Source organism: Halobacillus sp. AWM4_238, assembly GCF_056158265.1.
In genome coordinates this window covers 1,505,474-1,620,816 of sequence record NZ_JBSWSY010000002.1, presented here as the reverse complement: position 1 = coordinate 1,620,816, position 115,343 = coordinate 1,505,474, and the positions used below count along the sequence as shown (strand labels likewise).

At 43.3% G+C, this 115,343-nt stretch carries 118 protein-coding genes, 1 pseudogene and 1 riboswitch (2 of these 120 running past the window's edge); of the genes and pseudogenes, 91 read left to right on the top strand and 28 right to left on the bottom strand.

Annotated elements, in window-relative coordinates:
• The 7 genes from ACXACN_RS08410 to phoU all read left to right on the top strand — a co-directional run.
• On the top strand, positions 1-289 hold the 3' portion of the coding sequence (locus ACXACN_RS08410; RefSeq protein ID WP_474963754.1) for an MFS transporter. The gene continues 947 nt to the left of window position 1, outside the view; 289 of the gene's 1,236 nt are visible here — the last part of the coding sequence; its start codon lies off the left edge, out of view; it ends in the stop codon at positions 287-289.
• Between the two features lie 85 nt (positions 290-374).
• A complete protein-coding gene (locus tag ACXACN_RS08405; protein ID WP_474963753.1) occupies positions 375-2,522 on the top strand; it encodes a peptidoglycan D,D-transpeptidase FtsI family protein in 2,148 nt (715 codons plus the stop codon).
• A 208-nt stretch (positions 2,523-2,730) separates the two neighbouring features.
• Positions 2,731-3,732, top strand: coding sequence for a PstS family phosphate ABC transporter substrate-binding protein (locus ACXACN_RS08400; RefSeq protein WP_474963752.1), 1,002 nt, complete (start codon positions 2,731-2,733; stop codon positions 3,730-3,732).
• Between the two features lie 79 nt (positions 3,733-3,811).
• The gene (pstC, locus tag ACXACN_RS08395) at positions 3,812-4,759 is read left to right on the top strand and encodes a phosphate ABC transporter permease subunit PstC (protein WP_474963750.1); all 948 of its coding nucleotides are present in this window, start codon (positions 3,812-3,814) and stop codon (positions 4,757-4,759) included.
• Positions 4,759-5,637 (top strand): phosphate ABC transporter permease PstA, encoded by an 879-nt coding sequence (gene pstA / locus ACXACN_RS08390; protein WP_474963749.1) that lies wholly within the window; start codon positions 4,759-4,761, stop codon positions 5,635-5,637. The genes pstC and pstA overlap by 1 nt, the downstream gene beginning before the upstream one ends.
• Before the next feature lie 115 nt (positions 5,638-5,752).
• The gene (pstB, locus tag ACXACN_RS08385; RefSeq protein ID WP_474966830.1) at positions 5,753-6,508 is read left to right on the top strand and encodes a phosphate ABC transporter ATP-binding protein PstB; all 756 of its coding nucleotides are present in this window, start codon (positions 5,753-5,755) and stop codon (positions 6,506-6,508) included.
• A 20-nt stretch (positions 6,509-6,528) separates the two neighbouring features.
• Positions 6,529-7,188 carry a phosphate signaling complex protein PhoU gene (phoU, locus tag ACXACN_RS08380; protein WP_474963747.1) on the top strand — a complete coding sequence of 220 codons (660 nt, stop codon included), beginning with the start codon at positions 6,529-6,531 and terminating at the stop codon, positions 7,186-7,188.
• Positions 7,189-7,365: 177 nt separating this feature from the next.
• On the opposite strand, the gene ACXACN_RS08375 is transcribed toward phoU, so the two are convergent.
• Together ACXACN_RS08375 and ACXACN_RS08370 are read right to left on the bottom strand one after the other, a co-directional pair.
• Complete coding sequence (locus ACXACN_RS08375) at positions 7,366-7,818, bottom strand: hypothetical protein (protein WP_474963746.1); 453 nt, start codon at positions 7,816-7,818, stop codon at positions 7,366-7,368.
• Positions 7,815-8,192: a hypothetical protein gene (locus tag ACXACN_RS08370; RefSeq protein WP_474963745.1), complete on the bottom strand. Its 378-nt coding sequence runs from the start codon at positions 8,190-8,192 to the stop codon at positions 7,815-7,817. The genes ACXACN_RS08375 and ACXACN_RS08370 overlap by 4 nt, the downstream gene beginning before the upstream one ends.
• A 183-nt stretch (positions 8,193-8,375) precedes the next feature.
• Here ACXACN_RS08370 and rpmG point away from each other — a divergent pair, with 183 nt between their 5' ends.
• The 5 genes from rpmG (at position 8,376) to ACXACN_RS08345 (ending at position 12,524) form a co-directional block, all read left to right on the top strand.
• The gene (gene rpmG, locus ACXACN_RS08365; protein WP_035509116.1) at positions 8,376-8,525 is read left to right on the top strand and encodes a 50S ribosomal protein L33; all 150 of its coding nucleotides are present in this window, start codon (positions 8,376-8,378) and stop codon (positions 8,523-8,525) included.
• Positions 8,526-9,025: 500 nt separating this feature from the next.
• Positions 9,026-9,595 carry a 5-formyltetrahydrofolate cyclo-ligase gene (locus ACXACN_RS08360; protein ID WP_474963743.1) on the top strand — a complete coding sequence of 190 codons (570 nt, stop codon included), beginning with the start codon at positions 9,026-9,028 and terminating at the stop codon, positions 9,593-9,595.
• A 92-nt stretch (positions 9,596-9,687) separates the two neighbouring features.
• Positions 9,688-10,671, top strand: coding sequence for an L-lactate dehydrogenase (locus ACXACN_RS08355; RefSeq protein WP_474963742.1), 984 nt, complete (start codon positions 9,688-9,690; stop codon positions 10,669-10,671).
• Positions 10,672-10,701: 30 nt separating this feature from the next.
• Positions 10,702-10,887: a hypothetical protein gene (locus tag ACXACN_RS08350; protein WP_474963741.1), complete on the top strand. Its 186-nt coding sequence runs from the start codon at positions 10,702-10,704 to the stop codon at positions 10,885-10,887.
• Positions 10,888-10,994: 107 nt separating this feature from the next.
• Positions 10,995-12,524, top strand: coding sequence for a rhomboid family intramembrane serine protease (locus ACXACN_RS08345; protein ID WP_474963739.1), 1,530 nt, complete (start codon positions 10,995-10,997; stop codon positions 12,522-12,524).
• Here ACXACN_RS08345 and ACXACN_RS08340 read toward each other — a convergent pair.
• Positions 12,521-13,381 carry a hypothetical protein gene (locus ACXACN_RS08340; RefSeq protein WP_474963738.1) on the bottom strand — a complete coding sequence of 287 codons (861 nt, stop codon included), beginning with the start codon at positions 13,379-13,381 and terminating at the stop codon, positions 12,521-12,523. The two genes, ACXACN_RS08345 and ACXACN_RS08340, sit on opposite strands and share 4 nt — an antisense overlap.
• A gap of 159 nt (positions 13,382-13,540) precedes the next feature.
• Between ACXACN_RS08340 and ACXACN_RS08335 the strand changes: the two genes are divergently transcribed.
• The 6 genes from ACXACN_RS08335 to ACXACN_RS08310 all read left to right on the top strand — a co-directional run bounded on the left by ACXACN_RS08335 (position 13,541) and on the right by ACXACN_RS08310 (position 20,207).
• A complete protein-coding gene (locus tag ACXACN_RS08335; protein WP_474963736.1) occupies positions 13,541-14,992 on the top strand; it encodes a spore germination protein in 1,452 nt (483 codons plus the stop codon).
• Positions 14,993-15,057: 65 nt separating this feature from the next.
• On the top strand, positions 15,058-15,273 hold the full coding sequence (locus tag ACXACN_RS08330; RefSeq protein WP_474963734.1) for a YqgQ family protein: 216 nt from the start codon (positions 15,058-15,060) through the stop codon (positions 15,271-15,273).
• Positions 15,270-16,229 carry an ROK family glucokinase gene (locus ACXACN_RS08325; protein WP_474963732.1) on the top strand — a complete coding sequence of 320 codons (960 nt, stop codon included), beginning with the start codon at positions 15,270-15,272 and terminating at the stop codon, positions 16,227-16,229. Before ACXACN_RS08330 ends, ACXACN_RS08325 begins: the two co-directional genes overlap by 4 nt.
• Positions 16,230-16,529: 300 nt before the next feature.
• Positions 16,530-18,410: an LTA synthase family protein gene (locus tag ACXACN_RS08320; protein ID WP_474963731.1), complete on the top strand. Its 1,881-nt coding sequence runs from the start codon at positions 16,530-16,532 to the stop codon at positions 18,408-18,410.
• Between the two features lie 308 nt (positions 18,411-18,718).
• Complete coding sequence (locus tag ACXACN_RS08315) at positions 18,719-19,405, top strand: ABC transporter ATP-binding protein (protein ID WP_474963729.1); 687 nt, start codon at positions 18,719-18,721, stop codon at positions 19,403-19,405.
• Positions 19,406-19,418: 13 nt separating this feature from the next.
• On the top strand, positions 19,419-20,207 hold the full coding sequence (locus ACXACN_RS08310) for an ABC transporter permease (RefSeq protein WP_474963728.1): 789 nt from the start codon (positions 19,419-19,421) through the stop codon (positions 20,205-20,207).
• Positions 20,208-20,261: 54 nt separating this feature from the next.
• On the opposite strand, the gene ACXACN_RS08305 is transcribed toward ACXACN_RS08310, so the two are convergent.
• On the bottom strand, positions 20,262-20,435 hold the full coding sequence (locus tag ACXACN_RS08305) for a DUF2759 domain-containing protein (protein ID WP_307725367.1): 174 nt from the start codon (positions 20,433-20,435) through the stop codon (positions 20,262-20,264).
• A 184-nt stretch (positions 20,436-20,619) separates the two neighbouring features.
• Between ACXACN_RS08305 and ACXACN_RS08300 the strand changes: the two genes are divergently transcribed.
• Positions 20,620-21,243 (top strand): MBL fold metallo-hydrolase, encoded by a 624-nt coding sequence (locus ACXACN_RS08300; protein ID WP_474963727.1) that lies wholly within the window; start codon positions 20,620-20,622, stop codon positions 21,241-21,243.
• 72 nt (positions 21,244-21,315) lie between these two features.
• On the opposite strand, the gene ACXACN_RS08295 is transcribed toward ACXACN_RS08300, so the two are convergent.
• Positions 21,316-21,561: a DUF2626 domain-containing protein gene (locus ACXACN_RS08295; protein WP_146812856.1), complete on the bottom strand. Its 246-nt coding sequence runs from the start codon at positions 21,559-21,561 to the stop codon at positions 21,316-21,318.
• Positions 21,562-21,805: 244 nt separating this feature from the next.
• Between ACXACN_RS08295 and ACXACN_RS08290 the strand changes: the two genes are divergently transcribed.
• On the top strand, positions 21,806-22,189 hold the full coding sequence (locus ACXACN_RS08290) for a Spx/MgsR family RNA polymerase-binding regulatory protein (RefSeq protein WP_474963725.1): 384 nt from the start codon (positions 21,806-21,808) through the stop codon (positions 22,187-22,189).
• Positions 22,190-22,559: 370 nt separating this feature from the next.
• On the opposite strand, the gene ACXACN_RS08285 is transcribed toward ACXACN_RS08290, so the two are convergent.
• The 6 genes from ACXACN_RS08285 to comGA are packed head-to-tail and all read right to left on the bottom strand — an operon-like array spanning position 22,560 to position 26,050.
• Complete coding sequence (locus tag ACXACN_RS08285; protein ID WP_474963724.1) at positions 22,560-22,976, bottom strand: competence type IV pilus minor pilin ComGF; 417 nt, start codon at positions 22,974-22,976, stop codon at positions 22,560-22,562.
• Entirely contained in the window at positions 22,960-23,292 is a 333-nt protein-coding gene (locus ACXACN_RS08280; RefSeq protein ID WP_474963723.1) for a hypothetical protein, read from the bottom strand. Before ACXACN_RS08280 ends, ACXACN_RS08285 begins: the two co-directional genes overlap by 17 nt.
• A complete protein-coding gene (gene comGD / locus ACXACN_RS08275; RefSeq protein WP_474963721.1) occupies positions 23,279-23,731 on the bottom strand; it encodes a competence type IV pilus minor pilin ComGD in 453 nt (150 codons plus the stop codon). The genes ACXACN_RS08280 and comGD overlap by 14 nt, the downstream gene beginning before the upstream one ends.
• Complete coding sequence (gene comGC / locus ACXACN_RS08270) at positions 23,703-24,020, bottom strand: competence type IV pilus major pilin ComGC (protein WP_474963719.1); 318 nt, start codon at positions 24,018-24,020, stop codon at positions 23,703-23,705. The genes comGD and comGC overlap by 29 nt, the downstream gene beginning before the upstream one ends.
• A gap of 16 nt (positions 24,021-24,036) precedes the next feature.
• Complete coding sequence (locus tag ACXACN_RS08265; RefSeq protein WP_474963717.1) at positions 24,037-25,089, bottom strand: type II secretion system F family protein; 1,053 nt, start codon at positions 25,087-25,089, stop codon at positions 24,037-24,039.
• Positions 25,043-26,050: a competence type IV pilus ATPase ComGA gene (gene comGA, locus ACXACN_RS08260; RefSeq protein WP_474963715.1), complete on the bottom strand. Its 1,008-nt coding sequence runs from the start codon at positions 26,048-26,050 to the stop codon at positions 25,043-25,045. The genes ACXACN_RS08265 and comGA overlap by 47 nt, the downstream gene beginning before the upstream one ends.
• Positions 26,051-26,145: 95 nt before the next feature.
• Between comGA and ACXACN_RS08255 the strand changes: the two genes are divergently transcribed.
• The gene (locus ACXACN_RS08255) at positions 26,146-26,628 is read left to right on the top strand and encodes a shikimate kinase (RefSeq protein WP_474963714.1); all 483 of its coding nucleotides are present in this window, start codon (positions 26,146-26,148) and stop codon (positions 26,626-26,628) included.
• A 48-nt stretch (positions 26,629-26,676) separates the two neighbouring features.
• Positions 26,677-26,859 carry a YqzE family protein gene (locus ACXACN_RS08250; RefSeq protein WP_089651741.1) on the top strand — a complete coding sequence of 61 codons (183 nt, stop codon included), beginning with the start codon at positions 26,677-26,679 and terminating at the stop codon, positions 26,857-26,859.
• 107 nt (positions 26,860-26,966) lie between these two features.
• Here ACXACN_RS08250 and ACXACN_RS08245 read toward each other — a convergent pair whose 3' ends face one another.
• Together ACXACN_RS08245 and ACXACN_RS08240 are read right to left on the bottom strand one after the other, a co-directional pair.
• The gene (locus ACXACN_RS08245; protein WP_474963713.1) at positions 26,967-27,782 is read right to left on the bottom strand and encodes a YqhG family protein; all 816 of its coding nucleotides are present in this window, start codon (positions 27,780-27,782) and stop codon (positions 26,967-26,969) included.
• A complete protein-coding gene (locus ACXACN_RS08240; protein ID WP_474963711.1) occupies positions 27,779-29,422 on the bottom strand; it encodes a DEAD/DEAH box helicase in 1,644 nt (547 codons plus the stop codon). Before ACXACN_RS08240 ends, ACXACN_RS08245 begins: the two co-directional genes overlap by 4 nt.
• 166 nt (positions 29,423-29,588) lie before the next feature.
• Positions 29,589-29,678: riboswitch (glycine riboswitch) on the top strand.
• A 158-nt stretch (positions 29,679-29,836) separates the two neighbouring features.
• Here ACXACN_RS08240 and gcvT point away from each other — a divergent pair.
• Genes gcvT through gcvPB form a run of 3 tightly spaced genes read left to right on the top strand, consistent with a single transcriptional unit; the run spans position 29,837 to position 33,761 of the window.
• A complete protein-coding gene (gcvT, locus tag ACXACN_RS08235; protein ID WP_474963710.1) occupies positions 29,837-30,937 on the top strand; it encodes a glycine cleavage system aminomethyltransferase GcvT in 1,101 nt (366 codons plus the stop codon).
• An 18-nt stretch (positions 30,938-30,955) separates the two neighbouring features.
• The gene (gcvPA, locus tag ACXACN_RS08230; RefSeq protein WP_474963708.1) at positions 30,956-32,305 is read left to right on the top strand and encodes an aminomethyl-transferring glycine dehydrogenase subunit GcvPA; all 1,350 of its coding nucleotides are present in this window, start codon (positions 30,956-30,958) and stop codon (positions 32,303-32,305) included.
• Complete coding sequence (gene gcvPB / locus ACXACN_RS08225) at positions 32,298-33,761, top strand: aminomethyl-transferring glycine dehydrogenase subunit GcvPB (RefSeq protein ID WP_474963707.1); 1,464 nt, start codon at positions 32,298-32,300, stop codon at positions 33,759-33,761. Before gcvPA ends, gcvPB begins: the two co-directional genes overlap by 8 nt.
• 636 nt (positions 33,762-34,397) lie before the next feature.
• Here gcvPB and ACXACN_RS08220 read toward each other — a convergent pair.
• Positions 34,398-34,778 carry a rhodanese-like domain-containing protein gene (locus tag ACXACN_RS08220; protein WP_160911108.1) on the bottom strand — a complete coding sequence of 127 codons (381 nt, stop codon included), beginning with the start codon at positions 34,776-34,778 and terminating at the stop codon, positions 34,398-34,400.
• 361 nt (positions 34,779-35,139) lie between these two features.
• Here ACXACN_RS08220 and ACXACN_RS08215 point away from each other — a divergent pair, with 361 nt between their 5' ends.
• The 3 genes from ACXACN_RS08215 (at position 35,140) to ACXACN_RS08205 (ending at position 39,515) form a co-directional block, all read left to right on the top strand.
• Positions 35,140-37,713, top strand: coding sequence for a vitamin B12-dependent ribonucleotide reductase (locus tag ACXACN_RS08215; protein ID WP_474963706.1), 2,574 nt, complete (start codon positions 35,140-35,142; stop codon positions 37,711-37,713).
• A gap of 214 nt (positions 37,714-37,927) precedes the next feature.
• Positions 37,928-38,359 (top strand): transcriptional regulator MntR, encoded by a 432-nt coding sequence (gene mntR, locus ACXACN_RS08210; protein ID WP_474963704.1) that lies wholly within the window; start codon positions 37,928-37,930, stop codon positions 38,357-38,359.
• Positions 38,360-38,627: 268 nt separating this feature from the next.
• On the top strand, positions 38,628-39,515 hold the full coding sequence (locus ACXACN_RS08205) for a patatin-like phospholipase family protein (RefSeq protein ID WP_474963703.1): 888 nt from the start codon (positions 38,628-38,630) through the stop codon (positions 39,513-39,515).
• Between the two features lie 40 nt (positions 39,516-39,555).
• On the opposite strand, the gene ACXACN_RS08200 is transcribed toward ACXACN_RS08205, so the two are convergent.
• Entirely contained in the window at positions 39,556-39,963 is a 408-nt protein-coding gene (locus tag ACXACN_RS08200) for an SA1362 family protein (RefSeq protein ID WP_474963702.1), read from the bottom strand.
• A 345-nt stretch (positions 39,964-40,308) separates the two neighbouring features.
• On the opposite strand from ACXACN_RS08200, the gene ACXACN_RS08195 reads away from it, so the two are divergent.
• The 27 genes from ACXACN_RS08195 (at position 40,309) to spo0A (ending at position 64,939) form a co-directional block, all read left to right on the top strand.
• Positions 40,309-40,824: a YqhR family membrane protein gene (locus ACXACN_RS08195; RefSeq protein ID WP_474963700.1), complete on the top strand. Its 516-nt coding sequence runs from the start codon at positions 40,309-40,311 to the stop codon at positions 40,822-40,824.
• Positions 40,825-40,869: 45 nt separating this feature from the next.
• Complete coding sequence (gene aroQ, locus ACXACN_RS08190; RefSeq protein WP_474963699.1) at positions 40,870-41,331, top strand: type II 3-dehydroquinate dehydratase; 462 nt, start codon at positions 40,870-40,872, stop codon at positions 41,329-41,331.
• Complete coding sequence (locus ACXACN_RS08185) at positions 41,328-42,389, top strand: M24 family metallopeptidase (RefSeq protein ID WP_474963698.1); 1,062 nt, start codon at positions 41,328-41,330, stop codon at positions 42,387-42,389. Before aroQ ends, ACXACN_RS08185 begins: the two co-directional genes overlap by 4 nt.
• A gap of 18 nt (positions 42,390-42,407) precedes the next feature.
• Positions 42,408-42,965: an elongation factor P gene (gene efp / locus ACXACN_RS08180; RefSeq protein ID WP_474963696.1), complete on the top strand. Its 558-nt coding sequence runs from the start codon at positions 42,408-42,410 to the stop codon at positions 42,963-42,965.
• A gap of 1,022 nt (positions 42,966-43,987) precedes the next feature.
• Positions 43,988-44,965: a stage III sporulation protein AA gene (spoIIIAA, locus tag ACXACN_RS08175; protein ID WP_474963694.1), complete on the top strand. Its 978-nt coding sequence runs from the start codon at positions 43,988-43,990 to the stop codon at positions 44,963-44,965.
• Positions 44,910-45,419 carry a stage III sporulation protein SpoIIIAB gene (gene spoIIIAB, locus ACXACN_RS08170; protein ID WP_474963692.1) on the top strand — a complete coding sequence of 170 codons (510 nt, stop codon included), beginning with the start codon at positions 44,910-44,912 and terminating at the stop codon, positions 45,417-45,419. The genes spoIIIAA and spoIIIAB overlap by 56 nt, the downstream gene beginning before the upstream one ends.
• Positions 45,420-45,470: 51 nt before the next feature.
• Complete coding sequence (gene spoIIIAC / locus ACXACN_RS08165; RefSeq protein ID WP_008637060.1) at positions 45,471-45,677, top strand: stage III sporulation protein AC; 207 nt, start codon at positions 45,471-45,473, stop codon at positions 45,675-45,677.
• 5 nt (positions 45,678-45,682) lie between these two features.
• Entirely contained in the window at positions 45,683-46,075 is a 393-nt protein-coding gene (spoIIIAD, locus tag ACXACN_RS08160) for a stage III sporulation protein AD (RefSeq protein ID WP_474963690.1), read from the top strand.
• Positions 46,076-46,092: 17 nt separating this feature from the next.
• Positions 46,093-47,259: a stage III sporulation protein AE gene (gene spoIIIAE / locus ACXACN_RS08155; RefSeq protein WP_474963689.1), complete on the top strand. Its 1,167-nt coding sequence runs from the start codon at positions 46,093-46,095 to the stop codon at positions 47,257-47,259.
• 10 nt (positions 47,260-47,269) lie between these two features.
• On the top strand, positions 47,270-47,872 hold the full coding sequence (spoIIIAF, locus tag ACXACN_RS08150) for a stage III sporulation protein AF (protein WP_474963687.1): 603 nt from the start codon (positions 47,270-47,272) through the stop codon (positions 47,870-47,872).
• Complete coding sequence (spoIIIAG, locus tag ACXACN_RS08145; RefSeq protein ID WP_474963686.1) at positions 47,865-48,494, top strand: stage III sporulation protein AG; 630 nt, start codon at positions 47,865-47,867, stop codon at positions 48,492-48,494. The genes spoIIIAF and spoIIIAG overlap by 8 nt, the downstream gene beginning before the upstream one ends.
• A 12-nt stretch (positions 48,495-48,506) precedes the next feature.
• Complete coding sequence (locus tag ACXACN_RS08140) at positions 48,507-49,058, top strand: SpoIIIAH-like family protein (RefSeq protein WP_474963685.1); 552 nt, start codon at positions 48,507-48,509, stop codon at positions 49,056-49,058.
• 883 nt (positions 49,059-49,941) lie between these two features.
• Positions 49,942-50,448: an acetyl-CoA carboxylase biotin carboxyl carrier protein gene (gene accB, locus ACXACN_RS08135; protein WP_474963683.1), complete on the top strand. Its 507-nt coding sequence runs from the start codon at positions 49,942-49,944 to the stop codon at positions 50,446-50,448.
• Between the two features lie 16 nt (positions 50,449-50,464).
• The gene (gene accC, locus ACXACN_RS08130; protein ID WP_474963681.1) at positions 50,465-51,823 is read left to right on the top strand and encodes an acetyl-CoA carboxylase biotin carboxylase subunit; all 1,359 of its coding nucleotides are present in this window, start codon (positions 50,465-50,467) and stop codon (positions 51,821-51,823) included.
• Between the two features lie 14 nt (positions 51,824-51,837).
• Entirely contained in the window at positions 51,838-52,242 is a 405-nt protein-coding gene (locus tag ACXACN_RS08125) for an Asp23/Gls24 family envelope stress response protein (protein WP_474963679.1), read from the top strand.
• Between the two features lie 161 nt (positions 52,243-52,403).
• Positions 52,404-52,781, top strand: coding sequence for a transcription antitermination factor NusB (nusB, locus tag ACXACN_RS08120; RefSeq protein WP_474963678.1), 378 nt, complete (start codon positions 52,404-52,406; stop codon positions 52,779-52,781).
• A 21-nt stretch (positions 52,782-52,802) separates the two neighbouring features.
• Positions 52,803-53,654, top strand: coding sequence for a bifunctional methylenetetrahydrofolate dehydrogenase/methenyltetrahydrofolate cyclohydrolase FolD (folD, locus tag ACXACN_RS08115; RefSeq protein ID WP_474963676.1), 852 nt, complete (start codon positions 52,803-52,805; stop codon positions 53,652-53,654).
• A 12-nt stretch (positions 53,655-53,666) separates the two neighbouring features.
• Positions 53,667-55,019: an exodeoxyribonuclease VII large subunit gene (gene xseA, locus ACXACN_RS08110; protein WP_474963674.1), complete on the top strand. Its 1,353-nt coding sequence runs from the start codon at positions 53,667-53,669 to the stop codon at positions 55,017-55,019.
• Positions 55,009-55,245 carry an exodeoxyribonuclease VII small subunit gene (locus ACXACN_RS08105; RefSeq protein WP_474963672.1) on the top strand — a complete coding sequence of 79 codons (237 nt, stop codon included), beginning with the start codon at positions 55,009-55,011 and terminating at the stop codon, positions 55,243-55,245. The genes xseA and ACXACN_RS08105 overlap by 11 nt, the downstream gene beginning before the upstream one ends.
• Before the next feature lie 3 nt (positions 55,246-55,248).
• A complete protein-coding gene (locus tag ACXACN_RS08100) occupies positions 55,249-56,127 on the top strand; it encodes a polyprenyl synthetase family protein (protein ID WP_474963670.1) in 879 nt (292 codons plus the stop codon).
• A gap of 704 nt (positions 56,128-56,831) precedes the next feature.
• Complete coding sequence (locus tag ACXACN_RS08095; RefSeq protein ID WP_474963669.1) at positions 56,832-57,431, top strand: hypothetical protein; 600 nt, start codon at positions 56,832-56,834, stop codon at positions 57,429-57,431.
• Between the two features lie 18 nt (positions 57,432-57,449).
• Positions 57,450-59,342 (top strand): 1-deoxy-D-xylulose-5-phosphate synthase, encoded by a 1,893-nt coding sequence (gene dxs / locus ACXACN_RS08090; protein WP_474963667.1) that lies wholly within the window; start codon positions 57,450-57,452, stop codon positions 59,340-59,342.
• Positions 59,343-59,346: 4 nt separating this feature from the next.
• On the top strand, positions 59,347-60,171 hold the full coding sequence (locus ACXACN_RS08085) for a TlyA family RNA methyltransferase (protein ID WP_474963665.1): 825 nt from the start codon (positions 59,347-59,349) through the stop codon (positions 60,169-60,171).
• 63 nt (positions 60,172-60,234) lie between these two features.
• Positions 60,235-60,684 (top strand): transcriptional regulator AhrC/ArgR, encoded by a 450-nt coding sequence (gene ahrC / locus ACXACN_RS08080; protein WP_089651776.1) that lies wholly within the window; start codon positions 60,235-60,237, stop codon positions 60,682-60,684.
• 17 nt (positions 60,685-60,701) lie between these two features.
• Positions 60,702-62,426 (top strand): DNA repair protein RecN, encoded by a 1,725-nt coding sequence (gene recN, locus ACXACN_RS08075; RefSeq protein ID WP_474963663.1) that lies wholly within the window; start codon positions 60,702-60,704, stop codon positions 62,424-62,426.
• A gap of 237 nt (positions 62,427-62,663) precedes the next feature.
• The gene (spoIVB, locus tag ACXACN_RS08070; protein WP_474963661.1) at positions 62,664-63,914 is read left to right on the top strand and encodes a SpoIVB peptidase; all 1,251 of its coding nucleotides are present in this window, start codon (positions 62,664-62,666) and stop codon (positions 63,912-63,914) included.
• Positions 63,915-64,159: 245 nt separating this feature from the next.
• Complete coding sequence (gene spo0A / locus ACXACN_RS08065; protein WP_160914906.1) at positions 64,160-64,939, top strand: sporulation transcription factor Spo0A; 780 nt, start codon at positions 64,160-64,162, stop codon at positions 64,937-64,939.
• Positions 64,940-64,979: 40 nt separating this feature from the next.
• Here spo0A and ACXACN_RS08060 read toward each other — a convergent pair whose 3' ends face one another.
• Complete coding sequence (locus ACXACN_RS08060) at positions 64,980-65,261, bottom strand: hypothetical protein (protein ID WP_474963659.1); 282 nt, start codon at positions 65,259-65,261, stop codon at positions 64,980-64,982.
• Positions 65,262-65,468: 207 nt separating this feature from the next.
• Between ACXACN_RS08060 and ACXACN_RS08055 the strand changes: the two genes are divergently transcribed.
• Positions 65,469-66,818 carry an aspartate kinase gene (locus ACXACN_RS08055; protein WP_474963658.1) on the top strand — a complete coding sequence of 450 codons (1,350 nt, stop codon included), beginning with the start codon at positions 65,469-65,471 and terminating at the stop codon, positions 66,816-66,818.
• A 525-nt stretch (positions 66,819-67,343) separates the two neighbouring features.
• On the opposite strand, the gene ACXACN_RS08050 is transcribed toward ACXACN_RS08055, so the two are convergent.
• From ACXACN_RS08050 to ACXACN_RS08040, 3 genes are read right to left on the bottom strand one after another with little or no spacing between them, the layout of a single operon-like run.
• Positions 67,344-68,084 (bottom strand): 3'-5' exonuclease, encoded by a 741-nt coding sequence (locus ACXACN_RS08050; protein WP_474963656.1) that lies wholly within the window; start codon positions 68,082-68,084, stop codon positions 67,344-67,346.
• Complete coding sequence (locus ACXACN_RS08045) at positions 68,084-69,991, bottom strand: DUF294 nucleotidyltransferase-like domain-containing protein (protein WP_474963655.1); 1,908 nt, start codon at positions 69,989-69,991, stop codon at positions 68,084-68,086. The genes ACXACN_RS08050 and ACXACN_RS08045 overlap by 1 nt, the downstream gene beginning before the upstream one ends.
• A gap of 40 nt (positions 69,992-70,031) precedes the next feature.
• Positions 70,032-70,268 (bottom strand): DUF2627 domain-containing protein, encoded by a 237-nt coding sequence (locus ACXACN_RS08040; RefSeq protein WP_474963653.1) that lies wholly within the window; start codon positions 70,266-70,268, stop codon positions 70,032-70,034.
• Between the two features lie 135 nt (positions 70,269-70,403).
• On the opposite strand from ACXACN_RS08040, the gene ACXACN_RS08035 reads away from it, so the two are divergent.
• From ACXACN_RS08035 to ACXACN_RS07985, 11 genes are all read left to right on the top strand, one after another.
• Entirely contained in the window at positions 70,404-72,479 is a 2,076-nt protein-coding gene (locus ACXACN_RS08035; RefSeq protein ID WP_474963651.1) for a sigma-54 interaction domain-containing protein, read from the top strand.
• A gap of 102 nt (positions 72,480-72,581) precedes the next feature.
• Positions 72,582-73,484 (top strand): phosphate butyryltransferase, encoded by a 903-nt coding sequence (yqiS, locus tag ACXACN_RS08030; protein ID WP_474963649.1) that lies wholly within the window; start codon positions 72,582-72,584, stop codon positions 73,482-73,484.
• A gap of 11 nt (positions 73,485-73,495) precedes the next feature.
• Entirely contained in the window at positions 73,496-74,599 is a 1,104-nt protein-coding gene (bcd, locus tag ACXACN_RS08025; RefSeq protein ID WP_474963647.1) for a branched-chain amino acid dehydrogenase, read from the top strand.
• Positions 74,600-74,613: 14 nt separating this feature from the next.
• A complete protein-coding gene (gene buk, locus ACXACN_RS08020) occupies positions 74,614-75,699 on the top strand; it encodes a butyrate kinase (protein WP_474963645.1) in 1,086 nt (361 codons plus the stop codon).
• 15 nt (positions 75,700-75,714) lie between these two features.
• Positions 75,715-77,136 carry a dihydrolipoyl dehydrogenase gene (lpdA, locus tag ACXACN_RS08015; RefSeq protein WP_474963643.1) on the top strand — a complete coding sequence of 474 codons (1,422 nt, stop codon included), beginning with the start codon at positions 75,715-75,717 and terminating at the stop codon, positions 77,134-77,136.
• A gap of 19 nt (positions 77,137-77,155) precedes the next feature.
• Positions 77,156-78,148 (top strand): thiamine pyrophosphate-dependent dehydrogenase E1 component subunit alpha, encoded by a 993-nt coding sequence (locus ACXACN_RS08010; RefSeq protein ID WP_474963641.1) that lies wholly within the window; start codon positions 77,156-77,158, stop codon positions 78,146-78,148.
• Between the two features lie 15 nt (positions 78,149-78,163).
• Positions 78,164-79,147: an alpha-ketoacid dehydrogenase subunit beta gene (locus tag ACXACN_RS08005; protein ID WP_160911184.1), complete on the top strand. Its 984-nt coding sequence runs from the start codon at positions 78,164-78,166 to the stop codon at positions 79,145-79,147.
• A gap of 18 nt (positions 79,148-79,165) precedes the next feature.
• Positions 79,166-80,485 carry a dihydrolipoamide acetyltransferase family protein gene (locus ACXACN_RS08000; RefSeq protein WP_474963640.1) on the top strand — a complete coding sequence of 440 codons (1,320 nt, stop codon included), beginning with the start codon at positions 79,166-79,168 and terminating at the stop codon, positions 80,483-80,485.
• A 309-nt stretch (positions 80,486-80,794) separates the two neighbouring features.
• On the top strand, positions 80,795-81,226 hold the full coding sequence (locus ACXACN_RS07995) for a BrxA/BrxB family bacilliredoxin (protein WP_089651791.1): 432 nt from the start codon (positions 80,795-80,797) through the stop codon (positions 81,224-81,226).
• A 131-nt stretch (positions 81,227-81,357) separates the two neighbouring features.
• On the top strand, positions 81,358-82,308 hold the full coding sequence (locus ACXACN_RS07990; protein WP_474963638.1) for an aromatic acid exporter family protein: 951 nt from the start codon (positions 81,358-81,360) through the stop codon (positions 82,306-82,308).
• A gap of 36 nt (positions 82,309-82,344) precedes the next feature.
• Positions 82,345-82,863: a L,D-transpeptidase gene (locus ACXACN_RS07985; protein ID WP_474963637.1), complete on the top strand. Its 519-nt coding sequence runs from the start codon at positions 82,345-82,347 to the stop codon at positions 82,861-82,863.
• Positions 82,864-82,925: 62 nt separating this feature from the next.
• Here the strand turns inward: ACXACN_RS07985 and prli42 are convergent, their stop codons facing one another.
• Complete coding sequence (gene prli42 / locus ACXACN_RS07980) at positions 82,926-83,039, bottom strand: stressosome-associated protein Prli42 (protein WP_474963635.1); 114 nt, start codon at positions 83,037-83,039, stop codon at positions 82,926-82,928.
• A gap of 177 nt (positions 83,040-83,216) precedes the next feature.
• On the opposite strand from prli42, the gene ACXACN_RS07975 reads away from it, so the two are divergent.
• From ACXACN_RS07975 to ACXACN_RS07940, 8 genes are all read left to right on the top strand, one after another.
• Positions 83,217-84,872: an acyl-CoA mutase large subunit family protein gene (locus tag ACXACN_RS07975; RefSeq protein ID WP_474963633.1), complete on the top strand. Its 1,656-nt coding sequence runs from the start codon at positions 83,217-83,219 to the stop codon at positions 84,870-84,872.
• A 15-nt stretch (positions 84,873-84,887) separates the two neighbouring features.
• Positions 84,888-85,700, top strand: coding sequence for a methylmalonyl-CoA epimerase (gene mce / locus ACXACN_RS07970; RefSeq protein WP_474963631.1), 813 nt, complete (start codon positions 84,888-84,890; stop codon positions 85,698-85,700).
• Positions 85,701-85,702: 2 nt separating this feature from the next.
• Positions 85,703-87,250 (top strand): acyl-CoA carboxylase subunit beta, encoded by a 1,548-nt coding sequence (locus ACXACN_RS07965; RefSeq protein ID WP_474963629.1) that lies wholly within the window; start codon positions 85,703-85,705, stop codon positions 87,248-87,250.
• A 70-nt stretch (positions 87,251-87,320) separates the two neighbouring features.
• Complete coding sequence (locus ACXACN_RS07960) at positions 87,321-88,445, top strand: M20/M25/M40 family metallo-hydrolase (protein ID WP_474963627.1); 1,125 nt, start codon at positions 87,321-87,323, stop codon at positions 88,443-88,445.
• A gap of 731 nt (positions 88,446-89,176) precedes the next feature.
• Complete coding sequence (locus ACXACN_RS07955) at positions 89,177-90,424, top strand: DNA polymerase IV (RefSeq protein ID WP_474963626.1); 1,248 nt, start codon at positions 89,177-89,179, stop codon at positions 90,422-90,424.
• A 59-nt stretch (positions 90,425-90,483) separates the two neighbouring features.
• Positions 90,484-90,612 carry a YpzI family protein gene (locus ACXACN_RS07950; protein WP_474963624.1) on the top strand — a complete coding sequence of 43 codons (129 nt, stop codon included), beginning with the start codon at positions 90,484-90,486 and terminating at the stop codon, positions 90,610-90,612.
• A gap of 18 nt (positions 90,613-90,630) precedes the next feature.
• Positions 90,631-90,780: a small acid-soluble spore protein P gene (locus ACXACN_RS07945; protein WP_474963622.1), complete on the top strand. Its 150-nt coding sequence runs from the start codon at positions 90,631-90,633 to the stop codon at positions 90,778-90,780.
• A 111-nt stretch (positions 90,781-90,891) separates the two neighbouring features.
• Entirely contained in the window at positions 90,892-91,116 is a 225-nt protein-coding gene (locus ACXACN_RS07940; protein WP_146813176.1) for a DUF3892 domain-containing protein, read from the top strand.
• Between the two features lie 195 nt (positions 91,117-91,311).
• Here the strand turns inward: ACXACN_RS07940 and ACXACN_RS07935 are convergent.
• A protein-coding gene (locus ACXACN_RS07935) for an IS3 family transposase (RefSeq protein WP_474963621.1) occupies positions 91,312-92,660 on the bottom strand; the annotation gives its coding sequence in 2 pieces (ribosomal slippage) (positions 91,312-92,175 and positions 92,178-92,660; 1,347 coding nt in all).
• A 608-nt stretch (positions 92,661-93,268) separates the two neighbouring features.
• Between ACXACN_RS07935 and ACXACN_RS07930 the strand changes: the two are divergent.
• Together ACXACN_RS07930 and ACXACN_RS07925 are read left to right on the top strand one after the other, a co-directional pair.
• Positions 93,269-93,817 (top strand): annotated as a pseudogene (locus tag ACXACN_RS07930) (ABC transporter ATP-binding protein); the annotation flags it as partial.
• Between the two features lie 191 nt (positions 93,818-94,008).
• Positions 94,009-96,246, top strand: coding sequence for an ABC transporter permease (locus tag ACXACN_RS07925; protein WP_474963619.1), 2,238 nt, complete (start codon positions 94,009-94,011; stop codon positions 96,244-96,246).
• A 348-nt stretch (positions 96,247-96,594) separates the two neighbouring features.
• On the opposite strand, the gene ACXACN_RS07920 is transcribed toward ACXACN_RS07925, so the two are convergent.
• From ACXACN_RS07920 to ACXACN_RS07900, 5 genes are all read right to left on the bottom strand, one after another.
• Positions 96,595-97,956: an aldehyde dehydrogenase gene (locus ACXACN_RS07920; RefSeq protein ID WP_474963617.1), complete on the bottom strand. Its 1,362-nt coding sequence runs from the start codon at positions 97,954-97,956 to the stop codon at positions 96,595-96,597.
• Positions 97,957-97,971: 15 nt separating this feature from the next.
• Positions 97,972-98,895 carry a ribonuclease Z gene (gene rnz, locus ACXACN_RS07915; RefSeq protein WP_474963615.1) on the bottom strand — a complete coding sequence of 308 codons (924 nt, stop codon included), beginning with the start codon at positions 98,893-98,895 and terminating at the stop codon, positions 97,972-97,974.
• A gap of 106 nt (positions 98,896-99,001) precedes the next feature.
• On the bottom strand, positions 99,002-100,018 hold the full coding sequence (namA, locus tag ACXACN_RS07910; RefSeq protein WP_474963613.1) for an NADPH dehydrogenase NamA: 1,017 nt from the start codon (positions 100,016-100,018) through the stop codon (positions 99,002-99,004).
• Positions 100,015-101,175, bottom strand: coding sequence for a glycosyltransferase family 2 protein (locus tag ACXACN_RS07905; protein ID WP_474963611.1), 1,161 nt, complete (start codon positions 101,173-101,175; stop codon positions 100,015-100,017). Before ACXACN_RS07905 ends, namA begins: the two co-directional genes overlap by 4 nt.
• A 1-nt stretch (position 101,176) precedes the next feature.
• A complete protein-coding gene (locus tag ACXACN_RS07900; protein WP_474963609.1) occupies positions 101,177-101,923 on the bottom strand; it encodes a glycerophosphodiester phosphodiesterase in 747 nt (248 codons plus the stop codon).
• 82 nt (positions 101,924-102,005) lie between these two features.
• Here ACXACN_RS07900 and ACXACN_RS07895 point away from each other — a divergent pair, with 82 nt between their 5' ends.
• Positions 102,006-103,634 (top strand): M20/M25/M40 family metallo-hydrolase, encoded by a 1,629-nt coding sequence (locus ACXACN_RS07895; protein WP_474963607.1) that lies wholly within the window; start codon positions 102,006-102,008, stop codon positions 103,632-103,634.
• A gap of 39 nt (positions 103,635-103,673) precedes the next feature.
• Positions 103,674-104,165 (top strand): RNase adapter RapZ, encoded by a 492-nt coding sequence (locus ACXACN_RS07890; RefSeq protein ID WP_474963606.1) that lies wholly within the window; start codon positions 103,674-103,676, stop codon positions 104,163-104,165.
• Positions 104,166-104,218: 53 nt separating this feature from the next.
• Here ACXACN_RS07890 and ACXACN_RS07885 read toward each other — a convergent pair whose 3' ends face one another.
• Entirely contained in the window at positions 104,219-105,742 is a 1,524-nt protein-coding gene (locus tag ACXACN_RS07885) for an AbgT family transporter (protein ID WP_474963604.1), read from the bottom strand.
• Between the two features lie 222 nt (positions 105,743-105,964).
• Here ACXACN_RS07885 and ACXACN_RS07880 point away from each other — a divergent pair, with 222 nt between their 5' ends.
• The 11 genes from ACXACN_RS07880 to ACXACN_RS07830 all read left to right on the top strand — a co-directional run bounded on the left by ACXACN_RS07880 (position 105,965) and on the right by ACXACN_RS07830 (position 113,225).
• Positions 105,965-106,930, top strand: a complete 966-nt coding sequence (locus ACXACN_RS07880) for an MBL fold metallo-hydrolase (RefSeq protein WP_474963603.1) — start codon at positions 105,965-105,967, stop codon at positions 106,928-106,930.
• 4 nt (positions 106,931-106,934) lie between these two features.
• On the top strand, positions 106,935-107,729 hold the full coding sequence (locus ACXACN_RS07875; protein WP_474963601.1) for an SDR family NAD(P)-dependent oxidoreductase: 795 nt from the start codon (positions 106,935-106,937) through the stop codon (positions 107,727-107,729).
• 229 nt (positions 107,730-107,958) lie between these two features.
• On the top strand, positions 107,959-109,233 hold the full coding sequence (locus ACXACN_RS07870) for a Y-family DNA polymerase (RefSeq protein WP_474963599.1): 1,275 nt from the start codon (positions 107,959-107,961) through the stop codon (positions 109,231-109,233).
• Positions 109,234-109,295: 62 nt separating this feature from the next.
• Complete coding sequence (locus ACXACN_RS07865) at positions 109,296-109,628, top strand: iron-sulfur cluster biosynthesis family protein (protein WP_474963598.1); 333 nt, start codon at positions 109,296-109,298, stop codon at positions 109,626-109,628.
• Positions 109,625-109,849, top strand: a complete 225-nt coding sequence (locus ACXACN_RS07860) for a YqkE family protein (protein WP_474963597.1) — start codon at positions 109,625-109,627, stop codon at positions 109,847-109,849. The genes ACXACN_RS07865 and ACXACN_RS07860 overlap by 4 nt, the downstream gene beginning before the upstream one ends.
• Positions 109,850-110,197: 348 nt before the next feature.
• Positions 110,198-110,500 carry a TIGR04104 family putative zinc finger protein gene (locus tag ACXACN_RS07855; RefSeq protein WP_474963595.1) on the top strand — a complete coding sequence of 101 codons (303 nt, stop codon included), beginning with the start codon at positions 110,198-110,200 and terminating at the stop codon, positions 110,498-110,500.
• Between the two features lie 46 nt (positions 110,501-110,546).
• Positions 110,547-111,002: a hypothetical protein gene (locus tag ACXACN_RS07850; RefSeq protein ID WP_474963593.1), complete on the top strand. Its 456-nt coding sequence runs from the start codon at positions 110,547-110,549 to the stop codon at positions 111,000-111,002.
• 52 nt (positions 111,003-111,054) lie between these two features.
• Positions 111,055-111,816: a class I SAM-dependent methyltransferase gene (locus tag ACXACN_RS07845; RefSeq protein WP_474963591.1), complete on the top strand. Its 762-nt coding sequence runs from the start codon at positions 111,055-111,057 to the stop codon at positions 111,814-111,816.
• Between the two features lie 9 nt (positions 111,817-111,825).
• Positions 111,826-112,035: a DUF3951 domain-containing protein gene (locus ACXACN_RS07840; RefSeq protein ID WP_474963589.1), complete on the top strand. Its 210-nt coding sequence runs from the start codon at positions 111,826-111,828 to the stop codon at positions 112,033-112,035.
• Positions 112,036-112,425: 390 nt separating this feature from the next.
• Positions 112,426-112,827 carry a VOC family protein gene (locus tag ACXACN_RS07835; RefSeq protein WP_474963587.1) on the top strand — a complete coding sequence of 134 codons (402 nt, stop codon included), beginning with the start codon at positions 112,426-112,428 and terminating at the stop codon, positions 112,825-112,827.
• 71 nt (positions 112,828-112,898) lie between these two features.
• On the top strand, positions 112,899-113,225 hold the full coding sequence (locus ACXACN_RS07830; protein ID WP_474963585.1) for a YnfA family protein: 327 nt from the start codon (positions 112,899-112,901) through the stop codon (positions 113,223-113,225).
• Between the two features lie 220 nt (positions 113,226-113,445).
• On the opposite strand, the gene ACXACN_RS07825 is transcribed toward ACXACN_RS07830, so the two are convergent.
• On the bottom strand, positions 113,446-114,582 hold the full coding sequence (locus tag ACXACN_RS07825; RefSeq protein WP_474963584.1) for a DUF2515 family protein: 1,137 nt from the start codon (positions 114,580-114,582) through the stop codon (positions 113,446-113,448).
• 374 nt (positions 114,583-114,956) lie between these two features.
• On the opposite strand from ACXACN_RS07825, the gene ACXACN_RS07820 reads away from it, so the two are divergent.
• Positions 114,957-115,343 carry the 5' portion of a GNAT family N-acetyltransferase gene (locus ACXACN_RS07820; protein WP_474963583.1) on the top strand. Its footprint extends 90 nt past the window's final position, so only the first 387 of its 477 coding nucleotides appear in the window; the start codon lies at positions 114,957-114,959; the stop codon falls past the right edge of the window.

Below are 115,343 nucleotides of genomic sequence, written 5' to 3'. Positions count from 1 at the left end.
AGGGGTATTCTTCCCTATGCTATACGTGCCTTATATTTCTTTGACTTATGATGTCATCGGGAAATCATGGAATGCTGCTGAAATGAGAATTGAATACATCGTTGTCAGGGAGGTTTTCCTTAATTTCGGAAGAGTTTTGTCCATTGTTATTTTTCTGTTTGCCATCACTGTCATTCCACCTGAAACGGGTATTCCCTATATCCTTTTGATTGTTGGAGGTGGACATTTCTTTATTTATTTCTTTGTGAGAGGAATTGACACTCAGTACACGAAATCGACACATAATTGAAACCAATAACCCATGAACTACGTCTATTCTATGGTGCGCAAAAAATGCTATAATGGATGAAGCATGATAAGAAGGAGAGGAGTTCATGGGAAAGAAACAAAAGAATAATACGAAGCACAAGTCACACCTTTCTTTCCGATTGAACGTGGTGTTTTTTGTTGTATTCCTTATTTTTGCTGGAATCATATTACAACTTGGGGTCGTGCAAATTTTAAATGGGGAAGAGGCCCAGGAAGAAATCGACCGGACAGAAAACACAACGACAAGCATACCAGTCCCGAGGGGAGAAATGTATGATCGGTATGGACGTGTAGTGGTTGATAACCAGCCATTATATTCGATTACCTACACACCTCCAAAAGGTGTCCAACCTAACGATAAGCTTCGCCTAGCCGAAGAAATATCTAAGTATATCGATATGGAATATGAAGGGAAATTGACGGATAGGGATTTTAAAGAATACTTCTTTCTTCAAAATCAAGAAGAGGTTGCTGCACGGATCGAAGATGAAGATACATCTGAACTGGATAACGGAGAAGTCTACCAACTTCAATTAGATAGTATTAAAAAAGATGAGATCAATGGATACGATAATCAAACCAAAGAAATCATTGCGATAAAAAAGGAATTAGATAAGGCTTATGCTCTTGCCCCACATGTTTTGAAAAACTCGGATATCTCTGAAAGGGAATATTCTGTTGTGGCTGAACATTTAGCCGAGTTACCAGGGATCAATGTAACATCAGATTGGGAGCGTACATATCCGTACGAATCTACTTTCAGAAGCTATATAGGAAGCATTACCTCAAAAGAACAAGGTGTCCCAAGAGATAAGCTGGATTATTTTATGTCACTGGATTACAGCCGTAATGATCGCGTAGGAACAAGTGGGTTAGAGCAGGAATACGAGGATGTTCTCCGAGGCACGAAAGAAAAAGTACAATACGAAACGGATAAAAACAATAACGTAATTAATTCCAAAGTCATCCGAGAGGGAAGGAAAGGGAAAGATCTTGTCCTTACGATTGATATGGAATTGCAGGAGAGAGTGAACAAGATCGTTCAGGAGGAATTGGAATCAGCGATTCGCCAAGCCCCTGGCCCTAATAGGCACCTTGAGAATGCTGTTGCGGTTGTTTCTGATCCGAACACAGGAGAAATCTTAGCGATTACCGGTCAAACCTACAATAGAAACCCTAAAGAAGGGGATTCGAGGTTTTCCGACACGTCCCATCAAGCGCTTTATAACTCTTATATGCCTGGATCTATTGTAAAAGGTGCTACTGTCCTAACCGGCTTGCATGAAGGTGCGGTAACTCCTAATACGTGGATCAATGACAGACCTATTTCAATTGGTAGAGATCAAAAAAGTTCTTATACTTCCAATATAGGTACAGTCAACGACATTTCTGCTTTGCAACAATCTTCTAACGTATATATGTACTTCCTAGCGATGTACTTGGGTGGGGAGTATAGCAACATTTATGATATGAATTATCTATCCTTAAAAGATGGAACATTCGACAACTTCATCTTTAATTTTAATCAACTTGGACTTGGAGTGAAAACAGGTATAGATTTTCCTTATGAAGGTTTGGGCGTCACTGGTCAACCGAAGAACCCAGGACACATCTTGGACTTCTCCATCGGGCAATTCAGTACCTACACACCAATGCAGCTGAACCAATATGTCTCCACCATAGCAAATGGGGGAGACCGAATGCGTCCAAGATTGGTGAAAAGTATTCATGAGCCCTCACTTGAAAATGGGTTAGGACCATTGTATAAAGATTACAGCCCGCAAGTATTAAACCAACTTGAGATGGACCAATCTTATATAGAGAGAGTACAGGAAGGGTTCAGGCAAGTGGCTCAAACAAATCAGGGTACAGCGAGTCATGTGTTCTCTAAAGAACCTTACGCAAAATATAATATGGCCGTTAAAACAGGTACCGCACAATCGTTCAAAGCTGTGTTTAATGAAGATGGCGAGAGAACAACATATAGAGACCTTTTAAATAAAACATTAGTCGGGTATGCACCTGCGAATGATCCGGAAATTGCTTTTTCCATAGTATCTCCATATTTAGGTGAAGACGCGACAAGCACGTTTAATATAAGCAACAATATTGGTGCTCGGATCGGTCAGGCTTATTTTGAATTGAAAGAGGAACGGAAAGAGAAGGGAATAACAGTGAATAATTCTGATGAAGAAGCAGAAACTGAGGAGTGATACGACACGTATCGCTCCTTTTTTTATATTAACGAAAATTCGACTGGATTAGCCGAACATAAAGGTTTTTATTCAACAAAATACGCCAATTTACAAAACCTTTACGTTTGATTCATATGTCATTAAAACTCTCTCGTTAATATATAAAATGTGAGTTGGCCAAGCAGTCACCCACAAAACATAACCACAAAAATAGGGGGAGAAAGAAATGAAAAACTTTAAAAGTTTGGCACTAATGCTTATGTTCATTCTAGTGCTTGGAGTACTTGCAGCTTGTGGAGGATCAGAAGATGATTCTGCTACAGAAGAAGAAGGTAACACAACAGAAGAAGGCAATAACGCTGAAGGTTCTGAAGAAGTTTCCGGACCTATCGATATCGATGGTTCTTCTACTGTTTTCCCAATCATGGAAAACTTGACTTACACTTACAATCAGGAAAACCCTGATGTGAACGTAACAGTGAACTCTTCTGGTTCTGGTGGCGGATTTAAAAAATCCACTGTTGGTGAGATTGACTTGAGTAACGCTTCTCGCCCTATTAAAGAAGAAGAAATGGCTAAGGCCGAAGAAAATGACATTCAATTAGAAGAACTTGAACTTGCATACGATGGTCTTTCTGTAGTTGTCAGCCAACAAAACGATTTCGTTGAAGAACTGTCCATTGAACAGTTGAAGCAAATCTTCCTTGAGTCTTCAGATGCTAAGAAGTGGTCTGATATCAATCCAGAATGGCCAGAAGAAGAAATCAAAATCTTCAGCCCTGGACATGATTCCGGTACTTTCGACTATTTCAACGAAGTAATCCTTGAAGAAGAGCCAATGAAAGAAGGCGAAAATACTACACTTTCTGAAGATGACAACGTACTAGTCCGTGGTATTGAAAACAATCCAAACGCTATCGGTTTCTTTGGATATGCTTACTATGCTGAAAACGAAGATGTATTGAAGGTTCTTGGAATTTCTGAAGGTGAGAACGAAGCTGTAAAACCGAACCCTGAAACAATTCAAGATGGTTCTTACACACCACTTTCTCGCCCGCTATTCACTTATGTAAATGTGAATGCGTATAAAGAAAAAGCACAAGTTCGTGATTTTGTTGAGTACACGTTAAACAATGCTGGAAAAGCTGCTGAAGAAGTAGGGTATGTAGCTCTTCCTGAAGACAAGTATCAAGAGCAACTTGAAACAGCGAAAAGCTGGGCAGAGTAATTGATTTGAAAACCTAACAAGGGAGGTGAGACTTGAATTGGAGTCTCACCTTGCCTTATGGATGAGAGGAGTTTTTATCATGGACAAGGGGTTACAATCAGAGGGGAAAATGATTGACGTCCAACAAATGATTGAAAGGAATAAGAACAAGAAAAGCATAGGTGAAAGAATAGAGAAAATCATCCCTTTTTTCTTGCTTCTTTGTGCTGCAGTTAGTGTCTTGACAACTGTGGGTATATTATTTACTTTATTGAGAGAGTCGATTGGCTTCTTTTCCAATGTCTCTTTAGTTGATTTTTATACAGGAACAAGTTGGTCACCGTGGTCCGGTGAGTATGGAGTTGCTCCATTGATAGGTGGAACATTACTCATCACTTTGATCGCTACACTCGTAGCTGTACCATTGGGGCTTATGTCTGCCATATTTTTGAGTGAATATGCAAATGATAAAGTGAGACGTGTCATTAAACCTGTGCTCGAAGTTTTGGCAGGAATCCCGACCGTCGTGTATGGTTACTTTGCATTGACGTTCATTACACCAATGTTCCAATCTTTCATTCCTGATTTGGGAATCTTTAACGCCCTGAGTGGCGGATTTGTAGTCGGTATTATGATTATTCCTATGGTCGCATCTCTTTCAGAAGATGCTATGAACTCTGTTCCTAATGCTTTAAGAGAAGGTGCTTACGGGTTAGGTGCTACAAAATTGGAAGTTGTGTTTAAGGTCGTTTTACCTGCCGCTCTTTCCGGAATTATTGCATCCATTGTTCTTGCTATTTCAAGAGCTATCGGAGAGACGATGATTGTTACGATTGCAGCAGGGGCAACACCGAACCTTACTTTCAATCCGACAGAATCGATCCAGACCATGACTGCTTTCATTGTACAAGCAGCGACAGGAGATACCACTTTCGGATCTACCATTTATTACAGTTTGTATGCAGTAGGTATGACACTGTTTGTCTTTACACTCGTCATGAACCTTATTGCTCAGTACATTTCTCGTAAGTTCAGGGAGGAATATTGATGCTTGGTCAAAATGAACAAAATATCAAGAAACGCATGGAAGGAAGAGTAGCCATCAACAAAATCCTTATGGTTTTGTTTGGTATGGCTACTGCAGTGGGATTAGTTTTCCTAGTCTTACTTTTTTATCGTGTATTGACTCAAGGAATTGGTTATTTAAGTCTTGACTATATTTTGAACTTCCCAGCACCATATCCAGAAAAAGCTGGTATATACGCTGGATTGATTGGTTCCGTGTTCTTAATGATTATTGTTGCTATATTCGCCGTCATTATTGGTGTTGCAACAGCGATCTACTTGGAAGAATACGCGCCTAAAAATAAGTTCACGGATTTTATCAGAGTTAACATTCAAAACTTGGCTGGAGTGCCTTCCATTGTATTCGGACTGCTGGGATTAACATTCTTTGTTTATATGTTTAACTTTGGTTATACACTCATCGCTGGTGGTTTGACGATGGCCTTGTTGATTCTTCCAGTCATCGTAGTAGCAGCTCAAGAGGCTGTTCGCTCGGTTCCAGCTGAAATCAAAGAAGCATCTTACGGCATGGGAGCGACTAAGTGGCAAACTATTGCACGTGTCATTTTACCAGCTGCCATTCCAGGAATTCTTACTGGTGCTATTATTGCTTTGTCTCGTGCAATTGGTGAGACTGCACCTTTGATTATTGTAGGTGCAGCCACAGCGATTTACACGTTACCTGAGTCCTTACTTGCTAAATATACGGTCATGCCGATTCAGATTTACAACTGGACGGGAAGACCCCAAGAAGAATGGCAATATGTTGCGGGTGCAGGAATTATTGTTCTTTTAGCAGTACTGCTACTGATGAATTCAATTGCTGTGTTAATCAGAAATAAATATCAACGTCGTCTTTAATTAGGATGAGGAGGGTTTCAACATGAATAAAGTAATGGAAGAGAAAACAAACAAAAAAGTTAACCAGGGAACAACGAAACCTGAGGTTAACAAAGAGGGAATTAAAAAAGAGAAAATGAATAGCATTATTGAAGTTAATGATCTGAATTTATGGTATGGTTCTGATCAAGCTCTATATGAAGTAAGTATGGAGGTTCCTGAAAAACAGGTAACAGCGATTATCGGACCTTCTGGTTGTGGAAAATCGACTTTCTTGAAAACATTAAACCGTATGGTGGAAATGGTTCCGATCGTAAAGACATCCGGCTCTATCAAATATCGTGACCAGGAAATTTTCAGCAGTAAATATAAAGAAGAATACCTTCGTACAAAAGTAGGCATGGTATTCCAAAAACCGAACCCGTTTCCTAAAAGCGTCTATGATAACGTAGCCTATGGACCAAGAATTCATGGAATCAAAAAGAAAGAAGTATTAGATCAAATCGTTGAGAAAAGCTTAAGAGGTGCAGCGATTTGGGATGAGTTAAAAGATCGTCTACACGAAAATGCGTATGGTCTTTCTGGCGGGCAACAGCAGCGTGTATGTATCGCTCGTGCTTTGGCAGTTGAACCGGACGTTATCCTAATGGACGAACCGACTTCAGCCTTAGACCCAATTTCTACGGCCAAAGTTGAAGAGTTAGTTCAGGAGTTGAAAGAAAAATACAGCATTATTATTGTTACTCACAACATGCAACAAGCCGCGCGTATTTCAGATAAAACAGCCTTCTTCTTAAATGGAGAATTAATTGAGTTCGCTGACACCGATGACTTGTTCCAAAATCCTCATGATAAGCGAACAGAGGACTATATTACCGGACGCTTCGGCTAATCATTCAGGGGGGAATATCCATGTCAATCCGTGTTCATTTTGAAGAAGAACTCGAAGATTTAAAAAATCAAATTAAAGAGTTAGCTCTAGATACAAAAAATTCACTTGATCAAGCGATTCATGTCTTATATAAAGGGGACGTAGAAGCCGCGGAAAAGATTCTTTCCGATGATTCAATCATCGACCGTAAGGAAGAGAAAATCAACGATGATGCTATCTTAATGCTTGCTAAGCAACAGCCGGTAGCAAGGGATTTGAGAAGAATTATTATTGCTATTAAAATTTCCAGCGATTTGGAACGTATGGCAGATCACTCGACCAATATCGCAAAGGCAACCATTCATTTAGGTAAAGAACATGGCATTGAGATAGATCCTGAATTGCGTGAAATGGCTATCCTTGTCATGGATATGGTGGATTTGGCAATTAAATCTTTCGAAAATGAAGATATTTCATTAGCGAAGAAGCTTGCTGAAATGGATGATGTTGTAGACGAGAAATATGGTTCGATTGTTAGAGAAATGCTCGAATTAACAGCAATAAACCCAGAACAGATTCAGCACATTATGCAGATGGCTTATATCGCTAGGTATATAGAGAGATTCGCTGATCATATTACAAATATCGGCGAAAGCATTTTCTATCTCGTGAAGGGCAGAACTTATGATCTGAACAAATAATAGAAGAAAAGACATGAATCAAATTTGATTCATGTCTTTTTTTAGTTGTATCATTCACTTTCCATTGTGACTGTTATTAATTGGTGCTGTATGGGGATTAGATGAACAAGTCTCTGAATAGTTGTGCACGGTCATATTTAAATGAGCAAGTAAAAAAGCCGCAGGTGTGCGGCTTTTTTACTTAGATGTAATGGCTTCAGCTATTTCTTTAAGCGACATTCCTGAATTTAGTGTAGCCTGACCAATTTGTATATAGCGGCTATAATCATTTTCTTTCATAAAGGTTTCAAATTCAGCAGCATCTTCAATAATGTTTGCTCGGATCAGCTTTTCACTAATATCATCGGTAGTAGTTCCTGAAACGATGTCGATTGAAAAGGTGTTTAAAGGCGCTTCTTCAACAGCTGTGGGAGGTGGCGCTTCTTGTTTTGCATTTTCCTTGAGGCTTTGCCATTCGCTTGTAGTTAAAGTGCGATACCCTTCACTTTCCAACTGTTCAATCAACTCTTCGGTTTCATACTCTTTTTCTACGGTTTTCGAGGATGTGTCAGCTGTATTCAAGTAGGTAATAGCAAACACAAGGGAAGCTGTAAGTAAACCTAAGGCATAGGATCTTATCCATTGTTTCATGCTCGAACACCATCACTTCTTTGCTGTTGAATCATCGAATGGATATCGTGCTCGCTTAAGTTCGTCTGTTTTGCTATGTAATGGGTCTTATAGCCTTTTTGATACATCGATTGAACTCTATCGACTAATGGAAGGCTTTGGGCAGTTTCTTTATTCTTCGGTGGATTGTTCAAGATTTCTTGAGTTAAATCCTCCGCTAAAAGTTCTTCTTCCAATACCTTCATTTTCTTTTTAAGCTGGTAGTTGCTCTGCATCATTGTCATATTGACCTGTTCGACCTGATTTTCAAGTTCTTTCATCCGGTCATTCATGAAGAATGAAAGAACAAATAGACCAAGGCCGACAGCAGTCAATGTACTGATCACGTAAATCAAGTTGTATCACTCCTTTGGATGTCCACATTTATTTATATCATAGAAATAGATGAGTGGCTATGGGATATTTCACCGTTTTTACCTGAATAACTACTTGAAAGGTCTACTCGTTTTTGGTATTATGAATTAGTCTGATAATGTGAATGAGACAGTGAATAGCTTTTATGATTAGGAGGAATAATAATGCGCGTAAACATTACACTTGCATGCACCGAAACTGGTGACCGCAATTATATTAGCACAAAAAACAAGCGTAAAAACCCAGAGCGTCTTGAGCTTATGAAATACAGCCCACGCGTAGGGAAGCACACGCTTCACCGTGAAACAAAGTAAGCAGTAGGATTATTTCCTACTGTTTTTTTTATATCTAATGTTCTCCCGATCACACATGTATTAGTTGTTGGAGTATATGGCAGGATTGTGGAAGACTCAATTTCGAGATGTTTCGGGGTTCGTTTGCCATAGGAGGCGTCAGGGGTGGCTGGGAAGCTACTCGCTTTCCTGCGGGGATGACGGAAAGCCATTCGCGCGGGAGTCTCGCAGCTTCCCAACTACCCCATTCGATCATGTGAAAAACGAACCCATGTACCAAGAAGGAGCAACTTCCACCATGGTAAGAAAGCGCTCAATACCAAGCAGTCATGAGCTCTACCCATACGATGGAGGCTTTGTGTTACAACTCCTAATACGTATGGAACGTACCTAATACCTGAAGTAGTTTCGAGATACTCCTCCGCCCCCATCCACTCAAAAAAAGTCTCGAAACTGAATCTTAAAGAAAAGGGAGCTTTTCTGGGAATGAATCTTTAGAGCTATACTGGAGGTTGTTAAAAGTGGAAAAGAACGAGCTTAGGTTTAAAGGAAAAAAGATTCTTCAGGATATAAATGTGAAGGAAAGGCTCTACATAGATGCAAAAATTCAAGAATGTCTATTTGATAGTGAAATATGGAAGAACGCCCAAGTCATCGGTGTCACGCTATCTCAAAAGCATGAATGGTCGACAGAGCCAATCATAGAGGAAGGTTGGCGGAGCGGGAAGATGGTCGTTGTGCCAAAATGCGTTCCTGAGAGTAGGCAGATGGAATTTTACCACTTGGAAAAGTACGATCAACTAGAGAGGGTTTATTTTGGTTTACGAGAACCTAAACCTGAAAGCTCAACCTTGGTAAATAAAAATGATCTGGATCTCCTTCTTGTACCCGGGCTGTTGTTTGATGAAAAAGGATACAGGATAGGATATGGTGGAGGATATTTTGACCGTTTTATTGAAGGCTTTAGGGGGAAGACAATAATGATTGCTTCAGATCGACAAAAATACTCACCTCTTCCTATAGAGGAATTCGACCAAAGAGTGGAGTATGTGCTTACAGAAAGCGGTATTCATACTACCTACCAGCTTTAAGATTATTATGTCACGAAACATTCAAACATTGTGAAGTATTGAACAATGTTTCGGGGTTATAATAGAGTTAGATTAAAAGGGGAGGGATTGGATTGGAACATTTAAATAGGGTAGCGTTAATCGGAACAGGCGCGGTAGGTTCCAGCTATGCGTTTGCTTTATTGAACCAGGGAGTTGCAGATGAGTTAGTCATGATTGATTTGAACAAAGAGAAATCAGAAGGCGATGCCATGGATTTAAATCATGGCCTGGCTTTTGCACCTGCAAATAAGAAGATATGGTTTGGAGAATATGCTGATTGTGAAAGTGCGGATCTTGTCGTCATTACTGCTGGGGCGAATCAAAAACCCGGCGAAACGAGACTAGATTTGCTTGAGAAAAACACGGCCATATTTAAGTCCATCGTGGACTCTGTTATGGAAAGTGGATTTGATGGTATTTTCCTTGTTGCAACGAATCCTGTTGATATCCTGACCTATATGACTAGGAAATTTTCCGGCCTTCCTGCTGAACGTGTGATTGGATCTGGGACGATTCTTGATACAGCTCGACTACGTTTTAACCTTAGCGAATATTTTAATATCGATAGTCGAAATGTTCATGCTTATATCATGGGTGAACACGGTGACTCTGAGCTCCCGGTTTGGAGTCATGCCAATGTAGCTGGACGCTCGGTGTATGATCGCATCCAGGACCATCCTGACTTGTATGATGTGAAGGACCTTGAAGGTATTTTTGAACAGGTCAGGGATGCAGCCTATCACATTATCAAACGTAAAGGAGCCACTCATTATGGTATTGCGATGGGACTTGTTCGTTTAACGAAAGCCATTCTTCACAATGAGAATGCGGTATTAACAGTATCTGGTTATCTAGAAGGGCAGTATGGGATAGATGATCTTTATATAGGTGTGCCAGCGATTGTTAATCGAAAGGGAATCCAAGAAATTATTGAATTGAACCTCGATGAAGACGAAATGACAAAATTCCACTCCTCTGCTGCTATATTAAAGGAGACTATGGAACCTGTCATTGATAACTATGTGTATAAGGAAGACGACTCAAGTGAAAGATAAGTTCACCTAATAATAGAAGAGGTGGATGAGATGCGTCAATTTTTCAGATGGGTCATGATTATCGGTTCGGTTGTAGCAACGGTTTACAAGTATCGATACAAAGCGTTGGACTTCGTTACCAAAATCCCTTTTCTTCGAAAGCTGCTCGTTCGGTTGTCTATGAACTTTCCTTGGTTACGTCAAAAATTTCTTTCACAGATGTTCCGAGGATTATGAATATAATAAGCTGTCAGGGTATCTTCCTGACAGCTTTTTCAATGCTTTCAATTAGCTCCTTAACAAAGGGGCATGATATGATGTAGGTGTTATCTAGGGGGTGCAACATGTTTATTGAACAAGAGTATTATTTATGGAAACTTACCTATGATTTAGTTGTTGCACAAGGTTTTCAAGTGCTTAATATGAGTACAGAACGAGGAGAAGTTTGGCTTGAGAAAGAACAGGGGTGGCAAACACATGTCATCCGCATATATCATAAACAAATCAATTGGAAGAATGAGTTGAGGAGGGACTTGGAAAAATCATATCGACAGTTGTCCCAAAACAAGAAATTATTTAGGGGTGGAAAGGTCCAGTTCCATGTTTTATATGTTTCAGAATACCCTCCTGTTGAAGAGTGGGAAAATGTAGATAAGGAAATTCCTACACAGAAAAATAAGATATTCCCTTATTACTTGGATGATGAGAACAAGTCATCCGAAAAGAAAAAGTTTTATGATTCCTTTCAAATAGAGGAACCTCTCATGAATCAGCAGGTGAGTGAGAGCGAAATGGAGGCTATGCTTCCATACTTGAAACATCAGCTTGTTAAAGAACAACAAGATCAAAGAAGACAAGTGATGTCGATCTTCGATTATGGCAAACCTCGAATGACCTACTTTCTACTAGCTGTCAATGTCTTAATTTTTCTTTACATTGAATGGGTGGGAGATAGTACTTCAGTAGAAACCCTTATCCAGTATGGAGCAAAGTTTAATCCTGCAATTATGGATGGGGAATGGTGGAGGATCGCTAGTTCGATGTTCTTGCATATAGGATTTCTTCATCTTTTTATGAATATGTTCGCCCTCTATTACCTGGGGACAGCTGTTGAAAAATTGTATGGAACATGGCGTTTTACATGGACCTATTTACTTTCGGGGTTGTTTGGTGGTGTAGCAAGCTTTATGTTAAATCCCCATGTGGCAGCAGGAGCATCAGGCGCTATATTCGGGTTGTTTGGGGCCCTCTTGTTTTTTGGTGTCCAACATAAACAGTTGTTTTTCCGTACAATGGGCTGGAATCTAATTTTTATCGTTCTCATCAACATATCATTTGGATTGCTCGTTCCTCAAATTGATAATGGAGCACATATCGGTGGAATGATCGGTGGTTTTTTTGCCACTGCCATGGTACGTTTGCCAAAACAGAAGGATAGATCAAAACAGTGGATTGCTTTTTGTGTCTATTTTTTACTGATCTCTGGCATGGCGGTTGCTGGATATGCAGGACTATTTAATAACGATGAAGGTTTGAATGAGGTACAGAAGACACAGGAGTTGAATCAAACGGGTGCTTATAATGAAGTGATTGAAATCACTACCGAGGCTTTAGATCAGCCTGGTCAGTACGAAGCTGCTTTACGTTTTAACAGATCGTTTGCATACTTACAAACTGGCGAGACAAGTGCAGCGAGGGAAGATTTGCTCCGGGTGCTTGAACTCTCTCCTGAGATGGCAGAAGCACATTATAATTTGGCCCTGTTATATCAACAAGTGGGAGAAGAAGACAAAGCGGCTCACCATGCGGAACGAGCCGCTGATATTAACCCGGATCAAAATGATTTTAAAGAACTTTATGACAACCTCCGTTAATAAGCCTGGATGAGGCGGTGTTTCTTTCCAGTATCATCTTCATAAAGGACGATCAAGTGCTTGCCTTTATTATCAAAAAGAATCAAGGGGATATAGCTTTGGATCGGGTGGGAAGACTTTGTATCACTAATGCCCAGCACATAATTTTTATATAATCCTTCCCACAGTTGTCCTTTAATTCGTTCGGAATCATCTTCATTCGTTCCAGGAAGTGGTCGGTCTTCATAGTCTGCAAGGTTCGTTAACGGGACAAGCGTGTAGTCCTCTTTGTTGATGCCATAGTATGTCACCAGTTCTTCCCATTGGACTCCCAGTTGCTGTTGAATGGAATGATCCAATCTCTTCTTCCATTCTTCCTCTTCTTGATTGGCTGGTTCTTTGAAAGCGGTTCGTTTCGAGTGGGGAGAATCGATGACGTAAAGCTCGTCCTTCGAGCTTGCCTGTATGCTTTTAATCGGACCACTATCTTCATGGATCTCCCCGTGATGAAAAGAAATGGCTTGATACTTTTGACTATCCTCTCCGTGCAGGGACGTTTCTTTCTTTATTTCTGATGAATTTTCTTCCCATTTGCTCACGACCCCTTTTAAACGGCCATTTACATATAAGAGGGAGACATCCTGCCTTAAATACATGGTTTTATCACTTTCAGAGAACATGTTCCATAGAATTTCATACTCGTCATCATCTTCCTGAGAAGCAAAGTTTAAGGTGGTCCCGTAAGAATGAAAACCACTTCCTTCATCTAAAGGGAAATATTTGATAACCGATTCCTCATTATAATATTGAGTATATAGTGCGATGAAAATGGCTAAGGCCAAAGGAACAAGTACCCAATGAACCCAAACTTTTTTCAAACCATCATCTCCTCATACATCCTCTCTGTGCAGGGCATATAGTTCAAGATATGTTCCATTTTCAAAGGACATGCGTACTATCCGATGTCGTCCTTCTTCATGTATGTTTTCTAAGATTTAGAAGAAACTACTCGCAGAAGGCTTAGAGGAGGGTGCGTTTTGAAAGAACAACGTTTGTTTGACAGTTATGAAAAAAATGTATCGTATCTCAGAGATCGACTAGGAGTAGATGAAAGCTTCGACATGGTTCATCTAGACCTTGTCTATGCTGGAAGAGGGATGTCCTTATTCCTTGTGGATGGTTTTGTAAAAGATGATATCCTTCACTATTTAATGAAACTTCTATCAAAGTTGGAACCAGATCAATTGGAACCGGATCCACTAGAGAAGCTATTAAAAACCCACCTTCCTTACGTTGAGTTAGATAAGAAGAAAGATTTGAATGCTGCGGCAGATTGGGTGTTGGCAGGTCCTACAGCATTGGTCGTTGAAGGCGTAGACGAAATCATTATGATTGACGCTCGTACATACCCTGTCCGCGGTCTCCAGGAACCTGATCTCGAAAGAGTCGTGAGAGGGTCGAGAGATGGGTTCGTGGAGACGATTATCTTTAACACGGCCTTAACGAGAAGGAGAATCAGGGATCGTTCTTTGAGAATGGAATATTTACAAATTGGACGACGCTCTTTAACAGATGTGTGCATTTGTTATGTTAAAGACATAGCAGATACTGACCGCGTAGACGAATTGAAGAAAGTTTTACAAGACATTGATACCGACGCTCTTCCGATGGCAGAGAAGACCATTGATGAATATATCAGCGGTCGCTATTGGAATCCCTACCCGGTCATTCGTTACACAGAACGTCCGGATACGGCGGCTGCTCACCTTTATGAGGGGCACATTCTCGTCATTATTGATGGATCTCCGAGTGTCATGATTACGCCATCAACTTTTTGGCATCATTTGCAACATGCAGAAGAATATCGGCAGAAGCCATTGGTCGGTGCTTATCTGCGCGCCGTTCGTTTTTTTGCTTTCTTTGCATCCATCTTTATTCTGCCACTGTATTTTCTTTTTTCTAAAAGACCGGATTTACTTCCTGAAGCTCTGGCATTCATTGGACCTACGGATTCGGGAACATTGCCACTCCTCGTGCAGTTTTTAATAGCTGAAATCGGCATCGATATGCTGCGTATGGCAGCGATCCATACCCCTTCGACGCTTGGGACCGCTCTTGGTTTGGTGGCTGCTATATTAATCGGCCAAGTGGCTGTGGAGGTTGGTCTCTTTTCAAGCGAAGTGGTTTTATATTTAGCCCTTGCTGCAATAGGGACATTTGCTACACCTAGTTATGAATTAGGACTGGCTGATCGTATAACAAGACTTGTACTTCTTCTTTTTACTGGCTTATTCGGACTAAAAGGCTATGTATTGGGAGTGACCCTCTGGATCCTCTATGTTTCGAGCATGAAGACTTTCAAAACACCGTATTTGTGGCCATTTCTACCTTTTTCATGGAAACCGCTCAGAGATGTATTGCTTCGGTCTCCGATTCCTCTAAAAAACCGGAGACCTGCATTTTTACACCCCAAGGACCCTGATCGTTGATCGATCGGGGTTTTTACGTTTTCAAGTCTTAAAGGTATTGGTATAATAAATGGTGGTGATGAATAATGAAAACGATTTATGATATTCAACAATACTTAAAAAAATTTGGGACGATCATTTACATAGGAGATCGTTTGGCAGACTTAGAGATGATGGAAGATGAAGTCAGGGAGCTATACAAAGCCCAATGCATGCCTTCAGAAGACTATCAGATGGCCATCCTGCTTTTAAGAAGTGAAATGGCAAAACAAAAGGATCGTCAAATAGGGGAGGAAAAGTGATGAGTCATTATTATATCGGTGCAGATATCGGTGGTACGACAGTGAAACTGGCTATTATTGAAGAGAACGGAACCATTTTAAATAAATGGGAGATTCCAACCAATACAGACAATCAGGGAGAAGCGATTCCTTCCGATATCGCAGCATCCATATTGAACACTCTGAAAGAAGAGGGTATTGAGAAAAGTATGGTTGTAGGAATCGGTGCAGGAGCCCCCGGGTTTGTTGATACAACCACAGGTTATATTCATGAAGCCGTAAATATTGGTTGGAAGGATTTTGACTTTGGTAACATGCTTAAAAAATTGACAGGAATGCCTGTATGGGTAGATAATGATGCTAATTTGGCTGCTTTAGGTGAGAATTGGCTCGGTGCCGGAAAAGGTTGCACAGAATTGATTGCAGTCACTCTAGGTACGGGGGTAGGTGGTGGCATTATTGCCAACGGCCAGATTCTCAATGGAGCCAATGGTACAGCAGCAGAACTAGGTCACGTCACCGCAGTAAAAGAGGGAGGGGCTCCTTGTAACTGTGGGAAGACCGGATGCCTGGAGACCGTTTCTTCAGCTACAGGTATTGTTAGAAAAGCAAAAGAAGCAGCAGAAAAACATCCTGAATCCAAACTAAATTCATATTTACAGGAAGAGACGCTAACATCGAAGGATGTTTTTGAAGCTTCTATGAATGGCGATGAAGCAGCAAGTGCTGTGATTCATGAAATTACAGATGTCCTTGGATTGGCGATTGCAAACATGGCTATTGCTATGAACCCAGAAAAAATTGTTATTGGTGGGGGAGTTTCCAAAGCAGGAGAGTGGCTGTTGGAGCCTCTTGAAAAAGCTTACCGGAAGTATGCTTTACCAAGAACAGCTATGGCATCAAGTTTTGGCATAGCAGAATTAGGGAATGATGCAGGTGTCATAGGTGGAGCTTTCTTAGTTAAAAAGAATAAATAAAAAAGTTGGAGCCTAAAGGCTCCAACTTTTTTATGTTCTGATTGTATAAAATTTGTAAAAAAATTTTAATCGCTAGGACTTCTTTTTATCATGTTTTTGTCTTATGATAAGAAAAGCTCCATCCTATCATTTTGAAAATGATGGAAAATGTAAATTTTATGAAACCTTTATGGGGCCATTTACGTCATATATGATGAGTGAGTTTAATAAGGATTATAAGTGGAAATTGTTAAAGAAGATATGGAAACTGGTTAATAATTGTAAATAATGAACCAGTACCGTGCTAGAGGAGGAACCATGATGCAATGGAGAATGAAGAACATGCCATTATTTATCATTGCGACATTGTTGTTTGGTCTGAAAACTTATGTCGTATACAGATTCATGTTCGACTTATCGATTGAAAATCCAATGCAAGAATTTATACTTTTATTCAATCCGATTGCCAGTGCGTATTTGATTTTCGCTATTAGTGTATGGCTAAAACCAAAAAATCAAATGAAATATTTACGCTGGACGACGTTAATCGGTTCATTGGTCTTATTCTTAAATTTAATTTTTTATAGGAATTTTACAGATTTTATAACCATCCCTGTACTGTTTCAGGGGAATAATGCCGCAGACCTTACAGGAAGTTTTTTGACCTTGCTTCACATTGAAGACATTTTCATCTTCGCAGATGTGGCGCTCGTTTGGTATTTGAGCAGACAAAAGTTTGATCTTACAGTGAAGCTTCCGAAACGTGGGAAAATTGCAGCTACAGCCGTTACTTTTTTGCTTCTAGCTGGGAATGTTGTACTTGCTGAGATTGAACGACCGATGCTTTTTGTACGGGCCTTTGATCGCGAGTATTTGGTGAAGAATATTGGGATATACAACTACCATCTCTATGATGCAACGATGCAAACGAAAACCAAGGCTCAGCGTGTCTTTGCGGATGGCAGTGAAATTAGTGAAATAGAAACGTATTTAAAAGAAAACTCTCCTGATCAAACAAACAAGGATTCAGAGTTATATGGTATTGCCGAAGACAAGAACGTGATTTTTGTTAGTGTTGAGTCGTTCCAAAACTTCCTTTTTGACTCGGAAATTAATGGAACACAAGCGACACCATTCCTTAACGATCTCAAACAAAGCAACGACACGATTACTTTTGAAAACTTCTACCATCAAACAGCACAAGGAAAAACATCCGATTCTGAGTTCATCGTTGAAAATTCTCTTTATCCGTTGGGAAGAGGTTCCGTATATTTCACACACGCAGGAAATGAATACAATGCTCTGCCTGAATTATTGAATGAAGAAGGATATGAGACTTCTGTCTTTCATGCGAATAACGCAAGCTTCTGGAACAGGGACGTCATGTATGACAACGTAGGATATGACCAGTTTTATGATGAGAAATCATACGAAGTAACCCCTGAAAATTCATTTGGTTGGGGACTTGAAGACAAAGCATTTTTTGAACAATCCATCAAATATTTGCAGTCACAGGAAAAGCCGTTCTACAGTAAATTCATTACTTTGACTCACCACTTTCCATTTGAACTTCCTGAAGAAAAGGCAAATATTGATAAATATGATTCCAATTCAAAAACATTGAATTCATATTTCCAAACAGCTCGATACACGGATGAAGCTTTGGAGCAGTTCTTCCAACAGTTGAAAGATGCTGATTTATATGATGATTCCATTATTGTCCTTATGGGTGATCATTATGGTATCAGTGATTTTCACAATAAAGCGATGGGTCAATTTCTTGGAAAAGAAGTGGATCCTTATGTTCAGACACAATTGCAACGTGTACCGTTTATGATTCACATTCCAGGGTATGAAAATGGTGGGGTGAAGGAAAAAGTCGTCGGTCAGATTGATGTCAAACCGACATTACTACACCTCCTTGGTATAGAAGAGAACGGAGATTTAACCTTTGGTGATAATATGTTTGCCAAGAAGAATAAAGAATTCGTTGCTTTAAGGGACGGAAGTTTCATTACAGAGGATTATTTGTACTCCAATGAAACCTGTTATGATCGTTCTTCAGGTGAACCCCTTCTTGAAGAAAACGCAGAAGCTTGTCTACCCATTAAAGAAAAAGTGAGTAAAGAAATGAATTACTCGGATAACATTATTTATGGTGACTTGTTCAGGTTTTACGATTTTGATCAATCAGAAAAATAATGGAAAGCCGCTGGGACATGATGTCTTAGCGGTTTTTTTTTGATTATTTGAGGGGCCCATGTGTCACTTGAAACGTAGTTTTTAGAAATCTAAATCAAAACCTGATAAGCTTTATGAAGAAGTGGAGAATCAGTAGATAATTATGGAGGTAGGGGGACATCCCCTAAAAGGAAAGGCTAGGAACAAAGGGAGAGGGGAAAAGGAGGTCGTATAAAATAACCCAATAGTTTTTCATTCGCTATCACATAAATTCATACATACAAGGGTAATGATATGGACAAACATTGTTTATAGAGAGAGGGAAGGGTATGTTTCGTTTCGAACATGTGTACCAAGGTGTGCTTCAGGATATTAACTTTACAATGGAAAAGCAGGATAAAGTCATTCTCTTCGGGCCTTCAGGTGCGGGGAAGAGTACATTATTGTTCCTGTTGAATCGTTTGAACGATCCAGAGCAGGGGGATATCTATTTCAATGGGAAACCGATCGAAGAACACTCCATCACGGATTTGAGAAAGCAAGTAGGTCTCGTTTTGCAAGCACCGAATTTGTTTCCTGGCACTGTGTTGGATAATATCAAATATGGACCGTCCTTGTTCGGGGAATGGAAAGAAGAGCAAGGTAAAAAATTATTGGACTATGTTCAACTTCCTTCCGAATATTTGGAGCGGGATGTGGATCAACTTTCTGGTGGTGAAAAGCAACGGGTATCACTGGCGAGGACATTAGCCAATTCACCTGAAGTTTTACTGCTTGATGAACCAACGAGTGCCTTGGATTATCGCACAGCTGAAGAAATTGAAGAAGTTCTGGAATGCTTGATGGAAGAACATAAGCTCTCCATGCTGATGGTGACCCATAACCTCAACCAAGCACGGAGGCTTGGGAACCGGGGATTGTTTATTAGTGATGGCCAGATCATAGAAGATGGAAAAATACCAGACATGCTTGATCAACCGGAATCAGAAGAACTGGCTAAGTTTTTAGAAGAGTAGGGAGGAAGAAGGTTTGGAACCAGAAATATCGAATCAGTCGCTTTTCTTTTTAATTATATTCGTTATCGTTCCTTTAGCATTGTCTTATTTTTATCAGCTTGGTGTGAGCAAAAATGTTCTGTGGTCCACGTTTAGAGGAACGATTCAATTATTTGCGATCGGGTACATATTAACGTTTCTTTTTGATCTGCCGGCCCGATACGGGATCCCTTTTATGCTGACGGTGATGATTATCATTGCCACCTTCCATGCCAGGCAAAAAGGGAAGGAACTGCCTTATGTAGGGTTCATTCTTTTTGGAGGTCTCGTTGCCATTGAGGTAGGAGTATTAAGTCTGTGGCTCATCTTTGATATGATCCAGTTCAAACCTTCTGAGGTTATCCCAATGAGTGGGATGGTCATTGGAAACAGTATGACCGCTATGGGATTGGCTCTTGAACGAATGAAGAATGAGTTTAAAGAAAACAATGGTCGCCTGCTAGCCTCTTTATCCTTAGGAGCGGAACCCAAGCAGGCTTCTCACCTAATTGTTCAAAAAACATTGCATGCTTCTTTAATACCTAATGTAGACCGACTAAAAACCATCGGGCTTGTCCAGCTACCGGGGATGATGACAGGTTTGATTCTCGGTGGTGTTTCGCCTGTCATGGCCATCAAGTATCAATTAGTCATCTCTCTCAGTATTTTTTCATCGGTTTCATTAAGTGCTATGTTCATCACCTTATCTATGTACAAGTATTTCTTTAATGAAAACAAACAGTTGTTGCAGACAGATGAGGAAATAAGAAGTTCCCGTTCCTGATAGGATTTCATATATAAAAAACAAGCAGACCGCTGAGGTTCTGCTTGTTTTTGTTTAACCGAATAAGTTGTACCAGATGGTCATGACGGAGAACCATCCGAAGATCAACGCTGATGCACCTGCAAAAAGCACAGCAAAGAAGTTTTTCGTTTTAAGTTCACGGAAAATTGCCCAAACACACAAGATTGTTACGAGTAAAAGAAGAATAGCTGTTACCAAATTCAGCACCCCCTAAGTCTCTTTTCATTATTATCATCCCAAAAGGATAGATGTTATACTGTATGTAGTTACTATTGATACTTATCTATTTTATAGTATAAACAAAAAATTGTCGAGTTATCTACATCTTTTTTGTGCAGGGTGTGATAACCCTGAAATTTTATAAATGGAATGAATAAATGAGGTGTGAATAATGAAGAAAATAACTAGATTACCACTAGGTCCTATAGCGACAAATGCTTATATCATCCATGAAAATCATAAAGCGCTTGTTATTGATCCAGGTGGGGATTTTGAAAAGTTACAGAACTACTTACAAGAGAGAAAACTTGATGTCATTGCAGTCCTCTTAACACATGCACACTTTGATCATATAGGGGCCGTCGATGCAGTAAGGAATGCTTACGATGCACCTGTCTACATACATGAAAAAGAAGCGGAATGGCTCGGGGATCCCCAAAAAAATGGCTCTGCCTTATTCGGGTTAGGAGAAATTAAAGCCAAACCAGCTGATCACTATTTTGAGATCGGACAAATGCAAATCGGTGAATTTCCTTTTGAAGTTCGTCATACCCCAGGGCACTCACCGGGAAGCGTGTCGTTTGTGTTTAGAAATCAGCGATTGACTATTGCTGGAGATACATTGTTCCAACGTGGCATCGGGCGTACAGATCTACCTGGTGGTAGCCGTGAAGAGCTTGAAAGAAGCATTAAAGAACAACTTTTCCCTCTACGTAATGACATGCGCATCTTCCCAGGTCACGGCCAGCCAACGACCATAGGGGAAGAGAGGGAAGAAAATCCTTTCCTGAACTAACCTAAGCCTTATGCATCATAAGATAATAGAAAAAGAACCTGTCACCCCTTTAAGGATGACAGGTTCTTTTTTTTAGTGGCCACCAAATCCTGGTACTAAAATAAAGGAACAATAATACGTGAATCCGATCATGAAGACTGTCAAGTATGAGAAAAATATGTACACATACATACGTTCTGACAGCTTAAGGTAACCAATAGTAAGGAAAAAAGCCGTTTGAACTAGAGATAATAAGGAAGCTTCCATCATATCGCCTGTATAGAACATGACAGCGAAGATACCTGTCCAAAAGGCTAGTACTCGAAACATTCGATCCATGCTTTTTCCCCCTCCTTTTCTATCGTAAAACTATCATTCATATTATAAACGACCCGGATACAATTGTAAATAAAACGTATTCATCTTTCATTTCTCAGTATTTGTATTCCCACATGTCCTTATTCCTTAACCATACGAATTGTGAACATTCTTTGTCTCTTAAAAAAAGGAGTTTAAAATATTGTACAAAGGTTATACAATCAATATACGATAAGGTTATACAAAAAAGCGAGGAGCGTTAAACATGGAAAAGTTAAAATTCTACACATACCCGAGTTGTACATCCTGCCGCCGCACGAAGTCCTGGTTAAAAAGTCAAGGGGTGGATTTTAACGAACAGCATTTGTTTCGTGAGACTCCTACCGCTGATGAACTAAGAAGAATTCTATCCCTAACAACACATGGAATCGATGAAATCTTAGCGAAAAGAAGTAAAGAATTTAAAACGCTGGATGTTGACGTAGAGGACCTAACTCTAAATGAATTTCTTGATCTAGTCATCGAAAAGCCTAAACTTCTACGACGTCCAATCTTGACGAATGGGAATAAATTGGTTATCGGCTATGATTTGGATGGATTACGCGGGATTACAGATAATCGGATGGAATATAAAAAGAACATTTCATAAAACATCGTTCCTCTATGAGGAGCGATTTCTTTTTTTGTGGAAAGTTCTGACCTGAGACTCATTACCATTAACTGCGTTGGAAATCCGCCATAGACATACCCATTGGCTCTCCTCTTGCGTACATTCTACGGTGCTTTCGCCGTCTGGTGTATGAAAGGCGTGAGAGTACTGCATTTGTTCTACAGTGACAGTTTCTAATTCTTTATCCAACTTCATTCGTGAAGTATCCAGAATATGCTGCTGTACAACTGAAGCTTGGTGACTTTTGGCAAGGAGTAGGTGATTTTTATATTGATTGATGGTAGTTAGAGTAACAATGAGAAGTAAAAAGCAAAAAATGAGCACCCATGGAAAGACTGTTCCATGGGTATTATGGAAGGTGGATTTTTCTCGAGTATGTTTGGTCATCAACCTCTACCTCCATAAGAAGTGAAGGAGTCTCATGTTTAAAAGAAATGGCTTCTACATTCTGAACAAGGGTTTCGTGTCCAGATCCGTCGACGGTCCGCCTGAAAATCTTTTCATATTGCTCCATAACAATATGACGGTTTTGCTTATCGATCAATGATATGGAGTGGTCAGAAATGTTATAAGAACGGCACTGATTGATCTCCCATTGGATGACCGCGCTTAGTTGACCAATCGATAATTCAGAATAATAGTCCTCTGCTTTCAGTAAAGAAAATAAAGGTACAGAAATCGATAACAAGATCATGGACACCATTAGGCTTAGTAATACTTCCGATAAAGTGAAAGCCCTCTCACATAAACTATTCCCTTTTTTCATGCAAACAGAACTCCTTGTTTTCTTTTCTTTTGTTTTTCCAAGTTACGCAGCCAGTGATCCATTCTTTGTCGTGTTGAATATTTACCTCGATTTCTTTAGTCAAATGAAGTTTTGCTGTATAGGGGAGTGGATCTTTCCTCACCTTGTGTTCAAAGAACTCGTTATGAAGGAACGTGATGGCTTCTCTTTCAGTTTGAAGGTCTTGCTGTGCCCACTTTATTTCGGTAAGTATAGGAAGTGTGAAAAGTGTGACAATTACCAAAAGGGAAAAAGCACTCAGGGTTTCAGCCAGCGTAAAGCCTTCAGATTTCTTCAATGCGTAACCGGCTTGACCCAAAAGGAAAAATGATTTTATATGTTTTATTTGGTGCATACCAGTACATCGTTCCTGCTCTTTGAATGATCCCCTTTTTATTGAAACGGACCGTAGGGTGGAGGGTGGTCAATCGCATCACCCATTTTGGGGGCAATGTTCTAGTGAAAACTATGTTTCTTCCTTTCGTATCATACAAAGTATAACCTCCTGATTCTTGGTCGAAATTCAGTGTATAGTAAACGTGTTCGTTCATGGAGAGATGTTGGGTAAGGAGAAGGTCTTCTTTTAATTGTTGAAGGGTAAGATTCGCTTCAAGCTCATGGTAAGTACGGAATTGCAGAGGTATGAAACAGGAGAGGAGAATGGACCAGCAAAGTAAAACGATGACCATCTCTGTAAAAGTGTAGCCGTTATGTTCCAGCAGGTGTTGCTTTTTCACTGACTTCTCCTTCTGAGTTGATGACTAATTCTGTACCGTCAGGGCATGTATGCTGTGAGATGTATTCTTCAGTCACCAGAGTTTGAATGGAATCTGGTACTTCTTGTTTTTCAATAAAGTAAGCCTGTACTTGTGCTTCCACCGTCTTCATAAGTGCTTCACATCCTTTTGCCTTTACAGAATCACTGTTCTTAGACATGTTGGGGATTGTGATGATCAACAACACAGAGATGACAAGCAATACAATAAGCATCTCAATTAACGTGAATCCTTTTTCGTTTTTTATCATGGGGGTTCCTCCTCGTTTAAATTTGGTTCATCCATTGGTATAGAGGCAGCATGATGGAGGCGTAGATCAGGATGATCACGATGGCAATGATGACGAAGAAGGCAGGTTGAATGATATGGAGCCAGGTGGTGATTTTTTGGTTGAGGTACTCCATGAAATATTCGGCAAGAAGTTCTAGCTCATCCTTCAATGCATCGATATCGTTGGTATGATGAAAAATATTGGTGAGTTCTGTTCTGAACAAAGGGCAGCTGTATATCGCTTGAGCAAAAGTTTTGCCGTTGGACAGCTCGCCAAGGAGTTCATGACAGTAATGAGAGAGTAGTTCATATTTCTTATGGTCTTTGATCATTCCGATGGCATCTTTTAATGGGAGTCCTGCCTGTAGTAAGGAATGGAGGTGGGTCGTAAACAGGAAGGATACGGAGTAGGATTGGTACAGCTTGAAAAGAGAGACTCTTTCATATAGCGACAGCTTTTTTTTCAATGACATCCGCGGTAAGATAAACATAGTGGTTACAAGGAGGAGGGCAGACAGAAGTAAGAGGAGGCCTGCTCCATTCATGCAGTGCATGAGGATGACCATGAGGTGGAAAGTTCCGTCTTTTTCCCCTTCGAATAGATTTAAAAAGTTTGGGATGACCGTCTTTTGTAAGATGGTGCAAGCAATGATGAGGAAAACAAATAAGAAAACAGGGTAGCGGATCACCTTTACGAATTTCTCCTTGTAATCCTTCTTCAATTGCAACATGTCTTTGCACTGATGAAAACTTCTGGACAAGTTATGGTGAACCTGACTGAAGTAGAGGAAGTTTGTAACGGATGCGGAAAAGCGGGCTTTCCTAAAAGCTTCATGGATGGGCTGTCCAGCGCTAAGGTGCTGGGTCAAGATGTCACACGTTGCTCTTAATTTTGTATCCCATCCAGTCATTTGCAAAGCATCGAGAAGCGGATAGCCTTTGTCTAAAATGTGACTGCACCGTTTGAAAAACAAAATCTGCTGACTGACTGGTATAGGCGGGTCACGAAAACGCGTCCACTTCATCTTTTGCAACGAAGCCAAGTGCATAGGCTTTCCTCCTCAAGTGTGTGAATGATTGAAAATTCTGGTTTAGGGTCTGCCCATCAATCGCTTTCCTTAATTGGGTTCCTTGCAATAATTCTAGAATCGCTGCTCTTTTTGGTAAGTGCTTGGCTCCTTCAAGAGAAACCAGTTGTTGAGAAGCGATGGCGATGACGGTTTGGTCGATATCGCTCTGGTTGATATCCATTTCTTTTAGTCGATGAATGGTTCCATGTGCATCACGGGCATGAATGGTACTGATGACGAGATGTCCGCTTAATGCAGCGCGAAAGGCGAATTGTGCGGTTGATTTATCACGAATCTCTCCTACCATTAGGAGATCAGGATCATGTCTTAAGGCTGCTTTTAATCCGGTATCGTACGTCACGCCTGCACGCTCATTAACTTGTACTTGTATGATGTTGTTCAAATTCTTTTCAATCGGATCTTCTAAAGTTATTGCTTGAAATGAACTTGTTGAGGTAAGGGATTGCAGCAAGGCGTATAAGGTGGTCGTTTTTCCACTTCCCGTCGGTCCGGTGAATAGGATCATGCCACTTCGATGATTCAACCAACGTTGGATTTTTTCTAATTGGTAAGGGAAAAGGAAGAGCTGTTCGAGTGGGGTATGATCCATCGGCCTTAGAATTCGGATGGCTAAACTTTCGGTGCCCGTTATCGGCAGCGTAGATAGGCGCAGGTCGAAGATGCTTTGGTTGGAGCGGTGTTGGATCGTACCGTTTTGAGGACGTTTATGTTCTCCTATATCCATTCCAGAAGTGAACTTAAAATAGGAAAGAAGCTTTTTGTACATGGGAAGTGGGGTCGTCGAGTGGAAGATCCGGTTGCCGTGAATGCGGAAATGGATGGTGGCTGTATCTTCATAGGGGGAAAAATGGATGTCCGTAGCAGTTTGCTGGATAGCAGAAACAATAAGGTCATGGGCATATTGAGCGATCGATTTCAATCATTTACCACCTCTTTCATAGGATTTGACCTTTTATACCATTCGACAAAAAGCTCTTAATTCCTGCAACAATTTTAAAAAGGAGGAAAATTATAGTGGTTTTTTTAATAGGGTTCATGGGCAGTGGCAAGTCTACCGTAGCAAAAATGGTGAGTGAAAAAACGAATTCCTCTTACATAGAAATGGATCAGGCGATAGAAGATACGGAAGGAATGAAGATCCCGGACATTTTTGCCGAAAAAGGAGAAAAATACTTCAGGGATCAAGAATCATCCTTTTTGAAAAACGTAAAGGAAGATGTTGTTGTATCTACAGGAGGAGGGGTCATCCTAAGGGAAGAAAATCGAGCGCTTATGCAAAAGGGAACCGTCGTTTACTTAAAAGCGGAATGGGAAACGATTGTCGAAAGGCTGAGAGGAGATAAGAATCGTCCTTTGTGGGAAGGCGATGACTCAGAAAAGAGAAAACGATTTGACGAGCGACTACGTTTGTATGAAGAAGCGGCAGACATCGTCGTAGAAGTGGACCGGAAAACCCCTGAACAAATCACCGAAGAAATAGTCTCACGTCTAAAATAGCAAGGTTCGGAGCATACTAAAGGCAACAATGGAAAAAGAGGGGTTTTCATGAATCAGAATGATTATGTAAAGTTTTTGACAGAAGAAGTTGTCAAGTATATGCACATGTCTAAGGATGAGAAGCAGCAACGAAAAGAATCCAAGCCCTCCAAAAAATCTTCCTTTTACTGGTTCGGATTGCTTCCTTTCGCTTTGAAAATGTTTAAAAGGAAACGAATTAACAATCATTGAAAGAATAAGAAAAGCCGCTGAATGTATATCAGCGGCTTTTTCGTCATTTCAGGAAAGGAAGGGCTTCAATCTTTGGAACCACAGATCTACCTTGGTAGGATTGTCCACTATTCTCCTTCGTTCTGTAGCCAGGCCTTGCTGGTTTCCTGTGAAATATAAAACAAACCACCATTGATGACTTCCATTTCTATATAGGGCTTATACCGATTGTCGAGCTGTTCTCGTTCTTTCGTGAATGATTCCAAACCAATGTCTTCAGACTCATAAAAAGACTCAAGCAAGTGGGTTTCTTTTTCAAGGTGGTGTAGAGAATCCATCGCCCATTGATGATCGAGCGAATGGACATATGTTTCAATATGACGTTCCATACGTTTATAAGCATGAGAAAGGGAGATGACTGCCCTCATCGGAAACGTATAATCTGAAACGGTTGTTTCAAACTCCATGTTTATGATTTTGTCCATCATTCCAAGCATCATTGTCCCGTGGATTAGGTTGATTCCAATGGAGATGGGTTCGTCCTTTGTATGTTTTCCGCGAAAGTGCAGAAGACCATTTACAACCAGCCAGGGGCTCATGGCCCGGTTCTGACCTGTTGTTTGATGAATCACTTCATAGAGTCTGGCTGTTCGTGCTTTTGAAATCGCTGTACTATACAAACGATGCAGTTTAGGTGTACCCGCATGCAGATAAATCCCACCCATTTGTTTCTGTTCCGTATCGCTGAATGTCAATGTCATAGGGGTGCCTTCTCTATTCATTTTCTTCATGTAATGCCAATAAAATGGTCGATTCATGATTTCCTCATCCATCTCATTTGTCAGTTGGACAGTGAAATGAGAAGGAGCATCATTTATTATCGAACAACCATGGGACAAGAAGAACTTCTTGACGAACGATGTATGTGGATTGTGAGCATTCAACTCGATTCTCTCCTTTCGTTCACTGTATGTTCGACATAACTGACCAAGTTGTTCAGTTTAATGTCTACTTCTCCTTGACTTTCCGATTGTTTGAGAATGGACTGGATTTGATGTTCGAACGACCCCCCAGGTATCTGCTCAAGAATATGGTCCAGGTCGCCGACGGCATTTTTGAACATTTCGATTTTCTCATACAGCATCTTCATAATGTGATCCTCTATCGTATCTTTAATCGCAAAATTAAAGATCTTAACATCGTGCTCCTGACCAAAGCGGTGAATGCGTCCGATTCTTTGCTCGAGTCGCATCGGGTTCCAAGGAAGGTCGTAGTTGATCATGTGGTGGCAAAATTGAAGATTGATCCCCTCTCCGCCCGCTTCTGTAGCGACCATCACTTGGGCCTTGTTTTTAAACAATTGTTTCATCCAGTCCCTTTTACTCTTATTGAATTTTCCACTGAAGGGGACAGATGTAATCCCGTTCTGCTGAAGATACCATTGTAAATAAAATTGGGTTGCACGGTACTCTGTAAATACAATGAATTTTTCTCCAGTTTTTTCGATAAGTTCCGTCATCCGTTTTGCTTTTACATGATGAGGTACCTGTCCGATTGCTTCAATATATTCGTTGTATACGTCTGCTTTTTCTTCTGGTGCATGTTTCTTCAATTGGTTCAGAGACATGTAACAAGCTTCCCTCGACGAGCATAATTCTTTAGCAAGTGTCAGCCATGTAAAGGAGGGGTGGGAAGCTTTCAGATGTTCTAGTTTTTTGTACATAGCCATTTCCTCATCCGAAAACGAAAGGCGCTCATTGACGACTTTACGCTTGGAAGAATCGAGACCGGTGTCTTTTCTTCGGTTTCGGATCATCAAATGACCCACGAGGGAATGGATATGTTGGATATTATCTGTATCGTCGGCATTTTCTTTGTACTTTTTCTTAAAATCAGTCAGGTTTCCGAGGTAACCAGGTTTAAGAATGGATACTAAATTAAACAAATCACTCAATTTGTTTTGAATAGGCGTAGCTGTCAACAAAAGACAGTAAGTCTTTTTCAAGGATTGTACAAACTGATAATTTTTTGTTTGGTGGTTCTTCAATTTATGAGCTTCGTCGATAATGATTAGATCATAGTCAATATCTAGAATGACTTCCCTGTGGTTTTCGCGTTTGGCCATATCGATGGATGTCACGGTCACATCCCATTCTTTCCATGAGGCTTGTTTCTTCCTTGGAGTAGCCGCCTGAATATAAAATTTTTCATTTAGTTCCTGAATCCATTGGTTCACAAGGGAAGCAGGTGTCAAAATGAGAATCTTTTTTGCTCTTCCCCTAATCATATATTCCTTTAAAATCAGTCCTGCCTCCAAAGTCTTTCCGAGTCCTACTTCGTCTGCAAGAATCACACGTCCATTCATTTGATGGACCGCAGTTTCTGCTGCTTCAATTTGATGTTCCATAAAATCTACATGCGGAAGGTGTTCAAGAGCAAGAAGTCCATCGAATTTTGGTACGGTTTTAAATTGAGCTGCCTGATAAGCAAGCTTAAAACCATCCCATGTGGCTAGTTTGTCTGGATGTTCCAAGTTTTCGCTCAGTAATCCAACAAATGACTGGTCTGGATGAATATCGATCATATGAGTAGCCCTCCATCTATAGGATTGATAAAAGATTGCGAATTATTGTAGAATTATCATGTCTTTTGTGGAAGCCGCGTGATATAATGATGCTGAAAATAGACAAAACATTGTGTGAACGTTACACAATAGTATGCCCGGTAAAATCTAGAAAATACGAAAGCGAATGACTGTAGAGGGAGAGACCATAAACATGGCGCCGAAGGAGCAAGCATTCATTTGTGAATCTCTCAGGCAAAAAGACCTCTATAGGACGCACCTCTGGAGAGTGTTTGCAATTTGTGTGCAAACCACCCAAGAAGCAAGCGTCAGGTCTCCCTGATGTGAAACTTTCTGGTGAAACGGACAGAGACTCCCGTACAAGCGGTGAGGTCTCTTTTTTTATGGGCGAAATAGTGATAAGGAGTGGTTCCAATGGCAGATTTAAAACGAACACCATTATACTCTGAATATAAGAAACTCGGAGCAAAAACCATTGATTTTGGTGGATGGGATTTACCTGTACAGTTCTCCAGTATCAAAGAGGAGCATCACGCGACACGAACAGCTGCAGGGTTGTTTGATGTGTCTCATATGGCAGAAGTGATGGTTGAAGGCCCGGATAGTCTTCCTTTTCTTCAAAAAATGCTGACCAACGATGTGTCTAAGCTGGAACCAGGGAAAGCTCAATACACAATCATGTGTTATGAAGACGGAGGTACCGTTGATGATTTGATCGTTTACCATCTGGATCAAGACAAATACCTCCTGGTTGTTAATGCAGCGAACCGTCAAAAGGACTATGAGTGGTTGAAAGAACATCAAGAAGGTGACCTGACCGTGGAAGACGTCTCTGATGAATACGTACAGTTAGCTGTTCAAGGGCCGAGAGCGGAAGAAGCGCTTCAGACCCTCACAGACACGGAGCTTTCAGCCATTAAGTTTTTCCGTTTCAAACAAGGAGTAACATTGAAGGGTGTTGATGGTGAGGCTCTTGTCTCCCGCACAGGATATACAGGGGAAGACGGGTTTGAAATTTATCTCCACTCAGATTCCGGCGCTCAGTTGTGGCAGGCAATCCTTGAGGCTGGGGAACCGTTTGGCTTGAAACCTGTTGGACTTGGAGCTCGTGATACTCTTCGATTTGAAGCGAACCTTGCCTTGTACGGTCAAGAACTGAGTAAAGAGATTACCCCAATTGAAGCTGGGTTGGGTTTTGCTGTGAAAGTGAATAAAGAAGCAGACTTCATTGGTAAGGACGTTTTGAAAAGACAGAAAGAAGAGGGACCTGGACGAAAGCTCGTGGGGATCGAGATGATCGACAAGGGAATTCCTCGTACCCATTATGACGTCCTGAACGGAGAAGAGGTCATTGGATTTGTTACTACTGGGACACAATCACCCACTCTTGGTAAAAACGTAGGTCTGGCACTAATCAATAAAGAATACACGACTGAGGGAACAGAAGTGACGGTTCAAGTCCGTAAAAGGAAACTGAAAGCGAAAGTGGTCCAAACACCTTTCTATAAAAGATAATTCAAGGGGGATGAAAGCATGGAGTTTCGTTATTTGCCCATGACAGAAACAGATAAAAAAGAAATGCTGGATGTAATCGGTGTTCAGCGCTCCGATGAACTTTTTGCAGACATACCGGAAAGCATCCGTTTTAAAGGTGATTTGGATATCCAAGAGCCTAAAAATGAATTTCAACTGATGAAAGAATTGACGGGGCTTGCTGAGAAGAACGTTCATTTAAAATCTCATACCTCTTTTCTTGGAGCTGGTGTTTATGATCATTACATTCCTTCTATAGTAGATCATGTGATTTCCAGGTCGGAATTTTATACGGCCTATACCCCATATCAGCCTGAAATTTCTCAAGGGGAGTTGCAAGCCATCTTTGAATTCCAGACGATGATTTGTGAATTAACAGGGATGGATGTAGCGAACTCTTCCATGTACGATGGCGGAACAGCTTTGGCTGAAGCAGTGAACTTGTCTGCAGGCCAAACGAAGAAGAAAAAAGTTCTCGTATCAAAAGCCATTCATCCTGAATCGTTAGCGGTAATCCATTCCTATGTAAAAGGCCCAGGTGTTGAAGTGGTTGAGATTGACCATAAAGACGGGAAAACTGACCTCGAACAATTAGAAAGAGAAATCGATGAGGACACGGCAAGTGTTGTGGTCCAGTACCCGAACTTTTTTGGTCAAATCGAGCCATTGGAGCAAGTTAGATCTATTGTGGATACACAGAAAAAAGCGATGATGATTACATCAAGCAACCCCCTCGCACTAGGATACTTAACCCCTCCGGGTGAATTTGGAGCTGATATCGTTGTAGGAGATGCCCAGGTGTTCGGAATACCAGCACAATATGGCGGACCGCACTGTGGCTATTTTGCGACAACGAAGAAATTGATGAGAAAAGTTCCAGGCAGACTCGTCGGTCAGACGGTCGATGAAGAGGGCCGTCGCGGATTCGTGCTGACCCTGCAGGCAAGAGAGCAGCACATCCGTCGTGATAAAGCCACATCCAACATTTGCTCTAACCAAGCATTGAATGCTCTAGCTTCGTCCGTAGCGATGTCTTCGCTTGGTAAACAAGGATTGAAAAAGATGTCGTGGATGAATATCCAAAAAGCCGCTTACATGAAGAAGCAGCTCCAAGAAAATGGCATAGAAATCTTGTTTGATGGGGCATTTTTCAACGAAATAGTCATCAAATTAGACAGAGACATAAAAGAGTTCAACCACATGCTTCTTGATCAAGGAATCATTGGAGGATATGACCTTGGTGAGGTTGATGGAAAACTGAAGAACTGTATGTTAGTAGCCGTAACAGAAATCAGGACGAAAGAAGAAATCGATACGTTTGTCCAGAAAGTGGGGGATCTTCATGTCTAATCAGGATTTTCCTTTGATTTTTGAATTAAGCCAAGAAAGCAGAACGGGTTACAGTTTACCAGAATTCGACGTACCCGAAACGGACGTTGATGAGGTGATCGGTGAAGCCTATGTTAGAAAAAGCGAACCAGACCTTCCAGAAGTAAGTGAATTACAAATTATGCGCCACTACACCGCTCTTTCTAAAAGAAATCACGGTGTCGATTCAGGGTTTTATCCTCTTGGATCTTGTACGATGAAATACAATCCAAAAATGAATGAAGATGTTGCGAGGCTGGCTGGATTCAGTCATATCCACCCGTACCAGCCGGTGGAAAGTGTCCAGGGGGCACTGCATTTAATGTATGATCTGCAAGAGTCTTTGGCTGCGATCACTGGAATGGATACCGTTACCTTGCAGCCAGCTGCCGGCGCTCATGGGGAATGGACAGGATTGATGATGATCCGTGCTTATCATGAAGCAAAAGGTGAGATGAACAGGACGAAAGTTATTGTGCCGGACTCGGCTCACGGTACAAATCCTGCCTCTGCGACAGTCGCAGGTTTTGAAGCTGTCACGGTCAAGTCAGATGAACGAGGTCTCGTAGATCTAGAAGACTTGAAACGAGTGGTCGATGAACAAACGGCAGCATTGATGCTTACCAACCCGAATACACTCGGTTTATTTGAAGAGGATATTGAAGAAATGGCGGCTATCGTGCATGAAGCGGGTGGGAAGCTTTATTATGATGGAGCCAATCTTAACGCGATTCTTGGTTATGCACGTCCTGGAGACATGGGCTTTGATGTCGTTCACTTGAATCTTCATAAAACGTTTACAGGCCCTCACGGTGGCGGAGGACCAGGTTCAGGTCCTGTCGGAGTAACCGCAGAATTCGCGGAGTATTTACCAACACCGATTTTGACGAAAGAAAATAATCTGTACGTATTCGATTATGATCGCCCTCAATCAATCGGAAGAGTGAAGCCTTACTATGGAAACTTCGGTATTAACGTCCGTGCGTATACGTATATCCGGACAATGGGGCCGGAAGGGTTGAAGAAAGTAAGTGAATACGCCGTCGTCAATGCGAATTACATGATGCGCCGTCTTCAAGAAGAATTTGACCTTCCATTCGACCGCCATTGTAAACACGAATTTATCTTGTCTGGAAAGCGACAGAAAAAACTTGGAGTACGCACGTTGGATATGGCCAAGCGTTTACTTGACTTCGGCTATCACCCACCAACGATTTATTTCCCGATCAATGTGGAAGAAGCACTCATGATTGAACCGACAGAAACGGAATCAAAAGAAACCTTGGACGATTTCATTGACCGTATGATTCAAATCGCTGACGAAGCAAGGAATGATCCTGAAAAGGTCCAGGAGGCTCCTCATACAACGATCGTCAGTCGAATGGACGAAACTCAAGCCGCACGTAAACCTGTTTTAAGATACCAAAAAGAGCAATAACAAAAACCCGGAGTCCACCTACATATGGACTCCGGGTTTTATCTCTTCAACAATATGGCAGGATTCTTGAAAACTCAGTTTCGAGATGGTTCAGGGTTCGTTGCTGAGTTGAGCGGCAGGGGGGGAGCCACTCTCTTTCCTGCGGGGATGGCGGCAACCCTCCTCGAGCTAAAGCTCTGCGGGGTCTCGTCAGCCAATCCATTCCCGCGGGAGTCTCGCAGCTTCCCAACCACCCCTTTCAATAATGTGAGAGACGAACCCCTATACCAAGAAGGAGCATCTTCCAACATCACAACCTATAATAAGAAAGCGGTTGTGAGCTCCTATACGATGGGAGCCTTGTGTTACAGCTCCTAATACGTATAGAATGCGCCTAATCCTGGAGGTGGTTTCGAGATACTAATATGGCAATGGGGCGGAGGGGAATGGCGAGACTCCTGCGGGAAAAAAGTGCAGGGTGAGACCCCACAGGACGCAGTCCGAGGAGGCTCACCGCGCTCCCGCGGAAAGCGAGTCATTCCCCGCAGCCGCTATCCACTCATCAAAAGTCTCGAAACTGAGTCTTCAAGAAAAGGGATCTATAGTTTAATTTGAGGAAAAAAATAAATCCCGGTTCTTGGTGAACCGGGAGGGTGGTTACTTTTTAGCTTTGATTTTGCCATTCCACTTCTTGAATCCACCTTCAAGCATATTGAGGTCTTCATACCCTTGCTTGTGGAGCATCATGGCAGCACGCGCAGAGCGGGCGCCACTTTGGCAGTATAGATAAACAGGTTTGTCTTTACGAATTTCAATCAGGCGGTTTTTCATTTGAGACAATGGAATGTTCCGTGCCCCTAAGATGTGGCCGCCATCAAATTCTTTTGGCTCCCTGACATCAATCAACTGGGCTTTTCGGTACCCTTCACGGAATTTGTCTTCTGGTAATGTGGTCATGATTTTTCTTGCTTTGAAGAATCTATACAAACCGAAAGCGATAATCAATAGAATCGCTGCGATTAAGATCCATAAATCCATCTTTCCATCCCCCTCATTTCTCTATTCCTCTATCTATTATAGGAGGGAATGGGGAGTATTTCAAAAAAATTTTTCTGAAACTTGAGGAAAAGTATGATTTTGTCGAGGTTTGAAGAATAGATAGGGATGCAAATGATGAAAAAGCTCAAAGAAACAATGAGGAACAGGTTTTTCTTCTATTCCCTTTACTATTCGGTCTATATCTCACGATTTTTTGATTGACAAGATTCTACATATTCGTTCAACAGCACAATATATGGTGACTGAAAATTATTACAACACAATATATTGATTATCTTTTTGCATATGTGGTATGTTACTTATATCAAATAGTATTTAGTTCAAAGGGAGAGATGCTAACATGCAGACGACGACCTCCACCGATGTACACAAAAAAATTGATGTGGACCGCCTCAATGCAGACATCAGGCAGTTTCCGCAGGTTCATGAAATCACAGAATCTATGTCGATTACACACAAAGGTGTTTCAAGACTCGTAATGCTTGATAGATATGCGTTTAAAGATACAGAAAAGTTGACTCTTGCAGAAGGAGATTTCGTTGTTCTTACAGTCAAGGACGACCCTAAGTTTCCTGCTAGAGGATTTGGGTTTATTCATTCGATTGATTGGCAATCTCACCAAGCAGTTGTGAGAGTGGAAAATGAATTCATGAATGTTCTCGAACATGAAGAAGAACGAAAGACAGGCTTGATTAATCGTAATCTCGATACCATTGATAAACCTTTGGAAGTCTACTACGAACAAATTGCACTTCGTAATGCATCGGGGCTCTCGGAAGTAGAAACGGATCCAGAAAAGAAACAACAGAGCTTCAACGAATTTTATGAAGAGTTATCAGAGTTGAACTTCATTCCTGCTGGACGTGTGTTGTACGGTGCAGGTTCACAAACAGATGTAACGTATTTCAACTGCTATGTGATGCCGTACATCCAAGACTCTCGAGAAGGAATATCAGATCACCGCAAGCAGGTGATGGAGATTATGTCTCGCGGAGGTGGAGTCGGCACGAACGGATCGACGTTACGTCCTCGGAATACGCTGGCTAGAGGGGTAAATGGGAAATCTTCAGGTTCCGTGTCCTGGCTCGATGATATTGCGAAACTTACACACCTTGTTGAACAAGGCGGCTCAAGACGTGGTGCGCAAATGATTATGTTATCCGACTGGCACCCTGATATTCTCGAGTTTATTATTTCTAAGATGCAAAACCCGAGAATCCTTCGTTTCCTTATTCAGAACACTGAAGACGAGGCGATTAAACAGTTAGCAAAAGATAAATTGAAGTTTACACCTTTGACTGAAACGGAGAAAGACTTGTATCAAAGTGTAGTCAATTATAAGCACATTCAAGGTCAAGGCGGGTTTACGGACCAAAGCATTCAGGAAGCAGAAGAAAAGCTTCACCTCGGTGGAAATTATACCGTCCATAATTCTGAGTTTCTAACAGGTGCCAACATCTCTGTTTGTATCACGAATGAATTCATGCAAGCCGTGGAAAATGATACTGAATATGAACTTCGTTTTCCAGATGTTGAGTCATACACGGAGAAAGAAATGGAAATATACAATGGAGAATGGCACCAAAGTGGGGATGTTCGTGAATGGGAAGCGCGCGGATTTGGTGTAAGGACATACCGCACAGTGAAAGCGAGCGAACTATGGAATCTCATCAACATTTGCGCGACGTATTCGGCTGAGCCTGGCATATTCTTTATTGATAACGCCAATGAGAAAACAAATGCCACCGCATATGGACAAAAGGTCGTCGCTACCAACCCATGCGGGGAACAGCCTCTTGCTCCTTATTCCGTTTGTAATCTAGCGGCCGTTAACCTGGCAAATGTTGCAGATAAGGATCGCAAGCAGGTTGATTTTGAGAAGCTGAAGAAAACGGTCCGTCGTGGTGTACGTATGCAGGATAACGTTATTGATGCAACCCCTTATTTCTTAGAAGAAAACAAAGTACAAGCCCTGGGAGAACGGAGGATCGGGCTTGGTGTTATGGGGCTGCATGATTTGTTGATTTACTGTGAAACCACTTATGGTTCAGAAGAAGGAAATCAGCTGGTGGATGAAATTTTTGAAGCTATTGCGACAACGGCCTATCGTGAGTCCGTTGAACTTGCTAAAGAAAAAGGAAGCTTTCCATTCTTAAAAGGGGAAACGGATGCAGAAACAAAAGAACTGCGTGAACGTTTCATACAAACTGGTTATATGAAGGAAATGCCCGAAGATATTCGTCAGGATGTGCTTACCTATGGAATCAGAAACTCCCATCTCTTGACCGTTGCACCTACAGGAAGTACGGGTACGATGGTAGGTGTGAGTACAGGTCTGGAACCTTACTTCTCCTTCTCTTATTACCGGAGCGGTCGATTGGGTAAGTTCATCGAGGTGAAAGCAGATATTCTTCAGGAGTATTTGGATGCTCACCCTGAGCAAGATCCAAATAACCTACCTGATTGGTTCATCACCGCGATGACAATGAGCCCTGAGGCACATGCCGATACGCAGTGCATCATTCAGCGATGGGTAGATAGCAGTATATCTAAAACGGTAAATGCTCCTAAAGGATACACTGTAGAAGAAGTGGAAAGAGTGTATCAACGACTTTATCGTGGAGGTGCCAAAGGCGGTACGGTGTATGTGGATGGAAGTAGGGATAGTCAAGTATTATCCTTGAAAGCAGAAGAAAATGACTTCCAGGGAGAACAGACGGAACTTTTCGAATCTGAAGACAAGAAACCACGTGTTGTTCTTATGGATACCATTCATGAACTTGACAAGACGAAGGTGACAATTGGATCTGAAGTTGGAGATACGTGCCCGGTTTGTCGCCAGGGTACCGTTGAGGATATTGGTGGATGCAATACATGTACGAATTGTAATGCTCAACTAAAATGTGGATTGTAATAGAAAGGACCGGTCGTTTAAACGACCGGTCCTTTTCTATCGTTAGGATGAATCTTCTTTGCCCTTCATACCAATAGGGAAAATCTTCTGTACAGGCCTTGCTTGTCACTGGTAAGAATCTGGTGTATCATTTTGTTGTGGAAACATATGCTATACAAACCGTCCGTCAAACAGTTTAGGGCGTGTACATAAGACAGGGTATTGGGGGTTCAACATGCCGACACCTAGCATGGAAGATTATATTGAACAAATATATATTTTGATTGAAGATAAAGGATACGCACGTGTTTCTGATATCGCAGAAAACCTACAGGTGCATCCATCATCCGTAACGAAGATGGTTCAAAAACTAGACCGCGACCAATACTTGAATTATGAAAAATATCGAGGATTGATTTTAACACCAAAAGGAAAGAAAGTCGGCAAGCGTCTCGTATATCGTCACGAGTTATTGGAGCAGTTCTTGGAGATCATAGGGGTCGATCAGGAGAACATTTATGACGATGTTGAAGGAATTGAACACCACATGAGTTGGAATTCAATTGACCGTATCGGTGATCTTGTTCAATTTTTTGATGAAAAACCAGAGCGGGTGGATTCGTTAAGAGAAGTACAAAAGAAGAATGAAGAACAAAATGATGAGTGAAAAAACGCATGGTCTTCCATGCGTTTTTTTGAGCTTTTTTCTCGATGAGCTTACCAATTACTATTGGTTATACGATTCTTGTCATCGCTTATGAAAGCCTCTAATCAATCCCAATGCAATTACAAATAACGATTAAAAGTAGCAAAACCTTCATCGATTTTGTCAGTCACCATTAACCATAAATAATAGCAGGACAATCCGATTCGTTTGCTTTCGTTCTAATTTGCCAAAAGCGCGTTTATAATGAAATAAAGCGGGGTGAAGCAGGATGAAAGTGGACGGAGTTTTCTCCGGTGGCGGTGTGAAGGCCTTGGCTTTCATTGGGGCTCTTGAAGAACTGGAGGAGCAAGGCTACACATTTAAACGAGTGGCTGGAACATCTGCTGGAGCTATATTATCCAGTTTAACAGCAGCAGGATTCACAGCTAAAGAACTGAAGGAAAGACTAAAAAAACTTTCGTTTCTCAGTTTAGTAGATGTTCCATTGACCGACCGCCTGTTTCCATTTATGAAATGGCTCCTTTTGTATTACCGGATGGGGCTTTATAAAGGGAACCAGTTGGAGAATGTGCTTGAAGACTGGCTTGGTGAAAAAGGTGTCCGAACTTTCGCAGACCTGCCGCCTGGGTCTTTGAAAGTGATTTGTTCTGATTTGACGTTAGGGAGAATTGTCGTCATCCCTGATGATTTGAAGAAAGTTTACGGCATAGACCCAGCCACTTTTTCTGTAGCAAAAGCGGTAAGAATGAGTTCGGGACTCCCCTACTTCTTCATTCCGGTTAAAATTCATGGAAAGCGTGGCCGGTCCATTATCGTAGATGGGGGAGTGTTAAGTAATTTCCCCTTGTGGATTTGGGAGAAGCAGGACGGTTGTCGGACCAGGCCGATCATTGGAATGAAGTTAAGTGACGAGCCTGATAAACTGCCAGAGCAGAAGATTAGGAACGCCATTCAAATGTTTCATGCCCTTTTTAAAACGATGCAACAAGCTCATGATGCAAGATACATTTCCAAAACACTGAGTAAGGATATTATCTTCATCCCGGTGAATGGGGTGGAGACAACAGATTTTGACATGAGTAATGAAGAAAAAGAAGCCTTAATGGATTTAGGTCGCGAACACGCGAGTAAATTTTTGAGAAGGTGGAGCAGATGATTCCTAACGTTATTCGTATAGAAATAAAAAAATCGAGCCATTAAAAAGTGGCTCGATTTTTTCCTTTGCTTTTGTTTCCTTCAATGACACGAAGCTGTGGCCCGTTGGAACGTTTTCTGTTTTTTCTCCCTAATGTAGAGGCTTTGGCTTGTGCTTTCGCTACAGGACTTTTCTTAATGGCAGGTGTAGGTTGTTTGTATTTTTGTTTGGATTGTTTGACCGCTTGCTTGTATTTTTTCATCTCATTCCGGTTCCCGCCTGTCGCTCCACCAAAACCGCGTTTGCGGAGGAAGAAGAAGTATATGGCTCCATAAATGAGAGCAGCAATTCCGATCATCGTGACGATCCTGGTGAGGAAGCCAGTTGTGTTCGTAAACAGCTGAATGCCAACAAAGAAGATGGCCAGCCCGATCAATGTGTAAATGACAGGAGTCATCCAATTACGCATGATATTTTCCTCCCTTCTCGAAATGGTCGACTATGAATATCTGGTTATTGAACTATACCCTTATTTCAACACTTTTCATCATCAGGTGCGGCGGATTGTAGGCTGTTATGTGCTATTTAAGATTGTTTCCTTTATAGAGTAAAATATGCAGGCCCATCTATATTTTTGATTGTGAAAGAGTATGTTTTATTAAACTCTTTCCTTCAAAGGGCTTTTCTAAACAAAAGATTATAAATAATGGTTGGACTTCTATTTTACCTCAATTCTTTCCGAATCACTAGCCCAACAATTGAAAAGAGCATGAAAAATTTGGGGTTGGTTAAAATGAGGATAGAGGTGATGAAAATGGCTGAAAAACAAAAAGATCAAAGACAACAAGAGCCACAACAAAGTGTCATAGCAAAAGCATTGATTACGGGTTTTACGGCAGGGATATTATGGAGCGGTCTAGGGGCATTGGCTTATTATTTCAATTTTACGGAGGTTTCTCCAGCATCGTTTATTTTCCGTTCTTTTTGGCAGACGGATTGGACAGGGACATGGCTTGCTGAAGTATTAGCCGTTCTCATCGTTGGTATTTTATCTTTAGGCACGGCTCTCATTTACTACCTTCTCTTGAAGAAAACGAATGGGATGTGGCCTGGAGCATTATATGGAATAACGCTATGGGCGATTGTTTACTTCTTATTAACCCCTATCTTCCCGGCTATTCCAACTTTTATGGAATTAAACAGTGATACATGGGTTACAACAGGGTGTTTGTTTATTTTATACGGGATTTTTATTGGATATTCCATTTCCTATGAATATAGGGAGTTCAATGAGACAGTGAATTCTTATTCAAACGAAGGGAGAGTATGATAAACTTAAAGTGTATGACAATTTTGGAAATGGTGGGATGGGTGAATGGGGAAAAAACGGCTGTTCTTAATCAATGGCCCGAATTTGAATAGGTTAGGTAAAAGAGAGCCAGATACGTACGGGAAAAAATCTCTTGAAGATGTTGTAACATTGGTTGAGCAGGTGGCCGGCGATCAGGGGTATGAAGTGACATCTTTTCAATCCAATCATGAGGGCGATCTTGTAGACTGGATACAGCGTGCAGAGGAAGAAGCTGAAGGCATCATTATAAATCCTGCAGCTTATACACATACGAGCATTGCTATGCGGGATGCCATTAGTGCGATTTCAAAACCTGTGGTAGAAATCCATATTTCAAATGTCCATGCACGGGAGCCTTTCCGCCATACCTCGATGCTGGCACCGGTATGCTCGGGGCAAGTTGTCGGTTTTGGTATCGATGGCTACCGAATAGCTACATCGGGGATCATTCAAAAGATAGAAAGTGAAGGGAGTAATCATTCGTGAGTAAACTTTCAAATTTAAGAAAAGCAATCGCTTCAAAGGAACTAGACGGTCTCTTAATTATGAGTCCTAAAAACAGAAGGTATATATCAGGATTTGTCGGTTCTTCCGGAGCTCTTTTAGTGACGAGAGATCAAGCGGTATTAATTACAGATTTCCGTTATACGGAACAAGCGTCCGAGCAAGCCAAAGAATTTGAGATTCTTGAACATAAAACACCTATGCCTAAAACGGTAGCCGATAAAGCCAAAGAATTAGGGTTGAGACGGGTCGGGTTTGAAAAGGATCATGTGACCTACACCCTTTTTGAACAATATAATGAAGCATTAGACGCAGAACTTGTCCCTACATCAGGCATTGTTGAAAAATTACGCTTGATTAAGACAGACGAGGAGATTAGTATATTAAAGGATGCCGTTAAGATTGCTGATGATGCTTTCGAACATATTCTTGGTTACATAAAGCCTGGTGTGAAAGAAATCGATGTATCGAATGAACTGGAGTTCTTCATGCGTAAACAGGGAGCAACTTCTTCTAGTTTTGATATTATCGTCGCATCAGGCTACCGTTCTGCGCTGCCTCACGGGGTTGCCTCTGATAAAGAGATTCAATCCGGTGAGTTAGTGACCCTGGATTTTGGAGCCCTTTATAAAGGGTATTGTTCCGATATCACCAGAACAGTAGCGGTAGGAGAAATCAATGATCAGCTAAAAGAAATCTATGATACCGTTTTACAGGCTCAGTTAAAAGGTATGGATGGAATAAAAGAAGGCATCACTGGCAAAGAAGCGGATGCTCTGACACGTGATTACATTAAAGACAAAGGGTATGGCGAATATTTCGGTCATTCCACCGGTCATGGAATTGGTCTGGATGTCCATGAAGGTCCTGGGCTTTCTTTCCGCTCCGACGTGACGCTTGAGGAAGGTATGGTTGTTACCGTAGAACCGGGCATCTATGTACCGAATGTTGGCGGCTGCCGTATTGAAGATGACACGATTGTCACGAAGACAGGAAATGAACGATTGAGCAAGTCTACCAAAGAATTAATCACGTTGTAATTAAAAGGAGGAAGTCAAATGATTTCAGTAAACGATTTTCGTACAGGTCTAACCATTGAAGTGGATGGAGATATCTGGCAGGTGATGGATTTCCAACACGTTAAGCCAGGAAAAGGAGCGGCATTTGTTCGTTCAAAACTCCGCAACCTTCGTAATGGGAATATTCAAGAGAAAACGTTCCGCGGTGGTGAAAAAGTAGAACGTGCCCATATTGAAAACCGTAAGATGCAATACCTGTATGCCAATGGTGATATGCATGCGTTCATGGATATGGAGACCTATGAGCAGGTTGAAATCCCAACAGCTACTATCCAGGATCAACTAAACTATCTAAAAGAAAACATGGAGGTTCACATTCAGTCTTATGAAAGTGAAACCATCGGTGTTGAATTACCGAAAAACGTTGAGCTCGAAGTTACAGAGACAGAACCTGGAATCAAAGGGGATACCGCAAGCGGAGGTACCAAACCTGCAACGCTTGAAACAGGACTTACTGTACAAGTACCTTTCTTCATTAATGAAGGTGAAGTATTGGTCATCAGTACAACGGATGGCAAATACGTATCCCGTGCCTAATAGGAGCTCTTAAAGAACTTGTCCATACCGGACAAGTTCTTTTTTTGTGTAAACATCTAGTGACCTCAGAAACGAATAACTACTCCTCCATAAAAGCTCCCTTTTCTTGAAGACTCAGTTTCGAGGTGTTTGGTTGAGTTTAGTGGCTCCGGGAAACAGTTCGCTTTCCATGGGACGGGCGGTGAGCCTCCTCGAGCTTCGCTCTGTGGGGTCTCACCTGTCCCACACGTCCCTTTTTAAATATCCGGTTCCGGCACCTAGCGGCTAGTGAGACTTCCCTCGCTTCTGTACGATAAGTCAACATCGAATCACTTCGTTCTTCGTGTTTCCTTTATCTCCGCCAGCTCAGTCCAGTCCATACGCCGCTGATCAAGGTGCCTCCACACTTAAAACAGGAGTCTCACCGTTTCCCTCCGCCCCTTGACCATAAGAGGATCTCGAAACTACTTCCTGGATAAGCTGCTTTACCTATAAGGAGTGGATGATGTTAACTTCCATGGCCGCTAATCTAAATACGGAAGTATGGTACAAGGCATTGGCCTTTCAACGCCGGGTTAGAGGAAAACGCTCTTCCCTCCTAAGCAGGTATTAAGCTTTATGTTCTTGATGTCTGCTTTAGGAGGGGGAATATGATTTACTTTCCTTAATCATACAAGCTGAATCTTCCAGAAGTGATTTCAAGAGTCTCCTATAGCAAAGGGGCGGAGGGGAATGGCGAGACTCCTGCGGGAAAATAGTGCAGGGTGAGACCCCACAAGACGAAGTCCGAGGAGGCTCACCGCGCTCCCGCGGAAAGCGAGTTATTCCCCGCAGCTCCTACCCACAGCACAAAAGTCTTGAAATCGAGTCTTACATAATCCTGCCATATAGCTTAATAAGGGTATGGCGGGTGATTTCTATCATTTGCTCTATCACTCCTCTAGTTCCTCTCTCAAAATCTTCTAGTTTTATACCATTTCACAGTCATAAGCTCTCGATAAGCACATACATATGAAGTAAACCTAATAAAGGAGTAGGAGAGGATGAAGGAGATTATCCGTTTGTTCCCACCCTCTATCCAGCATCTCTTAAAAAGTGAGGTTCAGTGGAAGAGTGTGCAGGAGATTCGATTAAGGATTGGACGTCCAATAGAGATTCTTGAAAACAATCGTCACGCATCTATTAAAACTGCCATTATGAACGCTGACCACCTCTCTTTCGTCCTAAACCAGATCAGCCAATTCTCCCTCTACCGTTTTAAGGAAGAGTTGAAAGAAGGGTTTATTACCATTGAGGGTGGCCATAGGGTGGGATTGGCTGGAAAGACGAACACGCATCAAGATCATGTAGAAACATTAAAGCACATATCCTTCATGAACATAAGGGTGGCTAGAATGACTTCCGGGAATATCGAGCCTCTCATTCCCTACCTTTATCAATCCGGGCGATGGATGAGTACGATGGTAATCGGTCCACCGCATTCTGGGAAAACAACACTGCTTCGGGAGTTGGGCCGTTATATTGGGTCCGATCAACAGGGGTACCTTGCGGCAAAAGTCGCCATAGTGGACGAGCGTTCTGAGATTGCCGCAAGTATGAGGGGAGTTCCTCAACTGGATGTCGGGTTCAGAACAGACGTGATGGATGCTTGCCCTAAAGCGGAAGGTATGATGATGATGATTCGCTCCATGTCCCCTGAAGTGTTAATTGTAGATGAAATTGGTGGACAAAAAGATGCGGAAGCTGTTCGTGAGGCAACTTATACAGGCGTAGAAGTGATTTGCAGCATTCACGGCCAAAGCTTTGCAGATGTAAAGAAGCGTCCATCCGCAAAGCAATTGATGGAGGAGCAAGTATTTCAACGGTATGTTGTTTTAGATCGTATGTCGCATCAAAAAGATAGAAGGTGGACCGTACTTGACCAATCGGGAGAAGTGCTGGGCCATGGCAAAGGGAGGGAATTAAATGCAATGGATCGGGGCCGTCATTGTATTGACCGTTACGACCTGGGCAGGGTTTGATATGGCTTCCCGCTTCAAGAAGCGTCCAGGCCATATTCGGCAATGGAAGAATGCTTTACAGATGATAGAAGCAGAGATGGTCTACGGACAATGTTCGCTCATGGAAGTTTGTGAAAACTTATCTTCCCATTTACCTAAACCCATTAACCAGTTCTTTCGAGGAATTCTCAATGAAAATGGCGTTTGGGATGATTTCTATTCTTTATGGTCCAAGCAGTTAAAGAAACACTGGTCGTTGAATGCAATGTCGAAAAACGAATTCGAAATCCTGTTGCAGTTTGGACGAACACTTGGTCAACACGACCTGGAACAGCAGCAAAAACAAATCCAACTCACCATCCATCACCTCGATCGAGAGCTGCATGATGCACTGGAAGTCGGTGATCAATATCAGAAGATGGCAAAAGGGATGGGGATATTAAGTGGATTGCTCGTCATTATATTAATCATTTAGATCGTTACGATATTTCATTTTATGGATTTTTCAAAAGGGGGAAGAGGCCTTGTGCTCCAAGATGCAACGATATTATTCCAAATAGCTGGTGTGGGAATTATTGTCGCGATGATTCATAGCATTCTGAAACAAATGGGAAAAGAAGAAATTGCACAAGCTGTGACGTTGACAGGGTTCATCATTGTACTGTTCATCGTTCTCCACAGACTCGCTGATCTGTTTCAACAAATCAAGTCGGTTTTTCTTTACCAGGGGTAACCCACATGGATATTATTCAAATTGTTTCTTTAGGATTAGTTGCGGCCTTATTGATTTTACTTTTAAAGGAACACAAATCATCGGTCGCTTTCCTACTCCTTTTATTCACGGTCATCATCCTGTTCTTAACGATTCTTGATCAGGTCAGACATATTTTTGCATTGTTGTCTTACATGGCAGAAAAGGCTCAAGTGGAACCGGTGTATTTTAAGACGATCTTGAAAATTATTGGTATTGCCTATATCGCAGAATTTGGAGCTCAGCTTATTCGGGATGCTGGACTCAATTCTTTGGCATCTAAAGTGGAACTAGCTGGGAAACTGTTTATATTGATGCTCGCTATACCAATTGTTACAGCTGTAATCGAGACTATTCTGAATTTCATTCCAGGGGCATAGGAAGCTGGGGGGATGCCATGAAACGGACACTGTTGTGCTGCCTGATCGTTATCGGTTGCTTGAATCATCCAATCATCGTTGATGCTGCTCCCTCCCCTCCAGATTCTGATATATCTATGATAGACCATGTCTCTACAGAAGAATTGGAGGAAAGTTGGAATCAGTTGAATCAGCAGTATGGAGACTATCTACCAAGCTTTCATACGAATAATTTTCGAGAATTCATCCAAAGTGAGAGTTCTGTTGAATCATCGGACTGGTTTTCTGGAATCCTGGAATTCTTTTTTCATGAATTACTCCTTAACGGAAAATTGCTTGCATCTTTATTGTTTTTAACGTTATTCAGTACGCTGCTTCATTCCGTCCAGTCGGCATTTGAAAATTCTGTGGTAAGTAAAATCGCTTATATGGTGGTGTATTTAGTTTTGTTGACCCTTGCTCTCGAGAGTTTTCGGCAGGTGATTGAATACACACTAGGTGCGATCGAACGCATGAGCAGCTTTATGATCGGTTTAATCCCTCTGTTACTTGGAATCATGGCCTCATTCAGTCATTTGATGTCTATTTCCTTTTTTCATCCTATTATTATTGCCCTTGTCCAATCCAGTGGCCTGCTGGTCAAATACTTACTCATCCCATTGTTTGCATCTTCTGCTCTTCTATTGATCGTAGGAAGTTTAAATGAGACGTATAAAGTGGATCAACTGGCTGAACTTTTGAGGAAAACTGGAATGGCAATCATGGGAGTGTTTTTGACCATTTTTCTTGGAGTGATATCTGTACAAGGTACAGTAACCGCTGTACAGGATGGAATTACAATGAAAACCGCTCGTTTTGTTACAGGAAATTTTGTACCTGTGGTGGGGAGATTATTTACGGATGCCACCGATACCATCCTGGGGGCTTCTCTTGTACTAAAAAATACACTAGGAATTGCTGGGGTCGTCATTTTACTTGGTATTGCTGTATTCCCGGCCATTAAAGTATTAGCCATCGCGCTTATCTATAAAATTGCAGCTGCTCTTCTTCAGCCCCTGGGAGACGGACCAATAATTCAGGCGATGGACGTCGTGAGCAGACATATCCTTTATATTTTCGCAGCACTTCTCATGGTCTCAATGATGTTTTTTCTTGTCATCGTGATTATGGTGGCAGCAAGTAACATTACGATGATGGTCAGATAGGGTGGTGAACATGGAGTATCTTGTGGAGTGGATCACTAGAATTGTTCTGTTTCTCTTATTAGCGATGGTTGCTGACGCTCTTCTTCCGTCCGGCGTCATGCAGAAGTACGCTCGTTTGGTTATGTCCATCTTGTTGTTACTAATCTTTTTAGGACCCCTTTTACAAATTTTGAAAATCGATCCTGATCGTCTGATCCAACAGGCAGATCAGACGATGCAGCAGCAACTGGATGCAGAGGTTTTTGAGGGGAATGTAGAATCCAAGAAAAATGAAATACTTGCTGGACAAGATGCATATAAATTAGAACAAGTTACACAAGCACTAGCAGATGAAATCCAGACGCCATTAAAAGAAGAACAAAACCTGGTTCTCGTCGATGTTGAAATGAGCTTCCATCAACAACCCTATAGTTTGGAAACATTGGACATGCTTACCCTCACACTTTCTCGTGAAGAACTGACCCAGTCGGTTGAAGATGTAGAGATCTCGATCATGGATGAAAGGGATACCCAAGAAGAAAAGCAAGATCCAGAACTCTTAAAATGGGTCGCTGACTATCTTGAATTAAACGAAGAACAAATCATTATCCGCTGGGAGGATGAGGATGAATAAATGGTGGAACAAGCTGACGGAACCTCTATCAAACAAAGAGGGGAGAAAGCTGAATAAAACGAAGTATTTGATCGCGATTGGTATCATCGGAGTGTTGATCATCTTGACCAGCAACTGGTTTCAGCCAAGTGGTTCGCCATCTCCATCTCTTGATGATGGGAATGTCCCAAGTCAATCAGGAGTTGACACATCGGCTGAAAAAACACCTGAAATGACAGACTCTATATCTCAGTTGGAAAAAGAATACGAGAAACAGCTGAAACCTCTTCTTGAGAACATCCAAGGGGTGAGTGCTGTTGACATTATGATCAACCTGTCATCGACACATAAAAAAGTGTACGATAAAAATTTAATCGTCGGAAAACAAACCACCAAGGAAAATGATAAGAACGGAGGGGAACGCGAAATTGAGGATTATTCGAGAGAACAGCAGCTAGTTCTCGTCCGCCAAGGTGATCGAGAGGTTCCGCTGCTCACGCAGACATCAAAGCCGGAGGTAAGCGGAGTTTTCGTAACAGCCGAGGGGGTCGATCAAATGCAGGTGAAAGCGTGGGTTGTGGAAGCTGTCTCTAGAGTTTTGGATGTCCCGACTCACAGGATTTCTGTTTTGCCTAAACAATAAGGAGGGGTTACTTTGGTTAAAAAACAAACGGTTTGGTTGTTGACAATGTTGAGTCTCTTGATTGTTCTAAGCGTTTATTACATGACATCTCCGGACAATGGCGAAATGGCCTTCATACAGGAAGATGAATGGGCAGAGATGACAGATGGAGCTCTTGGGGAAGAGGGTGTAGAAACGACAGGCGATGGCACGGTCATCTCACAAATCTCTACAGATGAACTTTTCACAGCGATTCGTTTGGATATGCAAAACCAACGGGATCAAATACAGGAACAATTGTCTGAAGTGCTCGCTTCCAGTGACTTTAGTACAGAAGAAAAGAATCAAGCCTTAGAAAAAATGGAGACAATCAAAGCCAATCAGTCCAAAGAATCCATCATTGAAAATACGATCCGTGCAAGTGCCTCTTACGATGATGTCCTTGTAAGAGCGGAAGACGATGTCGTCCACGTTACTGTAAAAGCGGATGAGTTATCCAAGACAGAAACGAATCACATCATCCAAATGGTCTCTGATGAATTCGGTCAAAAAGAAGTCCAAGTACAATTCCAGCCAGCAGGCTAAAAATAAAACAAAAGCCTCACTCCTTCAACAAAAAGGAGTGAGGCTTTTTTATTGTTTTCCTTCATTTATAATCCAAACCCTTCCGAGACTTTCCGGGGTTCGTTTGCTATGGGAGGCGTCAGGGGTGGCTGGGAAGCTACTCGTCTAGCTCCATCGCCCAGACCCTCGCGTCATAAGCAGAACAGCAAAGAATGAAAGGGCACATTCCGTTGCTGTTCTGCTTATGCCAGTCGTGTCTACCAGGGCGATTCCGCATTTGAACACTTTCCTGTGGGGGAGTGGCGAGCTTCCTCGGGCGGTCTGCCGCACTAAGGGATCTCGCCGATCTCCTTTCTTCCACGGGAGTCTCGCAGCTTCCCAACCACCCCTTTCATAGTAAGGAGAAACGAACCCCTCTACCAGGAAGGAGCACCTTCCACGATCACTACCTATTGTAAGAAAGCGCTCTATAACAAGCGGTTATGAGCTCTATCCATACGATGGAGGTTTTGTGTTTTTGTTCCTAATACATATAAAGCGCCTAATTTTGGAAGTAGTTTCGAGATACTTATATGGCAGAGGGGCTGAGGGGAATGGGGAGACTCCAGCGGGAAAAAAGTGCAGGGTGAGACCCCACAGGACGCAGTCCGAGGAGGCTCACCGCGCTCCCGCGGAAAGCGAGTCATTCCCCTCAGCCCCCATCCACTCAACAAAAGTCTCGAAACTGAGTCTTCCACAATCGAGAGCTATTATGGAATATAGGAGGGATGTGTAATCGTTGTCAGAATATTACTGGGGGTTATTCTTGAAGCGAGTTGCAGGGAGGTGGTAATGTATAATAGAATATGAAGAGGTATTAGTACCAGTTTATAAAAAGTAACTTTACATAAGAGGGGTGCCACAAATGCTAAAGGTACAAGAAATCAGAGAGATCATCAAACTGATTGATCAATCCAATATCGATGAGTTTTCTTATGAAGCAAACGGAACAAAAGTTCACATGAAAAAACCACAGGGACAAGTTGTCACTGAACCTGTCCACGTACAACAGCCAGCCCAGGCTCAACCAAAAGCGGAGCCTAAACCAGAAGCTGTTGAACAAGCGCCTAAGCAAGATGCGAAAGCAGAAACACCAGAAGAAGCTCCAAAAGCACAAGGCAATGCCGACTATGATGAGGAAGTGAAATCACCAATGGTCGGAACGTTCTACGCTTCTCCTTCGCCTGAAGAGGATGCCTATGTGAAAGTCGGAGACACAGTCAAAAACGATTCCGTTGTTTGTATCGTTGAAGCGATGAAATTATTTAATGAGATTGAAGCGGAAGTTTCAGGAGAGATTGTTGAGATTCTCGTTAAAGACGGTGAACTAGTGGAATATGGTCAGCCGTTGTTCCGCGTGAAGTCCAAGTAAACGGGGGTTTGAGACGTTGATTAAAAAAGTTCTGATAGCAAACAGAGGAGAAATTGCTGTTCGGGTCATCCGCGCTTGTAAAGAGATGGGGATTGAAACGGTAGCGGTTTATTCCGAAGCTGACAAAGAAGCGTTACACGTTCAGATGGCTGATGAAGCTTATTGTGTCGGTCCGACGCTCAGTAAAGATAGTTATTTGAATTATACGAACATCATGAGCTTGGCAACATTGACAGGAACAGATGCCATCCATCCAGGATACGGTTTCCTTTCCGAAAATGCAGAGTTCGCTGAGATGTGTGAAGAATGTAACATCACCTTCATTGGACCTTCTTCTTACGCTATCCAAAAGATGGGTACGAAGGACGTTGCACGTGAAACGATGAGAGAGGCAGGAGTACCTGTTGTTCCTGGTTCTTCAGGGATCATCAAAGACGAAGAAGAAGGATTAAAAGTCGCTGAAGAAATTGGTTATCCTGTCATTATTAAAGCGACAGCAGGCGGAGGCGGAAAAGGAATTCGAGTTGCCCGCAACGAGGAAGATTTGAAAAAAGGCATTCGTATGACTCAACAGGAAGCAGAGACGGCTTTCGGAAACCCTGGTGTCTATATCGAAAAGTTCATTGAGGATTTCCGTCACGTTGAAATTCAAGTGCTTGCCGATAACCATGGCAATGCTGTACACCTAGGTGAGAGGGATTGTACCATTCAACGCCGCCTTCAGAAATTAATTGAAGAGACGCCGTCTCCAGCAATTTCTGAGGAAATGCGAGCGAAAATGGGAGATGCAGCTGTAAAAGCTGCCCTTGCCGTAAACTATTCAGGTGCGGGAACTGTTGAGTTCATTTACGACAAAGAAGATGATTCTTTCTACTTTATGGAAATGAACACAAGAATCCAGGTTGAACACCCTGTTACAGAAATGGTTACGGGTGTAGACTTGATTAAAGAAATGTTGTTGATTGCTGATAACAATGAGCTTTCCTTCAAGCAAGAAGAAATTGAATTTGAAGGTTGGTCCATTGAATGCAGAATCAATGCGGAGAACCCTCATAAAAACTTTATGCCATCAGCTGGGAAAATTGATATGTATCTACCTCCGGGAGGACTTGGTGTACGGGTCGACTCGGCTGCCTATCCAGGCTACATGATCCCGCCATACTATGATTCTATGGTAGCTAAGCTCATCACATACGGCCGTGATCGAGATGAAGCCATACGCAGAATGAAGCGTGCCTTAGATGAATTCGTCATTGAAGGTGTTCATACAACGATCCCGTTCCACCAAAGAATGATGGAGCATGAAGTATTTGTTGGCGGAGACTTTAACACAAAGTTTCTTGAAAAATATACTATAATGAAGGATGAATCATAAAAGGAGTGGTCATTGTGAGTGATAAGCAATTGTTGAATGTGACAGATGGATCGACATTAGGTAACATCGAGATTGCTCCTGAAGTCATTGAAGTGATCGCTGGAATCGCCGTTTCTGAAGTGGCTGGTGTTGCTTCCATGCGAGGCAATTTCGCATCCGGTGTAGCCGAACGCCTGGGTAAGAAGAACCACGGAAAAGGCGTGAAGGTGGAGCTCACAGAGGATGGCATTTTAATTGATGCCTATGTCGTCATGGACTATGGGATTTCCATACCTGACACGGCACAGAAAATCCAGGACAACACAAGGCAAGCGCTTAAAAACATGACAGCACTTGATATCAAGGAAATCAATGTCCACATTGTCGGCGTACAAATGGAATCAGGGAAAGAGGAAGAAGTAGAAGCAGAAGAATTGTGAGAGTAATCAGAAAGGGGTCCTTCCCTTTCTGATTTTTTTGTTATTCCTCTAAACCTTTTCGTTTGAAGAGCAGCAAAATTTCGCGGTTCCCTGATTACAATGGCTTTTATCTAGCTAAAATGTTATTATTCTAACGGATATTACCTTAAAGGAGAATGAAGATGAAACGACGTACAGCACGCGAAAAAGCTTTTCAGGCGCTTTTTCAAACGATTACGAGCGATATTGAAACCGATGAGGCGATTGCTCATGTAGTCGAAGACCAGGAAGTGGACGAGTTCTTATATGACCTCGTACATGGAGTCATGCAAAAACGAGAAGAATTGGATCAATGGATTTCTGACAATCTTGACAATTGGACGTTTCCGCGGCTTGCCAAAGTAGAGAAGACTGTCTTACGGATGGCTGCCTACGAAATGAAATACAAAGAAGACGTCCCTTCGCAGGTAGCCATAAATGAGGCCATAGAGCTTGCGAAAATTTTCGGGGAAGAAGAATCCGGTAAGTTTGTGAACGGCGTTTTATCCAAAATGGTTTAAACAACTAAGGGGGAATGGGATATGTCAGCAGAAGTGATTTATGGAAAGCAACTGGCAGAAGATCTTCGACAAGAAATGAAGGAAGAAGTAAGTGTGCTCCATGCAAAGGGCATCCGTCCGAAGTTGGTCGTTGTGATCTTAGGTGAAGATCCGGCTTCAAAGAGTTATGTTAAAGGAAAGCAACGGGCTTCTGAGAAAATCGGTATGGATTCAGAGCTTATTGAATTACCGGTAGAAACTTCTGAAAAGGAACTGCTTAACTTGATTAAAAAATTGAATCAGGACGCTTCTGTACACGGAATTCTTGTTCAGTTACCAGTTCCTGATCATATCTCAGACCAAAAAATCATCGAAGCTATCCATCCCGAAAAAGATGTTGATGGTTTTCATCCAGCGAACGTCGGAAAAATGATGACAGGTCAAGACACCTTTTTCCCATGTACACCTTATGGGATCCTTGTCATGCTTAAACGTGCAGACATTACACTTGAAGGAAAGCATGTGGTGATCATTGGCCGCAGTAACCTTGTAGGGAAACCTGTGGGGCAATTGTTGCTAAACGAGAATGCAACTGTCACTCATTGTCACTCACGTACAGAGCATCTCCAGTCACATACAAAACAAGCCGATATTCTCATCGTAGCTGCAGGGAAACCAGCCTTGATTTCCGGAGAAGATATCAAAGACGGTGCGGTTGTCATTGATGTTGGAGTCAACCGTGTGGATGGGAAGCTGACAGGTGATGTGGATTTTGAGTCTGCAAAAGAAGTAGCCTCTCATATTACGCCAGTCCCTAAAGGTGTAGGTCCGATGACAATTACCATGCTCCTCCATAATACGATTAAAGCAGCCAAGCGAATTCATAGCCAGTAAGGAGGTTGCGTTATGCAGGATCAGTACTTGAGCGTTTCAGCTTTAACGAAGTACATCAAACGCAAACTTTCAGGGGATCCGCATTTGAAAACGGTTTGGTTAAGAGGTGAAATTTCAAACTTCAAGCATCACAGTCGAGGGCATATGTACCTTTCACTAAAAGATGACCAGGCCAGAATTCAATCTGTCATGTTTGCTGGGAATAACCGCTCTCTGAAGTTTGTTCCTGAGAATGGAATGAACGTCCTAGTCAAAGGTGAGATTAATGTTTATGAACCTATGGGGCAATATCAGTTGTATATTAAAGAAATGCAGCCAGATGGAATTGGCGCACTTTACTATGCATTTGAACAGTTGAAGGAGAGATTGGAAAAAGAAGGCTTGTTTTCTCTTGAGCGTAAAAAGCCTCTTCCTACATACCCGAAACACATCGGTGTCATTACTTCGCCTACAGGGGCAGCTGTACGTGATATTATGACGACGATAAAAAGGCGCTACCCGATTGTCCCTGTTACCGTTTTGCCTGTCCTTGTGCAAGGAGAGAAGGCGGCTTCCTCTGTAGTCAATGCCATTACATATGCAAACGAGAATATGGATGTAGATGTATTGATTGTTGGTCGAGGTGGCGGCTCAATCGAAGATTTGTGGGGATTCAACGAAGAAGTGGTTGCAAGAGCCATTGCAGCCTCCGAAATCCCTATCATCTCAGCCGTGGGTCACGAAACGGACACGACCATCAGTGACTTTGTAGCAGATGTAAGAGCAGCCACCCCGACAGGTGCTGCTGAACTGGCCGTTCCTTCAATTATTGAGTTGAGAGAACAGGTCAAGGGGATGGGCAATCGACTGCACCGGGTTATGGAAGTGAAAAAGGCAGAGGCGACTCAACGATTGGAGCGGTTAAAAAAATCGTATGCTTTCAAGTATCCTGAACAGATGATGAAACAAAAAGAACAAGATCTGGATAGGGTCATAGAACGCATGGCGATTCAAATGAAGCACCTTCATCAAACGAGTCACGTTCACTGGGGGAATACAGCTCGAAGGTTACGACAGCAAGGGCCTGAGTTGAAGATTAAAGAAGGCACAGAGTCTCTAGAACGTCAGACCAACCAGTTGCAGAAGCGGTTCCAAGCTCTTCTACAGCAGAAAAAGGAACGGTTTTATACAAATGTTGATAAACTGACCTTAGTGAATCCTTTAGATATAATGAAACGAGGCTTTGCTGTACCCTTTGATTCAGCTGGAGACGTCATAAAAAGCTCTTCAGAGATCACAAAAGGCCAATCTCTTTCCCTGAAAATGCAGGACGGGATTGTTGATTGTCAGGTAACGGATGTGAAGGAGGATGAAAATGACAGATAAGCAGGAAACCATCAGTTTTGAAGAAGCGATGAAACAGCTAGAAGAGATTGTAGAGAAATTGGAAACAGGAGAAGTTCCCTTGGAAAAAGCAATTCAATATTACCAGGAGGGAATGAAGCTTTCCAAGCTTTGCAGTGAAAAGCTTGGAAATGTAGAGACACAGATGCAGAAAATCATGAATGAACACGGAGAGTTGGAACCGTTCTCTGTCCAGGAGGAAGATTGAACGGTGCATTTAACTGACTACCTAAAAGAAAAAAGGCAACGAATCAATCAGCAATTGGAAATGCTTGTCCGCGACTATACGGTGTCAGGGCGCCTTCAAGATTCGATGTTATACTCCATTCACGCTGGCGGTAAAAGGTTGCGCCCGATCTTATTAATGGCGACAGCAAAAGCTTTTCGTGTTCCTGAAGAGAAAGTAATGGGAGTCGCATCTGCACTTGAAATGGTGCATACCTATTCCCTGATCCACGACGACCTCCCTTCTATGGATGATGATGATTTAAGACGTGGAAAACCGACCAATCACAAGCAGTTCGATGAAGCAACAGCAATTTTGGCAGGAGATGCATTGTTGACGCTTAGTTCCCAGGTGATTGCCGAGGATGCTGCCTTAAATGATGCGGAGCGGGTGTATTTAGTCCGTGAGTTGACAAAAGCGAGTGGGGCAAGAGGCATGGTCGAAGGACAAATGCAGGATATGTTAAGTGAAAGTGCTCAAATTTCTTTAGAAACACTTGAACATATTCATAAAAATAAAACAGGGCAATTGTTGAAGTTCTCGATTCTTGCTGGAGCATATTTAGGAGGAGCCTCAGAGAAGGTCATGAAAGAAATGACCGATATGGCTGAAGCGCTTGGACTCGTTTTTCAAATCCAAGATGACATTTTGGATGTAACCGGGGACTCAGAGATTATCGGCAAACCTGCTGGAAGTGACGAAGGCAACCATAAAAGCACGTACCCACAGCTACTAGGACTGGATGGAGCCATAGCACAAAGGGATGCATACGTCCATAAGGCTCAACAAGCTTTGAAAAATGCTGGGGTGGAAGGAACCACTCTGTCTGAACTCATTCACTATTTGAGCACGCGTGATCATTGATCGAAATGATTTAGATTGAGCCACGTGACAAAATGTGATATATTATGATTACAAAAGGAATGGTGCAGTATTCTAGTCGGCCCTCCGTTCCTGAAGGCGGGCCTAAAAATCCGCCGAAGGGCACATCGATGAAGTTCCTTGTGTTGGCTTGAGGCGCCCAGCCTTGGGTCGATGCTGGGAGTTAAGGTCGCAGGGCGATCCACAAAGGCATGTGGGCGTTGACCCTGCTTCCGCGGAGGCCCATTATTGTAATGGCATCTGAGCCAGGTGCTGTTATGAAATGGGGTATGAACCTGCAGCATATGGAGTAACATCTATATGCGCAGCGTAGCCTGCCTTGAGTGGTTATTGAGGGGATTATAGTCAGTGAACATCAAGCAGCTTCAGATGGCCACTGAGGTGTTGATGCGGAAACTATATGAAATCAGAACTGCAAAAGAGGCTAAGGAACGGCTAAAGGCTGTCGGGGAAATCCCCTAGACTGTTCCCTGGACATGATTCAGGAATTATAGTGCGGACTAAGTGGCAATCTAGTCCAGCTGCCGGAGACGGGGCTGAGTCGAGTTTAAAGGGGAACCGCCAGAATGGTGACATTCGGTACTCGACTGGGAAAACCTACTAGACCTAAGCCGCAATTTTTACTTGAATCATGACCATTCCTTTCCTTACATAAGACACGTCAATTTAGTGATATAGAGGTATATATGGATAACAAATTAAAAAAATCTTTAAAATTCAGTTTGAGTATCGCCGTTATCACATTCGTGTTAGCGGCTATTTTTTCAGTTATATCTTCTTCCGTTTTGAGTGGAGTCATATGGATCATCGGCCTGGTCATTGTATTCATTATCGTCTTTACGGGTGTCGTCTTTGACATGCTTGGTATTGCTGCGACAGCTGCCCAGGAGCAGCCTTTCCATGCTATGGCGTCAGAAAAAGTGAATGGAGCAAAAGAAGCGATAGCCATTGTCAGAAACGCGGATCGATTCGCAAGTTTCTGTAATGACGTAATAGGGGATATATCTGGTATAGTTAGTGGTACGGCGTCTGCGGTTGTGGTCATTCAGTTGGCCAACAACTTCGGTTATAATGAAGGATCCACCATTCAAATTGTCATATCGGTGGTCCTCACAAGTATTGTGGCTGCACTTACAGTCGGTGGAAAAGCCCTTGGTAAATTTTTTGCCATTAATAAATCCACAGATATTATTTTCTTCGCTGCTAAAGTCATTTCCTGGTTAGAAAAGCGACTGAAAGTAAGAATAGTAACAAGTGCAACGTCGTCCACTAAAAAATCAAGATAAATACAAGGGGGTCCTTCAATGGATCTGTGTAAAATTAAAGACCCTTCACTCTTGAAGGATATGAATACGAATCAACTAGAACAATTGGCAGATGAAACGAGACAATTCCTTATTGAAAACCTGGCTACGACAGGGGGACACCTGGGTGCGAACCTTGGAGTGGTCGAGTTGACTCTCGCTCTCCACAAAGTTTACAAGAGCCCTGAAGATCGTTTTCTTTGGGATGTCGGTCACCAGTCTTACATCCATAAGATTCTCACAGGACGTGGTGGTCAATTTGATACCCTCCGCCAATATAAAGGGTTGTGTGGCTTTCCAAAACGTGACGAAAGTGAGCACGATGTATGGGAGACAGGACACAGCTCTACTTCTTTATCTGCAGCGATGGGTATGGCGATCGCAAGGGACTTGAAAGAAGAAAAACATTCGATCTTACCGATCATCGGTGATGGAGCACTTACAGGTGGGATGGCGTTAGAGGCCTTAAACCACATTGGACACGAGAAGAAGAATGTAACCGTTATCCTCAATGATAATGAAATGTCCATAGCTAAAAATGTGGGAGCTCTTCACGGTGCGCTAGGAAGAATGAGAAGCGCAGGGAAGTACCACCGGGTGAAAGACGATCTCGAGTGGGTATTGAAGAAAATTCCTGCTGTTGGAGGGAAAATTGCTCAGGCTGCTGAACGGTTGAAAGACAGCATGAAATACTTTGTTGTACCCGGGATGTTCTTTGAAGAGCTTGGCTTCACTTATTATGGGCCGGTAGACGGTCATGATTTTAATGACCTCATCGAGAATTTGAATTACGCCAAAAAGACGGACGGCCCAGTCATCGTTCATGTGATGACTCAAAAAGGAAAAGGTTATCATCCTGCAGAGACCGATGTAAAAGACAAGTGGCACGGAGTAGGACCATACAAAATAGAGTCTGGTGAAAAAATTAAACCCGTGGATGCCCCACCTGCATGGAGTTCGGTCATCAGCGAAGCTTTGCGTAAAGAAGCCAGAGAAGATGATCGTATCGTTGCCGTAACACCGGCGATGATCCTTGGGTCTAAATTGGAGAAGTTCGGTGAAGAGTTTCCGGATCGTCTCTTTGATGTCGGCATAGCTGAACAACATGCAACAACAATGTCAGCTGGGCTTGCTACCCAGGGAATGAAGCCGTTTTTGGCTATCTATTCTACTTTTTTACAAAGAGGATATGACCAGGTCGTGCATGATGTGGCTAGGCAGAAATTAAATGTGATCTTTGGCATTGATCGCGCGGGCTTGGTAGGAGCTGATGGCGAGACGCACCAAGGTGTGTTTGATATTGCTTTCCTTCGATCTGTTCCAAACTTTGTAATCTCTATGCCCAAAGACGAAAATGAGGCCCAACACCTTGTTCATACGGCTACTCACTATGATGAGGGTCCGTTTGCTATTCGTTATCCAAGAGGAAATGCGAAAGGTGTCCAAACGGATGAGGAGCTTCAGATCATCCCTATTGGAAGCTGGGAAGTTTTAAAAGAAGGTACAGATGCTGTTATCCTAACCTTTGGCACAACCATCGACATGGCTCTTGAAGCTAGTGAACGTATGAAGAAGGAAGGCCGTTCGGTAAAAGTCGTGAATGCGAGGTTTATCAAACCATTGGACGATGCTATGCTTCATGACATTATGAAAGCGGGTATGCCGATTCTAACAGTAGAAGAAGGTGTCCTTCAGGGAGGATTTGGATCAAGTGTTCTAGAGTTTGCAGAAGAACATGAATACACTTCTCAGTGGGTGAAGCGCATGGGTGTACCAGATCGGTTCATCGAACATGGCAGTGTCCAAAAGCTCTGGGAAGAAATCGGCTTAACGACGGATCACATCGTTCAGAATTTGAAACAATTGATACCGAATAAACAGCAAAGGGCTTAAGGATATGGGAAGAAAAGTTAGACTAGATGTATTATTAGTAGAAAAAGGGTACGTTGAAACCCGTGAGAAGGCGAAACGAACCATTATGGCAGGGCTTGTTTTCCATAATCAAGTCCGCCTGGACAAACCAGGCCAAAAAATAGAAGAAGACACAGAGCTTACAGTAAAGGGAAAAGCGATTCCTTACGTAAGCAGAGGTGGATTGAAATTAGAGAAGGCCTTAAATGTTTTTGATCTATCTGTAAAGGAAAAAGTGATGATCGACATCGGTTCGTCTACCGGAGGATTCACAGATTGCGGTTTGCAAAATGGAGTGAAACTGAGCTATGCCATTGATGTTGGTTATAATCAGTTGGATTGGGGCCTTCGCAACCACGAGCAAGTCGTAGTCATGGAGAGAACGAATTTTAGGTATGTGACAAAAGACGATTTGAAGGAAGGGCAGCCCCAATTTGCTTCCATTGATGTTTCCTTCATTTCTTTACGAATCATTCTTCCAGTACTGGCTACGCTTTTGGATAAACAAGGCGATGTGGTTGCCTTAATTAAGCCTCAATTCGAAGCCGGACGTGAGCAGGTAGGTAAAAAAGGAATCGTCAAAGACCCGTCCATACATAGACAGGTGATTGAAAACATTCTTGATTTTGCTACTGAACACGGCTATTCTGTACATGGCCTTACATTTTCACCGATTACCGGAGGAGATGGGAACATCGAGTTTCTCGTCCACCTGCGTCTTGATGGAGAAGGTCAAAGTGGAGTGTCAACAGATATTAATATTGATGCGGTTGTTGGAGAGGCGCATGAAGCTCACCGTAAAAACGCATAATGATCGTAAAAGGGCTTATCAAAGGCCCTTTTCTTATGGAAGGACTGGAAACGGAGGATGGTCATGAACAAAGGACAACGTCATATCAAAATCAGGGAATTGATTACGAATGACGACATTGAAACCCAGGATGAGTTAGTCGATCGTTTAAAGGGTATGGGTTATAATGTTACTCAAGCTACTGTGTCGAGAGATATTAAAGAATTGCACCTTGTCAAGGTACCTATGATGGATGGACGGTATAAGTACAGCCTACCGGCGGATCAACGTTTTAATCCATTTGAAAAATTAAAACGGTTAATGATGGATGCATTCGTAAGTATCGATCGAGCGGGGCATTTTATCATCTTAAAAACATTACCTGGAAACGCCAATGCTGTTGGGGCACTCGTCGATAATTTGGAATGGGATGAAATTATGGGGACGATTTGTGGGGATGATACATGTCTGATCATTTGCCGCAGTGCAGAACAAACAGAGACGATAAGTGAGCAGCTGCTCAATATGTTATAAACTGAGGTGGAAGTTTCATGCTAACAGAATTGTCTATTCGTGATTTTGCAATTATTGATCGAATTTCAATTACGTTCAAACAAGGTCTCACCGTACTCACAGGGGAAACAGGTGCGGGTAAATCGATTATCATCGATGCCATACAACTGCTATCTGGTGGACGAGGGTCTGTCGAGTTCGTGCGTCATGGAACAAAAAAAGCCGAAATTGAAGGATTGTTCACCGTAGCGAGCGATCACCCCATTTATAAGGTGGGGGAAGAGTTTGGCGTTGACATTGAAGAAGATGGCATGGTCGTGCTGCAGCGGACCATTACTCATCAAGGAAAAAGCATTTGTCGAGTTAACGGGAAACTGGTCACGCTTGGAATTATGAAAGAGTTCGGTCATTGTTTAATCGACATCCATAGCCAGCATGAAACACAGTCATTGATGGATCCAGACCGTCATATTGAGCTCCTTGATATTTTTTCTGATAAGGAGATGAAATCTTCCTTGGAAGAATATTACCGAGTCTATGACAAGTACCGAGTGCTTAAGAAACGCTACAAGGAATTGAGTGAAAATGAGCAGGAGATGGCTCAACGTCTGGATTTGCTTGAATTTCAATTGCGGGAGCTTCAAGAGGCTGAAATGCAGCCACTTGAGGATGAAGAACTTTCAGAAGAACGAAAAAAACTGATGAATTACGAAAAGATCTATCAAGGGATTCATGATGCTTATTATTCTTTATATGGAGAACAAAAAGGCTTGGACTGGTTGAGTCATGCCATGACTTCTCTAGAGAGTACGTCAGACGTGGACGACGAGCTAGCCAAGCTTTCAGAAGAAATGTCGAACTCATACTACATTATTGAAGAGTTGACCTTCCAATTGAGTAATCAGATGGCGGAGCTTGAATTTGACCCTGAACGTTTAAATCAAATCGAGTCACGCTTAAACGAGTTGAATCGATTGAAGAAGAAATATGGAGCAACAGTTGATGATATGCTTCAATACGCATCCAGGATTGAAGAAGAGATCGATGAAATTAAGAATAAAGATTCCCACCTGAATAAGATGGAGAATGAAATCCATGAACTAGGACAGGATGCTGTAATGGAAGCTAAGGCTCTTCATGACATTAGAACCAGCTCAGCGTCGACTTTATCAGATTATATCCATGAAGAGTTGAGGGACTTATATTTAGAAAAAGCATCCTTTGCAGTCGACATCAACTTAAAAGAAGGACGGGAATCGGACCCTGAACTTGACGGCCATCCTGTACAATTGCTCCCAAATGGAATAGATATTGTAAAATTCCTGATTACCACAAACCCAGGAGAGCCGTTAAAAGAATTACATAAAGTTGCATCAGGAGGAGAAATGTCGCGGATTATGCTTGCATTGAAGCGCATTTTTTCAAGACACCAGGGAGTCACAAGTGTGATTTTTGATGAAGTAGATACAGGTGTAAGCGGTCGAGTGGCTCAAGCGATCGCTGAAAAAATCTACGGGATATCGGAAGGTTCGCAAGTTTTATGTATCTCACACCTCCCACAAGTAGCTGCTATGGCTGACACTCATGTAAGAATTGAAAAGAGAGTGGATAATGATCGAACACATACAGCAGCAAAAGAATTGACATACGATGAGAAAGCGGACGAAATTTCGAGAATGATCACAGGTGCAGAGCTTACTGAAACAACGGTGGAACATGCGCGTGAACTGCTTCTCATGGCTGAAAAACATAAGAATCGTTAAATCAACAAAAGATAAGCGTATGGACGAATAGTCCATACGCTTTTTTCTGTTCGATCCTTTAGGGTCAACGAAATTGACTTTTATATTCCAATCTTTACATATACGTTGGAGAATGTTTCTACACAAGGGAAACGGTACTATAATTACTGAGATTATGCTCGTTTAAAAATGCCTGTGGAAGACCACATTATAAGTAAGCCATTTAGTTGGTACTGGAGTGATAAGGAGTGTGAACCCGTGAAAGATCAACAGACAGTTAAATATATATGTGGTTCCGTTCTCCTGCTGTTTATGCTCATTTTACCTTTAATAGCCCCTGTTCATGATTACCTGTCCATCCCTACCGATGTGAAAATCAGTGCATCCAATGATTCAGAGGTCTTTTCTGAAGGGGAAGATCTAGAAGCATTGACTGCATTTTCATCAACTGATGATCACCAAGTCTTTTATGAGTTTGCCGGAGTTCCGCTTAAGAAAACAGATGTAACTAAAATGCGTGACATTCGTTTGATACCTGGCGGTCAGTCGGTCGGGGTCGAATTGCATACAAAAGGCGTGCTTGTTGTCGGACACCATTTAGTTAATGGAGAAAGGGAGACGAAGAAGTCACCAGGAGAGGAAGCGAATGTCCTCGTTGGTGACATTCTCCTTGAAGGAAATGGCCAGGAACTCAATAGTATGGAAAAGCTGTCCGCCATCGTCAAAAAATCTGGCGAAGCGGAGACGCCCATAAACCTTAAGATCAAGCGAGGGAAAGAGATGATTTCTACTTCTCTAACCCCTGTCTTTAACGCCCAGGAGAAAGAATATCAAATTGGTCTTTATATCCGCGATTCCGCTGCGGGTATTGGAACAATGACGTTTTATGATCCAGAAACGAAGAAGTATGGAGCACTAGGCCATGTGATTTCTGATATGGATACAAAGAAACCAATTGAAATCCATGAAGGGACAATCGTTCGATCCCATGTAACTTCCATTGAGAAAGGAAGTCAGGGGATTCCTGGCGAGAAAAAAGCAAAGTTTTCTTTACGCGATGATCGTTTAGGCACGATTACAAAAAACACACCGTTTGGCATTTTTGGGGAATTGGATGGGGATATGAAGAACGACACTTATCCTAAAGGTGTCCCTGTCGGATTCGCAGAGGAAGTCGAAGAAGGCCCTGCACAAATTATGACTGTGTTAGATGGTGAGGAAATGCAGACCTTTGATGTGGAAATTGTTAGTAACATGCCGAAAAAGTCGGCCGTGACTAAAGGAATGATTGTCAAAATCACAGACCCTGAACTGCTTGAAAAAACGGGTGGTATTGTTCAAGGAATGAGTGGGAGTCCCATCATTCAAAATGGAAAAATCATTGGTGCAGTCACTCATGTGTTCGTCAATGACCCAACAAGCGGGTACGGTGTACACATTGAATGGATGCTACAAGAAGCCGGGGTACAAATATACGAAGAGCATCACAATAAACAAAAAGCAAGTTAGAAGGGCCTTAGTAAGGGCTCTTCTTTTTTTATGAACATTCTGTTAAGATTAAGTTATTCGACAAAATTCGACAATACTTATATATACATGTCGAATTTATACGAATTCATGAGTATATTAAAGCATTTTCAAGATAATCTAAAATTTTGAAATTTTTTTGTTATAATAAAAGAGGGTTAAAATTTTCAATGTCGAATATGTGTATTACGGAAAAATGAAGGACTATTTTGTAAGGAGGAAGATAAATGGAGAAAATTCGCGTCTGTCTGGCTGATGATAACCGTGAGCTTGTAAAGCTACTTGAGGAATATTTTGATGATGCGTCGGATATTGATGTCGTTGGCACGTCCTATAATGGGAAAGATTGTCTTCAAATGGTGGAGGAGAAAAAACCAGATGTATTAATTCTCGATATCATCATGCCACATTTAGACGGTCTTGCTGTTTTGAACAAATTAAAAGACATGGACAAGCATCCAGAAGTCATTATGTTGACAGCATTCGGTCAAGAAGAAGTCACGAAGAAAGCAGTGGAACTTGGAGCCGCTTACTTTATGATGAAACCATTCGACCTTGACCACCTAGGTGAGCAAGTTCGTCAGATCAAACATGCCGGTGATCCAATAAATCGTGCATTGGGCAACAGTTACACATCAACCAAATCGAAAAAACCTGACCTTGATACAAGTATTACTCATATCATTCACGAAGTGGGTGTACCTGCACACATCAAAGGTTATCAGTACTTGAGAGAAGCGATTACGATGGTTTACCATGATCTTGAGCTTCTAGGCTCAATTACAAAGGTCCTTTATCCTGATATTGCAACCAAATATAACACAACGGCATCCCGAGTGGAGCGCGCCATCCGTCATGCGATTGAAGTAGCATGGAATCGCGGGAATATCGATGCCATTTCTTCACTATTCGGGTATACGATCTCTAACACAAAAGCGAAACCAACGAACAGCGAGTTCATTGCCATGGTGGCAGATCGCTTGCGTTTAGAGCATAAAGCCAGCTAATGAAACAAAGCACGAGAGGTGTGAAACACCTTTCGTGCTTTTATTTTGGTCCCGTCATCAAATTTGTGATCTCTATTGCCAGGTTTTCATTCTCATAAGTGCCTGCATCAATTTCCTGGAGTTGGTCACACAAAAATTCGTAAAGATCATTCTCCAAAAATGACACGATGTCTCTGTTTATTAAACGATAACTGAAAGGGAGGTCCAAATATTGGATGATTACATAGGTGTGTCCTTGATCTTTGTATGTACATAGTATAGATAATTCACTATTTTCGGGATAATACCTGGATCCACCAAATCCATCCCTTTTTAATACCATAGAACCACCCTTCCTTTTATCTTCCATTTTATCTGAAAATGCCAAAAGATGTAACAGATTTGTGGAATTAATGTAATAATTCCCAAGTTCACGTCGAATTTTGCTGTTGAATCGCTTTTTTTTTGAAAGTTGTTCAATTGTACGCCCCATTTGTGATACAATTCTTAATTATTAATTACTTTCGTTCTTTAGTGGGGTGTTGGATAAATGAAAGTCGTGAAATTTGGAGGCAGCTCTCTCGCAGATGCTGGTCAAATTAAAAAAGTGAAAGATATTATTAGTTTAGATGATGACCGACGAGTCATTGTTGTCTCAGCTCCTGGGAAACGTCATAGCGGAGATGAGAAAGTGACGGATCTCCTTATTGCCTTAGGTGCATCCGTTCAAATGAACAAAACAGACGAAACGGTATACAAAAAAATCATCGATCGCTTTCAATCGATGACCGAAGAACTTGGTCTTTCTTTACATGTAGCCGAACAAGTGAAGGATAAAATAGATGAAGCAATCGAACTCGTCCAAGAGGAAGCAGAACATGCACTTGATTCCTTAAAAGCTTGTGGTGAGGATGGTTCTGCCCATATTGTGAGTGCATATTTGCAGAAGTCTGGGGCTGAAGCGTCCTATGTGAATCCAAAAGAAGCAGGTATACTCGTCCGAGATCAACCTGGTGGGGCATTGGTTTTAGAGGAAAGCTTCGAAAAATTATATAGTTTGAGACATCGTAATGAAATCCTTGTTATTCCTGGATTTTTTGGTTATACGCCAGAAGGTGAATTGGTAACATTTTCACGAGGCGGATCAGACATAACCGGGTCGATTGTAGCGGCTGGATTAAAAGCGGATTTGTATGAAAACTTCACAGATGTCGATTCCGTCTATTGTGTGAATCCAATGTTCGTGGATCAGCCAAAGGAATTGACCTCATTAACCTATCGGGAGATGCGTGAGCTTTCCTATGCCGGATTTTCCGTCTTCCATGATGAAGCGCTTATCCCTGCATTCAAAGAAAAAATTCCTGTATGCATTAAAAATACAAATAACCCCGCAGCACCTGGGACGATGATTGTAGCTGATCTACCAGAACGGGAAAGTCACGTTGTCGGAATCGCCAGTGATGATGGATTTTTGAACTTATACGTGAGTAAATACTTAATGAACAGAGAAATCGGTTTTGGTCGCAGGTTGCTTCAAATCCTGGAAGATGAAGAAGTATCTTTTGAGCACGCTCCGTCTGGAATCGATGACATGTCTGTCGTCATCCGTGAACATCAGCTTCCACCTGAAAAAGAGGAAAAGGTCGTGAAGCGGATTAAAGATGAATTGCAAGTCGATACCGTGTTGATTGAACGAGAATTGGCTATGATCATGATTGTAGGGGAAGGAATGAACCAGACCATCGGTATCGCCAGTCGAGCAGCCACTGCTTTCCGTGAGGCAGAGGTCAACATTGAGATGATCAACCAAGGTTCATCTGAAGTGTCCATGATGTTCGGAGTCAAATCCGCAGGCCTAGGCAAAGCTGTCCAATCCCTGTACCGAACATTTTTTGAATAAGCATTATTAAACGATATAGCTGAGCATTCACATGTAATTCACTAAAGTATTTGGAGGGGTTGAGGGAGACTCGATTTCGAGACTTTTGTGGGGGTTTAGGGGCTCCGGGAAAAGGTTCGCTTTCCGTGGGCGAGTGATGAGCCTCCTCGAGCTAACGCTCTGCGGGGTCTCATCTACCACGCACTTCCCACAGGAGTCTCACCGTTTCCCTCCGCCCCTCGGCCATGGAAGATTCTCGAAACCACACCTAAAAGATCAGCTTTTATCATTAACGATAGTGGATTATATAAACCGCTCCTCAGAACGTAAAACCTTGATTCAGAGCGCTTTATACTTCTAACAGTGGGATAGTGGAAGACAATCCAACTTAGTAAAGGGATTCGTTTCTCCTTACTATGAAAGGAGTTGCTTCCCAACCACCCCTGGCGCCCAACACGGCAAACGAAACCCGGGAACATCTCGAATCTGAGTCTTCCACAACCGGGAGCTCTTGTGGGAGAAATAGAAAAACGAAGCAGTGAGGATTCACTGCTTCGTTTTTTTCTGTTGAGCTAACACTTTATTTAATTCTCCCAATGTGTGAACGTCATAATCAATCGTTTTTGAAAGCAAATACCTAAATAACTCGGCTGTCATAATCGCATCATTTAATGCGTGGTGTCGTTCCCTTTTATCAATGCCTACATACTTTAGCAATGGATCAAGCTGGTGCTTTACATCCGGCAGAAGCCATTGCGCCATAAGTTGTGAGTCGATCACATGCGGTTCATAATCAGGAAGCTTCCATCTTTTCAACATGGCCTTCAAGAAACGCATATCAAATTTTGCAGGGTGGGCGACAAGAACAGACCCTTCGCTGAAGTCCATGAAATTTTGAAACCCTTCAATGAAAGGGCTGGCATTATTCAGACGGTCACGAGATAATCCTGTTAAGCGCAGCGTTTGTCTGTTGACAGGACGAATGGGCCGGATGACTTGATGAAACTTCTCTTTTCGGCAAGCATGCAATCCTTGCAGCCTAATTGCACCTATGGATATGATCTCATGTCCGATTTCTGGTAAGAAGCCGGTAGTTTCAAGGTCGAAGATGGTAAAGTCCAAATCCTCTAGTTGCCTCTGGTGAAAACTTTCCTTCTTATTAAATTCGGTCAGCTGTTTTTCTAATTGGTGGTAGGTGTGCCATTTCAAAAAAGGTTTAATTTTGAAATAGTACATGGGTTTCTCAAACAGCAGGTATTTAATAATTTGTAAGTCAACTGGCAACATCAGACCACCCGATTTCGGTTATAGCTCAATTCGAGCACCTGCTGCAGGCGTTTGGCGATAATGAGCGCTTCTCTGAGTGATCGACGTTCTTCTTTCTTCATAGGCCCGAGTTTTAAATCATTGCTTAAAGGTTCTTCGTCGTCCAACTGTTGCAGATTGGCTTTCAAACGGAACAACATGAGACGGTGTAAAGCTGTTTTTGCATTTTCCACATCACGGGGATGGAATCGTTCTTGTTCTGCTAGTGCTTCTAGTCTATTGACGGTATTAATTTCTTCAATACCATACTTCATGCTGTAAATACGAATAGCGTTGACTATTTGCATTATGGCTGATTTCTTTAAGTTAAGCGTACGTTTCTTTCCAATCCCTGTAATTCTCCCGAAAGGTTGGACAGGGACTCGGAAGCGCAGCGTATCTTTCATGAGCAATTGATGCAAATTCAAAGATTTCTGGACGCGTTTCGTCACATACTTTTTTAAATCATAAGCAAGAGAATAATCTCCGGTAATCGGACGGAAGTCCATGAATATGGTGAAGTCACGGATTTCTTCTGCGTCCATCTTGTTGATCCATTGATCGATGCTTGCATGCCAATCACTTTTCTGCTGCCGCCACTTCGGTTCCTTCGCCATAATGCCACCTGTACAATAAGGGAAACCGCATTCGTTCAGCATATCATTGATTTTATTAGTGAAGATTTCGAAGTATTTTTCGATTTTCACTTTATGCTTACTTTTGTCATAGTCGGCAAGGATGATTGCATTATCCTGGTCGGTGGAAAAGGCTTGCTCTTTCCTTCCTTCACTACCCATGACAAGGAAACAGTAATTGACCGGTGGCGCACCGTACCCTTCCCGGATCATTTCATCTTCAGCAATTTGCACGACTTGTTTGTGGATCCGATCGTTATAATTCGTCATCAACTCTGCAATGTCATAAGCGAACATGTGTTCTTTAATCAAACTCGCAACGAATTTTTGGAACCGTTCATTATAAATCGGTGACAGTGGCTTAATTTCTTCAATCGTAACAGCATTGGATATTTTATAAGTCAGGTCGAAATAAACAGAATTTTTAATTGTGAAGAACGATGACTGCCTCAAAATTCCGACGACCTTGTCTTTATGAAGAACAGGAATGATCTCCGTTGGATGGTGCTTCAAGTAACTCAATGCATCATAGATGAACTCCTGCTCATTAATCTCATACGCCTCTTCAGCCATGTAGGCTTTGACTGGATTTCTGTGATCGTTCTCAAAATACGCCCTCAGGATCTCACCATATCCGATCATGCCAAGCATGGATTGTTGATCATCGCTTACAATCAGAGCTTCGATCTTCTGCTGTTGTAACATCCGGGCAGCTTTTTCGATTGAGGCTTCGGGATGTATAAACGTAGGAGGTTCCATATAAGCGTCTGCACGTTTTTTGTACAATTCACGATCATCCTGCTCATCTGTTGTAGAGCTTTTATATTTGACTTCATCATATAAGCTTTTCATTAGATGGCTGATTCCATCCATGACGACTTTTGAGAAGTGATTGTTGTTCGACATCACTTCCAAGAATGACTCACGTTCAAAACAAATGGTTTTAATGGGTTCTAATGCCTGAACCGAAAAACGCATCTCCCCGCTTGTGAGGAGGATCATTACCCCTACCAAATCTCCAGGGTAATAAAATCTTACGGATAACTGTCGGCCGTTCGAACGGTGCATGATATTTTTTGCAAGACCTGACACCATGAAGTGGATATCGATCGTATCATCTTCCTGGTCCTCATGGATGATGAATTCGTTTGTAGAGAATTCTCTGACCATGGCTTTACCAAAAACTTCTTCAAATTCTTCCTCAGAAAGCAAATCGAAAGGGTATTGCTTTCTAAACATTTCAAACTCTGTCACAGAGCAAAACTCCTTCATCACAGTTGTTGATATCACTAAGCTAATCTTTTTGTCTGAATCGTCCTTTGGTTAAGTTGCGTTTTCTGTCTCTGTGTAGGATAAAGCCGCCGATGAAGGCCATTCCACCAACAACAAACAGAATGCCAACCAGTCCTTGGATGGCTATGTGAAAAAAGATGGTGTGAAACTCCCCAAAAAGGGCGTCCCGAATCAATTTTATCCCGTATACGGCGATCAAACCTGGGATGACTAATATTAGTAAAGCAATTAATCGCATACTCGTAACTCCTTTAATTCAATCCATGAATAAGTATATCAAATGGCGAGGCAGGTTGGAACTATAGACATGCTTGCTAAAATGTGCAGATTAGGGTACGATGAAGTTACGCAAAAAGTTGCAGGGTGTGGTGAAATGAAACGTGTGTTGATTGTCGGAGCGGGGAAGGGTGGAACCGCCCTGTTGAAGTTGTTGAGGAAAATGGACCGTATGTTAGTGGTTGCGGTTACAGACATCGACTCAAATGCGCCAGGCATAGCGCTAGCAGAGAGTTACGGAATATCTACAGACCGCCATTGGCAGGATTGGATACATAGAGAAATAGATATCGTTATTGAAGCCACGGGCGAAGAACGTGTTTTCAATGATATTCGGGAAACGAGAGGGCGCACGACAGTCGTCATACCAGGATCGGTGGCTTACGTGACCGCGGAATTATTGGAAGAAAAAGAATCGCTTGTGCAGAAATTAAAGCAGCAGACAGAAAATCAAAACCTGATCTTAAACAGCATTCATGATGGGATGATTGTTATCGATGAGAAAGGTGATATTTCATTTATTAATCGCAGTGCAGAACGCATTGTAGGGATGGGTCGATCCTCGATGATTGGCGAACCTGTTAATGAAATCATTCCGGATTCAAGACTTCCTCAAGTCCTGGCCTCCAGGGAGGAAGAAGTGAATCAGAAGCTTTCTTTAGGTAATGGGAATAAAGTGGTGACCACACGAATCCCTATGATTGGTCAGGATCAGAAGGTTATCGGTGCTTTCGCCGTTTTTAAAGACATTACGCAAGTTGTGAACCTTGCTGAGGAAATCACGGACCTTAAAGAAGTGAAGACGATGCTCGAAGCCATCATTCAATCTTCTGATGAAGCGATTTCTGTTGTCGATGAAAATGGAAGCGGTTTAATGATTAACCCTGCCTATACGAGGATTACCGGTCTTTCTGAAGAAGAAATCGTTGGGAATCCGGCAACGGTCGATATTTCTGAAGGGGAAAGTATGCACATGAAAGTTCTTCGTACCAGAAGGCCTGTCCGTGGGGTGCGTATGAAGGTGGGACCTTCAAAAAAAGACGTCCTCGTTAATGTGGCCCCGGTCATTGTCGATGGAAAGTTGAAGGGGAGTGTCGGGGTCCTTCACGACGTTTCAGAAATTCAGTCATTGACGAGTGAACTTAAAAGAGCCAGGCAGATCATACGCAGTTTGGAAGCGAAGTACACGTTTGATGATATTATCGGAGATTCTCAGGAAATGACTTTGGCTCTTGAGCAAGCGAAAGTGGGTGCGCGTACGCCTGCTTCTGTGTTGCTGAGGGGGGAATCAGGAACGGGGAAAGAACTTTTCGCCCATGCGATTCATAACGAGAGCAAGCGGCGCCATAATAAGTTTATCCGTGTAAATTGTGCGGCCATTGCTGAATCTCTACTGGAAAGTGAATTGTTCGGCTACGAAGATGGTGCTTTTTCTGGAGCAAAACGAGGCGGGAAAAAAGGGCTGTTTGAAGAAGCGAACCATGGCAGTATTTTCCTTGATGAAATTGGTGAATTGACATTGCCCATGCAGGCAAAACTGTTGAGAGTTTTACAAGAGAATGAAATCATCAGGGTTGGAGGAACAAAGCCAGTCCATGTGGATGTCCGTGTGATTGCTGCTACAAATGTCAATCTGGAAAAAGCGATTATGAACAAGAACTTTCGTGAAGATCTTTATTATCGCTTGAACCGGCTCCCGATTTACATTCCTCCCCTCCGTGAGAGGATAGGGGACGTTGAACTCTTAACGGAACATTTGATTCAAAAGTTGAATGAAGATTACGGTAGGCATGTCACCTCAGTGGATGAAGAGGCTTTTGTTATGTTAAAAGAATATGATTGGCCTGGGAATGTGAGGGAGCTTGAAAATATAATCGGACGAGCGATGATTTATATGGAAAATATGGAAGATACCATCAAGGTTGAACATCTGCCTCGACTGAAAAAAGCATCTGCGGAATCCGTCGGTTCTGCAGATGGTACTCCATGGCTTGGAGAAACGTTGCAGCAGGCCGTAGATGAATATGAAAAGAGTCTGCTTGCAGATGCTTACCGGTCTCATGATTTCAATAAGACTAAAACAGCCAAGGCGTTAGGGATCTCGATTCGAAACTTATACTATAAGTTAGAAAAATACCAATTAGACAAAAACAGCATGCAAAGTTTTTCATGATGCAATTTTTTGCAGACATGGGAATCTCCATATGAACCAATTCTCGGGTTGCTTGGAGTTGGCATGAATGTTGCATGTTTAGAAGAGGGGAAGAGGTGACGCATGAAAAAGTTAGATGAACTAGTCGAGCAAATTGACCGTCATTCACCGAAAACGGTCGCTGTTGCTCAAGCAGCAGATGAAGAAGTATTGAAAGCAGTTAAAATGGCCCGGGCTTCCAACCTGGCTGAATTCTTTCTTGTGGGAAATCAATCAGAAATCGAAACCCATGCGAATGCTGTAGGTTTGGATTTAACGCAAGAAGGAATTGAGGTGATTCATGCAAGTGAAAAAGATAGTGCACGGGTCGCTGTAAAAGCCGTCCACTCTGGTGAAGCTCATGTCGTCATGAAAGGGCATGTGGATACAAAATCTTTATTGAAAGCTGTCCTGGACAAAGAGTTCGGGCTCAGAAAAGGCTCGGTGCTGTCACACGTCGCTTTATTTGAAATTCCAGGTCGAGACAAATTGATCTACCTCACGGACGCTGCGATGAACATCGCACCGAGTCTTGAGGAAAAAGTTCAAATCATTAATAATGCCGTGGAAGTAGCTACGCGGGCAGGCTGGGAGAATCCGAAGGTCGCTCCACTAGCTGCAGTCGAAGTAGTAAACCCTTCTATGACAGCTACTCAAGATGCTGCTATGCTTACTCAAATGAACCGGCGTGGGCAATTGAATGGATGTATTGTTGATGGTCCCCTTGCCTTTGATAATGCGGTCGATCCAAAGGCTGCACAACAAAAAGGAATTACATCAGAAGTTGCGGGACAAGCGGATATTCTTGTCGTGCCGTCCATTGAAGTGGCCAATGCCTTATATAAGTCATTCATCTATTTCGCCAAAGGAAAAGTGGCGGGCGTGATCAGCGGGGCTAAAGCTCCGATCGTATTGACGTCAAGAGCGGATGATGCTCAAAGTAAAATTTATTCACTGGCTTTAGCTTTACAAGCCAGTCAACAATAGGAGGATTCACAATGGAAATTTTCAGCTATATGAAAGAATATGATTACGAGCAATTGGTATTTTGTCAAGACGAACAATCAGGTCTAAAAGCGATTATTGCTATCCATGATACGACACTTGGACCTGCTCTCGGAGGTACACGTATGTGGACGTATGCTTCTGAAGACGATGCTGTAGAAGATGCGCTGCGTTTGGCAAAAGGAATGACATACAAAAATGCAGCAGCAGGACTCAACCTCGGCGGAGGTAAAACAGTCATCATCGGAGATCCGAAAAAAGAAAAAAATGAAGAGATGTTCCGTGCTTTCGGCCGGTACATTCAAGGTCTGAATGGTCGATACATTACCGCAGAAGACGTAGGAACAACTGTTCAAGACATGGACCTGATCCACGAAGAAACGGATTACGTGACAGGGATCTCTCCTGCATTTGGTTCTTCAGGAAATCCTTCTCCGGTTACTGCTTATGGCGTATATCGTGGGATGAAAGCAGCGGCTAAAGAAGGGTTCGGAACAGATTCATTAGAAGGCAAGACAGTAGCCGTTCAGGGTGTCGGAAATGTGGCCTTCACTCTCTGCCGTCATCTTCATGAAGAAGGAGCGAATCTGGTCGTTACAGATATCAACAAAGAAGCGGTTCAACGAGCTGTAGAAGAGTTTGGAGCAAAAGCGGTTGATCCAGATGATATTTACAGCGTGGATTGTGATATTTACGCTCCTTGTGCACTTGGAGCAACAATCAACGATGAAACGATCCCACAACTGAAAGCAAAAGTCGTTGCAGGTGCTGCGAATAATCAGTTGAAAGAAACGAAACATGGGGACATTCTACATGAAAAAGGCATTGTCTACACACCGGATTATGTAATCAACGCGGGTGGTGTCATCAATGTTGCCGATGAGCTTTATGGTTATAATAAAGATCGTGCTATGAAGAGAGTAGAAACGATCTACGACAATGTATCACGCGTATTTGAAATTTCACGTCGGGATAACATCCCAACTTATGTAGCTGCAGACCGTATGGCAGAAGAAAGAATTGAACGTATGCGCAGGTCCCGCAGTCAGTTCCTTCAAAATGGTCAACACATCTTAAGCAGAAGACAGAACGGTTAACGGGGGTTTAGGAATTGCAAACACATCGTATTCTGGTCATCAACCCAGGTTCCACATCTACAAAAATAGGAGTCTTTGATGATCAGGAAGTCGTTTTTGAAAAAACAATCCGTCACACAGCGGATGAAATCAGTTCGTACAAGCGCATCATTGATCAATATGAATTCCGTAAACGAGTCATTCTTGAAGAACTCGACCGTGAAGGTATCAACATTAGTAAATTAAGTGCCGTATGCGGGAGAGGAGGCTTGCTGCGTCCGATCGAAGGTGGGACGTATGAGGTTAACGAGGCGATGCTTGAAGACTTGAAAAATGGTTATAATGGAGAACATGCTTCCAATCTTGGAGGGATCATTGCTAATGAAATCGCTCAAGGGTTGAACATCGGGGCCTATATCGTCGACCCGGTCGTTGTGGACGAACTCCATGAATTAGCGCGTGTTTCTGGTGTGCCTGAAATTCCAAGGAAAAGTATTTTCCACGCTTTAAATCAGAAAGCTGTCGCAAGAAGAGCGGCAACTGATCTTGGGCTGTCTTATAAAGATGCCCGCTTGATTGTGACACATATGGGCGGAGGAATAACGGCAGGCGCTCATGTGGGAGGCCGCGTGATCGACGTCAATAACGGTTTACACGGAGACGGACCTTTTTCACCTGAGCGTGCCGGGACTGTCCCTGCAGGTGATCTTGTCTCCTTATGCTTCTCCGGTCAATATTATCGCGATGAAGTCATGAAGAAATTGGTTGGACAAGGCGGACTGATGGCGTATTTGGACACAAATGATGCCCGTGAAGTCGAAGAAATGGTCGCAAACGGCGATCGTAAAGCGAAAGTTGTTTTTGATGCTATGGCTTACCAGATCGCTAAAGAAATTGGAAGTATGAGTGCGGTTATGGAAGGGAAAGTGGATGCCATTGTACTCACTGGTGGACTTGCATACGGAAAAGCGTTTGTCGAAGAAATTTCAAAGCGCGTTCATTGGATTGCAGATGTGCTCGTCTATCCTGGTGAAAATGAGCTGGAAGCGTTGAATGAGGGGGCTCTGCGTGTCCTTAATAACGAAGAAGTTCCAAAGCAATATCCTAACTTTCAAGAATAGGAAGGAGAGTCCAAGGTGGCACAAGAATACGATTTGGTCATTCTCGGAGGTGGCACAGGTGGTTACGTAGCTGCCATCCGAGCTTCAAAATTAGGTCTTAAAACAGCGATTGTAGAAAAGAGAGAACTTGGAGGAACATGCTTGCATAGAGGATGTATCCCTTCTAAAGCTTTGCTTCGAAGTGCTGAGGTGTTTAAACAGACGAAAGAAGCTGACCGGTATGGTATTTCAACAGAGAACACGGCATTAAATTTCACCAAAGTTCAAGAGCGGAAACAATCGATTGTAGATACACTACATAAGGGTGTTCAAGGATTGATGAAAAAAGGGAAGATCGATGTGTTTGAAGGTTTTGGCCGTATTTTAGGTCCATCTATTTTTTCACCTACAGCTGGAACGATTTCTGTGGAGATGAATAATGGAGAAGAAAACGAAATGTTGATCCCTAAAAATGTGTTAGTGGCTACAGGCTCGCGTCCTAAGTCTTTACCAGGACTTGAAATCGACGGAGATGTTGTCATGAGTTCTGATGAAGCGCTTTATATGGATGAACTACCAGCATCCATCATTATCGTCGGAGGAGGAGTTATCGGGATTGAATGGGCTTCCATGCTTGCAGACTTTGGTGTGAAAGTGACAGTTCTTGAATATTTACCCCACATTCTTCCTACCGAAGACGAAGATATTTCCAGGGAAATGTTGAAGCAGATGAAAAAGAAAGGCGTCGACATTGTTACGAGCGCCAAGGTTCTTCCTGATACGATCGAGAAAGACAATGGCGTGAAAGTTGAGGCAGAAGTGGACGGCGAGACGGTCACTTATGAAGCGGAGCGCATGTTGGTCTCTGTCGGAAGAGCAGCAAACGTTGACAATATCGGTCTTGAAAACACCGACATTCAAGTTGAAAACGGAATCATTCAAACCAATGATGTTTATCAGACGAAGGAAAGCCACATCTATGCAATCGGTGATGTTATTGGAGGTATGCAGCTGGCCCACGTAGCTTCACACGAAGGTATGATCGCTGTCGAACATATGGCTAACCAGGATCCACATCCGATGAACCAGGACCAAGTGCCATCTTGTATTTACTCGAACCCTGAAGTGTCAAGTGTCGGTTTAACGGAGAAAGCGGCAAAAGAGAAAGGGTATGATGTGAAAGTAGGCAAGTTTCCATTCCAAGCAATAGGGAAAGCGCTTGTTCACGGAGAAACAGATGGTTTCGTCAAGATAGTAGCAGACAAAGAAACGGATGATGTATTAGGCGTCCATATGATCGGTCCACATGTGACTGACATGATTTCAGAAGCTGCATTAGCCAAGGTTCTTGATGCGACCCCTTGGGAAATCGCCGAAACGATTCACCCACACCCAACGCTCTCTGAAGCGATCGGAGAAGCGGCAATGGCCGTCGACGGCAACCAAATCCATGGATAAATATGAAGGAGGGATCCTCATGGCTGAAAATCGCCATAAAGCTCTAGGCTTAAGTGATGATCAAGTGTTGGACATGTTTCGCACAATGTTATTAGCAAGAAGAATTGACGAACGAATGTGGTTGTTGAACCGCGCTGGTAAAATCCCATTCGTTATTTCCTGTCAAGGACAAGAAGCGGCTCAAGTAGGAGCTTCCTATGCTCTTGATCTTGAAAAAGATTATGCTCTTCCTTATTACCGCGATATGGGAGTCGTCCTTTCCTTTGGCATGACAGCCCAAGATTTGATGCTTTCTGGTTTTGCAAAAGCAGAAGATCCAAACTCAGGTGGCCGCCAAATGCCAGGTCACTTTGGCCAAAAGAAAAACCGCATCGTGACAGGTTCATCACCAGTAACAACGCAGGTGCCACATGCTGTCGGTATCGCATTGGCAGGGAAAATGGAGAAGAAAGACTTTGTTTCTCTCGTTACATTTGGTGAAGGATCTTCCAACCAGGGTGATTTTCACGAAGGGGCGAACTTTGCAGGGGTTCACAAGCTTCCTGTTATCTTTATGGTCGAAAACAATAAATATGCCATTTCTGTTCCGGTATCGAAACAGTTGGCTTGCGAAAAAGTGTCTGACCGCGCCATCGGTTACGGCATGCCTGGCTTCACAGTGGACGGTAATGATCCTCTAGCTGTTTATGAAGCGGTGAAAGCAGCAGCCGATCGCGGACGTAATGGAGAAGGACCAACGCTAATTGAAACGGTATCCTACCGTCTCACTCCACACTCCAGTGATGATGATGATCGTACGTACCGGGAGCGAGAAGAAGTGGATGAAGCGAAGAAGAAGGATTCGATCGTCACATTCGCCCAGTACTTGCGTGATACAGGTGTACTGACGGATGAGAAGGAAAAAGAAATGAATGACGAAATCAGCGAAATCGTCAACGAAGCGACCGATTACGCCGAGAATGCGGCTTATGCGGAAGCGGAATCAGCACTGAAATATGTGTACGAAGAGTAAGGAGGGGGAGCAGTAATGGCAGTTATATCTTATATTCAAGCCGTCACTCAAGCGTTGAAAGAAGAAATGAAGCGGGATGAAAAAGTGTTCGTCCTTGGTGAAGATGTCGGAAAACGTGGAGGCGTATTCCGTGCAACTGATGGTCTTTATGATGAATTCGGTGAAGACAGAGTGCTAGACACTCCACTTGCTGAATCGGCCATCGCTGGTGTTGGAATCGGTGCAGCCATGTACGGCATGCGTCCGGTAGCTGAAATGCAGTTCGCAGACTTTATCATGCCTGCAGTCAACCAAATCATTTCAGAAGCAGCGAAAATCCGATACCGATCCAATAACGATTGGAGTGCTCCAATTACCATCCGTGCCCCTTACGGTGGCGGTGTCCACGGTGCACTTTACCATTCCCAATCCGTTGAGGCCGTTTTCGCGAACCAGCCTGGATTGAAAATTGTGATGCCATCGACTCCTTACGATGTCAAAGGTTTGTTAAAAGCGTCGATCCGTGACAATGATCCGGTCCTCTTCTTTGAACACAAACGTGCGTATCGTCTGATCAAAGGGGAAGTGCCTGATGAGGATTATACCCTTCCAATCGGTAAAGCCGATGTGAAGCGTGAAGGTTCCGATATTACCGTGATTACGTACGGCCTTTGTGTACACTTTGCCTTACAAGCCGCAGAGAAATTGGCTGAAGAAGGTATCGATGCTCATATTCTCGATCTTCGTACCGTGTATCCTCTTGATAAAGAAGGGATCATCGAAGCGGCTTCCAAAACAGGGAAAGTCCTGCTGGTAACAGAGGACAATAAAGAAGGTGGCATCATCTCAGAAGTTTCCGCTATTATAAGCGAAAATTGCCTGTTCGATCTAGATGCGCCTGTTCAAAGGCTTGCAGGTCCAGATGTACCTTCCATGCCTTACGCTCCGACGATGGAGAAGCATTTCATGATGAACCCGGATAAAGTAGAAAAAGCGATGAGAGATCTTGCTGAATTTTAATTGAAGGAGGAGATTCCTGTGGGTGTAAAAAAAATCAATATGCCTCAACTTGGTGAAAGTGTCACAGAAGGAACGATCAGTACATGGCTTGTCCAGCCTGGAGATCAGGTCAATAAATATGACCCTATTGCAGAAGTCATGACAGATAAAGTGAACGCAGAAGTCCCATCTTCTTTTTCCGGCTCGATCAAAGAGCTCGTCGCATCTGAAGGAGATACCATTGAAGTCGGTGAACTCATGTGCTACATCGAAGTTGAAGGAGCCGGCTCTGTCGAAGAGCCTTCATCAGAAGAGAAAAAACAAGCGCCTGCACAAGAGACGCCTGTAGGTGAGGAACAAGCATCTTCATCTTCAAAGAAGCCTGAGAAGAAGCAGGACAACGGCAATAAAAAGCGCTATTCTCCAGCTGTGATGACCCTGGCCCAGGACAACGATATCGATTTAAATCAAGTCGAGGGATCTGGTCGCGGCGGACGAATTACGCGTAAAGATATTGAGAAAATCATTGCAAGCGGCGATATTCCTAAAGCAGGTGAAGCACCAGCAGAGACGCCAGTTGAGCAACCTGCACAAACAGAGCAGAAGGCTTCTCCTTCGCCATCTCCATCATCTCAGACGCCGAATGTACAAGCTGGTGAAGGCGACATTGAGATTCCTGTAACAGGTGTCCGCAAAGCCATCGCTGCGAACATGGTGAAATCGAAGACAGAAATTCCTCATGCATGGATGATGGTGGAAGTCGACGTCACAAACCTCGTCGAACTTCGCAATGCAAAGAAAAACCAATTCAAACAGCAAGAGGGCTTCAGTTTGACGTATTTTGCTTTCTTTGTAAAAGCTGTCGCCCAAGCATTGAAAGAATATCCACAATTGAACAGTACGTGGGCAGGAGACAAGATCATCCAGCGCAAAGCCATCAACTTGAACATTGCTGTGGCTAAAGATGATCAATTGTTTGTTCCCGTTATCAGAGATGCTGATGAAAAGAGCATCAAAGGAATCGCTAAAGATATTACAGATCTTGCTAATAAAGCTCGCCAGGGTAAGCTCACATCGAAAGATATGGAAGGCGGTACATTTACCGTTAACAACACAGGTTCTTTCGGTTCTGTACAATCCATGGGTGTCATCAACCACCCTCAGGCCGCTATTTTGCAAGTAGAATCAATCGTGAAAAAGCCGGTCTATCAAAATGGCATGTTCGGAGCGCGTGACATGGTCAACCTATGTCTGTCTCTGGACCACCGTGTGCTTGACGGCCTCGTCGCCGGCAACTTCCTTGCTCGCGTAAAAGATATTCTAGAAAAAATGTCGGAAGAAAACACATCCGTATATTAAGATCAATCGCTGCCCTTCCATATCCGGAGGGCAGCTTTATCTTTTTATTCCACATTTTTTCTTCAATATTTAGTCTCGACCCTTTTGAGTGGATATGGTCTCTAGGAAAGGATTCTTATGGATAGGTGTCATCTTCTATACTTAGAATCTCATATGACAAGGGGGGAGACTCCTGGGGTACAGGAGCCCTTCCCAAACGCTTCTCTCATCTTTCATGCATCTCAAAACCAAGGATTAGACAATTCAATTGAAAGATGTCAGATATCTTGGTAAAATGTTCATAGCATTTCTATAAAGGGGCCATGTCAAATGGATTTTAATATTTTTATGAACGACGTTGTTTCAAAAGCTCGCGAAGAAATTACCCAAGCTGGATACACAGAACTGACGACACCTGAAGAAGTCGATCAGGCACTAAATAAAGAAGGTACAACACTTGTGATGATCAATTCTGTATGTGGATGTGCAGGCGGTATTGCTCGTCCGGCTGCTGCTCATGCGATTCACTACGATAAACGCCCGGATCAGCTTGTGACTGTTTTCGCAGGACAGGATCGTGAAGCGACCGATCGTGCCCGCGAATATTTTGAAGGATACCCTCCTTCCTCTCCATCTTTTGCACTTTTGAAAGATGGTAAAATCCAGACGATGGTCGAGCGTCATGACATTGAAGGGTTTGAACCGATGGAAGTCATCGGAAAGCTTCAGCGCAGTTTTGAAGAGTATTGCGAAGAAGTATAAGAATACAATAAGTGTAGGATCTTTGTTTTTTAAGCAAAGATCCTTTTTTCGTAAGACTCTTCTCTTACATAACTGAATGATTGATCTTCTTAGGTCAGCGTTAGATAGAAAGAACAGAGGTGAACACTGGATTGAAAATAGGATACCGGACCATCAAAACGGCATTAGGAACCCCATTTGCCATATGGATTGCTCAGCTGCTTCAGCTGGAGAATTTCGCCTCAGCAGGAATTTTGACCATTCTCTGTATCCAAATCACGAGAAAACGGTCTTTTTTAAGTGCTTGGCATCGCTTTTCCGCTTGTTTATTAGCGATGGGGTTTTCTTACGGCTTTTTTGAGCTGTTGGGATATAACCCCATTGCCATTGGATTGATGTTGTTTGCCTTTATTCCTGCGACGGTGTGGTTTAAAATCACACCTGGAATCGTAACCAGCTCCGTCATCATCCTTCATCTCTATGGTTCAGGGGATATCGGATGGGGGATTATATGGAATGAAGTGTTACTCATTACAGTGGGAATTGGAACAGCCTTGCTGCTGAATTTATATATGCCCAGTCTGGAGAAGAAGTTAAACCAGTATCGAAAGCAAGTGGAAAGCAATTTTTCCATTATTTTGAGAGAGATTGCTCAATTTTTACGTGATGGAGATAACGATTGGACAGGAAAGGAGTTAACCGAGACGGCTGAACTGCTGGAGAAAGCCAAATCTCTCTCTTATCGAGACGTAGAAAATCACTTGCTGCGCTCCCACAATCATTTTTATCACTATTTTCATATGAGGACAAAACAATTTGAACTCTTAGAACGTATGCTTCCTCTTGTAAGCCGTATATCGTCTTCTGACATCCATGGCGTTCGCATGGCTGATTTTTTCGATGATTTAGCTGATGCTGTGCACCCTGGGAATACAGCCGTGATTTATTTGAGAATGCTTAAAGAAATGAAAGAGGAGTTTCGCGAAGATCGGCTGCCTGAAACGCGGGAAGAGTTCGAAGTACGAGCCAGCCTTTTTCATCTACTAAATGAAATTGAGGACTATCTGATCATTAAACGGTCATTCAAAAAGAGTGATGTATAGGGGGAAACGGTGAGGGGAAACTCTTAGTAAAAGAGGATGATTGCGTTGTACAGCTTCTTTCTGCTTTTCAGTTTATTAAACCCTTTACTTCCTCCACACACTCCGGCTGAGCCCGTTATTATTGTAAATAAAGCAACCCATGAGGTTGTGCTCTACCAAAGCGATAACATTCTATTCGAGGCTCCTGCAGCCATAGGGAAGACGAAAGATTTGACGCCAGAGGGACAGTTCAATGTGAAAGTGAAGGCCAAAGATCCCTATTATCGTAAAAAGGATATCCCGGGCGGTGATCCTGAGAATCCGCTCGGAAGCCGGTGGATCGGTTTTGATGCGAGAGGGACAGATGGTAGGATTTATGGCATTCATGGTACGAACCGGCCTGATTCCATAGGTAAATCAGTCTCGGCGGGGTGCATCAGGTTGAAGAACAAAGATGTCGAGACTCTATTTGATATGGTTCCCGCTGAAACGGATGTCTTGATTGTAGATAGTGAAAAGAAAATGCCCGATTTATATCGTTTCTGGGAAGGAAACAAATTAGAGAAGCAGCTCTAGAAACTAAGAAAGCCGAAGAGATGGACCGTCCATCTCTTCGGCTTTTTACATGGTTTTATTTATTATAAGAAGAAACTCGCGCCAGCCAATGCACTAGATAGAAGCATAGACAAAATCATGACATAGATCACGACTTTCATACGGCGTTCGCGTTTTGAACGTTTTTTTGCAGCCAAGGTGTGTAACCTCCTTCTCAGTCAATCCTACTGACATTTTACCTAAAAAAGAGAAATTGGACAAGGGCGTGAAATCATTTACAATAAAATTGCGAATGATAGTAATTTTTAGATAGGTAAGCGCTTCATTTCTGGTATGCTAGTAGTATGAGTGGACTGATTAAGGAGGCCTTTCTAATGAACAGATCATCGAATGAACATCACCTCAAACAAAATTGGGAAAAAGATGTAGAAAAAACGACGGAACGTTTCCCGGAACGGAAAGAAGCATTTCATACAAGTTCCGATATTCCGGTCGACCGATTGTACACGCCTGAACAGATGGATGAAAACTACATAGAGGAGATCGGCTTTCCAGGCCAGTATCCTTATACAAGAGGAATTCAGCCGACGATGTACCGAAGCCGCTATTGGACGATGCGTCAATATGCGGGCTTCGGTTCGGCAGAAGAAACGAATACTAGGTTCCGTTATTTATTGAAACAAGGACAGACGGGTTTATCGGTCGCTTTCGATCTGCCGACCCAGATCGGCTATGACTCCGACGATCCGATGGCTGATGGGGAAGTCGGGAAGGTCGGAGTAGCCATTGATTCATTAAAGGACATGGAGCAGTTGTTTGATCAAATTCCCCTCGATAAAGTGAGTACATCCATGACGATCAACGCACCTGCAAGCATTCTGCTGGCCATGTACATCGCTGTTGGTGAGAAGCAGGGCGCGTCTCCTGAACAACTGACGGGCACGATTCAAAATGACATCTTAAAAGAGTATATCGCCCGAGGTACGTATATCTATCCGCCGAAACCTTCGATGAGACTGATCACAGATATATTCGGATATTGTCAGGAACATTTACCGAAATTCAATACCATCAGTATTTCTGGCTATCACATCAGAGAAGCGGGTTCTACGGCCGTGCAGGAAGTCGCTTTTACAATTGCGAACGGCATGGCCTATGTAGATGCTGCGATTGAAGCTGGACTTGAAGTCGATCAATTTGCTCCTAGGCTTGCCTTCTTCTTCAATGCTCACAACCAATTCTTTGAAGAGGCGGCAAAATTCCGGGCAGCCCGTCGTATGTGGGCAAAAATCATGAAGGAACACTATGGAGCTGAAAATCCAAAAAGCTGGAAGCTCCGTTTTCATACACAAACAGGTGGAAGTACGCTGACAGCTCAACAGCCGGATAACAACATTGTACGTGTCACACTGCAGGCGCTTGCAGCAGTCATGGGGGGGACGCAAAGTCTGCATACCAATTCCAGGGATGAAGCCCTTGCTTTGCCGACAGAAGATTCCGCACGAATTGCGTTACGCACACAGCAAATCATTGCTAATGAAAGCGGTGTGGCGGACACGATCGATCCACTGGCTGGTTCTTACTACGTTGAATCTCTTACCGACCAAATCGAGAAAGAAGCTAATGCTTATCTTGATCGCATCAAAGAATTCGGGGGAGCTGTCCAAGCCGTGGAAGAAGGCTATATGCAGCGGGAAATTCATAAAGCAGCGTACGATGCCCAAAAACGGATCGAATCAAACGAGGACATCGTCGTAGGGATGAACGAATTCAAACTGGAAGAAGAGATCCATGCAGACTTATTACGTGTTGATGAAGCACTGGAACAAGCACAAATCAAGAAAACACAGGAAGTGAGATCTTCCCGTGATCAAGCATCTGTCGACCAATGCCTGAAAGCATTAAGAGAAGCGGCAAAAGGAACCGAAAATGTCATGCCGCATATCGTGGCTGCAGTCAAAGTCTACGCAACTGTAGGGGAAATCGCTAACGTTTTACGAGAGGAATTTGGAGAATATACCGGAATGTAGGAAAGGATGATGAGGATGAAACCAATACGTGTATTGATTGCGAAACCAGGATTAGATGGACATGACCGAGGAGCTTTAATTATTGCCCAGGCACTCAGAGACCATGGAATGGAAGTCATCTACACAGGCCTGAGGCAGTCGGCTGTACAAATTGCCAGAGCAGCCATACAGGAAGATGTCGATGTAGTCGGCCTTTCCTCTCTATCCGGTGCTCACAAGTCGTTGTTTCCAAAGGTTGTCCAGGCATTGGAAGAACAAGGGGCATCTGATATTCCTGTGATTGGAGGAGGGGTCATCCCTGCAGAAGACATTCCTTTTCTCGAGGGAAAAGGAGTGAACAAGATCTTCACTAGTGGGTCCCCAACAGATGCGATTGCGATTTATATTAAGCAACTCCTTAACAAGGAAACCATGGATGCACCGAAACGAATCGCACATATTGGGGTTGCGGTGGAAAGCATTGATGCAGCCCTGCCCTTCTACCAACATAACCTTCATTTAGAGCTCGAAGCAGTGGAAGTGGTGGAATCCGAACAAGTGCGTGTAGCTTTTCTTAAAATCGGCGAAACGATGTTCGAATTGCTGGAACCTCTAAGTGAAGAGTCACCAATTCGATCGTTTTTGACGAAAAAAGGGGAAGGTGTGCACCATATTGCTTTGGAAGTGGACGATCTCAAGAATCGTTTGAAGCAATACAAAGAACAAGGCGTGCGTCTTATTCATGAAGAGCCTAAAACGGGTGCACATGACAGCCAGATCGCCTTTTTGCATCCGAAGGCAGCAAATGGTGTCCTGTTTGAATTATGTCAGCATGGTGAGGAGGAATAACGGTGGATATTTTTGATAAGATTAATGAATTGTATGATAAACGTCGTCAAGTTGAACTTGGGGGCGGGGATGAACGAATTGATAAACAGCATGATAAGGGGAAATGGACAGCAAGGGAACGCATTGAGCACCTGTTAGATGAAGGGTCCTTCATAGAACTCAACCCATTTATTGAACATCGTCATGATGCCTTTGGAATGGATGGAAAATCAGCTCCAGGCGAAGGAGTGGTGACGGGTTTTGGAAAGATTCATGGTCGTGATGTGTATCTGTTCGCTCAGGATTTCACGGTCTATGGTGGAGCACTTGGAGAAATGCATGCGAAAAAAATTGCAGCCGTCATGGACCTCGCAGCTAAAAATGGCACGCCGTTTATTGGATTGAACGATTCTGGAGGAGCTCGAATCCAGGAAGGTGTCTCTTCTTTGGATGGGTATGGACAAGTCTTTTACCGCAACTCCATTTATTCTGGGGTTATTCCACAAATATCGGTCATTATGGGGCCGTGTGCCGGAGGGGCTGTCTATTCTCCAGCCATCACTGATTTTGTCATTATGGTAGAAAAAACATCGCAAATGTTTATTACTGGTCCGAAAGTCATTGAAACAGTGACAGGGGAGCAAATATCTGCTGAGGACCTCGGAGGCGCTGGCGTTCATAATTCCTTGAGCGGAAATGCTCATCTGAAAACCCCTGATGAGGCTTCGGCCTTGGATTCAGTTCGGGATCTCGTCAGTTACCTTCCTCAGAATAATAAAGAACGAACTCCTGAAGTTGAAGTGGATGTTGAGGATAACTTTAGACCTGACATCACGGATAAAATTCCTTTCGATCCGATTCGTCCTTACGATGTACGGATCGTCATTGATGAAGTTGTCGACGAGGATTCCTTCTTTGAAATTCATAAGGACTTTGCAAAGAATATCGTTGTCGGGTTTGCCCGCCTGCAAGGAAAGACTGTAGGGCTTGTTTGCAATCAACCGAAGTACATGGCTGGTGGCCTCGATATCGACTCTAGTGATAAGGCGGCCCGTTTCATACGTACATGTGACTCGTTCAACATTCCACTGATTACATTTGAAGATGTGACCGGCTTCTTTCCGGGCATCAAACAGGAACATGGGGGGATTATCCGCCACGGAGCAAAAATTTTATACGCATACTCAGAGGCCACTGTCCCTAAATTAACGGTCATTACGAGAAAAGCTTATGGTGGCGCTTATGTTGCCTTGAACAGTAAGTCAATCGGTGCAGACCTCGTCTACGCCTGGCCAAACGCAGAGATTGCGGTTATGGGTCCTGAAGGGGCGGCGAATATCATTTTTGCAAAAGAAATCAAAGAAAGCGAAACACCGGAAGAAACGCGTCAAAGCAAAATCAATGAATACAGAGAACGATTCGCGAATCCATATGTAGCAGCAGGGCTCGGAATGATCGATGATGTCATTGATCCACGAGAAACACGGTCGACACTCATTAAAGCGCTGGATATGCTCAAGAATAAACAGGAAGAACGACCATATAAAAAGCACGGCAACATTCCTCTATAATTGACACAGACCTTTCGTTCCGCTAACGTACTAAGAGGAATGTGTTTACATATGAAGGAGGAAGACATAGATGGTAGCCATAAATAAAGAACGCTTGCTGCAAGAGTTTCTAGAGTTGGTGCAAATTGACTCAGAAACAACCCAGGAAGCTGAAATCGCCAAAGTATTGAAAAAGAAATTCCAGGACCTAGGTTTGGAAGTGTTGGAAGATGATGCTGCTTCCGTTACAGGTCATGGTGCAAATAACCTCATTTGTAATTTGGAAGGTTCAAAGAAGGACGCAGAACCGATTTATTTCACTTCACACATGGACACGGTAGTACCAGGGAATGGTGTCAACCCGTCTGTTGAAGATGGTTACATTGTGACAGATGGTACAACCATCCTTGGAGCGGATGACAAAGCTGGTGTCGCTGCAATCCTTGAAGCGATCCGTTCCCTTCAAGAGCAAAACGTCGAGCATGGAGACCTGCAGTTCGTCATCACCGTTGGAGAAGAAAGCGGTCTTGTTGGCGCGAAAGCTCTCGATGCTTCCATGCTTAAAGCGAAATATGGGTATGCACTCGATAGTGATGGCCAGGTAGGAAACATTATCGTAGCGGCTCCTACCCAGGCAAAGATCAATGCCATCGTTAAAGGGAAAACTGCTCACGCAGGAGTGGCACCTGAAAAAGGAATCTCAGCGATTACACTCGCTTCCCGCGCGATCGCTAAAATGCCTCTTGGACGGATTGATGACGAAACAACAGCGAACATCGGACGTTTTGAAGGTGGGCAAAAAACGAATATCGTTTGTGACCACGTAGAGGTATTAGCTGAAGCCCGTTCGTTAAACCCTGAAAAAATGGAAGCGCAAGTAGAGAAAATGAAGCGAGCGTTTCAAGAAACAGCAGAAGAAATGGGTGGCGAAGTCGAACTGGATGTAGAAATCATGTACCCTGGTTTCAAACAACAGGCCGGCGACCAAGTCGTTGAAGTGGCCCGTTCTGCAGCGAAACGCATCGGCCGTGAAAGTGAACTCCTTACAAGTGGCGGTGGAAGTGATGCCAACGTTATCGCAGGCCACGGTGTCCCTACAGTCAACTTAAGTGTAGGGTACGAAGAAATCCATACAACTAACGAACGCATGCCTGTGAGCGAGCTTGAAAAAATTACAGAGTTCGTAACAGCAATCGTTGAAGAAGTCGCACAATAATAAGCAAAGACTCCCTGAAATCTCAGGGAGTCTTTTTTATGGTCTATTCGATTATCTATACATAAGCTCCCTTTTCTTGAAGACTCAGTTTCAAGACTTTTGTTGAGTGAGTGGGGGCTGCGGGGAATAGCTCGCTTTCCACGGGAGCGCGGTGAGCCTCCTCGGACTGCGTCCTGTGGGGTCTCACCAAGCACTTTTTTCCCGCAGGAGTCTCGCCATTCCCCTCCGCCCCTTTCCCTGATAAGTATCTCGAAACCACTACCAGAATAAGCAGTTTTCCTGCGTCATAGGATTTGGTTGATTTAACTTAATGATAAGAGCTAATTGTAGTCCAAGGTTTGCTAAATAGCGCTTTTCAGATAGGAAGAAGTGGTTTTGGAAGACCCTCCATGCGTGTGAGTGGGTTCGTTTCTCTAAAGCATTAAATGGGGTGGTGGGGAAGCTGCGAGACTCCCGCGGGAATGGATTGGCTGGCGAGACCCCGCAGAGCTTTAGCTGGCTTGCCTCAATCACCAAAGGAAAGCTAGTAGCTTCCCAACCACCCCTGACGCTCAATTCAACAACGAACCCCGAAACATCTCGAGACTGAGTCTTCCACAATCCTGCCAACTAGTTAAATAATGATTATGAGTTTTATGGATTAGACAAACAATAATTGAGGCGTTGTTGGACAATATCGAAGCTTCGCATGGTATAATAGAGAACAAATGTTCCAATGGAGGAAGAACGTTATGCAGTCCAAATGGTATCCAAAAAAAGGACGCGTCATATTTCATGTCGATATGAACAGCTTTTATGCTTCTGTGGAAGCGGCTTTCGATCCTTCTCTAAAAGGCAAGCCGCTTGCGATCGCAGGAAACCCTGAAGAAAGGCGTGGAATCATCGTTACAAGTAGCTATGAAGCGCGCAAATATGGAGTTAAAACCACGATGCCTTTAGGGGAAGCGCGAAGGTTGTGCCCTGAATTGATCGTCATGGGACCTACGTTTGACAGGTACCGAACAGCTTCCAAAGAAATGTTCAAAATTTTAGCTGAGGTGACTCCACTTGTGCAACCAGTTTCCATTGACGAAGGATATATGGATATTACCGACTGTGCAGACCAGGGCTCGCCTCCGGAAATAGCTGAGCGGATCCAAAAGCGGATAATGGACGAACTTGATCTTCCATGCAGTATTGGAATAGCTCCTAATAAATTTCTGGCGAAAATGGGTTCCGATATGAAAAAGCCGATGGGGATTACAATAGTACGGAAAAGAGATCTTGAAACAAAATTATGGCCTTTACCGATTGAAGAAATGTACGGAGTGGGTTCGAAGACAGCAGAAAAACTAAGGAAAATCGGTATAGAAACCATTGGTGGATTAGCTGAACACCCCGTCCTTGAGTTGAAAGGTGTCCTTGGAATCAACGGGGAGCGTTTAAAAAACAGGGCGAATGGAATCGATGATCGGCCTGTCGATCCTGATGCTGTCCATGAATTTAAAAGCATTGGAACATCAACAACGCTTCCCCACGACACTACGGACGACACAGAAATCCAAACCGTGGTCCGAAGACTTTCTAATAAAGTGGAAGCCCGGATGAAGAATAAAAAGGTCCTTGCAAGGAATGTTCAACTGACGATTCGTTATCATGATCGGAAAACCGTTACAAGAAGCCGTCAGTTACAAGAATTTATTCATTCGTCAGAAGACCTTTTTCATGTGGCGATGCAGTTATTCGACGATCACTGGAATCAGCAGCCTGTTCGTTTGCTCGGCGTCACGGCAAGTGATCTAGCCGAGAAATCAGAAGTCAGTCAACAACTTGATCTTTTCAGCTTTGAACAATTTGCAAGTAAGGAAAAGTTGTATAAAACCATTGATGATTTAACGGAAAAATACGGGGAAAATCCGTTTCGTGATCTGAGTAATCCGTCAAATCCTCAGGTGAATACGAGCTTTCAAAAGGATTTTCTCGACGATTATAAAAAATGATTCCCAGGCATAGCCTCCTGTCTCTTTTCCATACTAAAAGAGAAGGGAGGCGTTTGAAGATGGGTAGAGATCGACAGGAGAAAAAATTAAAAAATTCCGGCAAAGTAGAGTCGGATCGCGATCAGCGCCTAAGTTATCCAGGTGCGACCGCGATGGAGGGACCAGAAGCAGCTCGTAAACGCAGATAATCAAGGAGGCGGATTTTTATGGGTAGACGCATGGGACCAAAACAGCAGGAACAACCGAACTTACCCTTGGGGCCGAAACAAGCTTATGGTGAACCAGCTCAAGGATCACATAAAGTGAAAAACGCGCAGCATTCCCGTCAAAAGCAAAAATCTTCCCACGATATGTAATGGAAAAAGGCAGCCATGTGGCTGTCTTTTTCTTTCCCAATAATACCCACAGATGATCATTCATAGGATTCGGGCATTTGGACAAAATAGTTCTTGAGGAGGTTGAGAATGATGCCAGAACAAATTGTCGCCGTTAGAAAAAACGGGCAAGGGAGCATTGTTGAAATGCAGCTGTCGTCAGGCCAAGTGGTCGATTATAAGCGGGCACATGAAATGGCGCGCAGTGGTGAACTGGAACACGTGAACCTCATTCGAGGCAAAGATGGAGAAGACCATCTGCGCAGTGAACCAGATGGCATTCAATCCAACAACTTGGACAACCTTCCATCTTTCTAATAGAGAACCCAGGCAAAGCCTCGCGCTTGCCTGGGTTTTCTTTTATTTTACTAAAGTTCCCTTTTCTTGAAGACTCAGTTTCGAGACTTTTGTTGAGTGGATGGGGCTGCGGGGAATGACTCGCTTTCCGCGGGAGCGCGATGAGCCTCCTCGGACTGCGTCTGAACTGACCCCCTATTTCTGGACACTATGTAATTAAACAGCTTTCGCAAATTTTTCACGGTATTGAACTGGACTCATACGAAGTTTTGACTTAATCCTTTCGTGGTTGTATTCATCCATGAACACAGTCAGTTCTTTCTTAAAGTGATCAATACTCTCAAAGTCTTTATAATACAGGAGCTCTGATTTCATGATTCCAAAAAAGTTTTCAATTACCGCATTGTCGTGACAGTTGCCCTTCCGGGACATACTCTGCGTAACCCCAGTTTCCTTGAGTCGTTGACGGTATTGGGGCATTTGGTAATGCCAACCCTGATCGGAATGCATCAATAGGTTGTGATCCTCATCCAAGTGTTTGAGGCCCTTTTCTAACATTTCTTCGACAAGGGCATAGGTCGGACGGGTGCCAAGCGTATAAGAGATGATTTCACCATTAAAAAGATCAAGAATAGGAGAAAGGTATAGTTTCTCACCAAAGAGCTTGAATTCCGTAATGTCTGTGACCCATTTATGATTTGGTTTTTCAGCCTTGAATTCCCGGTTCAACAAGTTTTCAGCGACCTTACCGATTTTTCCTTTGTAGGATTTGTATTTTTTCATTCTTACTTGACTTTGAAGACCTAACTCTTTCATAAGGCGATATACCTTCTTGTGATTGACGAGAATGCCTTTATTTTGAAGTTCATTTTGAATACGGCGGTAGCCATATTTCTTGTCCTTTTTATAATAAAGCTTTGTGATTTTATCTTTTAAGTTCTGGTCGGGGTCTGGTTCGTGCATTCGCTTGATCTGGTTATAGTACGTGCTGCGGGAGATTCCGGCCACTTCCACTAGTTTTTTCACAGGGAAGGTATGCCTTAGTTCGAAGACCGCTTGGACTTTTTGCCTTTCGATTGACGGTTGTCTTCTTCTTCGACCAAGGCTCTCAACTTTTTTAAATAGGCGTTCTCCATTCGTAGGTACTCCAGTTCTTCCTCCATGGAATTGAATTTGGAAGGTTTTTCGTTTTTATTATTCTTACGGTGTGGCATAGGTTGATTCCCCTTTCGTTTAGACTCAAGGGCTTCCATACCACCATTTTCCCACTTGCGTTTCCACCTTCGGACCATGGAAAAGTCGGGAATGTGAAAGAGGGCAGAGACCTCACGAATGGAATACCCTTTCTCCTCGATAAACTGAATTACCCTCAGTTTAAAGGCCGAGGAATAGTTTGTATAGGGAAAGACAAACGCTTGGTCTCCATGGTATTCCACTAGTTTAACCCAATACCTTAAGGCAGAGGCGTCCACGTTGAGTTGGTTCGCAAGTTGATCATAGCTAATCGAATTTTTTAAGTATTGACGCACAGCCTGATGTTTTTCATCATTCGTAAATCTTTTCAAAATAAGTACCCCCTTCAGGTTGGATAAGTGTCCAACTATTGGGGGGCACTTCAGTCCTGCGGGGTCTCACCCTGCACTTTTTTCCCGCAGGAGTCTCCTCATTCCCCTCCGCCCCTTTGCCATATAAATATCTCGAAACCATTCCAGATTTAGGCGCTTTATACGTATTAGGAGCAATAACACAAAACCTCCATCGTATGGATAGAGATCATAACCGCTTGTTATTGAGCGCTTTTTTACAATAGGTAATGATGGTGGAAGATGCTTCTTCCTGGTATAGGGGGGCGTTTCTCACAAAATCGAATGGGGTGGTTGGGAAGCAGCGAGACTCCCGTGGGAGAAAGGAGATCGGCGAGATCCCTTAGTGCGGCAGACCGCCCGAGGAAGCTCGCCACTCCCCCACAGGAAAGCGAGTTGCTTCCCAGCCACCCCTGACGCTCAACCAGGCAACGAACCCCGGAAAGTCTCGAAACTGAGTCTTCCACAATCCTGCCATTATCTGCAATAAAAAATGCAAGTGGGATGATAAATAATGAAATATATACATATAAATATTTCAAAAAGTTATTGACTTCTTTTTTTATTGAGGTACACTGAAAATGAAATAAATGATGTCTTTTATTACAAAACTTTTAATTGGAGATGATGAGATGGCAATCTTCGCAAATCAAGTCAATAAAACGTATCAGAGCGGAGAGGTGACCGTTCAGGCGCTACGCCAGGCGTCATTAGAAGTACCGGATAAAAAAATCGTAACGATTCTTGGGCCTTCAGGATCGGGAAAGTCAACCTTGCTTAATGTCATTGGTGGCATTGACCGATACGATTCTGGGTCCATTAAAGTCGGAGAGACGGTTCTTGATCAGTTGAAGGATCGACAGCTTACGGATTACCGCCGAAAATTCGTAGGATTCATTTTCCAGCAGTATAATTTAATCCCGACATTGACCGTTGAAGAAAATGTGGAAGTGGGGCGGGAATTAAGTCAGCAGCCACTCGACATGAAAGATACGCTTGAGAAGGTAGGAATGTGGGATAAGAAAGATAAATTTCCTTATCAGTTAAGCGGAGGGGAACAACAGCGTGTCGCCATCGCGAGAGCATTGATTAAGAACCCTCAACTTTTGCTTTGTGATGAACCGACAGGAGCCCTTGATGAGGAAACAGGAAAAAACATACTGAAGTTGTTGAAGTTCGTAAATGAACAGTATGGGACGACGGTTTTCATTATTACTCACAATCAGGGAATCGGTGAGATGGCTCATTCTGTTATTCGTATGAAAAGCGGTGAAATCATCGATTCTTATGAAAACGAAAAACCTGTCGACCCTGAGAAGGTGACATGGTCATGATTTTAAAAAAATCTGTGTACCGGACTTTAAAAGAAAAGAAATTCCAATATGCCGGGGTGGCCGTTCTACTTTTACTTGCTGTTATGCTTTATGTTTCCTTATCCATGGCTATAACGACACTGGAATCGAGAAACGAAACCTTCACGGAAGATTACAAACAGGAAAGCTTCCATTTTGTAGCGGGGGAGGATGTGACAGATGAACAGCTTTCCTTATGGGAAGAAGAATACAATCTGAGCCTGGAAAAGCGTGAATATGCTGATTTTGAAGTGGATGATTCCACATTACGCGTGTTCACAACGACTGAATCCGTCAATATCCCATACATTGCTGAGGGGACAGCGCCGTCGAATGATCAAGAACTCGCCATCTCCAAAGTGTATGCGGAGAAACATCGCTATCAGCTGGGGGATACCATTACCCTAGATGGACTTGATTATGAAATTACCGGTTTCGTCTATTTGCCTGATTATATTTATATGGTTGAACAAATGACAGATTTGTTAGCGGATGCTGAAAAGTTTGGAGTCGCAGTCATTTCCGCTACAAGTTTTTCTGGAGTGAATGGTCAGCCTGAAATACTAGGATGGACAGACGATGGTAATGTTCCTGATGGGTTCAGGGAAGAGGTGAGGTCTGAAGTGTCCCTTCTGCAATTTGTCCAATCAGACGATAACCCTCGCATCGGGTTTGTAGAAACAGAAATTGAGGGCGCTAAAAGCATGACCACTACATTACCGTTGTTCATTCTAGCCCTCTCGATAGCTATGGTGCTGATGCTCATGAAACGGCGTATGGAAATGCAGAGAAAAGAAATCGGGACGCTTATGGCACTCGGATACCGGAAGAAAGAATTGATTCACCATTATCTAGGGTATGCCTGGATCATTGGGCTAGGAGGGACAGTGGGTGGTTTAGCTGCTGGTGCTGGACTATCCGTCCCACTTTCGAATTTGTATGCGAACTACTTTAACTTACCAGCTCTCTCTATGTTTGACTGGGATCCTCTCGTACTTGTGATAGGGTTTGTCATTCCATTATTGCTCTTGATCCTACTTACGACCTTCGTGATCAGTCGGACATTGCGAACAGAACCATTGACGCTTCTTAGGCCTAAAGAAATGTCCAACGGGAAAAAATCTTGGCTTGAAAAACTTCCCCTTTTGCAGCGAGGAGGTTTTATTCGGAGGTTCCGATTAAGGTTACTGGTAAGAAACAAAGTGAGAAGCTTTTATATTTTTATTGGGGTCATGTTCTCAACTGTTTTATTATTGTTTGGATTGATTACATTCAACAGCATGGACCAGCTTGTAGAAACGACATACAAGGATATATTGAAATACGACTATGCCGTTCATTACCAATCATTAATGATCGAAGAAACAGATGAAGATCAAAGTCCTTTTACTATGAACGAACTCGGGGTCGTAGAAGAAGATGTGAAAATTACAGCCTACGGCATGGAAAAAGATAATGAATATATTCAATTAAGTGCTGAAGGTGAGCGCTTACGCTCCGATTTATCGGAAGGAGTGGTGATCAGTGCCCCTCTAGCCGCTGTCCTTGGTGTAGGGGAAGGGGATGAAATCAACCTCGAAAACTCATTGAATTCAGATACAATGAAGGTAGAGGTCGCTGACGTTGCCGACCTTTACATTGGGAATAACCTTTATCTTTCCCGTGCAGATTTGAATGATTTTCTTGGTTTTCCTGATGAGGCTTACACCGGAACGTGGCAAAGCCAGTCCCCAAGCAATAGCGAAGATGTCTATATGGTAGAAGATAAGCAGAAGGCTATAGACAGTTTTGAATCGACGACAGGAGCTACGAGAGCGTCTGTAGCCGGTATGGCCGTATTTGCTGTGTTGATTGGAGTGATTGTCCTCACTTTGCTCACCAATTTGATTGTTGAAGAAAATTCACCGTCGATCTCATTGTTTAAAGTGATGGGCTATAATAACAAAGAAGTTTCAAAGCTTGTTTTAAGTGTGTACACTCCCATCGTGTTGATTGCCTACTTTATCTCCATCCCACTAGCGAGCTTGAGTCTAGAGCAGACGATGAACTCACTTGTCCAGGAGACAGGATTTCTTATCCCAACAGATGTAGCGTGGTGGATGGTTCTGGTCGGGTTCTTTGTCATCCTGTTCACTTATTGGCTCTCTCTCGGTTTATCTAAGCGTAAGTTGAAGAGTATATCATTGGAGGAAGCATTGAAAAAACAACAGGACTAGAGAAAAAGGACAGCGGCCTGGCCGCTGTCCTTTTTCGCGCTCAAGAAAGGATGTACGCGCTCAAGAAAGGATGTACGCGCTCAAGAAAGGATGTACGCGCTCAAGAAAGGATGTACGCGCTCAAGAAAGGATGTACGCGCTCAAGAAAGGATGTACGCGCTCAAGAAAGGATGTACGCGCTCAAGAAAGGATGTACGCGCTCAAGAAAGGATGTACGCGCTCAAGAAAGGATGTACGCGCTCAAGAAAGGATGTACGCGCTCAAGAAAGGATGTACGCGCTCAAGAAAGGATGTACGCGCGCAAGAAAGCCGAGACACAATAAAAGCGAGCACTAGGCTCGCTTTTCTCTATCCGAAGAATTTTTTCACGACAGCCAAACCAATTTGTGATCCGGGGTAGCGGAAGTTTTGATCAAATCGTGTCGTTTGTTTAGTTATGCTTTTTTCATGAGTGAAGGTATCGAAACTTCGTTTGCCATGGTAGCTCCCCATGCCGCTTTCGCCAACGCCTCCAAATGGAAGGTGCGGGTTAATGATATGGTAGAGGGTGTCATTGATGCATCCGCCGCCAAAGGAAATCGAGTTGAGAATACGCTGCTGTTCCATTTCGTTTTCGCCGAAATAGTAGAGCGCGAGTGGTTTGGGGCGGCTATTCACCTTGTCAATCGCCTCATCCAGGTCATCAAAGGTTAGAACAGGAAGCACGGGTCCGAAGATTTCGTCTTTCATAATTTCATCTTCCCATACCACTTGGTCGAGAATAGTGGGGGTGATTTTGTGAGTGGATTCATCTACAGAGCCACCGACAACGACTGTCCCACAGTCTAGATAAGAGGACACTCGTTCAAAATGGGATTGATTGACGATTTTAGTATAATCACTGTTTTCCAATGGGTCTTCTCCATAAAACTGTTGGATGTACTGTTTCATTGCACGGATCAAGTCAGCCTTCACTTCATGATGGACATAGAGGTAATCAGGTGCGATACATGTTTGTCCGGCATTGGTGAATTTACCCCAGACGATTCGTTTGGCGGCAAGGTCGATGTTCGCATCTTTGTGAACAATTGTCGGACTCTTTCCTCCAAGTTCCAGTGTCACAGGGATGAGCTGCTTACTCGCTTTCTCCATGATGATTTTTCCTACAGGAACGCTTCCTGTAAAGAAAATATAATCAAGCGGTTGCTCAAGCAGCTCCTGAGTCACCTCTTTATCACCTTCAATCACAGCTATATAGTGAGGAGGGAAGTATTGCTCAATCATCTTCTTCATCACCCATGAAACGGTCGGGGTAAGCTCAGAGGGTTTGATGATGACTGTGTTCCCTGCTGCAATCGCCCCGATGACCGGCGCGAGAGCGAGTTGGATCGGATAGTTCCACGGAGCGATGACCAGTACGGTTCCATAGGGTTCTTTCCGTATGAAGTTTTTTGAACCTGTATGGGTGAGAGGTGTTTTCACTTTCGTCGGCTGCATCCAGGACTTCAAATGTTTGACGTTGTAGTCGATCTCACTTTTCAAAAAAGCAATTTCAGATACATAAGCTTCGTACTCCGATTTGTTCATATCGAATTTCAAAGCATTGAGAATCGGCTTTTCAAAGGTCGTGAGCATCTTCTTCAGTTTCAAGAGCTGCTCTTTACGGAAGGCATAACTCTTCGTATGTCCTTCTTTGAACCATGACTTTTGTTGCTTCACTGTTGTATGCATCCCGTTCCTCCTTTGTTATTTCCGTTTAATGGGGTGTTGATAAAAATCATGTGCGATACGTGTATTAGGGAAAATGCTCCTCGCTTCTTCCAGGAGCTCTTCGACAGCGTTTCCCTGATACCGTGAAGAAATATGATTGAGAATCAGTTCTCCGACATCTGCTTCTATTGCAAGGGTTGCCGCTTGTTTAACAGTGGAATGAAAATAATCATGGGCCATTTTATCTTCGTCGCCTGCAAACGTCGCTTCATGGACGAGCACATCCATGTCCTTCAAATGTTCCTTCAAGTGTGGAAGGTAGCGTGTGTCGCCCATAATTGCAACTTTACGACCCTTTTTCGGTGGGCCGATCACATCTTCGCGAAGGATGATCGTGCCATCTTCAAGCATTGTTCGTGGTTGATTCTTGATTTTTTGATAGATGGGGCCGGGTTTGACCCCGAGTTCCCTCAGCTTTTCTGGCTGTAGTTCGCCAAGCTTGTCTTTTTCTTTGAGAATATATCCGTAGCTTTCCAGCCCATGTTCAAGTTTAACGGCTTCCACGACGAACTGCTCGTCTTCAAAAAGCTCTCCTTCTTCCACTTCTTCAATGTAAAGCGGATAGCGGAGATGGGTTCCGCTTAACTCCAGGCTGATATCGATGTAATCTTTTAAACCGCGCGGTCCGTAAACGGTTACAGGAGTTTCACCGCCCTGGAATGAACGGCTGCTCAACAATCCCGGCAGTCCGTAAATGTGATCTCCGTGGAGATGGGTGATGAAAATCGCTTCAATTCGCCTCGGGCGTATGTTTGTATTCAATATTTGTTGCTGCGTGCCTTCTCCACAGTCAAAGACCCATGTTGTTCCGCGTTCTTCAAGAAGGCGGAGGACAAGGGAGGAGACATTTCTCTCTTTTGATGGGACACCAGATCCCGTACCTAAAAAAAATAGTTCCATTGCCAACACACTCCTACACCTAACATCATACCACCCGAAGAGGGAGAACACACTTCAAAAGCCATAAAAAAACTGCCGGATGCTCTTTCCGGCAGCTCGAAAGTGTTTACCAAGCACGGGTGTACTGTCTTGGACCTTCTAATGGGTAGCCGAGTTCATCGGCTGCTTCTTTAGGCCAGTACGGGTTCCTTAACAGGGCTCGTGCAAGGAAGATCAGATCGGCTCGTTCATTCTGCAAAATTTCCTCAGCCTGGTTGCCGCTCGTAATCAGTCCGACAGCTCCTGTATCAATCCCAGCTCCTTGTTTGATTTGTTCCGCATATGTGACCTGGTATCCTGGATAAGGATCGATGGCAGCGGGCACGACACCTCCTGAACTGACGTCGATCAAATCGACACCCTGGGACTTCATTTCACGGGCAAAGTAAATGAAATCTTCCATCTGGTTCCCGTTTTCGTTATATTCTTCTCCTGAGATTCTGACAAAGAGGGGTCCATCCCATTCTTGTTTGACAGCCTCGATGGTTTCGCGCAAGAAGCGGTAGCGGTTTTCGCGGGTACCTCCATATGCATCCTCTCGCTTGTTTGTAAGAGGGGAGAGGAATTGGTTGATCAGATATCCATGAGCCCCATGAAGTTCAACCATATCGAAGCCTGCTTTTTTAGAGCGGGCAGCCGCTTCACGGAAAGCTTCTACCGTACGGTGGATGTCTTCGATTGTCATCTCTGTTGGGACTTTCGTAGAGGCGCTAAAAGGTTCAGCACTCGGGGCAAAAATTTCATCCCTTAAATTGGCTTTACGCCCTGCATGAGCCAATTGGATACCAGCTTTAGCACCATGACGGTGAATGCCTTCATTGATTTTTTGCAGTCCTTCGATATGTTCATCGTTCCAAATGCCAAGATCTTCGTGGGAGATACGGCCTTCGGGCAAAACGGCGGTCGCTTCTGTAATGATTAGACCCACTTGTCCAGCCGCACGACTTTCGTAATGGGTAAGGTGAAAAGGTTGGGCATGGCCGTCTTGATTGTCGGATGAATACATACACATCGGCGACATGACGATGCGGTTTTTCAGTGTGAGATTTTTTACTGTATAAGGTTCAAATAATTTGTGTTTCAACGATGATCCTCCTCAGAGTTACGGAAAAATTGCTTTAATTCTTTGATTGAATAACGGTTCCCGCGCCATTCGATTCCCCCACGGATCCATGTCAGGACCAGCGCTCTACCAAGCATGAATATGAACAGGAGAGCGAAAAACGGCAGACCGAAGATCATCCACCAAGAATAGTTTGTGAAAGAATGGGTGGTTAAACCATATAAACAAAATAACAAAAGGATGTTGATTGCGCTAATGATTTGAACGGCAGGATCACCGGAAAAGACGAAAAGGAACGGAAGGACCTGTGAAACAAGGACACCAAAAAGGGCAAATAAGGATAAAAACACGGAGTAATTCAGTCCGGCGAAGGCATTTTTTTCGAATCCACGAAGAGCAGAATGGAAGTCGGGATACCATTCGACAGAGAGAAGATGTTTCGCCGTTACGAGTTTTTGTTTGAATCCCGAAGCTTTGATTTTCTGCCCGAGTGCAAGATCGTCATCCGGTCGAAAGCGTACGGATCCATGGGTTCCGACCTTTTGATAGCATGCTGTTGTAAGCATTTGGAATGCCCCGATGCCCATTCCCCCTTTAGGTTCTTTCTGATTCGCCGTCCACGGTCGCTTCAGATAACCGAATCCAAATAAAAAGTAAGAAATCAAGCCGCGTAACGCTAAAGAATCCGCTTTTAAATCGGGGGATGCTGTCAGGTGATCAAGGTTTTCACTTTCCATTAGGGTCATGGCCCGAGCAAGGGTGCTTTCTTCAAAACGAATGTCAGCATCCGTGAAAAGTAAATAAGCGCCAGAAGCAAGCTCGGCGCCTTTTTGCAGGGCATGGTTCTTTCCCAGCCATCCTTTAGGGAGGTGATCGATATGAACCGCGTGAACGGTAGTGTATTGATCAGCGGCTTCATCGATGATTTTACCTGTTCGATCGCAGGAGCGATCGTTCACAACTATAATTTCAAGCTGAACATCCTTTTGGTTGATCAGTGTGTGCAGGGTTTCGCGTATGGATTCTTCTTCGTCTTTGGCCGCGATAATGACAGAAATCGGGTGATCCGTTGGAGCAGGGGGAGTCTCCTCAAGTTTTGGGATCTTTTTCATCCCGAATCGGAAGTCAAAGAGCAGGAGGATCCATAAGAGTGTGAGTCCTGAAAACAGCCAAAACATGTTATCGATTTCTCCGTTTCCGATAAAGATCAAGGTATTCGAGCGCCTGGTGGGGAACGTCTGTGAAAATTCCGTTTACGCCCAGGCTGTAGCATTTTTTCATCATGGATGGACGGTTTACCGTGTAAATCCGGAGTTCGAGGTTTTCTTTGTGACACCGTTTCACGAGTTTCTTATCCAGTAGGCGGTGTTTGACATGCAAAGAGTCGCACTCGAGTGACTTTGCATACTGAGGGAGGTTCCGCATTCTCGTCGATGTTAAGAATGCCGTCTGAATCGATGGGTTGATCTCTTTCATCCTTGTGAGGGAATCGGCGTTGAAACTGGAAATAACCGTCCGCTCCAGCACGTGGTATCGTTTTAGAGATTCATAGACAATCCGTTCGATGTTTTTATAGGCGATGACGTTTGTTTTCAGTTCGACATTTAAAAACATGGGCTGGTCTCTAAACCAGCGAAGAAACTCGTCCAGTGTTACAATATAAGTGTCAGAAAATTTAGTAGAAAACCAGCTACCTGCATCAAGCAGGCGCAGTTGAGCATATGTATAGTCTTGTACGAACCCTGTTCCGTTGGTGGTACGGCGTAGATTTTCATCATGGATGAGGACGGGGATTTGGTCTTTGGTAAGCTGCACATCGGTTTCAATTCCGTCAGCTCCGGCTGCACGCGCCAGTTCAAAGGCGGGCATCGTATTTTCCGGCGCAAGCTTACTCGCTCCTCTATGAGCGTAAATAAGGGTTTTCATCGTGACTTTCACCTCTTCCAAGTAGCTTATGAGTTTGATTGTGTTTGATAATCTAAGAAAAGTCAATAAGGAGTGTGACCCCATGACCGTTTGGCAGACGAAAGAGCAGTTGACGGATCTATTATGTTCGCTTGTAGAGTATCCGAGTATAACGAACAGCAATGAAGAAATCGCGATCATCGAATACTTATATTATATTTTGGAAGATCGCGATTATTATAAAAAACGGCCGGGTCACCTCAACTTGCATCCACTGGACGATGGACGTCAATTACTGACAGCCTTAGTGAAAAAAGGCGAGGCTAAAGAGACGCTCGTACTGATTTCTCATGTCGACGTCGTAGGAATCGAAGACTATGGCTCTTATCAAAACCTGGCCTTTTACCCTCGTGAGCTCACACAAGAGCTACATAAGAATATCGAGGATCTGCCTAAAGAAGCGGCCCGTGACCTGGAGTCAGGAAATTGGCTCTTTGGGCGCGGAACGATGGATATGAAAGCGGGGCTGACCGTCCATCTTTCTCTTTTGGAAAAAGCCATGGCCGGTGAGTTTGATGGTAATCTGCTTCTCGTCGCTGTCCCTGATGAAGAAGTGAACTCGGAAGGAATGCTTGCTGCTCTTCCAGCCCTTGCTGAGATCCGTGATCGAGAAGATCTTGTATATAAAGCAGCGCTCAATGGCGAACCGATGTTCAGCAAATATCCTGGTGATCCTGCTTATTATTTGTACACTGGTTCCATCGGGAAGACGCTACCAGGCTTTTTATGTTACGGCAAAGAAACGCACGCAGGAGAGCCTTTCGGAGGTTTGAATGCCAACTTGATGGTCAGCTACTTAGCTCAGGAAATGGAGCTGAATGAAGCCTTTATTGAAAAAGTCGGTGGAGAACGGACCCCACCACCGATCAGTCTGATGCAGCGGGACTTGAAATTCGAATATTCCGTGCAAACACCTCAGGCAGCGGTCGCGATGTACAATGTCCTTTATATGAAGCAGACGATCAAAGAATTGAATGAAAAACTCCTACAGGCAGCGCAACGGGCAAAAGCGAAGATCATCAACCATTATCACCACCAGGCATCTTTTTACTTGGAAGGAACCCAAACGTCCGCTTTTCACCCGGATATCACCATCTTGACTTATGATCAATTGTACAAAGAAGCGGTCGAGCGCTATGGAAAAATGGAAGTCGAGCGCAGACAGAACCGGTTGGTCAATTTGAGAGATCAGGGGGACCGTGATTTTTCAACGACCCTCGTCCAAAGTCTTGCTTCCATATGTAAAGAGATCAGTCCGATGATCGTGCTTTTTTACAGCCCGCCATTTTATCCGGCCGTATCCTCTCATAATGATCCATACATCCAACAAGGAGTCAGGACGGCGATCGAATATGCCAAGGAAACGTTTGAAGAGGAACTGGAAGTGGTGGAATACTTCACGGGGTTGAGTGATTTGAGTTTTATCGGACCGACATCATCCACGTCTTCTCTCTCGGATTTGACGAAACAGATGCCCATTCATGGCAATGGTTTTGAATGGCCTACGGAAGTGATGGAATCGATTACAATGCCGATCATCAATATCGGACCACTGGGAAGGGATCCGCACCAATGGACAGAACGCCTGGAGCTTTCCTACAGCTTTGAAAAACTGCCACAGATTTTGACCCGGGTCATTCATGAGTTCTTCAAGCAGGAGAGAGTGTCATAGGTTTTCTGGTGATATCTTTGAAAAAAGGTCGGTGGTAGAATGGCTGTTATTTTTGTAACAGGATTATCTGGTGTCGGAAAAAGCCGTGTGCTTCAAAGGTTAGACGATGAAGGCTACTATGTGGTTGATACGGACCATCATGGGTTCACAAGCAAAATCGTTACGGGTGACGGGGAAGAGGTAGTCTGGAATGAAGAAAAAATCTCCCGACTCATTGAACAGAACGAGCATCCTCATTTGATTTTATCAGGATGTTATTCAAATCAAGGACGATTCTATCCATCTTTCGATTGCGTCGTACTCTTGCATGCTGCCCTGGAGGTTATGCTCGATCGTATTGAAAAAAGAGAAACAAACCCCTATGGAAAGCATCCTGAGGAGCGGAAAGCCATCATAGAAAACACTAAGCACGTACTGCCAAGGCTAAAAGCGGGTGCGGATGTAGTCATTGACACTTCAAACATGGGGATTGATGAAGTGGCCCACCGTTTAAAGAGCTTATTGGTTATAGCACAACAAGTCAGGATTTAAGCATAAAAAGAGCGTCCGGAATTCAATTCCGGACGCTTTTTTTTCAGGATCGATTAGCCGTTGTATTCGAACCCTGCTCCAGGACCGATTGGCGCACCAGTCAGCATCCAAATTAACAGCATCAATGTCCAAATGGCAAAGAATGCAATGGAGTAAGGGAGCATGGTAGAAATCAGTGTACCAATTCCGACCTTTTTATCATACTTCTGTGCAAACGCAATGACGATGGCGAAGTATGGCATCAATGGTGAAATGATGTTCGTCGTAGAGTCGGCAATCCGGTAAGCGAGTGTTGTAAGCTCCGGAGAATAACCGAGCTGCATCATCAACGGAACGAATACAGGAGCCATAATCGCCCATTTCGCTGACGAGCTTCCGATGAACAGGTTGATGAAGCCTGCCACGAACATGAAGGCAATAATAAGACCAATGCCTGTGAAACCGATGGAATCAAGGAAATCGGCACCGCTCACAGCAATGACTTTTCCGAGATTGGTATGGTTAAAGTAAGCAACGAACTGACCAGCCGTGAAGGCAAGGACAATGTAAATTCCCATGCTTGCCATCGTTTCGGACATTTGATTGGCTACGTCTTTATCATTCTTGATTTCGTTCGTAATTTTCCCGTAAACATAACCAGGCACGAAGAACATGATCAGAATGACAGGCACTAAGCTATGGAAAAATGGAGACGCTAAGAAATCATCAGGGTTACGCAACGGTCCCCAGGATGGTAAGACAAGCAGGGATAGCAACCCAATGGTCACGATAAACGCGATCAGAGCACCAATCATACCCTTTTTCTCAAGCTTAGAAAGATAGTTGACTTCCTCTTTCACGCCACCTTTGTAGTCTCCAAGGCGCGGTTCCACGATCTTGTCTGTCACAAGTGTACCGACGACCGTTAAAACGAAAACAGATACAATCATGAAGTAGTAGTTCATCGTATAAAGGATCGTATCGGCATATGCAGGATCAATGGTCGCTGCTGCTTGAATGGTCAAATCTCCAAGCAATGGATCGAGCGATGTGAGCAGCAGGTTGGCACTGAAACCAGCGGAGACACCCGCGAAGGCTGCAGCAAGACCTGCGAGGGGATGACGGCCAAGACCTGCGAATAGGACCGCTCCGAGTGGTGTCAAAACAACGTAACCCGCATCGGCAGCCATACTGGACATGATACCGCCGAATACAAGAGCAGCTGTCATCAATGAACGGGGTACGGATGTAACGAGTCCACGAAGCATCGCACTGATCAGCCCTGAGCGCTCAGCAATTCCGATACCAAGCATCGTTACAAGGACCGTACCGAGCGGCGCGAAGCCTACGAAGTTATCCACCATGCTTTCAAACATGTATTGAATGCCGTCACTGGAGAGCAAGTTGACGACTTGTAACGTTTCGCCGGTCGCTGGGTCTTCAACTTCCACGTTCATCGTGGAGAAGATCCAGGAAGCGACGACAACCATGAGTGCAAATATTGCGAACAATGTGACAGGGTGAGGCAATTTGTTCCCGACACGCTCAATCCAGTCGAGAATACGCATTGTTAACCCTTTCTTTTCCTGTTGTTCCATGATCTTCCTCCTTATTTCCCTTTACATTTCTTTAAATTTTACAATGACGCGTTAAAGTATAATGAAATGTATTTTTTATTTGAAGTCTTTTGGAAAAAGTCCCACTAGAAAAAGAATTATGAATAATGTGACGTCCGTAATTTTTGTCATAGTAGAGGAAAATAGATGAAAGTCATGCTACAATATAGAAAAGTGAATGATCATTCAGTATGGAGGGAGTGTATGAAGACATTGAAGGATACCATCACACAATTCACGTTGCCAACCCCCTATGCGGTTGGGGATGTTCATGTCTACTTAGTAAAAGGAGACCGAATGTCCCTGATTGATGCCGGTGTGAAGACGGAGGAGTGTTGGGAAGCTCTATTCGGACAATTAAAGGAAGTCGGATATCAGCCGGAAGATATCGAACAGGTAATATTAACCCACCATCATCCGGATCATATGGGGCTTGTTGAACGCTTTCCGAACGTGGATACCATCGCCGGCCACCCGAAATTAAAGCCCTGGCTTGAGCGGGAAGAGGAATACTTTACGCATTATGAAGAATTTTTCAAAGGGATGTACAAGGAATCCGGCGTTCCTGAGCGTTTCCTTCCATTGTTAAAAGGGTTGAGAAAGACATTGAAATGGACGTCGGAAGGAAAGCTCACTCATGAATTGACGGAAGGTGACCGGCTACCGGGGCATGAAGAATGGGTGACGATCGAAACACCCGGCCATGCGCAAAGTCATTTGTCATTTTTTAGAGAAGGAGATGGAGCTTTGCTAGGTGGAGATCACCTGCTCTCCCACATCTCTTCAAATCCTCTCCTTGAACCACCCCATAACAAAGGGGAGGCGCGTCCGAGACCTATGCTTGACTATCGCCATTCTTTAGAAAAGTTGTTGCACCGGCAGATCGGGACCGTCTACCCAGGGCATGGGAAAATTTTCGATGATGCGGCCACACTGATTCCCGAACGGTTGAGAAAACAGGAGCACCGAGCGGAAAAGGTATGGCAGATGTTTAGCGAGGGGCCATTACGTGCATATGACGTATGCAAGCGTCTCTTTCCGAAACACATCGAGAATCAATTCGGTTTGACGATGTCTGAAACAATTGGGCAGCTGGACTACTTAGAAAGCGTTGAAAAGCTGAAGGTCTCTTACGTAGACGGAGAGAAATTTTATCAAGCAAATAGGTGATTGAATGAGCGAACGAGTAAAAGGAAAGAAAGTACTTATCACAGGAGCCTCTAGCGGGATTGGTGAATTTCTCGCGATTCATGTCGCTCGGGAAGGCGGGACACCGATTCTTGTTGCGCGTACTTCACACAAACTGGAAATCATCGCAGAAAAAATAGAAGAAGCCTTTGGCATTAAAAGTCCATGGTATCCCGCGGATCTATCGAATGATGCCGAATGGAAAGATACGATTGACCGGATATGCTATGAACACGGCTCGATCGACGGGCTGATCAACAATGCCGGGATTGCTGTGTTTGATTCAGTGGCTGAATCGAATTGGCAAGATATTGAACGCATGTTGTCTGTTAACGTGAAGTCGCTGTTTCGCGCTACCCATCAGTTGCTTCCACATTTGGTACAGCATGGAGAAGGACATATCATCAACATAGCCTCCCAAGCAGGCAAAATCGCCACACCGAAATCAGCCGTTTATGCTGCGACTAAACACGCGGTCATAGGGTTCACGAATGCCCTAAGGATGGAAGTGGAGCCTTTAGGCATCTATGTCACTTCCGTCAATCTCGGGCCTGTCAGAACGAACTTCTTCCAACAGGCGGATCCAAGCGGGAAGTATGAGAAGTCGGTCGATAAGATCATGCTTGATCCGAACCGCGTAGCAAGAACCGTTGTCCAACATCTATTCACAAAACAGAGAGAGATCAATATGCCGTCCTGGATGGATTCCGGGAGCAAAGTCTACTCCCTCGCACCGGTCGCAATGGAAAAACTGATGCAAAGACAATTCAACAAGAAATAAAAATAATGAAACACGACCAAAAAATGCTCTTCCCCACACGGGAAGAGCATTTTTTGGTTAGTGGTGTGCGGGAGTTGGTGGAAAAATATGTAAGACCTGGTGCGCCAATATTTGTATGACCAGGTCAGGCAGAAGGTCAGACAGGAAATGGTAGCAGGAATTGGTACTTGCAAATGCGAACATATATTCGCATAATGAGGATATACTAGGTAAAGGAGGTGGAGACGACATGGGCAATCCGAACATCGATTATGGAAAGTATACGGACAGAGGGATTCTGTGTGTCGACATGAAGAGTTTCTACGCGAGCTGTGCGGCGATCGATCGCGGACTCGATCCGCTCACGGTCCCGCTTGCTGTTGTAGCGGATACGAACCGAAAAGGCAGTGTCGTATTGGCTGCGACTCCGGCGATGAAAAAGAAATACGGCATCCGCACAGGAAGCCGCCTGTTCGAAATACCTTCCGCACCGGAAATCGTCATCGTCTCCGCGCAAATGAGGAAGTACTTAGAAGTGTCCACGCAAGTGACGAACCTTTTCCATAAATTTGTCCCGAAAGAAAAAATCCATACGTACAGTGTTGACGAAAGCTTTTTAGAAGTAGGGGACAACAAGGGGAAGTTCGGTGTCCCGGAGGAAACGGCTCAGATGATTGTCGATGAATTAAAAGAAACGTTCCATCTGGATGCTGCTATTGGCATCGGTCCGAACATGCTGCTTTCCAAACTTTGTCTCGATCTTGAAGCAAAAAAGAAAGGCATCGCGCGTTGGACGTATGATGATTTTCGCGAGAAGCTGTGGCCGGTCGCTCCCCTGTCTGAAATGTGGGGAATCGGACCACGGCTGGAGCACCGGCTGAATCGCATGGGCATCTGGTCAGTCGGGCAACTGGCAAAATTCCCGCTTGAGCGTCTTGAAAAAACTTTCGGTGTGATGGGGAATCAGCTGTATTACCACGCGAATGGTGTCGATCTGTCTGACCCGGGCGCACCGATCATTCATGGCCAGGTAAGCTATGGAAAAAGTCAAATTCTCCTTCGAGATTATCAAGATCCTGAAGAGGTAAAGTATGTCATCCTTGAAATGTGTGAAGAAGTTGCCCGTCGTGCCCGCAGAAAAGGCCATGCAGGAAGAACGATTTCCCTCGGGATCGGCTACAGCAAAAGTGAAGGTGCCGGCGGCTTTCACCGCTCCGTATCTATTGAACATCCGACGAGCATTACGATGGACATTTACCATGCCTGCCTCACCTTGTTCCACCGATTCTACAACGGCGGTGTCGTCCGCCGCATCTCCATCACCCTTGGGAACATTACGGAAGATGCCAACGTCCAACTCGACTTGTTTGACGATGGCCGCGATAAAAAGAGGGACCTTGGCTATGTGATGGATGAAATCCGCGAACGCTACGGGCAGGATATGCTTCTTCGTGCGGTTTCCTGGACCGATGCAGGAACCGCCCGTCACAGAAGCCGCCTCGTCGGTGGACACTATGCAGAATAAAGCAGAACCGTTGCCTCTGAAGCGCGGTTTTTTTACAATAGAAGAAACAGGAGGGATGAACGATGAAATTACGCATCACCGAAGAAGCAAAGCAACAGCTGGAACAAATTCAGGATCCCGAGCGTCCGCTTATTCGCCTTTTTTATGATACGGAAGGGTGTGGATGCGGTGTGAATGGACTGCCAACCATTCGTCTGGAAAAAGAAGAACGCTCTACAGATCTTAACGTAGAAAATGAGGATTATTCCGTCATTATCGACAATCAGCAAGCCACCTTTTTCAAGAAGGATATGAAGCTTGACTTTATAAAAGGCACGTTCCGCCTTTCAAGCCCGGACGGTATTCTGAACCCGATCATCCCAATCAAAGATGTGAAAGAAGGAGCGACCGTATGAGTAAGAAAAAACCTCAACCTGGTTCACTCGGAGATCAGCTGAATGCCGATGTTCTTTCTAAGCTCACCTCTAAAAAGACGGAGCTGAAGAAGCAGGCTGTCGAGCAGGAAGAAAAGGAAAAGCAGCGCCGCATCGAAGAGCGCAAGCGAGCAGAAGCAAACAAAAGTTTTGAGGAACTGCTGAATGAAAGCGACCTTGATTGGAAGTCCTTCAAAAAATAAGCACTCCATAGCGGAGTGCTTATTTTTTGTGGGAATGTTGAGTAGAGTCGCAATAGTGCTTTGTTCGGTCGTTATTCGTTTCGAATCGGGTGTTATTCCTTGGGTTAGGGCGCGATCAGTGATTTTTTTCGAAAAATTGAAACATTCGGACCATGTGGATCGTAAAGAAAGACAGGTGGGAACAAAATGACAGATTTGTCCTGTATTCTTTATAGGGACCATACGGGTGACGATCGTCTCCATCGGTTGTGTTCATGCGATCATGGGTGAAGTTTTGTTCCACAGATGAAGCAGAGCGGATTCGATGATTAGAAAAAGAAGTGCAAGTAGTAAAGGAGAGTGAGAGGAGTGAAGTGTAAGGCATGCGGGCGTAGCTGGACGTTTGGAAGAGCGCTGCGATCTTCCATGAAAGTCACTGGGAAGAAACCATGTCCCTATTGCGGAGCGGAAAACTATTCTACAAAAAGCTCCCAACACCGTTCAGGGGTATTGGCAGTTTCTGCCTTTTTAGTGTTTATGTTTTTAATGGAAACGTTCCAAATGGGAGTCACGTCCGCTTTGTTTTTTGCTGCTCTCCTTTTAGTGATTGTTGTATTCGTCCAACCGCTGGTGATCCGCTTAACTGATGAGGAAGTTTTCCATAAGGAGTGAAATTCTTTGGTCAGTCTTGCAGTAAGAGGTTTAAGAGGGTGATGTCTTGAATTATAAATATAGCAACACAGAAGTATGGAGAAAAAAAGCGCGGGGTTCCTTGTTCAATATCTTCACAGGTTTATTACCGGCAGCGCTTTCTCTCTATTTGTACGGCCGCATCGATCAGGGGATTGTATTCTTATCGGGTGTGGTTTTATTTTTAGGACTTTGGCAAATGATTCATTATTACAGGATGCCTGAGCGTAATTATGTGAGATTAGAGAAGGATGTCCTGGATATACGGATTGGTATGGCAGATCCGAACACCCGTCTGGAAGATGAAAAAATCAAGCGTATTCAACAGATGGATGATGTCATTTCCATACAATCAAACAAAGGTGAGGAAGAGAACATTTACTTAGAATATTTATCTGATGAAGATGCAGATTCTATCTTAGAAGAGCTGAAAAAACGGTATGGAAATCGAATGCACCGAAGTCATTCATCGATTTCAATTTGATCGATCCTTTACAAAAATCCGCATGAATTTATTAACGAGAGGATGAAAAAAGATGAGTCAAACGACAGAGCATAATAGTAAAGCATGGGACAAAAAAGTAGAAGATGGGGTGCGTTATACTCAAAGTGTCAGAAACGAAACCATTGAAAAAGCTCGTAACGGAGAGTGGTCGATTGGGGTAACAGCCGATCGGCAGGTGCCGAGAAACTGGTTTCCTGAATCAATAAAAGGGATGAAGATCCTTTGCCTTGCATCTGGAGGCGGACAGCAGGGGCCTGTTCTCGCTGCTGCAGGTGCTGACGTCACCGTTTTTGATTTATCGGAAAAACAGCTTCAACAAGACGAAAGGGTTGCTGAACAAGCAGGACTTGAATTGAAAACGGTTAAAGGTGACATGACGGATTTATCAGCATTCGAAGATGGAACCTTCGACCTCATTGTTCATCCGGTCGCGAACGTATTCATCGAGAATGTACGGCCGGTTTGGAAGGAAGCGGCACGTGTTTTAAAAGAGAAAGGAACGCTCATTTCAGGTTTTATGAACCCCGTCCTCTACTTGTTTGATGCAGATAAAGAGGACGAAGGCAAGTTGGAAGTGGCTCATACGATTCCTTATTCCGCACTTGAAGAGGAAGAAGTGGTTGAAGGTGAAACGCTTGAGTTCGGTCACACACTGGAAGACCAGCTTCAAGGCCAGACAGATGCAGGGTTTGTCATTGCGGGCATCTATGAAGATGACTTCGGTGGTGGAAGAACTATAGATCATCACATTAAAACGATGCTTGCCACAAGAGCCGTTAAATTAAAGATATAAGGGGCGGTTATGATTTCAACCATTATTTCGGTGATGTTTTTCTTGCTAGTCGTCTCAGTGGTCGTGCTCACGGCCTTCCGTATGTTCGTAAAGAAACAATATCCGGACAATTTTTATACGCCGTTTGATTATGTGAGCGGCCAAACAGAGACTCCTTTTCATGAAGAAAAAAGGGAAGAGAAAGAAGAAAAAGACAGAACAGGGCAGCGTTACAAATAAACGCATGCCCTTTTTTGATTTATTAAAGTGTATGGCAGGGTTCTGATTCATAGTGCTAGCACTTAATGCATGCATAGGAGGAAAGAGTGTCTTTCACTACCTCTGTGCTAAAGAAACAATGCGCTCTATTCGATGCTTTCGTATTCAGAATAACAGCTATAGAATTTAACATCCTCCATTTCGTAGGTAAAGCAACTTATCCTTGATGTAGTTTCAAGACGCTCACATGGTAAAGGGAAGGAGCGAACTGTTTCCCGGAGCCCCTAAACTCACCCAAACATATCGAAACGGATACTTCTACAATCGGTAGCTTTTACAACAAAAGAAAACGGTCTCCTAAGAAGGAGATTCCAATGTTAAATGGAATACATATCGTCAGGAGGGTGTTCTATGAATCATGCATTCGTACGAGTAGGCACGATTTACTTACCTGTGAATGAAGTGGGTGATAGCGCTATTTGGTATAAAGATAAGCTAGGAGCAGCCATCCATTATCAGGATGAGCAGAAGGCCATCATTGGTTTAGCGAATATCAGTATATTCTTAGTGCGATCATCACCTGAGCAAACTTCAAACTTTGTGGATGAAAGTGGGAGCGAACGATTTTCTATCACATTTGAAGTAGACGGAAAAGAAGCTTTGAAAGAATTACAGATGGACTTAAAAGATAAAGGCGTCGAAGTGGGTGAAGTGGAAGACCGCGGACACCCTGGCTTGAATTTTGTGTTTAAAGATATCAACGGAAATCGGTTGGATGTTTGGAGTGAATTGAATCCGGATTATAAACACTAAGGACGTTTTGATGTGAAAAAAGGGTTTAATCCTGTAAGTTTAATGTAGTGTGTTCTATAGGAGTGACCGCAATGATTCAAGCATTTGTATTATTTCTATTTGCAGGAGTGGCTGAAATTGGAGGCGGCTATTTGATCTGGCTCGCGATCCGTGAAGGAAAGCCGCTCTCATGGGGGATTGCGGGAGGGTTCGCTCTCGCGTTGTATGGTGTAATCGCCAGTTTTCAAAGTTTCCCATCCTTTGGACGAGTGTATGCTGCTTATGGAGGTGTCTTCATCATCTTGTCCGTTTTGTGGGGATGGGGCGTGGACCGCAAGACGCCTGATGTATATGACTGGGTAGGTGCAGGGATCTGTCTGATCGGTGTATGTGTTATGTTATTTGCGCCAAGACAATAGAAACAGAAGGCATGGTTCGATTGCATACGTTCCCTGCCTGATTGTCATTAGCGCAAACCATGCTTCCGAACTATTACGTAAGAATTAGTGATTGTTGGAACCCATCCACCGTTCAAGCTTTTGCTGATTCCGGGCATTCCGTCCATCTAGCGAACCCGGACCTCATCTTCCGTAAGGTTCTCCAACTGATCAGACCAACCTCTAAAAACGAGTTACATAATTAAGGGCGGTCTACGGATCGTCCTTCCGTTATATGTGAAAATGTATTCTTAGTTTGGGAGGCGAATTCGATTTCTTCCAGTGTCCGGCAATACACAGATTCAATTTCTCCGCTGAATTCTTTGACATTCTTTTTCATAAGATCCAGAACGTTTATATTCGTGAACCAGTCTCCTGGTTCAGCGCCTGAATGAACCCAATCTTCCCACGTATGCTCAAGCTGGGGACTGTAAATTTTGGGCCCTTGTTGTTTTCTTTGACACGGACTCTTAGTCATTTCATGGACGTGGCCCGGGGGCGTCTCATTGACATCATTGAATAGTTGAGGCCAATAATCTTTGCGGGAACCTGTGTGTTTATGATTGGAGCTCCATTGTATGATTTGATCCAGGCGAGACCGCACGCCATAAAGAAGCTCGTAAAGAGATCTTCCAAGAAAAATACGCTCATTCACAGCGGAAAAATGGTGGACGGTTCCTCCGGCAAGTTTTATTTTTTGTTGTAATGGGGTTACATAAGGGAACAGGATATGATTCATGGACAGCACATCTTGAAGCTTAAACATGACTTTGTCCATGACAGTCGCCATATAAATGTGATTTCTTACTACGCGATTTTCGATATAATGCTGTTCGTTGATAATCAATGCTTTGGTCAGTTCTTCACTGTTTCCTACTTTCCAAAATCGCTCCCAAAAGGGCCGCATGAACTTGGAAACGTTCATCGCATCTAACATATGAAAGAGAGGACGTCCATGCTTAAGACTGGCATCATATAATAAAAGTTGAGGGTAAGCGTCTTGAAAAATGAGCCAATTTCCCCGTTCTAAAAATACGAAAAAGTCGGTCCCTTCTTTCCCGGTCAACAACTTCGGCAAATATTCACCCTTCAGGTCGGTCATGTTCCATCCTGCGTTTCTGGATACGAGATGGGCCAGCAGTGCCCAGTGAATATCAGGATGTTTCTCAAAGAAATGAAGATAGGCCATTGTACGGGTGATGTTGTTTCGATTCTTCTCCTGCGTGACCTTCCTTATTTCCTCCACCAGCGTTTCTTCTTCGGTCGTTAAAGTTTCCGGCGAGGATTTCAAAGCGGCTTTCAAATCCTTTTTCAGCATCCGCCATTTAGATGAAAACAAAACCTTCCCACCTCCTACTATGACTATATTTCCGTAACGGATCCATCATGATTAACTTAGTATTTGTCTGCCATTATTCTCTATGTAAAATGAGGAAGGAATTTCGAATCAGATAGCGAATTTTAAGAGAAAGAAGAGGGAGATGGAAGTCCCCTTTGGAGAATAAGATAACGATGGACGAATCAATGATACGAATCGAAGCACGATCAGAATGAAACCTCTTCACCAGCATTCGCGTGATCACAGAGAACACAGAAGTTTATTTTTCCTAAATGAGAGGAGGAGTGGTGGCACCTTTCAATGAGAACTGTTCGCGTTCATGGTCCATCCCGCCATGCTTCTGCGCTGCTTGGAGGAGAAATGGAGGGAATAAGATGGTACAGTTCCGAACGATCCATTTGAAAAAAGATCGACAAACCATCCTTGATTTCCGTAAAGATTCATTTATGGTGAGTTTCGGAAACACTTCAGGCTTAGATGCAACGGCATACTTATTCTATGTCCTTGAAAAAATAGGGCAATACCCTGATGGTTTTGTCATGGCAGAAGTGGATGGGCGAGTCATTGGTCAGCTCGAGTTATCTGTGAAAAAGTATGAAGGTCGGAGAATAGGATATATCCACTTGTTTTACCTCATCCCTTCCGAGCGTGGAAAAGGCATGGGGAAAGCACTCCACGACTATGCGATGGATTTCTTTAAAAAACGAAACCTGGAGGAATATCATTTGCGCGTTGCTCCTGAAAATCATCGAGCGCGTCGA

Bases quoted from the DNA above. Each gene is read 5' to 3' on its own strand.
- ACXACN_RS08405 (WP_474963753.1), top strand. From the start codon at position 375: ATGGGAAAGAAACAAAAGAATAATACGAAGCACAAGTCACACCTTTCT.
- ACXACN_RS08400 (WP_474963752.1), top strand. From the start codon at position 2,731: ATGAAAAACTTTAAAAGTTTGGCACTAATGCTTATGTTCATTCTAGTG.
- pstC (WP_474963750.1), top strand. From the start codon at position 3,812: ATGGACAAGGGGTTACAATCAGAGGGGAAAATGATTGACGTCCAACAA.
- pstA (WP_474963749.1), top strand. From the start codon at position 4,759: ATGCTTGGTCAAAATGAACAAAATATCAAGAAACGCATGGAAGGAAGA.
- pstB (WP_474966830.1), top strand. From the start codon at position 5,753: ATGAATAGCATTATTGAAGTTAATGATCTGAATTTATGGTATGGTTCT.
- phoU (WP_474963747.1), top strand. From the start codon at position 6,529: ATGTCAATCCGTGTTCATTTTGAAGAAGAACTCGAAGATTTAAAAAAT.
- ACXACN_RS08375 (WP_474963746.1), bottom strand. From the start codon at position 7,818: ATGAAACAATGGATAAGATCCTATGCCTTAGGTTTACTTACAGCTTCC.
- rpmG (WP_035509116.1), top strand. From the start codon at position 8,376: ATGCGCGTAAACATTACACTTGCATGCACCGAAACTGGTGACCGCAAT.
- ACXACN_RS08350 (WP_474963741.1), top strand. From the start codon at position 10,702: ATGCGTCAATTTTTCAGATGGGTCATGATTATCGGTTCGGTTGTAGCA.
- ACXACN_RS08345 (WP_474963739.1), top strand. From the start codon at position 10,995: ATGTTTATTGAACAAGAGTATTATTTATGGAAACTTACCTATGATTTA.
- ACXACN_RS08330 (WP_474963734.1), top strand. From the start codon at position 15,058: ATGAAAACGATTTATGATATTCAACAATACTTAAAAAAATTTGGGACG.
- ACXACN_RS08320 (WP_474963731.1), top strand. From the start codon at position 16,530: ATGCAATGGAGAATGAAGAACATGCCATTATTTATCATTGCGACATTG.
- ACXACN_RS08315 (WP_474963729.1), top strand. From the start codon at position 18,719: ATGTTTCGTTTCGAACATGTGTACCAAGGTGTGCTTCAGGATATTAAC.
- ACXACN_RS08300 (WP_474963727.1), top strand. From the start codon at position 20,620: ATGAAGAAAATAACTAGATTACCACTAGGTCCTATAGCGACAAATGCT.
- ACXACN_RS08295 (WP_146812856.1), bottom strand. From the start codon at position 21,561: ATGGATCGAATGTTTCGAGTACTAGCCTTTTGGACAGGTATCTTCGCT.
- ACXACN_RS08290 (WP_474963725.1), top strand. From the start codon at position 21,806: ATGGAAAAGTTAAAATTCTACACATACCCGAGTTGTACATCCTGCCGC.
- ACXACN_RS08285 (WP_474963724.1), bottom strand. From the start codon at position 22,976: ATGAAAAAAGGGAATAGTTTATGTGAGAGGGCTTTCACTTTATCGGAA.
- comGC (WP_474963719.1), bottom strand. From the start codon at position 24,020: ATGATAAAAAACGAAAAAGGATTCACGTTAATTGAGATGCTTATTGTA.
- ACXACN_RS08265 (WP_474963717.1), bottom strand. From the start codon at position 25,089: ATGCACTTGGCTTCGTTGCAAAAGATGAAGTGGACGCGTTTTCGTGAC.
- ACXACN_RS08250 (WP_089651741.1), top strand. From the start codon at position 26,677: ATGAATCAGAATGATTATGTAAAGTTTTTGACAGAAGAAGTTGTCAAG.
- ACXACN_RS08240 (WP_474963711.1), bottom strand. From the start codon at position 29,422: ATGATCGATATTCATCCAGACCAGTCATTTGTTGGATTACTGAGCGAA.
- gcvT (WP_474963710.1), top strand. From the start codon at position 29,837: ATGGCAGATTTAAAACGAACACCATTATACTCTGAATATAAGAAACTC.
- gcvPA (WP_474963708.1), top strand. From the start codon at position 30,956: ATGGAGTTTCGTTATTTGCCCATGACAGAAACAGATAAAAAAGAAATG.
- gcvPB (WP_474963707.1), top strand. From the start codon at position 32,298: ATGTCTAATCAGGATTTTCCTTTGATTTTTGAATTAAGCCAAGAAAGC.
- ACXACN_RS08220 (WP_160911108.1), bottom strand. From the start codon at position 34,778: ATGGATTTATGGATCTTAATCGCAGCGATTCTATTGATTATCGCTTTC.
- ACXACN_RS08215 (WP_474963706.1), top strand. From the start codon at position 35,140: ATGCAGACGACGACCTCCACCGATGTACACAAAAAAATTGATGTGGAC.
- mntR (WP_474963704.1), top strand. From the start codon at position 37,928: ATGCCGACACCTAGCATGGAAGATTATATTGAACAAATATATATTTTG.
- ACXACN_RS08205 (WP_474963703.1), top strand. From the start codon at position 38,628: ATGAAAGTGGACGGAGTTTTCTCCGGTGGCGGTGTGAAGGCCTTGGCT.
- ACXACN_RS08200 (WP_474963702.1), bottom strand. From the start codon at position 39,963: ATGCGTAATTGGATGACTCCTGTCATTTACACATTGATCGGGCTGGCC.
- ACXACN_RS08195 (WP_474963700.1), top strand. From the start codon at position 40,309: ATGGCTGAAAAACAAAAAGATCAAAGACAACAAGAGCCACAACAAAGT.
- aroQ (WP_474963699.1), top strand. From the start codon at position 40,870: ATGGGGAAAAAACGGCTGTTCTTAATCAATGGCCCGAATTTGAATAGG.
- efp (WP_474963696.1), top strand. From the start codon at position 42,408: ATGATTTCAGTAAACGATTTTCGTACAGGTCTAACCATTGAAGTGGAT.
- spoIIIAA (WP_474963694.1), top strand. From the start codon at position 43,988: ATGAAGGAGATTATCCGTTTGTTCCCACCCTCTATCCAGCATCTCTTA.
- spoIIIAB (WP_474963692.1), top strand. From the start codon at position 44,910: ATGCAATGGATCGGGGCCGTCATTGTATTGACCGTTACGACCTGGGCA.
- spoIIIAD (WP_474963690.1), top strand. From the start codon at position 45,683: ATGGATATTATTCAAATTGTTTCTTTAGGATTAGTTGCGGCCTTATTG.
- spoIIIAE (WP_474963689.1), top strand. From the start codon at position 46,093: ATGAAACGGACACTGTTGTGCTGCCTGATCGTTATCGGTTGCTTGAAT.
- spoIIIAF (WP_474963687.1), top strand. From the start codon at position 47,270: ATGGAGTATCTTGTGGAGTGGATCACTAGAATTGTTCTGTTTCTCTTA.
- spoIIIAG (WP_474963686.1), top strand. From the start codon at position 47,865: ATGAATAAATGGTGGAACAAGCTGACGGAACCTCTATCAAACAAAGAG.
- accB (WP_474963683.1), top strand. From the start codon at position 49,942: ATGCTAAAGGTACAAGAAATCAGAGAGATCATCAAACTGATTGATCAA.
- nusB (WP_474963678.1), top strand. From the start codon at position 52,404: ATGAAACGACGTACAGCACGCGAAAAAGCTTTTCAGGCGCTTTTTCAA.
- folD (WP_474963676.1), top strand. From the start codon at position 52,803: ATGTCAGCAGAAGTGATTTATGGAAAGCAACTGGCAGAAGATCTTCGA.
- xseA (WP_474963674.1), top strand. From the start codon at position 53,667: ATGCAGGATCAGTACTTGAGCGTTTCAGCTTTAACGAAGTACATCAAA.
- ACXACN_RS08105 (WP_474963672.1), top strand. From the start codon at position 55,009: ATGACAGATAAGCAGGAAACCATCAGTTTTGAAGAAGCGATGAAACAG.
- ACXACN_RS08095 (WP_474963669.1), top strand. From the start codon at position 56,832: ATGGATAACAAATTAAAAAAATCTTTAAAATTCAGTTTGAGTATCGCC.
- dxs (WP_474963667.1), top strand. From the start codon at position 57,450: ATGGATCTGTGTAAAATTAAAGACCCTTCACTCTTGAAGGATATGAAT.
- ACXACN_RS08085 (WP_474963665.1), top strand. From the start codon at position 59,347: ATGGGAAGAAAAGTTAGACTAGATGTATTATTAGTAGAAAAAGGGTAC.
- ahrC (WP_089651776.1), top strand. From the start codon at position 60,235: ATGAACAAAGGACAACGTCATATCAAAATCAGGGAATTGATTACGAAT.
- recN (WP_474963663.1), top strand. From the start codon at position 60,702: ATGCTAACAGAATTGTCTATTCGTGATTTTGCAATTATTGATCGAATT.
- spo0A (WP_160914906.1), top strand. From the start codon at position 64,160: ATGGAGAAAATTCGCGTCTGTCTGGCTGATGATAACCGTGAGCTTGTA.
- ACXACN_RS08060 (WP_474963659.1), bottom strand. From the start codon at position 65,261: ATGGTATTAAAAAGGGATGGATTTGGTGGATCCAGGTATTATCCCGAA.
- ACXACN_RS08055 (WP_474963658.1), top strand. From the start codon at position 65,469: ATGAAAGTCGTGAAATTTGGAGGCAGCTCTCTCGCAGATGCTGGTCAA.
- ACXACN_RS08050 (WP_474963656.1), bottom strand. From the start codon at position 68,084: ATGTTGCCAGTTGACTTACAAATTATTAAATACCTGCTGTTTGAGAAA.
- ACXACN_RS08040 (WP_474963653.1), bottom strand. From the start codon at position 70,268: ATGCGATTAATTGCTTTACTAATATTAGTCATCCCAGGTTTGATCGCC.
- ACXACN_RS08035 (WP_474963651.1), top strand. From the start codon at position 70,404: ATGAAACGTGTGTTGATTGTCGGAGCGGGGAAGGGTGGAACCGCCCTG.
- yqiS (WP_474963649.1), top strand. From the start codon at position 72,582: ATGAAAAAGTTAGATGAACTAGTCGAGCAAATTGACCGTCATTCACCG.
- bcd (WP_474963647.1), top strand. From the start codon at position 73,496: ATGGAAATTTTCAGCTATATGAAAGAATATGATTACGAGCAATTGGTA.
- ACXACN_RS08010 (WP_474963641.1), top strand. From the start codon at position 77,156: ATGGCTGAAAATCGCCATAAAGCTCTAGGCTTAAGTGATGATCAAGTG.
- ACXACN_RS08005 (WP_160911184.1), top strand. From the start codon at position 78,164: ATGGCAGTTATATCTTATATTCAAGCCGTCACTCAAGCGTTGAAAGAA.
- ACXACN_RS07995 (WP_089651791.1), top strand. From the start codon at position 80,795: ATGGATTTTAATATTTTTATGAACGACGTTGTTTCAAAAGCTCGCGAA.
- ACXACN_RS07985 (WP_474963637.1), top strand. From the start codon at position 82,345: ATGATTGCGTTGTACAGCTTCTTTCTGCTTTTCAGTTTATTAAACCCT.
- ACXACN_RS07975 (WP_474963633.1), top strand. From the start codon at position 83,217: ATGAACAGATCATCGAATGAACATCACCTCAAACAAAATTGGGAAAAA.
- mce (WP_474963631.1), top strand. From the start codon at position 84,888: ATGAAACCAATACGTGTATTGATTGCGAAACCAGGATTAGATGGACAT.
- ACXACN_RS07960 (WP_474963627.1), top strand. From the start codon at position 87,321: ATGGTAGCCATAAATAAAGAACGCTTGCTGCAAGAGTTTCTAGAGTTG.
- ACXACN_RS07955 (WP_474963626.1), top strand. From the start codon at position 89,177: ATGCAGTCCAAATGGTATCCAAAAAAAGGACGCGTCATATTTCATGTC.
- ACXACN_RS07950 (WP_474963624.1), top strand. From the start codon at position 90,484: ATGGGTAGAGATCGACAGGAGAAAAAATTAAAAAATTCCGGCAAAGTA.
- ACXACN_RS07945 (WP_474963622.1), top strand. From the start codon at position 90,631: ATGGGTAGACGCATGGGACCAAAACAGCAGGAACAACCGAACTTACCC.
- ACXACN_RS07940 (WP_146813176.1), top strand. From the start codon at position 90,892: ATGCCAGAACAAATTGTCGCCGTTAGAAAAAACGGGCAAGGGAGCATT.
- ACXACN_RS07925 (WP_474963619.1), top strand. From the start codon at position 94,009: ATGATTTTAAAAAAATCTGTGTACCGGACTTTAAAAGAAAAGAAATTC.
- ACXACN_RS07920 (WP_474963617.1), bottom strand. From the start codon at position 97,956: ATGCATACAACAGTGAAGCAACAAAAGTCATGGTTCAAAGAAGGACAT.
- rnz (WP_474963615.1), bottom strand. From the start codon at position 98,895: ATGGAACTATTTTTTTTAGGTACGGGATCTGGTGTCCCATCAAAAGAG.
- ACXACN_RS07905 (WP_474963611.1), bottom strand. From the start codon at position 101,175: ATGTTTTGGCTGTTTTCAGGACTCACACTCTTATGGATCCTCCTGCTC.
- ACXACN_RS07900 (WP_474963609.1), bottom strand. From the start codon at position 101,923: ATGAAAACCCTTATTTACGCTCATAGAGGAGCGAGTAAGCTTGCGCCG.
- ACXACN_RS07895 (WP_474963607.1), top strand. From the start codon at position 102,006: ATGACCGTTTGGCAGACGAAAGAGCAGTTGACGGATCTATTATGTTCG.
- ACXACN_RS07890 (WP_474963606.1), top strand. From the start codon at position 103,674: ATGGCTGTTATTTTTGTAACAGGATTATCTGGTGTCGGAAAAAGCCGT.
- ACXACN_RS07885 (WP_474963604.1), bottom strand. From the start codon at position 105,742: ATGGAACAACAGGAAAAGAAAGGGTTAACAATGCGTATTCTCGACTGG.
- ACXACN_RS07880 (WP_474963603.1), top strand. From the start codon at position 105,965: ATGAAGACATTGAAGGATACCATCACACAATTCACGTTGCCAACCCCC.
- ACXACN_RS07875 (WP_474963601.1), top strand. From the start codon at position 106,935: ATGAGCGAACGAGTAAAAGGAAAGAAAGTACTTATCACAGGAGCCTCT.
- ACXACN_RS07870 (WP_474963599.1), top strand. From the start codon at position 107,959: ATGGGCAATCCGAACATCGATTATGGAAAGTATACGGACAGAGGGATT.
- ACXACN_RS07865 (WP_474963598.1), top strand. From the start codon at position 109,296: ATGAAATTACGCATCACCGAAGAAGCAAAGCAACAGCTGGAACAAATT.
- ACXACN_RS07860 (WP_474963597.1), top strand. From the start codon at position 109,625: ATGAGTAAGAAAAAACCTCAACCTGGTTCACTCGGAGATCAGCTGAAT.
- ACXACN_RS07845 (WP_474963591.1), top strand. From the start codon at position 111,055: ATGAGTCAAACGACAGAGCATAATAGTAAAGCATGGGACAAAAAAGTA.
- ACXACN_RS07840 (WP_474963589.1), top strand. From the start codon at position 111,826: ATGATTTCAACCATTATTTCGGTGATGTTTTTCTTGCTAGTCGTCTCA.
- ACXACN_RS07835 (WP_474963587.1), top strand. From the start codon at position 112,426: ATGAATCATGCATTCGTACGAGTAGGCACGATTTACTTACCTGTGAAT.
- ACXACN_RS07830 (WP_474963585.1), top strand. From the start codon at position 112,899: ATGATTCAAGCATTTGTATTATTTCTATTTGCAGGAGTGGCTGAAATT.